At 74.9% G+C, this 93,948-nt stretch carries 86 protein-coding genes, 1 pseudogene and 2 riboswitches (1 of these 89 cut by a window edge); of the genes and pseudogenes, 40 read left to right on the forward strand and 47 right to left on the reverse strand.

The genetic code is table 11. From position 1 onward, the window contains the following. The 3 genes from ACI79H_RS10510 to ACI79H_RS10520 form a co-directional block, all read left to right on the forward strand. Positions 1–380, forward strand: partial view of a helicase-related protein gene (locus ACI79H_RS10510; protein ID WP_456554324.1) — the final stretch only. The gene continues 1,432 nt to the left of window position 1, outside the view; 380 of the gene's 1,812 nt are visible here — the last part of the coding sequence; its start codon lies beyond the left edge, outside the window; the stop codon is at positions 378–380. Positions 381–396: 16 nt separating this feature from the next. Beyond that, a complete protein-coding gene (locus tag ACI79H_RS10515) occupies positions 397–675 on the forward strand; it encodes a YciI-like protein (RefSeq protein WP_456554325.1) in 279 nt (92 codons plus the stop codon). 83 nt (positions 676–758) lie between these two features. After that, positions 759–1,325 carry a hemerythrin domain-containing protein gene (locus ACI79H_RS10520; RefSeq protein WP_456554326.1) on the forward strand — a complete coding sequence of 189 codons (567 nt, stop codon included), beginning with the start codon at positions 759–761 and terminating at the stop codon, positions 1,323–1,325. A 10-nt stretch (positions 1,326–1,335) separates the two neighbouring features. Here ACI79H_RS10520 and ACI79H_RS10525 read toward each other — a convergent pair whose 3' ends face one another. Beyond that, positions 1,336–2,157, reverse strand: a complete 822-nt coding sequence (locus ACI79H_RS10525) for a sulfite exporter TauE/SafE family protein (protein WP_456554327.1) — start codon at positions 2,155–2,157, stop codon at positions 1,336–1,338. A 201-nt stretch (positions 2,158–2,358) separates the two neighbouring features. Beyond that, on the reverse strand, positions 2,359–3,996 hold the full coding sequence (locus tag ACI79H_RS10530; protein ID WP_456554328.1) for a bifunctional 3'-5' exonuclease/DNA polymerase: 1,638 nt from the start codon (positions 3,994–3,996) through the stop codon (positions 2,359–2,361). A gap of 77 nt (positions 3,997–4,073) precedes the next feature. Here ACI79H_RS10530 and ACI79H_RS10535 point away from each other — a divergent pair, with 77 nt between their 5' ends. The 4 genes from ACI79H_RS10535 (at position 4,074) to ACI79H_RS10550 (ending at position 6,580) form a co-directional block, all read left to right on the forward strand. Then, on the forward strand, positions 4,074–4,265 hold the full coding sequence (locus ACI79H_RS10535; RefSeq protein ID WP_456554329.1) for a hypothetical protein: 192 nt from the start codon (positions 4,074–4,076) through the stop codon (positions 4,263–4,265). 9 nt (positions 4,266–4,274) lie between these two features. Beyond that, positions 4,275–4,637: a DUF1330 domain-containing protein gene (locus ACI79H_RS10540; RefSeq protein ID WP_456554330.1), complete on the forward strand. Its 363-nt coding sequence runs from the start codon at positions 4,275–4,277 to the stop codon at positions 4,635–4,637. Between the two features lie 45 nt (positions 4,638–4,682). Beyond that, complete coding sequence (locus ACI79H_RS10545) at positions 4,683–5,543, forward strand: siderophore-interacting protein (protein ID WP_456554331.1); 861 nt, start codon at positions 4,683–4,685, stop codon at positions 5,541–5,543. A 65-nt stretch (positions 5,544–5,608) separates the two neighbouring features. Further along, a complete protein-coding gene (locus ACI79H_RS10550) occupies positions 5,609–6,580 on the forward strand; it encodes an NADPH:quinone oxidoreductase family protein (protein WP_456554332.1) in 972 nt (323 codons plus the stop codon). Between the two features lie 18 nt (positions 6,581–6,598). Here ACI79H_RS10550 and ACI79H_RS10555 read toward each other — a convergent pair whose 3' ends face one another. The 4 genes from ACI79H_RS10555 to ACI79H_RS10570 form a co-directional block, all read right to left on the reverse strand. Beyond that, positions 6,599–6,931, reverse strand: a complete 333-nt coding sequence (locus ACI79H_RS10555) for a hypothetical protein (protein WP_456554333.1) — start codon at positions 6,929–6,931, stop codon at positions 6,599–6,601. 107 nt (positions 6,932–7,038) lie between these two features. Continuing rightward, the gene (locus ACI79H_RS10560) at positions 7,039–7,968 is read right to left on the reverse strand and encodes a hypothetical protein (RefSeq protein WP_456554334.1); all 930 of its coding nucleotides are present in this window, start codon (positions 7,966–7,968) and stop codon (positions 7,039–7,041) included. Positions 7,969–8,260: 292 nt separating this feature from the next. After that, positions 8,261–8,424: riboswitch (cyclic di-AMP (ydaO/yuaA leader) on the reverse strand. 91 nt (positions 8,425–8,515) lie between these two features. Continuing rightward, positions 8,516–8,842 (reverse strand): hypothetical protein, encoded by a 327-nt coding sequence (locus tag ACI79H_RS10565; protein WP_456554335.1) that lies wholly within the window; start codon positions 8,840–8,842, stop codon positions 8,516–8,518. A 26-nt stretch (positions 8,843–8,868) separates the two neighbouring features. Then, complete coding sequence (locus ACI79H_RS10570; protein WP_456554336.1) at positions 8,869–9,717, reverse strand: SGNH/GDSL hydrolase family protein; 849 nt, start codon at positions 9,715–9,717, stop codon at positions 8,869–8,871. Positions 9,718–9,976: 259 nt separating this feature from the next. On the opposite strand from ACI79H_RS10570, the gene ACI79H_RS10575 reads away from it, so the two are divergent. The 3 genes from ACI79H_RS10575 (at position 9,977) to ACI79H_RS10585 (ending at position 13,609) form a co-directional block, all read left to right on the forward strand. Then, the gene (locus ACI79H_RS10575; protein WP_456554337.1) at positions 9,977–11,836 is read left to right on the forward strand and encodes a phosphoenolpyruvate carboxykinase (GTP); all 1,860 of its coding nucleotides are present in this window, start codon (positions 9,977–9,979) and stop codon (positions 11,834–11,836) included. Positions 11,837–12,026: 190 nt separating this feature from the next. After that, a complete protein-coding gene (locus ACI79H_RS10580; RefSeq protein WP_456554338.1) occupies positions 12,027–12,521 on the forward strand; it encodes a SigE family RNA polymerase sigma factor in 495 nt (164 codons plus the stop codon). Continuing rightward, positions 12,518–13,609 (forward strand): hypothetical protein, encoded by a 1,092-nt coding sequence (locus ACI79H_RS10585; RefSeq protein WP_456554339.1) that lies wholly within the window; start codon positions 12,518–12,520, stop codon positions 13,607–13,609. The genes ACI79H_RS10580 and ACI79H_RS10585 overlap by 4 nt, the downstream gene beginning before the upstream one ends. 54 nt (positions 13,610–13,663) lie before the next feature. Here the strand turns inward: ACI79H_RS10585 and ACI79H_RS10590 are convergent, their stop codons facing one another. Further along, positions 13,664–14,983 (reverse strand): RNA polymerase sigma factor, encoded by a 1,320-nt coding sequence (locus ACI79H_RS10590; protein ID WP_456554340.1) that lies wholly within the window; start codon positions 14,981–14,983, stop codon positions 13,664–13,666. Positions 14,984–15,249: 266 nt separating this feature from the next. Between ACI79H_RS10590 and ACI79H_RS10595 the strand changes: the two genes are divergently transcribed. Next, complete coding sequence (locus tag ACI79H_RS10595) at positions 15,250–16,371, forward strand: hypothetical protein (protein WP_456554341.1); 1,122 nt, start codon at positions 15,250–15,252, stop codon at positions 16,369–16,371. A gap of 8 nt (positions 16,372–16,379) precedes the next feature. Here the strand turns inward: ACI79H_RS10595 and ACI79H_RS10600 are convergent, their stop codons facing one another. Continuing rightward, positions 16,380–17,249, reverse strand: a complete 870-nt coding sequence (locus ACI79H_RS10600) for a tryptophan 2,3-dioxygenase (RefSeq protein ID WP_456554342.1) — start codon at positions 17,247–17,249, stop codon at positions 16,380–16,382. Positions 17,250–17,433: 184 nt separating this feature from the next. Here ACI79H_RS10600 and mqo point away from each other — a divergent pair, with 184 nt between their 5' ends. Both mqo and ACI79H_RS10610 read left to right on the forward strand, forming a co-directional pair. Beyond that, positions 17,434–18,936 (forward strand): malate dehydrogenase (quinone), encoded by a 1,503-nt coding sequence (mqo, locus tag ACI79H_RS10605; RefSeq protein ID WP_456554343.1) that lies wholly within the window; start codon positions 17,434–17,436, stop codon positions 18,934–18,936. A gap of 200 nt (positions 18,937–19,136) precedes the next feature. Next, complete coding sequence (locus ACI79H_RS10610; RefSeq protein WP_040339557.1) at positions 19,137–19,340, forward strand: cold-shock protein; 204 nt, start codon at positions 19,137–19,139, stop codon at positions 19,338–19,340. 61 nt (positions 19,341–19,401) lie between these two features. On the opposite strand, the gene ACI79H_RS10615 is transcribed toward ACI79H_RS10610, so the two are convergent. From ACI79H_RS10615 to ACI79H_RS10630, 4 genes and pseudogenes are all read right to left on the reverse strand, one after another. Next, positions 19,402–19,848, reverse strand: coding sequence for a flavodoxin family protein (locus tag ACI79H_RS10615; protein WP_456554344.1), 447 nt, complete (start codon positions 19,846–19,848; stop codon positions 19,402–19,404). Positions 19,849–19,957: 109 nt separating this feature from the next. After that, positions 19,958–20,350 (reverse strand): annotated as a pseudogene (locus tag ACI79H_RS10620) (mismatch-specific DNA-glycosylase); the annotation flags it as partial. A 28-nt stretch (positions 20,351–20,378) separates the two neighbouring features. Beyond that, the gene (locus ACI79H_RS10625; protein ID WP_456554345.1) at positions 20,379–21,185 is read right to left on the reverse strand and encodes an anti-sigma factor; all 807 of its coding nucleotides are present in this window, start codon (positions 21,183–21,185) and stop codon (positions 20,379–20,381) included. Then, positions 21,182–21,817 (reverse strand): sigma-70 family RNA polymerase sigma factor, encoded by a 636-nt coding sequence (locus ACI79H_RS10630; RefSeq protein ID WP_456554346.1) that lies wholly within the window; start codon positions 21,815–21,817, stop codon positions 21,182–21,184. Before ACI79H_RS10630 ends, ACI79H_RS10625 begins: the two co-directional genes overlap by 4 nt. A 170-nt stretch (positions 21,818–21,987) precedes the next feature. Between ACI79H_RS10630 and ACI79H_RS10635 the strand changes: the two genes are divergently transcribed. The 4 genes from ACI79H_RS10635 to ACI79H_RS10650 all read left to right on the forward strand — a co-directional run bounded on the left by ACI79H_RS10635 (position 21,988) and on the right by ACI79H_RS10650 (position 25,388). After that, positions 21,988–23,637, forward strand: coding sequence for a Na+/H+ antiporter (locus ACI79H_RS10635; protein ID WP_456554347.1), 1,650 nt, complete (start codon positions 21,988–21,990; stop codon positions 23,635–23,637). Positions 23,638–23,705: 68 nt separating this feature from the next. Further along, complete coding sequence (locus ACI79H_RS10640) at positions 23,706–24,206, forward strand: NADPH-dependent FMN reductase (RefSeq protein WP_456554348.1); 501 nt, start codon at positions 23,706–23,708, stop codon at positions 24,204–24,206. 220 nt (positions 24,207–24,426) lie between these two features. Next, positions 24,427–24,984: a cysteine dioxygenase gene (locus ACI79H_RS10645; RefSeq protein WP_456554349.1), complete on the forward strand. Its 558-nt coding sequence runs from the start codon at positions 24,427–24,429 to the stop codon at positions 24,982–24,984. Continuing rightward, the gene (locus tag ACI79H_RS10650; protein ID WP_456554350.1) at positions 24,981–25,388 is read left to right on the forward strand and encodes a rhodanese-like domain-containing protein; all 408 of its coding nucleotides are present in this window, start codon (positions 24,981–24,983) and stop codon (positions 25,386–25,388) included. The genes ACI79H_RS10645 and ACI79H_RS10650 overlap by 4 nt, the downstream gene beginning before the upstream one ends. Before the next feature lie 4 nt (positions 25,389–25,392). On the opposite strand, the gene ACI79H_RS10655 is transcribed toward ACI79H_RS10650, so the two are convergent. After that, on the reverse strand, positions 25,393–26,244 hold the full coding sequence (locus ACI79H_RS10655; RefSeq protein ID WP_456554351.1) for a formate/nitrite transporter family protein: 852 nt from the start codon (positions 26,242–26,244) through the stop codon (positions 25,393–25,395). A gap of 80 nt (positions 26,245–26,324) precedes the next feature. On the opposite strand from ACI79H_RS10655, the gene pdxY reads away from it, so the two are divergent. After that, positions 26,325–27,176 carry a pyridoxal kinase PdxY gene (gene pdxY, locus ACI79H_RS10660; RefSeq protein ID WP_456554352.1) on the forward strand — a complete coding sequence of 284 codons (852 nt, stop codon included), beginning with the start codon at positions 26,325–26,327 and terminating at the stop codon, positions 27,174–27,176. Between the two features lie 4 nt (positions 27,177–27,180). Here the strand turns inward: pdxY and ACI79H_RS10665 are convergent, their stop codons facing one another. Next, positions 27,181–27,828 carry a class I SAM-dependent methyltransferase gene (locus tag ACI79H_RS10665; protein ID WP_456554353.1) on the reverse strand — a complete coding sequence of 216 codons (648 nt, stop codon included), beginning with the start codon at positions 27,826–27,828 and terminating at the stop codon, positions 27,181–27,183. A 152-nt stretch (positions 27,829–27,980) separates the two neighbouring features. On the opposite strand from ACI79H_RS10665, the gene ACI79H_RS10670 reads away from it, so the two are divergent. Beyond that, complete coding sequence (locus ACI79H_RS10670; RefSeq protein ID WP_456554354.1) at positions 27,981–29,600, forward strand: peptide chain release factor 3; 1,620 nt, start codon at positions 27,981–27,983, stop codon at positions 29,598–29,600. A gap of 6 nt (positions 29,601–29,606) precedes the next feature. On the opposite strand, the gene ACI79H_RS10675 is transcribed toward ACI79H_RS10670, so the two are convergent. From ACI79H_RS10675 to ACI79H_RS10710, 8 genes are all read right to left on the reverse strand, one after another. Continuing rightward, entirely contained in the window at positions 29,607–30,458 is an 852-nt protein-coding gene (locus tag ACI79H_RS10675; RefSeq protein WP_456554355.1) for a class I SAM-dependent methyltransferase, read from the reverse strand. 122 nt (positions 30,459–30,580) lie between these two features. Further along, on the reverse strand, positions 30,581–30,988 hold the full coding sequence (locus ACI79H_RS10680) for a four-helix bundle copper-binding protein (RefSeq protein ID WP_456554356.1): 408 nt from the start codon (positions 30,986–30,988) through the stop codon (positions 30,581–30,583). Positions 30,989–31,032: 44 nt separating this feature from the next. Further along, positions 31,033–33,126, reverse strand: coding sequence for a xanthine dehydrogenase family protein molybdopterin-binding subunit (locus ACI79H_RS10685; RefSeq protein WP_456554357.1), 2,094 nt, complete (start codon positions 33,124–33,126; stop codon positions 31,033–31,035). Continuing rightward, positions 33,123–34,154, reverse strand: coding sequence for an FAD binding domain-containing protein (locus tag ACI79H_RS10690; RefSeq protein ID WP_456554358.1), 1,032 nt, complete (start codon positions 34,152–34,154; stop codon positions 33,123–33,125). The genes ACI79H_RS10685 and ACI79H_RS10690 overlap by 4 nt, the downstream gene beginning before the upstream one ends. Next, the gene (locus ACI79H_RS10695; RefSeq protein WP_456554359.1) at positions 34,151–34,660 is read right to left on the reverse strand and encodes a 2Fe-2S iron-sulfur cluster-binding protein; all 510 of its coding nucleotides are present in this window, start codon (positions 34,658–34,660) and stop codon (positions 34,151–34,153) included. Before ACI79H_RS10695 ends, ACI79H_RS10690 begins: the two co-directional genes overlap by 4 nt. Before the next feature lie 44 nt (positions 34,661–34,704). Next, positions 34,705–35,526 carry a hypothetical protein gene (locus ACI79H_RS10700; RefSeq protein ID WP_456554360.1) on the reverse strand — a complete coding sequence of 274 codons (822 nt, stop codon included), beginning with the start codon at positions 35,524–35,526 and terminating at the stop codon, positions 34,705–34,707. 27 nt (positions 35,527–35,553) lie between these two features. After that, positions 35,554–36,981 (reverse strand): ATP-binding protein, encoded by a 1,428-nt coding sequence (locus tag ACI79H_RS10705; RefSeq protein WP_456554361.1) that lies wholly within the window; start codon positions 36,979–36,981, stop codon positions 35,554–35,556. Further along, positions 36,978–38,636: an FAD-dependent oxidoreductase gene (locus ACI79H_RS10710; RefSeq protein WP_456554362.1), complete on the reverse strand. Its 1,659-nt coding sequence runs from the start codon at positions 38,634–38,636 to the stop codon at positions 36,978–36,980. The genes ACI79H_RS10705 and ACI79H_RS10710 overlap by 4 nt, the downstream gene beginning before the upstream one ends. A gap of 199 nt (positions 38,637–38,835) precedes the next feature. On the opposite strand from ACI79H_RS10710, the gene ACI79H_RS10715 reads away from it, so the two are divergent. Then, a complete protein-coding gene (locus tag ACI79H_RS10715) occupies positions 38,836–39,180 on the forward strand; it encodes a UBP-type zinc finger domain-containing protein (RefSeq protein WP_456554363.1) in 345 nt (114 codons plus the stop codon). 109 nt (positions 39,181–39,289) lie between these two features. Here ACI79H_RS10715 and ACI79H_RS10720 read toward each other — a convergent pair whose 3' ends face one another. Next, the gene (locus tag ACI79H_RS10720) at positions 39,290–39,466 is read right to left on the reverse strand and encodes a hypothetical protein (protein ID WP_456554364.1); all 177 of its coding nucleotides are present in this window, start codon (positions 39,464–39,466) and stop codon (positions 39,290–39,292) included. A 357-nt stretch (positions 39,467–39,823) separates the two neighbouring features. Between ACI79H_RS10720 and ACI79H_RS10725 the strand changes: the two genes are divergently transcribed. Beyond that, the gene (locus ACI79H_RS10725) at positions 39,824–40,519 is read left to right on the forward strand and encodes a DsbA family protein (RefSeq protein ID WP_456554365.1); all 696 of its coding nucleotides are present in this window, start codon (positions 39,824–39,826) and stop codon (positions 40,517–40,519) included. 21 nt (positions 40,520–40,540) lie between these two features. Here ACI79H_RS10725 and ACI79H_RS10730 read toward each other — a convergent pair whose 3' ends face one another. Together ACI79H_RS10730 and ACI79H_RS10735 are read right to left on the reverse strand one after the other, a co-directional pair. Continuing rightward, positions 40,541–41,650: an L-dopachrome tautomerase-related protein gene (locus ACI79H_RS10730; protein WP_456554366.1), complete on the reverse strand. Its 1,110-nt coding sequence runs from the start codon at positions 41,648–41,650 to the stop codon at positions 40,541–40,543. After that, positions 41,647–43,224, reverse strand: coding sequence for an alpha/beta hydrolase fold domain-containing protein (locus ACI79H_RS10735; protein WP_456554367.1), 1,578 nt, complete (start codon positions 43,222–43,224; stop codon positions 41,647–41,649). Before ACI79H_RS10735 ends, ACI79H_RS10730 begins: the two co-directional genes overlap by 4 nt. 189 nt (positions 43,225–43,413) lie before the next feature. Between ACI79H_RS10735 and ACI79H_RS10740 the strand changes: the two genes are divergently transcribed. Then, entirely contained in the window at positions 43,414–44,625 is a 1,212-nt protein-coding gene (locus tag ACI79H_RS10740) for a zinc-dependent alcohol dehydrogenase (protein WP_456554368.1), read from the forward strand. A gap of 49 nt (positions 44,626–44,674) precedes the next feature. Here the strand turns inward: ACI79H_RS10740 and ACI79H_RS10745 are convergent, their stop codons facing one another. The 3 genes from ACI79H_RS10745 to ACI79H_RS10755 form a co-directional block, all read right to left on the reverse strand. Continuing rightward, positions 44,675–45,127 (reverse strand): DUF5709 domain-containing protein, encoded by a 453-nt coding sequence (locus tag ACI79H_RS10745; RefSeq protein ID WP_456554369.1) that lies wholly within the window; start codon positions 45,125–45,127, stop codon positions 44,675–44,677. A gap of 105 nt (positions 45,128–45,232) precedes the next feature. Next, positions 45,233–46,657: an NADP-dependent succinic semialdehyde dehydrogenase gene (locus ACI79H_RS10750; protein WP_456554370.1), complete on the reverse strand. Its 1,425-nt coding sequence runs from the start codon at positions 46,655–46,657 to the stop codon at positions 45,233–45,235. 94 nt (positions 46,658–46,751) lie between these two features. After that, positions 46,752–48,230: a mannitol dehydrogenase family protein gene (locus tag ACI79H_RS10755; protein WP_456554371.1), complete on the reverse strand. Its 1,479-nt coding sequence runs from the start codon at positions 48,228–48,230 to the stop codon at positions 46,752–46,754. 129 nt (positions 48,231–48,359) lie between these two features. On the opposite strand from ACI79H_RS10755, the gene ACI79H_RS10760 reads away from it, so the two are divergent. Next, positions 48,360–49,535: an acyl-CoA dehydrogenase family protein gene (locus tag ACI79H_RS10760; RefSeq protein WP_456554372.1), complete on the forward strand. Its 1,176-nt coding sequence runs from the start codon at positions 48,360–48,362 to the stop codon at positions 49,533–49,535. A gap of 7 nt (positions 49,536–49,542) precedes the next feature. Continuing rightward, positions 49,543–50,691, forward strand: a complete 1,149-nt coding sequence (locus ACI79H_RS10765; protein ID WP_456554373.1) for an acyl-CoA dehydrogenase family protein — start codon at positions 49,543–49,545, stop codon at positions 50,689–50,691. Positions 50,692–50,743: 52 nt separating this feature from the next. Here the strand turns inward: ACI79H_RS10765 and ACI79H_RS10770 are convergent, their stop codons facing one another. Beyond that, complete coding sequence (locus ACI79H_RS10770) at positions 50,744–51,589, reverse strand: HDOD domain-containing protein (protein WP_456554374.1); 846 nt, start codon at positions 51,587–51,589, stop codon at positions 50,744–50,746. Next, entirely contained in the window at positions 51,586–53,646 is a 2,061-nt protein-coding gene (locus ACI79H_RS10775; RefSeq protein WP_456554375.1) for a putative bifunctional diguanylate cyclase/phosphodiesterase, read from the reverse strand. Before ACI79H_RS10775 ends, ACI79H_RS10770 begins: the two co-directional genes overlap by 4 nt. 221 nt (positions 53,647–53,867) lie before the next feature. Here ACI79H_RS10775 and ACI79H_RS10780 point away from each other — a divergent pair, with 221 nt between their 5' ends. The 6 genes from ACI79H_RS10780 (at position 53,868) to ACI79H_RS10805 (ending at position 61,236) form a co-directional block, all read left to right on the forward strand. After that, positions 53,868–55,343: a leucine-rich repeat domain-containing protein gene (locus ACI79H_RS10780; protein WP_456554376.1), complete on the forward strand. Its 1,476-nt coding sequence runs from the start codon at positions 53,868–53,870 to the stop codon at positions 55,341–55,343. A 137-nt stretch (positions 55,344–55,480) separates the two neighbouring features. Next, on the forward strand, positions 55,481–57,043 hold the full coding sequence (locus ACI79H_RS10785) for a Re/Si-specific NAD(P)(+) transhydrogenase subunit alpha (protein ID WP_456554377.1): 1,563 nt from the start codon (positions 55,481–55,483) through the stop codon (positions 57,041–57,043). Then, complete coding sequence (pntB, locus tag ACI79H_RS10790) at positions 57,040–58,452, forward strand: Re/Si-specific NAD(P)(+) transhydrogenase subunit beta (RefSeq protein ID WP_456554378.1); 1,413 nt, start codon at positions 57,040–57,042, stop codon at positions 58,450–58,452. Before ACI79H_RS10785 ends, pntB begins: the two co-directional genes overlap by 4 nt. A gap of 62 nt (positions 58,453–58,514) precedes the next feature. After that, positions 58,515–59,372, forward strand: a complete 858-nt coding sequence (locus ACI79H_RS10795) for an MEDS domain-containing protein (protein ID WP_456554379.1) — start codon at positions 58,515–58,517, stop codon at positions 59,370–59,372. Next, positions 59,369–60,319: an anti-sigma factor RsbA family regulatory protein gene (locus tag ACI79H_RS10800; protein WP_456554380.1), complete on the forward strand. Its 951-nt coding sequence runs from the start codon at positions 59,369–59,371 to the stop codon at positions 60,317–60,319. Before ACI79H_RS10795 ends, ACI79H_RS10800 begins: the two co-directional genes overlap by 4 nt. Before the next feature lie 188 nt (positions 60,320–60,507). Further along, positions 60,508–61,236 carry an ANTAR domain-containing protein gene (locus ACI79H_RS10805; RefSeq protein ID WP_456554381.1) on the forward strand — a complete coding sequence of 243 codons (729 nt, stop codon included), beginning with the start codon at positions 60,508–60,510 and terminating at the stop codon, positions 61,234–61,236. Positions 61,237–61,242: 6 nt separating this feature from the next. On the opposite strand, the gene ACI79H_RS10810 is transcribed toward ACI79H_RS10805, so the two are convergent. Further along, positions 61,243–61,668 (reverse strand): hypothetical protein, encoded by a 426-nt coding sequence (locus tag ACI79H_RS10810; RefSeq protein ID WP_456554382.1) that lies wholly within the window; start codon positions 61,666–61,668, stop codon positions 61,243–61,245. A gap of 90 nt (positions 61,669–61,758) precedes the next feature. On the opposite strand from ACI79H_RS10810, the gene ACI79H_RS10815 reads away from it, so the two are divergent. Next, positions 61,759–62,949 carry a glycoside hydrolase family 3 N-terminal domain-containing protein gene (locus tag ACI79H_RS10815; RefSeq protein ID WP_456554383.1) on the forward strand — a complete coding sequence of 397 codons (1,191 nt, stop codon included), beginning with the start codon at positions 61,759–61,761 and terminating at the stop codon, positions 62,947–62,949. A 114-nt stretch (positions 62,950–63,063) separates the two neighbouring features. Here the strand turns inward: ACI79H_RS10815 and ACI79H_RS10820 are convergent, their stop codons facing one another. The 4 genes from ACI79H_RS10820 to ACI79H_RS10835 form a co-directional block, all read right to left on the reverse strand. After that, a complete protein-coding gene (locus ACI79H_RS10820) occupies positions 63,064–63,885 on the reverse strand; it encodes an aggregation-promoting factor C-terminal-like domain-containing protein (RefSeq protein WP_456554384.1) in 822 nt (273 codons plus the stop codon). Between the two features lie 76 nt (positions 63,886–63,961). Continuing rightward, positions 63,962–64,113: riboswitch (cyclic di-AMP (ydaO/yuaA leader) on the reverse strand. Between the two features lie 124 nt (positions 64,114–64,237). Further along, positions 64,238–64,888, reverse strand: a complete 651-nt coding sequence (locus ACI79H_RS10825) for a class I SAM-dependent methyltransferase (RefSeq protein WP_456554385.1) — start codon at positions 64,886–64,888, stop codon at positions 64,238–64,240. A 4-nt stretch (positions 64,889–64,892) separates the two neighbouring features. Next, positions 64,893–65,741 carry an SDR family NAD(P)-dependent oxidoreductase gene (locus tag ACI79H_RS10830; protein WP_456554386.1) on the reverse strand — a complete coding sequence of 283 codons (849 nt, stop codon included), beginning with the start codon at positions 65,739–65,741 and terminating at the stop codon, positions 64,893–64,895. Next, positions 65,741–67,222, reverse strand: a complete 1,482-nt coding sequence (locus ACI79H_RS10835) for a flavin-containing monooxygenase (protein ID WP_456554387.1) — start codon at positions 67,220–67,222, stop codon at positions 65,741–65,743. The genes ACI79H_RS10830 and ACI79H_RS10835 overlap by 1 nt, the downstream gene beginning before the upstream one ends. A 108-nt stretch (positions 67,223–67,330) precedes the next feature. Here ACI79H_RS10835 and ACI79H_RS10840 point away from each other — a divergent pair, with 108 nt between their 5' ends. After that, positions 67,331–67,981, forward strand: a complete 651-nt coding sequence (locus ACI79H_RS10840; RefSeq protein WP_456554388.1) for a TetR/AcrR family transcriptional regulator — start codon at positions 67,331–67,333, stop codon at positions 67,979–67,981. Between the two features lie 3 nt (positions 67,982–67,984). Here the strand turns inward: ACI79H_RS10840 and ACI79H_RS10845 are convergent, their stop codons facing one another. Next, a complete protein-coding gene (locus ACI79H_RS10845; protein ID WP_456554389.1) occupies positions 67,985–68,497 on the reverse strand; it encodes a universal stress protein in 513 nt (170 codons plus the stop codon). 105 nt (positions 68,498–68,602) lie between these two features. Further along, positions 68,603–69,586, reverse strand: a complete 984-nt coding sequence (locus ACI79H_RS10850; RefSeq protein ID WP_456554390.1) for a DivIVA domain-containing protein — start codon at positions 69,584–69,586, stop codon at positions 68,603–68,605. A 223-nt stretch (positions 69,587–69,809) separates the two neighbouring features. Between ACI79H_RS10850 and ACI79H_RS10855 the strand changes: the two genes are divergently transcribed. Together ACI79H_RS10855 and ACI79H_RS10860 are read left to right on the forward strand one after the other, a co-directional pair. Continuing rightward, a complete protein-coding gene (locus ACI79H_RS10855) occupies positions 69,810–70,958 on the forward strand; it encodes an LLM class flavin-dependent oxidoreductase (protein WP_456554391.1) in 1,149 nt (382 codons plus the stop codon). After that, positions 70,955–71,581 carry an FMN reductase gene (locus ACI79H_RS10860; protein WP_456554392.1) on the forward strand — a complete coding sequence of 209 codons (627 nt, stop codon included), beginning with the start codon at positions 70,955–70,957 and terminating at the stop codon, positions 71,579–71,581. The genes ACI79H_RS10855 and ACI79H_RS10860 overlap by 4 nt, the downstream gene beginning before the upstream one ends. Here ACI79H_RS10860 and ACI79H_RS10865 read toward each other — a convergent pair. From ACI79H_RS10865 to ACI79H_RS10895, 7 genes are all read right to left on the reverse strand, one after another. Beyond that, positions 71,578–73,152 carry an FMN-binding glutamate synthase family protein gene (locus ACI79H_RS10865; protein ID WP_456554393.1) on the reverse strand — a complete coding sequence of 525 codons (1,575 nt, stop codon included), beginning with the start codon at positions 73,150–73,152 and terminating at the stop codon, positions 71,578–71,580. The two genes, ACI79H_RS10860 and ACI79H_RS10865, sit on opposite strands and share 4 nt — an antisense overlap. 19 nt (positions 73,153–73,171) lie before the next feature. Continuing rightward, positions 73,172–74,656 (reverse strand): GntP family permease, encoded by a 1,485-nt coding sequence (locus tag ACI79H_RS10870; protein ID WP_456554394.1) that lies wholly within the window; start codon positions 74,654–74,656, stop codon positions 73,172–73,174. An 89-nt stretch (positions 74,657–74,745) separates the two neighbouring features. Further along, positions 74,746–76,065, reverse strand: a complete 1,320-nt coding sequence (locus tag ACI79H_RS10875; protein WP_456554395.1) for an MFS transporter — start codon at positions 76,063–76,065, stop codon at positions 74,746–74,748. Between the two features lie 75 nt (positions 76,066–76,140). Then, on the reverse strand, positions 76,141–77,361 hold the full coding sequence (locus ACI79H_RS10880) for a DUF4185 domain-containing protein (protein ID WP_456554396.1): 1,221 nt from the start codon (positions 77,359–77,361) through the stop codon (positions 76,141–76,143). 28 nt (positions 77,362–77,389) lie between these two features. After that, positions 77,390–81,637 (reverse strand): alpha-(1->3)-arabinofuranosyltransferase domain-containing protein, encoded by a 4,248-nt coding sequence (locus ACI79H_RS10885; protein WP_456554397.1) that lies wholly within the window; start codon positions 81,635–81,637, stop codon positions 77,390–77,392. Positions 81,638–81,649: 12 nt separating this feature from the next. Continuing rightward, positions 81,650–82,594, reverse strand: coding sequence for a porin PorA family protein (locus tag ACI79H_RS10890; RefSeq protein WP_456554398.1), 945 nt, complete (start codon positions 82,592–82,594; stop codon positions 81,650–81,652). A gap of 97 nt (positions 82,595–82,691) precedes the next feature. Continuing rightward, positions 82,692–83,420 carry a class I SAM-dependent methyltransferase gene (locus tag ACI79H_RS10895; RefSeq protein ID WP_456554399.1) on the reverse strand — a complete coding sequence of 243 codons (729 nt, stop codon included), beginning with the start codon at positions 83,418–83,420 and terminating at the stop codon, positions 82,692–82,694. Positions 83,421–83,493: 73 nt separating this feature from the next. On the opposite strand from ACI79H_RS10895, the gene ACI79H_RS10900 reads away from it, so the two are divergent. Both ACI79H_RS10900 and ACI79H_RS10905 read left to right on the forward strand, forming a co-directional pair. Further along, entirely contained in the window at positions 83,494–84,762 is a 1,269-nt protein-coding gene (locus tag ACI79H_RS10900; protein ID WP_456554400.1) for a glycosyltransferase family 4 protein, read from the forward strand. A gap of 28 nt (positions 84,763–84,790) precedes the next feature. Then, a complete protein-coding gene (locus ACI79H_RS10905; RefSeq protein WP_456554401.1) occupies positions 84,791–86,104 on the forward strand; it encodes a lipopolysaccharide biosynthesis protein in 1,314 nt (437 codons plus the stop codon). Between the two features lie 47 nt (positions 86,105–86,151). Here the strand turns inward: ACI79H_RS10905 and ACI79H_RS10910 are convergent, their stop codons facing one another. Next, positions 86,152–86,883, reverse strand: coding sequence for a class I SAM-dependent methyltransferase (locus tag ACI79H_RS10910; RefSeq protein WP_456554402.1), 732 nt, complete (start codon positions 86,881–86,883; stop codon positions 86,152–86,154). 262 nt (positions 86,884–87,145) lie between these two features. Between ACI79H_RS10910 and ACI79H_RS10915 the strand changes: the two genes are divergently transcribed. Next, on the forward strand, positions 87,146–87,547 hold the full coding sequence (locus ACI79H_RS10915; protein ID WP_456554403.1) for a cupin domain-containing protein: 402 nt from the start codon (positions 87,146–87,148) through the stop codon (positions 87,545–87,547). 60 nt (positions 87,548–87,607) lie between these two features. Here ACI79H_RS10915 and ACI79H_RS10920 read toward each other — a convergent pair whose 3' ends face one another. Beyond that, a complete protein-coding gene (locus tag ACI79H_RS10920; protein ID WP_456554404.1) occupies positions 87,608–88,531 on the reverse strand; it encodes a universal stress protein in 924 nt (307 codons plus the stop codon). Positions 88,532–88,713: 182 nt separating this feature from the next. Here ACI79H_RS10920 and ACI79H_RS10925 point away from each other — a divergent pair, with 182 nt between their 5' ends. Genes ACI79H_RS10925 through ACI79H_RS10935 form a run of 3 tightly spaced genes read left to right on the forward strand, consistent with a single transcriptional unit; the run spans position 88,714 to position 93,244 of the window. After that, the gene (locus ACI79H_RS10925) at positions 88,714–91,575 is read left to right on the forward strand and encodes an FAD-binding and (Fe-S)-binding domain-containing protein (protein ID WP_456554405.1); all 2,862 of its coding nucleotides are present in this window, start codon (positions 88,714–88,716) and stop codon (positions 91,573–91,575) included. Positions 91,576–91,589: 14 nt separating this feature from the next. After that, on the forward strand, positions 91,590–92,084 hold the full coding sequence (locus ACI79H_RS10930) for a cation:proton antiporter regulatory subunit (protein ID WP_456554406.1): 495 nt from the start codon (positions 91,590–91,592) through the stop codon (positions 92,082–92,084). Between the two features lie 5 nt (positions 92,085–92,089). After that, the gene (locus ACI79H_RS10935) at positions 92,090–93,244 is read left to right on the forward strand and encodes a cation:proton antiporter (protein WP_456554407.1); all 1,155 of its coding nucleotides are present in this window, start codon (positions 92,090–92,092) and stop codon (positions 93,242–93,244) included. 6 nt (positions 93,245–93,250) lie between these two features. On the opposite strand, the gene ACI79H_RS10940 is transcribed toward ACI79H_RS10935, so the two are convergent. Further along, positions 93,251–93,871, reverse strand: coding sequence for an SGNH/GDSL hydrolase family protein (locus tag ACI79H_RS10940; protein ID WP_456554408.1), 621 nt, complete (start codon positions 93,869–93,871; stop codon positions 93,251–93,253). Positions 93,872–93,948: the final 77 nt, after the last annotated feature.

The raw sequence follows: 93,948 nt of genomic DNA on the forward strand, positions 1-93,948 counted from the left end.
CGCGCGGCGGGTCGGTCGAGGAGTACGAACAGGCCGCCGCCGCGGCCCGCGACGCCCAGACCCTGCTGCGCCAGTTCCCCGGCGTCGCCGGGCTCGACGGGGACGACGCCGCGTGGGTCGAGGAGGAGTGCGCGGAGATGATCACCGAGCTGCTCCCCGACGCGATCGCGCTGGGCCGGTCCGGGACCTGCACCTCCTGCGGCTCGTCCATCGCCCCGTGGTTCACCACCTGCCGGCCGTGCAGCGCGCCGTCCGGTCGCCCGGGCGGGGACCGCGACCGCCGTCCCTCGTCCGGTGGCCGCCGGACCGCGGGCCGGGCCGCCGGCCGCGCGCTCGGCGGGCGCCAGGGCGGACCGCGCGGGCGCTCCCGCCGGGGCTGACCCGAGGATGGGTGGCATGCGCCTGCTGCTGGAGTACGCCCTCGTCCCCGACTACCTGGAGCGGCGCGCGGCGCTGCGCGAGGAGCACCTGGCGCTGGCGCGCGCGGCGCACGAGCGGGGTGAGCTGCTGCTCGCCGGCGCGCTGCCCGACCCGTACGACCGCGCGCTGCTCGTGTGGACCGCACCCCGCGAGGTCGTGGAGCGCTTCGCCGAGCAGGACCCGTACGTCCGCCACGGGCTCGTGTCCGGCTGGACCGTCCGGGAGTGGAACGTCGTCGTCGGCGGACAGCCGTAGCCGACGCGCCGCCCGCACGCGTGCTCGTGCGCCCGCACGGGTAGTCCGCACCCGGCAGCGGACAGGCGGACGAGGAGCACGGGATGACCACGAGCACGGGCGACCGGGACGTCGTCGACATCCTCACGACCGACCACCACGAGGTGCTGGCGCTGATCGGCCGCATCCCGTCGGCGGACCAGGGCGAGCGCCGGGACATGGCCGACATGGTGATCGCCGAGCTGATGCGGCACGCGATCGCCGAGGAGATGCACGTCTACCCCGCGATGCGGGAGCACCTGCCCGACGGCGAACGCCGCGTCGAGCACGACATCGAGGAGCACCAGGAGCTCGTCGAGGTCATGAAGGAGCTGGAGGGCATCGACCCGGGCGAGCCGCGCTTCCTCACGACGCTCGGGCGGCTCGAGGAGGTCATGCGCGACCACGTGCAGGACGAGGAGGGCGAGCAGTTCCCGCTGCTGCGCGCGCACCTCTCCCGCGAGGAGCTGGTCGGCATCGGGACGAAGGTGCAGGCGGCGATGGCGGCTGCACCGACGCGGCCGCACCCCAGCGCCCCGCACAGCGCGCTGTTCCACAAGACGCTCGGTCCCGGCGTGGGGCTGGTCGACAAGCTGCGCGACAAGCTGACCGGGCGGCCCAACTCGCTCTGAGCCGCCGCGCTCACAGGTGCGGGCGGACGTTCTCCTGCCAGACGTCCCAGCCGACCCGCAGCACCAGCGCGCTGACGACGACGAGGAACGCGACGCGGATGAACCGGCTGCCGCGGGCGGTGGCCGTGCGGGCGCCGAGGTAGCCGCCCACCGTGTTGGCGGCGCCCAGCAGCAGGCCCAGCCCCCAGTACACGTAGCCGTGCGGCACGAAGAACAGCAGCGCGCCGAGGTTGGTGGCGCAGTTGACGATCTTGGCCTTGGCGCTTGCCTCGAGGAACGCGTAGCCGAGCAGCGACACCATCGCGAAGACGAGGAACGACCCCGTGCCCGGGCCCAGGATGCCGTCGTAGAAGCCGATGGCCGCGCCGATCAGCGCCGCCGTCCCGTGGTGCCGGCGCCCGGAGTGCCGCAGCGCGGTGACGTCGCCGAGCGCGGGCCGCAGCAGGGTGAACGCCCCGATGCCGACCAGCGCGACGACGATGACCGGCTTGAAGACGCTCGCCGGGAGCAGCGCGGCCACCGAGGCGCCGCAGAAGCTGCCGACCAGCGCGATCCCGGCCATCGGCAGCGCGGTGCGCAGGTCGGGCCGGACGCGGCGGTAGTAGGTGACGGCGCTGGTGGTCGTGCCGAACACCGAGCCGAGCTTGTTCGTCGCCAGCGCCTCGACGGGGCTGATCCCCGGGACCAGCAGCAGCGCCGGCAGCTGCACCAGGCCGCCCCCGCCGACGACGGCGTCGATGAACCCCGCGGTGAGCCCGGCGAGCAGCACGAGCACGAGGGTCGCGGTGGAGAGCCCCTCCGGCAGGACGTCCACCGCGAGCAGGTCGGTCATCCCACTCCTCCCGGCCCGCCGACGTCCCGGCGGCACCGCGGGCCACTCCACCACGGCGCTCGAGCGGCCTGCGCACCGCCCTGGGGGTGGCGGCGTGGAGGTCTGGTCCGACCCGTCGTGCTCCAAGTGCCGCACCCCGCGACCCGGGCGGCCCGGGACGACGAGGCGCTGCGCGAGATCACCGGCGCCTGAACGCCCGGCTCAGGACGCGTCGGCCCAGGACATGACCACCGACACGTCCAACGGGAAGTCGAGCGGGAACCCGCCGAACAGCAGCCGGCCCGCCTCGGCCGCCGATCCGCGCACCGCCCCGACCACGTCGTCCGCCAGGTGCTCGGGGGTGTGCACGAGCACCTCGTCGTGCAGGAAGAACACCAGGTGCGGCCGGTCGGCCAGCCGGCCCTCCCCCAGCTGCCACAGCCGGTTGCGCAGGTCGGCCAGCCAGCACAGCGCCCACTCGGCGGCCGTCCCCTGGACGACGAAGTTGCGGGTGAACCGCCCCCGGGCGCGGCGCCGCCGGTCGCGGTCCTCGCGGGAGCCGCCGTCGTCGTCGGGGGGCTCGCCGAGGTCGGCCGGGCGGTCCCACCCCGCCGACGGCGAGCCGCGGCCGAGCAGCGTGCGCACCACCTCGCCGCGTTCCCCCGCCCGCGCCGCCTCCTCGACCAGGCCGATCGCCCGCGGGTAGCGACGGGCCAGCCGCGGCATCATCCGGCCGCTCTCCCCGCGGGTCCCGCCGTAGAGCGCGCCGAGCACCCCGACCTTCGCCTCGGCCCGCGTCGCGACCACCCCGGCCGCCACGATGCCCTCGTACAGGTCGGTGCCGCGCGCCGCCTCGGCCATCGCCGTGTCGCCGCTCATCGCGGCCAGCACCCGCGGCTCGAGCTGGGCGACGTCGGCCACGACGAACCGCCACCCCTCGTCGGCGACCGCCGCCGGCCGGACCTGCACCGGCACCGACAGCGCCCCGCCGCCGTTCGACGCCCACCGGCCGGTGACGACCCCACCGGGCACGAACCACGACCGGAACCGGCCCTCGCGCACCCACGCGTCCAGCCACGCCCAGCCGTTGGCCGTCATCAGCCGGGAGAGCCGGCGGTACTCCAGCAGCGCCGGCAGCGCCGGGTGCACCAGCTGCTCCAAGGTCCAGGAGCGGGTGTCCGGGACCTCGAGGCCGGCGCCCCGGAGCGCCCGCAGCAGGTCGGCCGGCGAGTCGGGGTTCAGGTCGGGGGCGCCCAGGGCTGCCCGCGCCTCCGCGGCCAGGCCCTCGAGCACCGCCGGGCGCCGGCCGGCAGCCGGCCGCGGGCCCAGCAGCCCGGTGAGCAGCCGGTCGTGGACGTCGGCCCGCCACGGCAGGCCCGTGTGCGTCATCTCCGCGGCGACCAGCGACCCGGAGGACTCCGCGGCGAGCAGCAGGCCGAGCCGGCCGCGCTCGGCCGACGCGGCGAGCGCCGCCTGCTGCCGCGCGTCCTCGGCGACGGCGTCCAGCCGGTCGGCGGGGTCCGCCAGGGGGAACAGCCCGGTGTCGACGGCGGTGACCGGCTGGAGGGCGTCCCAGCCGGGTGTCTCCTCGTCCGCCAGGAGGGCCTGGTCGACGGCCGGTGACCGGCGCAGCAGCGCGTGGCTCAGCCGCAGGTCCGTGCAGCGCGCGATCCGCACCCCGCGGGCGAGCAGCTCCGGGTACCAGCGGGTGGTGCAGTCCCAGACCCAGCGCACCGGCTCGGGGCCTGCCTCGCGCGCGGCGACGAGGGCGGGGAGCTCCTCGGCGGGCACCCGGGTCGACCCGGCCGGCTGCCGGACCTCGACCTCCCGGCCGCGCCGCACCAGGACGATCCGCTCCACGCGGGCAGTGTCCTCGACCGGTCCGACAGCCGGCGCGCGGCGGCTGAGCGAGGCGCCGTCGGGGTAGGGCCGGTCGCATGGATGCCATCTCGTTCGGCAAGGCCGGTCTGCAGGGCTGGCGCGCGAGGGTCGCCGACGCCGTGGCGGCTCCTGTGGCGCGGCGCTCCGGTGTCAGCGACGACCAGGTGCGGGCGGCGGTCGGGGCGGCCTTCTTCGTCCTGTCGGTCGTCTACGTGGTCCAGACGGTGCGGCGGCTGGCCGGCGGCTAGCGTGCCGGCATGGCTGTCGACCCGCGCGGAACGGACCTGAAGCGGTACCTGCAGGAGGACCCGGGCGGTCCCGTCGTGATGCTCAACCTGCTGCGGTACGCCGAGGACGGGCGGGCGTCCTACGAGCAGTACGCCGAGGCGCTGCGCACGACGTTCCTCCCCCGCTACGGGGGCGAGATCCTCTACGCCGGCGAGGGGTCGACCGCCCTGGTCGCCGAGCCCGGCCAGGAGTGGGACGCCGTGCTGTGCATCCGCTACCCCTCGCGGGAGGCGTTCAGCCGGATGGTCGCCGACCCCGAGTACCAGCAGGTCACGGCGCTGCGCACCCGCGCGCTGACCGAGGCGGTGCTGCAGGCCACGACCCCCTGGTGAGGGCACCCTAAGTAGCGCCCGGGACACCGGACTACGGTTGCGGGCATGACCGAGGCACGACAGGCCGCCCGCCCACCCCGCACGCGGACGGCGCGGGTCGCCGAGGTGCTGCGCACCTCACGCGTGACCCCGCACGTGGTCCGCGTCGTCCTCGGCGGCGAGGGCATGGCCGGGCTCCCGTGCGGCGAGTTCACCGACCACTACGTCAAGCTGCAGCTGCCGCCCGCCGGCGCCGGCTACTCGGCGCCCTACGACGTCGAGGAGCTCCGCGGGCAGCTGCCGCCGGAGCAGTGGCCGGTCACCCGCACCTACACGGTGCGGTCCTGGGACGGCGACGCCGGCGAGCTCACCATCGACTTCGTGCACCACGGCGACGCGGGCGTGGCCGGCCCCTGGGCGGCCGCCGCGCAGCCCGGCGACCGGATCCAGTTCATGGGCCCCGGTGGCGCCTACCGCCCGCGGGCCGACGCCGACTGGCACCTGCTGGCCGGTGACGAGGCGGCGCTCCCCGCGATCGCCGCCGCGCTCGAGGAGCTGCCCGAGGGCGCCCGCGCGCTGGCCTTCGTCGAGGTCGCGGGGCCCGAGGAGGAGCAGGCCGACGTCGTCCCCCGGCCCGGCACCGAGCTGCGGTGGGTGCACCGCGGCGACGCCGCCCCGGGCGAGGCGCTGGTCGCCGCCGTCCGGGCCACCGAGCTCCCGGCCGGCCGCGGCCACCTGTTCGTGCACGGCGAGGCCTACGCCGTGCGCGAGCTGCGCCGGCACCTGCGCGCGCTCGTCGGCCTGGACCCCGCGTGGACGTCGATCTCGGGCTACTGGCGGCGCGGCGACACCGAGGACGGCTGGCAGTCCACCAAGCAGGAGTGGAACGCCTCGATCGAGGCGGAGGAGACGCCGGCCGGCGCCTGAGCGGCGGGGTCGGCACCGGGTCTGACAAGCTCGGAGGCATCCCGACCCCCACCTCAGGAGGACCCGTGCGCGCCGCCCAGATCACCACCCTCGACGGCCCCCGGGCGATCCAGGTCGTCGACGTCCCCGAGCCCGAGGCCGGGGACAAGGTCCTCATCGACGTGCACGTCGCCGGCGTCACCTACCCCGAGGTGCTGCAGAGCCGCGGCGAGTACCAGATGAAGCCCCCGCTGCCCTTCGTCCCGGGCAGCGAGGTGGCCGGCGTGGTGCGCTCCGCTCCCGACGGCAGCGGCGTCAGCGCCGGGCAGCGGGTGGCGGCCTTCCCGTCGCTGGGCGGCTTCGCCGAGGTCGTCGCCGCCCCGCCGTCGCTGGTGTTCCCGCTGCCGGACGGCACGAGCTTCGAGCAGGGCGCCGCGCTGCCGATGAACTACCTGACGATGCACTTCGCGCTGCGCCGCCGCGGCCGGCTCTCCGAGGGCGAGAGCGTGCTGGTGCACGGTGCCGCCGGCGGCCTCGGCACGGCGGCCGTGCAGCTGGCCAAGGCCTACGGCGCGCGCGTGCTCGCCGTCGTCTCCAGCGACGCCAAGGGCGAGGTGGCCCGCGCGGCCGGCGCCGACGACGTCGTCCCGGCCGAGGGCTTCCGGGACGCGGTCAAGGACCTGACGGGCGGCCGCGGCGTGGACATGGTCGTCGACCCGGTCGGCGGCGACCGGTTCACCGACTCCCTGCGCAGCCTCGGCCGCGAGGGCCGGATCCTGGTGCTCGGCTTCACCGGCGGGGAGATCCCGACGGTCAAGGTCAACCGGCTGCTGCTCAACAACGTCTCCGTCGTCGGCGTCGGCTGGGGCGCGTTCTGGTCGACGGGCGCTCCCGGCTTCCCGAAGGAGCAGTGGGAGGACCTCTACCCGCTCCTCGAGAGCGGCCGGCTCGACCCGGTCCTGGGCTCGGTGCACCCGCTGGAGGACGTCGTCGCCGCCGTCACCGAGCTCGACGAGCGCCGGGCCGCCGGCAAGGTCCTGCTCCGCGTCCGCGGCTGACCCCGCCGGGCTGCGGCGCTACTCCCCCAGGAGGCGCCGCAGCCGGCGGGCGGGCTCGAGCACCAGCACGCCGGGCAGCCGCAGGGCGGCCGAGGCGACCCGCACCCCGAACCGGAGCAGGTCCGGCCACTCGGCCGGCCGCGGCCGGACCGCTCCTGCACCCACGGGCCGCTCCCGGACCGGCGGCGGCACGGGGGGCAGGGGCAGCTCGGGCGCGGCCGGGGGCGGCGCCAGGACGTCCATCGCCGGGGAGCTGCGGCGCGGTGCGCGCAGCGAGGCGAAGGAAGGGATGGGCGGAGCCGCGGGCGACTCCTCCTCGTCGCTCCCCCGTCCACGACCGGTCGTCGGCACGGCGGGTTCCTCCAGGTGGCTCTCCGGGATCGGGGCGGGCGCGGCGGAGCGGCGCCGCCCGGGGCCGTCGACAGTAGCCGCGGCCCCGGGAGCGCCCCCCACCCCGGTCAGCGGTAGTTCACGTGGGGGTGGTCCATGTGGTTGGCCGTCGGGCTGCCGCGGTTCTCCATGGGCTTCCAGACGCCGGGCGAGCTCATCATCCGCTGCTTCCAGATGACGTACTCCACGCCGAGCTCGTCCCAGTGCGCGACGTGGTAGGCCACGATCGCGTCGCCGAGCGCCCCGTTGCTCATCACCATGTAGTCGACGGCGAGCCCGGACGGGTGCCCGCCCGGGTCGGCAGCGCTGGCGCGGGTGCCGCCCAGGGTGATCGACGCCGCGCCCGGCACGTTGCTGACGACCTTGTCCGCGGCGGCCTGCGCCCGGGGGTTGATCGGCCCGGCGGTGTTGTTGATCTTCGCCCGGACGGTGGCGGCGACGGAGCCCGCAGCCTCGGCGACCGCCGCGGCCGGGGCCTTCGGTGCGGGGGCCGGCGCGGTGGCCCGCGCCCGTGCCGCGGCCTGGGCGGCCTGGGCGGCCTGCTCCGCGGCGGCCTGCTCGGCCGCGCGCTGGGCTGCTGCGGCCTCCTCGGCCGCCTTCGCGAAGGCCGCGGCGGCCTCGGCCTCGGCCCGCTGCCGGTCGAGGACCGCCTGGTCGGCGGCGGCCTGCGCGAACGCGGCCGCGGCCTCGGCGTCCTCGCGGCTGCTGCGGCTGGCGGTGAGGTCGGTGAGCGACTGGAGGTCCTGGGTCACGTCGACCGGTCCGGCGGCGTCGTCCAGCCCGAGCTGGGCGGCGACGCTGACCGACTGCGCGTCGACCGGCTCGGCCTGCGCGGCCGGGCCGGTGCCGGCGATCGCGCTGACGAGGACCGCGCCGGTGGCGGCGACGCCCAGGTAGACGGCCGGCCGGCGGGTGCGGGCCGGGGGCCGGCGGTGGCCGGCGGCGGACGGGGTGGAGAACCGGCCGGTCAGGCCGGAGACGAGCGTGCGGGGGTGCATGGGTGCGGGTGCTCCGGGGGGATGCGTGCAGCAGCGTCCGACCAGGGACGACGAGGGGCTGCGACGGGTGTGCGGTCTGCGGGCGCTGCGGCTCCAGGGCGTACCGCCGCGGGGCGGACCACCGGGGGTGCCGGTGCGGGACCGCGGGCGTACCGGGACGTCGCCGCCGGAGGAGGACGGCGCGTGCGCGGAGCGGCAGGCAGCGCTCAGCTGTGCGGGGTCTCCCGCGGGGTGGAGGGGCGGGTGGACCGGGGTCGTGCGGTGGTGCAGGGGCGCGCCATCCGGCGGCTCTCCGTTCTTCCGATACCGCTTACCGGGTTAGCTGACGGATTCGGGCTCAGAAGTGCCCTACCCGCGGCGGGCACGTGCCCGGCGCAGGATTCACCCCAGTGCTGCAGTGGGTCCCCGGCTCGCCCGCGTCCCAGGAGGACGAGGGCGACTCAACGGCGTCCGGCGGCTTCCCCGGGTGGGGAGGTTGCGACCTCCGGACCGCTCAACGGTAACCACCGTTACGGTTCCGTGACAATCCGCTCGGGCGTGACGCGCCTCATGGGTGCCGGGCGCCGGTGACGAAGGCGCGCGCCTCGCGCAGCCACGCCACGCACTCCTCCTCGTCCGGCGACGGGATCTGCACCCACTCGCGCATGGGCCGCCCCGCGCGCGGCGAGCAGGGCAGCCCCCGCCCGTCGGCGATCAGGGCGCGCACGCGCTCGGCGGGCAGCTTCACGGTGAGCTGGTCGCCGCTGGCGAAGCCGTACGACCGGCCGCCGGCGGCCAGGGCGGGGGCGTGCAGCATCCGGTGCTCCTCGTCCTCCGGGTGCTCGGCGAGCACCCGGCGGACGGCGGCGGCGAAGACCTCACCGAGGTCGGCCACGTGCCTGCTCCCTCCTGCTGGGGGGCTCAGAGGCGGCGCAGCGCCGCCAGCGCCTCGCCGGCCATGCGCGACGAGCCGAGGGCGTTCGGGTGGACGATGACCGGGTTGGTGCCGGCAAGGACCGGCTCCACCCAGCGGACGCCGACGGGCTGGCAGGCGTCGTGCCCCTCGGAGGCCCGGCTCAGGTCGACGTAGGTCACGCCGGCCGCGTTCGCGGCCCGCCGGACGGCGTCGTTCAGCGTCGCCTGGACGCCGCGCAGGTAGGGGACGTCGCCCACCGCGACCGGCATCAGCGGGAAGCACCCGCCGGTCGCGGGCAGGATCGAGGGGTAGCCGAGGATCGCGATCTCGGCGTGCGGCGCCCTGGCGCGCACGGCCTTCAGCACCTGCACCAGCGAGGGGTAGGTCGTGTTCCGGATGGTGTCCTCGAAGGAGGCGCCGTAGCGGTCCCGGCACGGGCTGCCCTGGCCCAGGGTCGAGAGCCCGGCGGCGCCGCACTGGGTGATCGCGTTGATGAACACCCCGCTGTCGTTGCCGCCGATGGTCATGGTGATCACGTCGGTGTCGCGGGTGACGGCGTCCAGCTGCGGGGCCACGCCCGGGTGCTGGGGGGCGAGGTAGTCACCGGTGTCCGCGCCGCCGCACGTCACGTCCGTCAGCTGCGCCCCGGTGACCGCCGCGATGACGTGCGGGTAGTTCGCCGTCGAGCGCAGGCACTGCGGCGGGGCCGTGAGGTCCGGCGGCAGCACGCCGGAGGCCGCGCTGTAGGAGTCCCCCAGCGCCACGTAGCGGACCGGCCCACCGGCCGAGGACGACGGCGCGACGACCACCGAGGTGACGAGGAGGGCGAGCAGCAGGACGACGAGACGGCGCACGGTGAGCTCCGGGGAGGCGGGGACGGGGCCGCTGGGGACAACGACGCCGTGGTGCCCGAGTTACGCAGCTCACACGCGCGAGCGTGGGAAGTACTCCTTCCGGATGCTCCCACCCGCCCCGAAGGCCTCCCGCCGTCCACGGGAGTTCACACGCCTGACACGATCACCCGACATCTCCCGGGCCGGGGTCCGCGCCGCTCCTCATGCGAGGGGCGCGGTGGCTGGATCGTGCCCGGGAGGAGAAGGTGGGTCGTAGCGGATGGAGAGGATCCTCGTGACTGCCATTGACGCGGTACTGGACGAAGCTGGACTGACGAACGAAGCCGTCCGGTCCTACGTGAAGCACTGGGCACAGCACACCGGCGCGGAGCGGGTGGAGGTCGTCAACGCCTCCGACGACGCGCGGCTGCTGGCCGAGGCGCTGGAGGCGGGCGAGATCCTGCCGGCGGGCGAGGGGCGGTACTACTCCCGCAGCCACCCGAAGGACACGGCCCGCTCCGAGGAGCGGACGGTCGTCGCCACGAACAACCCCGAGGACAAGGGCGAGTACAACAACTGGCGCCCCGCGTCGGAGATGCGCCCGATGCTCGAGGAGCGGATGGCCGGCAGGTCCGCGGGCAAGACGATGTACGTCGTCCCCTACGTGATGGCCCCGCCCGGATCCCCGCTGCAGCCCTTCGCCACCGGCGTCGAGCTCACCGACACCCGCACCGTGGTCCTGCACATGATCCGCATGGCGCGGGTGGGCGTGCAGTACGTCAACGACCTCGCCGACCAGGACTACTTCGTCCGCGGCGTGCACGTGACCGGCGACCTGGACAGCCTGGGCCAGGGCACGGCCGAGGACCAGCGCTACTTCGTGACGATCGCCGACGAGCGCACGATCCTCCACTACGGCTCCTCCTACGGCGGCAACGCGCTGCTGGGCAAGATCGCCCACGGCCTGCGCCAGGCGACCTACGACGGCTGGGCGTCGGGCAAGTTCCTGGCCGAGCAGTTCCTGCTCCTGGGGATCACCGACAAGGAGACCGGCCGCACGTACCACATCTGCGGTGGCATGCCCAGCGCGTCGGGCAAGACGAACCTGGCCATGATCCTGTCGCCCGACGCCCTGGGCGACCGCTACCAGGTGCACTTCTACGGCGACGACATCGCCTGGCTGTGGGTCGACGAGGAGGACGGTCGCGTCTACGCGATCAACCCCGAGTTCGGCGCCTTCGGCGTCGCCAAGGACACCAACGAGGTGACCAACCCGACGGCCGTCGAGGCGATCTCCGAGGGCACCGGCACGATCTTCACCAACGTCGCCTACAACGAGAAGACCCAGGACGTCTGGTGGGAGGGCAAGTCGAAGAACCCGCCGGCCGACACCGACGGGTGGCGCGACTGGAAGGGCGAGCTGATCTCGGAGCGGTCCGAGGACGCGAAGGACGAGCCCTGGGCGCACCCGAACAGCCGGTTCACCACCACGCTGGCGAACATCCCGAACATCGCGCCGGACTACGAGAACCCGAAGGGCGTCCCGGTGGACGCGATCATCTTCGGTGGCCGCACCCGTGACCGCGAGCCGCTGATCCGCGCGATCACCGACCTCGCCGAGGGCGTCTACGACGGCCTGACCCTGGGTGCGGAGGCGACCTTCGCCGCCGAGGGCACCGAGGGCGTCCTGCGGTACGACCCGATGTCGATGCGGCCGTTCATGGCCTACTCCGAGGGCCGGTACGCCGAGCACTGGCTGAAGATCATCGGTGCCGCGGAGGACCAGCCGGTCTTCGCCCACGTGAACTGGTTCCAGCGGGGCGAGGACGGCCGCTTCCTGTGGCCGGGCTACCGGGACAACCTGCGCCCGCTGCTGTGGCTCATGCAGCTGCGCAACGGCGAGGTCACCGGCCGGCAGACCCCCGTGGGCATCGTGCCGACCAAGGAGGAGCTGCAGCTCGAGGGCATGGACGACCTGCGTCCGGACGACCTGGAGACGCTCCTGTCGATCGACACCCACCGCTGGCAGCAGGAGATGGCGCACCGCGAGCAGCACCTCTCGCTGTTCCGCGACATGCCCGAGGAGATCTGGGCGGCGCACCGCCGCGTCTCCGACGCCCTGGACGCCGAGGCGACGTGATCCGCGGAGGGCTCGCACCCTCCTGAACGACGAAGGCCCCGACCGCACGGTCGGGGCCTTCGTCGTCTCTCCGGCGCGCTCCTGCCGGCGTCCCGCCAGGCCGACCCTGCAGGATCCGTCCGCCCCGCGTGCAGCGCCGGGCGGGGGTCGATGCGTCTGACCAGGTGGAGACCACTGACGGGAGCAGGGCATGACGTTCGAGGAGTTCGTGGCGGCACAGGGAGCTCCCCTGCTGCGGCTGGCGTTCGTCCTGACCGGCGACCGGTACCTCGCGGAGGACCTGACCCAGACGGCACTGGCTGACGCCTACCGGCACTGGCGGAAGGTCACAGCGGCGGACGACCCGGCGGCGTACGTCCGGCGGATGCTCGTGAACGCGCACCTGAGCTGGCGACGCCGTCGGTCGAGCACCGAGCGCCCGACCGATCTGCCCGACACCTCGCTCGACCCCGCAGCCGCTCCCGGTGACGCCCTCGCAGCCCGGGAGCAGATGCGCACGCTGCTGGCCGACCTGGCCCCACGGGCGCGCACCGTGCTGGTGCTGCGCTACTCCGCCGACCTCGACGACGCCGCGATCGCCGAGGCGATGGGGACAACCGCGAGTTCCGTGCGGGCGACCGCCTCCCGCGCCCTGGCCGGTCTCCGGTCCACCGCCGTCATCGACACCGTCCAGGAGGCACCATGACCGACCCGATCGAGCGCCGGCTCCGCGAGCTCTTCGCCGCCGAGGCGGCTGGCGCCCCGGACGCGGGTGGCCTGGCCGCCGTCGCCGTGCACACGGCGCAGCGCCGCCGACGCACGCAGCGGACGTGCGCGGCCCTGCTCGTGGCCGCGGTGGTGGCCGTCGGGGGCGGCACCGTCGCAGCATGGGACCCGGGCTCCGGGGATACCTCGCGCGTGGTCGCCGACACCGCGCCGCCGACCGGTGTGGGCGCCCTCCCTGGCAGCGCGAGCGGGGACTGCCAGGGCTACTCGCCCGTCGGGCTCGCCGGCCATCTCACCCAGGAGGGCGCCTTCGCCTTCGCCGGCACCGTGACCGGGGTCGAGCCGGGCACGGACCTGGGTCCGGAGATGGCTCGTCAGAAGATGACCGTCACCTTCCGGGTGCAGACCTGGTACGCCGGCGGCTCCGGCGCGACGGTGGACGTGGTCCTGGACGGGCCCGACACGGAGGACTCGAGCGTCTCGACGTACGGCATCGGTACCCGCCTGCTCGTGTCCGGGGTGCTCGCCCCGACCGAGCGCGCATCCGGCACGCCGACCGCCACCGGGGACATGGCCCTCTTCGGCTTCTCCTGCGGCTACACCCGTTACCACGATGAGGCCACCGCTGCGGAGTGGGCCGCCATCGCGGCCGGGGAGCTGCCGGCGGGCCCACTACCGGCCACCGACGCTGCGAGCTGCCCCGAGTACTCCCCCACCCTGATCGCTGCGAAGGATTTCGCCCTGGACGGGACGATCACCGGGATCGGGGAGCAGCGCTTCGCCCCGCTGCCCGGAGAGACCGAGGCCGAGAGCTACTACTCGGTCACCTTCCGCGTGCACGCCTGGTACCGGGGCGGCGCCGGCGAGACGGTGACCCTGCACATGGACGGGCCCTACCCGCGGACGCCGGAGGGAGAGTCCGTCGAGACCTACGTCCACGGCACCCGCCTGCTCGTCTCGGGCGTGCTGAGCGACGTCGAGGGTCGGGGCTTCATCGGCGAGGGCTGCGGATTCACCCGGTACTACGACGAGACCACCGCTGCGGAATGGGCCGCCGCCACGGACTGACGCGGGAACGACGAAGGCCCCGACCGACCGGTCGGGGCCTTCGTCCGGTGTTGCTCAGTCCAGGTAGTCGCGCAGCACCTGGGAGCGGCTGGGGTGGCGCAGCTTGCTCATCGTCTTGGACTCGATCTGCCGGATCCGCTCGCGGGTGACCCCGTAGACGCGGCCGATCTCGTCCAGCGTGCGCGGCTGGCCGTCGGTGAGGCCGAAGCGCAACCGGACCACGCCGGCCTCCCGCTCGGACAGCGTCTGCAGGACGCTCAGCAGCTGGTCCTGCATCAGGCCGAAGCTGACGGCGTCGACGGCGACGACGGCCTCGGAGTCCTCGATGAAGTCACCGAGCTGGCTGTCGCCCTCGTCGCCGATGGTCTGGTCGAGGCTGATCGGCTCCCGGGCGTACTGCTGGATCTCCAGCACCTTCTCCGGGGTCAGGTCGAGCTCCTTGGCCAGCTCCTCCGGGGTGGGCTCGCGGCCGAGGGACTGCGACATCTCCCGCTGGATGCGGCCGAGCTTGTTGATGACCTCGACCATGTGCACCGGGATGCGGATGGTGCGGGCCTGGTCGGCCATGGCGCGGGTGATGGCCTGCCGGATCCACCACGTCGCGTAGGTCGAGAACTTGAAGCCCTTGGTGTAGTCGAACTTCTCGACCGCGCGGATGAGGCCCATGTTGCCCTCCTGGATCAGGTCCAGGAACGCCATGCCGCGGCCGGTGTAGCGCTTGGCCAGCGACACCACCAGGCGGAGGTTGGCCTCCAGCAGGTGGTCCTTGGCCCGCTCGCCGTCCCGGGTCACCCAGGTGAGCTCGCGGCGCCGGGTCACCGGCAGGGTCTCGCCCGCGGCGGCGGCGTCGGCGAGCTTGTGGCTGGCGTAGAGCCCGGCCTCGATCCGCTTGGCGAGGTCGACCTCCTCCTCGGCGGTGAGCAGCTTCACCCGGCCGATGAGCTTGAGGTAGGCGCGGACGGCGTCGGTCGAGGCCGTCATCTCGGCGTCCTTGCGGGCCTTGCGCAGGGCCGCGGACTCCTCCTCGTCGCCCCACTCGAACTCGCCGGTGGGCGCGCCTGCGGCGGCCTCGCCGTCGGCCTCGGGCGCCTCGGCGTCGTCCTCCTCGTCGACCTGCGCGGTCGTCGCGATGGTCACGGCCTCACCGGGGGTCGCGGCCTCGAGGAGGTCGTCGGCGGCCGGCTCGTCGTCGGCCGGCTCCGCCGCAGCGGCAGCAGGCTTCGGCTTCGCCGGCGCCTTGGGCTTGGCGGCGGCCTTCGGCTTCGCGGGCGCCTTGGGCTTGGCGGCCGCCTTGGCGCGGGGCTTCGTGGCCGGCGCGGGGGCGGGGTCGCCGGTCCCCTGGGGGGCCGGCTGGGCGATGTCGGTCGCAGTCATCGTCGCCTCTCGTGACGGGATCGGACGGCGTCGCGAGAACCTGCAGTCCTAGCGGAGAGGCCGGCACGTGCGCGACGAGGAGCCGGCACGCGCTGAGGGGTGGGGGTCGGATGTCCTGCGGTCCCGGCCGGATCGGCGCGTTCCCGGGGACGACGAGTCATTTTAGCCCGTGCTCGGCGCCGGTGCCGCCGCCCTCCGTCCCGCGTCGCCCGCGGGGGTGGGAGGGGCGTGTTCCGGACGCCGCCGTCCGGGGCACAGCGACCCGGATGCGGACGCCGACGGAGGTGCTCGGCCGGGCGCGCCGGGTCTGGGCCCGCCATCCCCGGCTGGGGATGGCGCTCAAGGCCGCGCTCGCGGCCTCGCTGGCCTGGGCGCTGGTCCGGCTCGTCCCCGGACCGGCGGCCGACTACCCGTACTACGCCCCGCTCGGCGCGGTGATCGCCACGTCGACGACGCTGACCGGATCGGCCCGCGAGGCGGCGCAGGCGGTGACGGCGATCTCGCTCGGCGCCGCGGTCGCGCTCGCCGCGGAGGCCCTCGCCGGGCCCAACCTGCTGACCATCGCGCTGGTGGTCGCCGTCGGCGTCCTGGTGGCCGGATGGTCCCGGCTGGGCGGCGCCCGCAGCTGGGTGCCGACGTCGGCGCTGTTCGTCCTGGTCATCGGCAGCGGCGACCCCACCGCCTACGTGCTCGGCTACTGCGGCCTGACCCTGCTGGGCGCCCTGGTCGGGCTCGCGGTCACCGCGGCCTTCCCGCCGCTCCCCCTCGCTCCCGCGCAGGCCCAGCTGCAGCTCCTGCGCACCGAGCTCGCCGAGCAGCTCGACGACCTCGCCGACGGACTGCGGCAGGAGAGCCCGCCGACCGAGGAGGGCTGGCGGGAGCGCACCCGCACCATCGACCCGCTGCTCGCCCAGATGCGGGCCGCCGTCGGGCAGGCGCTGGAGTCGCAGCGCGGCAACCGGAAGGCCCGCCGCTACGCCGAGGACGCCGGGCAGCAGGTGCGGCAGGCCCGCGCGCTGGAGCGGCTGACCCTGCTGGTCGAGGAGCTCACCGACGTGCTCGCCGACACCGAGCGCGCCGAGTTCGAGCAGGTGGCGCTCGGCCCGGCGCTCCGCCCGGCGACGGCCCGCGTCCTCGCCGCGCTGGCCGGCGCGCTCCGCTCCGTGCGGGCGGAGAGCGCGGACCCCGACGCGCTGCGGACGGCCGACGAGGCGCTGCGGCGGCTCACCGACGACGTCCGCCGCACCCGGACGTCCACCCAGGAGGACCTCTTCGTCGCCGGCAGCGTCATCGACGCGGTGCGCCGGGGGCTGATCTCGCTCAGCCCGCCGGACGACGCCGTCGCCCGCTCACCGGCTCCGCCCCACCGGCCGCCGCCCGCGGGGTGAGGGGCCGGTCAGGTGCCGATCTCGGTGCGGACGGCGTAGAGCTCGGGGAAGAAGGTCAGGTCCAGCGCGCGCCGCAGGAAGCCGACACCGGAGGAGCCGCCGGTCCCGGTCTTGGCGCCGATCGTGCGCTGGACGGTGAGCAGGTGCCGGAACCGCCACATCTGGAAGTTGTCCTCGATGTCGACCAGGCTCTCGCAGGCCTCGTACACGCCCCACGGCGTCTCGGTCGACTCGTAGATCCGGCGGAACACCGGCACCAGCCCGGCCTCGAAGCGCCACGGCTCGCGCACGTCGCGGGCGAGCACCGCCTCGGGGACGTCGAAGCCCGCCCGGCCCAGCAGCCGGAGGAACTCGTCGTAGAGCGTCGGTGCCTCCAGCAGCTCGGCGAGCAGCTGCCGGGCCGCGGGCTCCCCCTCGAACACCTGCAGCATCGCGGCGTTCTTGTTGCCGAGGAGGAACTCGACGGCTCGGTACTGGTGGGACTGGAACCCCGAGGCGTTCCCGAGCGCGCCGCGGAACTGCGCGTACTCCCGGGGCGTCAGGGTGGCCAGCACCGACCACTGCTCGGTGAGGGTCCGCTGGATGTTCTTCACCCGCGCCAGGCACTTGAGCGCCGGGTCGAGCTCGTCCGCGGCGAGGTAGCCGCGGGCGGCGACCAGCTCGTGCAGCACCAGCTTGAGCCACAGCTCGCTGGTCTGGTGCTGGACGATGAACAGCAGCTCGTCGTGGTGCTCCGGCCGGCTGCGCGGCTGCTGCGCGGCGAGCAGCTGGTCCAGCCCCAGGTAGCCGCCGTAGCTGCTGTCGGCGGTCAGGTCGGTGCGGATGGAACGTTCCAGCTCGCGCTCGGCGCGGGCCGGGTCGTCGGGGGCGGAGGCCATGGCCGAACGCTAGCCCTCCCGGGAGCCGCGCCGGCCCCTCTGGAAGAGTGCCCGTCCGTCGCTCGGCGGGGTGCTGCGCGAGATACCTCACACCGCCGCGGCTCACGTCGGCGGTCATTTCGTCCGACCATCTAGGGTGCGGCGCTCCGTGGGCGCCCTCCCGCGGTAGGCCAGAGAGGCAGAAGTGACTTCGGATCACGGCGTAGTAGCTGACAGCGCGAACCCCGACGTGGTGCTCGTGGGTGGTGGGATCATGAGCGCCACCCTCGCCGCGCTGTTCGGCGTCGTCGCCCCCGACTGGTCGGTCACCGTCTTCGAGGCGGGGCCGGCGCTGGCCGGGGAGAGCTCGGACGCCTGGAACAACGCCGGGACCGGGCACGCCGCGCTGTGCGAGCTGAACTACACCCCCGCCGGTCCGGACGGCCGGGTGGACGCGACCAAGGCCGTCTCGATCAACGAGCAGTTCCAGGTCTCGCGGCAGTTCTGGTCGCACCTGGTCCGCGGCGGGATGACCGGCTCCCCCAAGGAGTTCATCACCCCCGTCCCGCACGTCAGTTTCGTCACCGGCGACGAGGGCCGCCGCTACATGCGGGCTCGCTACGCCGCGCTCAAGGCCCAGCCGCTGTTCGCCGACATGGAGCACACCGAGGACCCCGACGTCCTCGCGCAGTGGATCCCGCTGGTCATGTCCGGCCGCGACCGCACCCAAGCGGTGGCCGCCACCCGCTCGGTGTCGGGCACCGACGTCAACTTCGGCGCGCTCACCAAGCTGCTGCTGGCCGACGCCGAGACCCGCGGCGTCGCCGCGCACACGAACCAGAAGGTCACCGAGATCGAGCGGGAGACCGACGGACGCTGGCGGGTGACCGTCCGCGACACGCGGACCGGCGAGCCGCGCACCGTCCGCACCCGCTTCGTCTTCGTGGGCGCCGGCGGTGGCGCCCTGCCGCTGCTGCAGCGCACCGGCATCCCGGAGATCGCCGGCTTCGGCGGCTTCCCGGTGAGCGGCATGTTCCTGCGGACCACCTCCCCGGAGCTGGTCAGCAAGCACCAGGCGAAGGTCTACGGGCAGGCCGCCGTCGGCGCGCCGCCGATGTCGGTGCCGCACCTGGACCTGCGGCTCATCGACGGCGACCACTCGCTGCTGTTCGGCCCCTACGCCGGCTTCTCCCCCAAGTTCCTCAAGGCCGGGTCGATGTTCGACCTGCCGCTCAGCGTCCGGCCGAACAACCTCGGCTCGATGCTCGGCGTCGCCCGCACGGAGCTGGCCCTGACCCGCTACCTCATCCGCGAGCTGCTGCAGTCCCGGTCCGCCCGCCACACGACCCTGCAGGGCTTCGTGCCCGAGGCCGAGCAGGCCGACTGGGACATGATCACCGCCGGCCAGCGCGTCCAGGTGATCAAGCGCGACCCGGCCACCGGCAAGGGCATGCTGCAGTTCGGCACCGAGCTGATCGTCGGCGCGGAAGGCACCATCGCGGGGCTGCTGGGCGCCTCCCCCGGTGCCTCGACGGCGGTCGCGGCGATGCTGACGCTGCTGGAGCGCTGCTTCCCCGAGCAGATCCCCGCCTGGAAGCCGCTGCTGCAGGAGGCGATCCCCTCCTACGGCCGCTCGCTGTCGCAGGACCCGGAGCTGCTGAGCCGGGTGCGCACCGAGACGATGCAGACCCTGGAGCTCACCGGCTGAGCCGCCGTCCCCGGGGCCCTCGACCGCCTGCCGGCGATCCCGGGGTACTGTTCCACCCGGTCGCTGTTGTACCTCTGCTCGTTCTCGAACGTCCGCAGTCGTCTCTGCCCTGACGTTCCTCTCGGTCCTGCCGGTCGGTGCGGCGGCCCCGGAGCGGCGAATTGCCGCTCCGGTCACCTCCAGCACGGAAGAAGAACGACATGGCTCAGGGCACTGTGAAGTGGTTCAACGCGGAGAAGGGCTTCGGGTTCATCGCCCAGGACGGCGGCGGCGCCGACGTCTTCTGCCACTACTCCGCCATCGTCAGCGACGGCTACCGCTCGCTCGACGAGGGCCAGCAGGTCGAGTTCGACGTCACGCAGGGCCAGAAGGGCCCGCAGGCGGAGAACGTCCGCCCCATCTGATCTGAACCGATCCCCGACGGGGGTCACGGCGCCTGGTGCGCCGTGGCCCCCGTCGGCGTTCTCAGCCCGGGAGGCTGACGGCGACGGTGGCGGCGAGCTCGCGGACGGCGTCCAGGTCGGCCGCGGACGCCGCACCGGTGAGGCTCAACGGCGCGGCCACCTGCTTCCAGCGCAGCGCCCCGGTGATGCGGGCGATGCTGGACAGGGCGCCCGCGGTGTCGTCGTTGCCGTGCACGTAGACCCCGTACGGCAGGCCGACGGTCGCCTCCAGGCACGGGTAGTAGACGGTGTCGAAGAAGTGCTTGAGCGCACCGGACATGTATCCGATGTTGGCCGGCGTCCCGAGCAGCACCCCGTCGGCGGCCAGCAGGTCGGCCGGGCCCGCCGACAGCGCCGGCCGCAGGACCAGCTCGGTCCCCTCGGCCAGCGCGACGCCCTCCTCCACCGCCTCGAGCACCGCCTGCAGCGCGGGTGAGGGCGTGTGGTGGACGACGAGCAGGCGAGCCATGCGGTGATCCTCCCGCGCCGCGCCGCCTCGCGGGCTCAGGGGCCCTGGTCGTCGCGGGGGCGCGGAGCGCGCCGTAGAGCCGGGCGAGGTCCGCGAGCTGGAAGTGCGCGTTGAGCCCGCTCGGGTTCGGCACCACCCAGGTGCGGGCGCCCCCGATCCGCTCGGACTGCTCGCCGAGTCCGGCCCGGGGACGCTCGAACGCCAGCCGGTAGGCACCGATGCCCAGGACGGCCAGGACGCGGGGCCGGTACCGGTCGACCAGCGCGGCCAGCGCGGTGGCCCCGGCGCGCAGCTCCTCCCGATCGAGCTCGGCCGCCGTCCGCGTGGGCCGGTCGACGTGCAACGCAGGCCAGAACCGGTTGCCCGGGCGGGCGAAGTGGTGCCCGCGCTCCGCCGACGTCAACGAGGGGTTGATCCCGCAGAACAGGACGTCCAGGCCGGGGGCCACGACGTCGGGCAGCGGCTTGCCCGGCCGCGGCTGGGGGGCGGAGGGCGCGGGCACGACGGTCCTCCGGGGTCCGGCCGGTCGGTCAGCTCCGGGCGACGACGTCGGTCGGCGCCTCGGGTGCCTGGCGGCCGGGCTCGATGCTGATGCCGTAGCTCGGGAACGCGTCGGCGCCCTCGGCCTCCAGGGTGTCCAGCTCCAGGTCCGGGCCGTCGACGTCGAAGGCGCCGAGGGCCTCGGGCGCGCCCCGGTCCAGACCCCACAGCACGTAGGTCTCGGCATCGCGGTCGTTGGGCTCGAGGGCGGAGCTGACCACCTGCACGCCGTCGTCGCGGGTGAGCAGCGTCGCCACGGTCCGCCCGTCGTCGCCGGTCACCGGGACGACCGTCGCCGGGCCGGGGCGCAGCAGCTGCTCGACCACCGCCGACTCCGCGGCCGCCAGGTCGCGCGCCTCGTCCCGGTCGCCGAGCAGCACGACCGTCCAGCCGCCCAGGCCCACCACCGCGGCGACGGCGGCGGCCGCCAGCACCGCGGTCCAGCGACGGCGCGGCGCGGGCACGGCCGCGGGCACGACGACGGCCGGCGGCGCCGCGGGCTGGGCCTGCGGCGCGGATGCGGCCGGCGCTCCGACGACGTCGTCCTGCGGCGTGCGGGCCACCTCCTCGCGCAGCCGCTCGCGCAGCCCCGGCGGGGGCTCGGCCGACGGCGCGGCCGTGGCCAGCCCCGCCATCACGTCGGCGGTCTCGTCGACGACCTGGCGGCAGCGCGCGCAGCCGTCCAGGTGCGGCAGGAACAGCTCGGCGTCCTCCGGCTCCAGGGCGTGCAGCGCCCAGCCGACGGCCAGCTCCTCGAAGGCCTCGGTGTGCCCGGGGCCGGGACGGGCGGCGCTCACCGGGCGCTCCCGTCGGTCGGCGCGGCCGCGCCCCGGCCCTCGGCGGCAGCCCCCGCGCTGCCGTCGAGGGTGGCGCGCAGCTTGCGCATCCCGGAGAGCATGCGGGTCTTGACGGTGCCCAGCGGCACGCCGGTCAGCGCCGCCACCTCCCGCTGCGTGTAGCCGCCGTAGTAGGCCAGGGCCAGCGCCTCGCGCTGCGCGTCGGGCAGCTCGGCCAGCGCCGTGCGGACCTGCTGGGAGACCACCCGGTCGACCGCCTGCTCCTCGGCGTCGCGGGTGGCCGTCGGTGCGTTCAGCGCCATGTCGTCCTCCGCCCGGCGGCCGCGCCGCCGGTGTCCCTCCTCGCGGCGGACCGCGTCCACCGCCTTGTGGTGCACCATCGCCAGCAGCCACGACGAGACGGCCGCGCGCCGCTCGTCGAAGGCGGCCGGGTTGCGCCAGACCGACAGGAAGACCTCCTGCACGACGTCCTCGGCCAGCCCGTCGTCGAGCAGGATGCGGCGGGCCAGCGCGAACGCCTGCCGACCGAACAGCTCGTAGAGCTCGTCGACGGCGCGCCGGTCGCCCGCGCGGACGCGGGCCAGCAGCGCCACGGCGGCCGGGTTCTCCGGCCGGCTCGCCGGTTCCTCCACGGCTGCCACGGTATCCGGCGGAGGCGCCGCGACGGCGCGCGCACCGCGGACGACGGTGAGCGGGAACCCGGCGGTCGGTCGCACGCGCTGCTCCTCGGGTCGATGGCACACCTTCCGGGAAGCATTCGTACCGATCGGCGGATCGGTTCACGCCCCCTGAGACTGGGCGGGTGCCTGCCGAGACCCTGCTCCTCCTGGTCCTCGGCGGGGTCGCCGTGATCGTCGCGGCCCACTGGGTGGCCGCCCGCACCGGCCTCCCGGAGGCCGCGCTGCTGACCCTCTGCGGCATCGCCTACGCCGTCCTCCCCGGCCCGAACATCACCCTCGACCCCGAGCTGGTGCTGCTGCTGGTCCTGCCCCCGCTGCTCTACAGCGCCGCGCTGGACTCCTCGCTGACCGCCATCCGCCGCAACCTGCGCACGGTGGTCAGCCTGTCGGTGCTGCTGGTCCTGGCCACCGCCCTGCTCATCGGCGTCGCGTTCGAGCTGTTCGTCGCCGGGGCGACCCTGGCGGCGGGCATCGCGCTGGGCGCCGCGGTGGCACCGCCGGACCCGGTGGCCGCCCTGGCGGTCGGCCGGAAAGTGGGCCTCCCGCCACGGCTGATCACGCTCATCCAGGGCGAAGGCCTGCTCAACGACGCGACGGCGCTGACCATCCTGGGCGTCGCGATCGCGGCCGCGCAGGGCGACGGCTTCTCCGCGCCCGGCGCGGTCGGGCAGTTCCTCGTGTCGGCGGTGGGCGGCATCGCGGTCGGCATGGCCGTGGCCGTCGGCGTGCGGCCGCTGCGCCGGCTGCGCAGCGACCCGCTGTCGTCCAACGCCATCTCGCTGGCCACGCCCTTCGTCGCCTACCTGCTCGGCGAGGCGGTGCACGTCTCCGGCGTCCTCGCCGTGGTGATCGCCGGCCTGGTCATCGGCCACCACAACCCGAGCTGGGCCTCGGGGGCGAGCCGGCTGCAGACCAACGCCGTCTGGCGGCTGGTCGACTTCGTCCTCGAGGGCATCGTCTTCCTGCTGATCGGCCAGCAGCTGCCGGGCATCATCGACGGGCTGGCCGCCTACGAGGCCTCCACCGTCTGGACGGCGTCGCTGGTCACCGTGGGCGTCGTCCTGCTGCTGCGGCCGCTGTGGCTGTGGCTGACCGAGCACCTGCCGCAGTCGCTGCACGTGCGGCTGAGCCAGGGCGTCGCCGACGACCCCGAGGCGCACGAGCACGGCCGGCTGACCGGCCGCGAGATCGTGGCGCTGAGCTGGGCGGGCACCCGCGGCGTCATCAGCCTGGCCGCGATCTTCTCGCTCCCGCTGGTGACGGAGTCCGGGGCACCGTTCCCCGACCGCGACCTGCTGCTGTTCTGCGCCCTGCTCGCGGTCCTGGTCACCCTGGTCGGTCAGGGGCTGACCTTCGCGCCGGTCGTGCGGGCACTCGGGCTGCGCGCCGACCAGGCGGACGAGGCGCGGCTGCGCAACGAGGCGCGGGCGGCCTCGGTGGAGGCCGGCCTGGCGCACCTCGCCGAGCTGGAGGCCGAGCGGCACGACCACGTCGACGACGAGGTGATCACCACCATCCGCGGGCAGCTGGCCACCCGGCTGACCCGCTACCGCCAGCGGCTGGACCTGCTGCAGACCGCCGAGGCCGGCGAGATCCCCATGTCACGGGAGTACGAGGCGGCCCTCCGGGTGCGTCGCTCGGTCATCGACGCGCAGCGCGCCGAGCTGCTCCACTGGCGGGACACCGGCCGGCTGCCGGACGAGAGCCTGCGCATCCTCGAGCGCGAGCTCGACCACGAGGAGCGGCTGCTGCCGGCGCGCCCCGGCGCCTAGGCCGGGGTAACCCGAGCAATCCGATCGATAAGGTGCGCTCGGCCCGTACCGGTTCGGAGGAGCTGCCCGTGAGCACCGTCGCCGTCGTCGGCAACCCGAAGCCGAATTCCCGCACGCGGGCCGCCGCCGAGCTGGTCGTCGAGCGGCTCACCGGCGCGCCGGCCGACGTCGTCATCGACGTCGTCGACCTGGGGCCGGGGCTGCTCGGCTGGGGCGACCCGGCCGTCGAGCAGGCGGTGGCGACCGTGCGCGCGGCGGAGCTGGCCGTCGTCGCCAGCCCGACCTACAAGGCCACCTACACCGGCCTGCTCAAGCTGTTCCTCGACCAGATCGGCACCGGCGACCTCGCCGGCGTCACCGCGGTGCCGCTCATGCTCGGCGGCGGTCCCACCCACGCGCTGGCGCCCGAGCTGCTGCTCAAGCCGGTGCTGGTGGAGCTCGGCGCGACGACGCCGACCCGGGGGCTCTACCTGATGGAGAAGGCGTGGGACGCGCCCGGCGCGCTGGACGGCTGGCTCGAGCGGGCCCGCGTCCAGGTCGCTGCGGCCCGCGCGGGGCTGCGCCGCTGATTCCCTACCAACCCGATGCGCTTGACAGGCAATGGCTCGCCTGGTCCTATCGGGACGTGGTCATCGCGAACGAGCTGTGCCGCCGGTCCGCCGTGGACCTGCTGCGGACGGCCAGCGCGCTGTGTCCGGCCTGCTGACGCACGCCCGGCCACCTCCACCCCCGCGCTCCCCCGGCACCGGTCCGGGGTCCTCGAGCGCGCCCCTCCCCCTGGATGTCCCCATGACGCACAGCACCCTCCTGCCCGGCACCCTCTCCACCCGGCCCCGCGGGGGCACCGCCCGCCGCACCGGCGCCGCCGGCCTCGCCGCCGCGCTGGCCGTGGCCTCCGACCGCTGGACCGACCTGGTCGAGTACCGCGCCGGCAGCCGCTGGACCCACCTGCTCCCGTCGTCGAGGGCCGCGGACCTGGTCGACCCCTCCCTGCACCCCGAGCTCCACGAGGCCCAGGTCTGGCTGCTCTCCTGGCTGCCGGACCAGGGCACGCCCCTGCACGACCACGGCACCTCCGCCGGCGCCTTCGCCGTCGTGCAGGGCGCGCTGCACGAGCGGGTCGTGACCGCCGCCCGCGACGGTGTCCGCGAGGCCGCCGAGGAGCTGACGGCCGGCCGGGTCCGGCACTTCGGCCGCCACCACGTCCACCAGGTCACGAACACCGGCCCCGCGCCGGCGGTCAGCGTGCACGTGTACACGCCCGGGCTGTCGTGGATGAACCGCTACGAGGTGGACGGCGGCGCGCTGCGGCGCACCGGCACCGAGCGCGCCGGGGTGGACTGGTGAGCGCGCCGACGACCGCCCGCCCCGCAGGAGCGCGGACGATAGACGAGCTGCTGGCCGACGCCCGGGCCCGCCTGGACCGGGTCACCCCGGCCGAGGCGGCCACCCGGGTGGCGCGCGGCGCGCTGCTGGTCGACATCCGCCCCGCTGCCCAGCGCGCCCGGGAGGGCGAGGTGCCCGGCGCGCTGGTCGTGGAGCGCAACGTCCTGGAGTGGCGCTTCGACCCGGCCAGCGACGCGCGGCTGCCCGAGGCCACCGGGTCCGACGTCGAGGTCGTCGTCCTGTGCTCCGAGGGCTACACCTCGAGCCTGGCCGCCGACGCGCTGCGGTCGCTGGGGCTGCACCGCGCCACCGACGTCGTCGGCGGGTTCACCGCCTGGCTGGCCGCCGGGCTGCCGACGCGCTGAGTGCTCAGGCCCGCTCGGCGCTCTCCGCGCCGGCCGGGTCGGGCTGCTCGTCGGGCTGGTCCTTGAGGAAGAGGTACCAGTACGACGTCGACACGAAGACGACGGCGCCGACCAGGTTGCCGGCCCCGGCGAGCAGCCAGTTGAGCAGCGTCTCGCCCCAGCCGATGTCGGGCACGCCCGCGAAGATGGCCGCGGGCAGGAAGAACATGTTGGCGACGACGTGGTCGAAGCCCATCGCCACGAACGCCATGATCGGGAAGAAGATCGCCAGGATCTTGCCCGAGACGGTGGTCGCCGCCAGCGACATCCACACCGCGAGGCAGACCAGCCAGTTGCAGCCCACCGCGCGCAGGAACGTCTGCCACGGCGACTCCCCCAGCGCCTTGCCCTCGGCGATGCCGGCCAGCCGCTCGTAGGTCAGGCCGGCGTTGCCGCCGGCGTCCGCGTCGCCGATCACGCCGGTCTGCACGGCGAGGAAGAACGCGACGAGCAGGGCGCCGAGCAGGTTGCCCAGCAGCACCAGCGACAGGTTCTTCGCGACGTCGCCGACGCCCAGCTTGCCGCGCATGGCGCCCAGCGGGACCAGCGCCATGTTGCCCGTGGCGAGGTCCGAGCCCGCGATGAGCACGAGCACCAGGCCGAGGGTGAAGGTGGCGCCGGTGAACAGCGTGGGCAGCGTCCCCCACGTGTCGGCGTCCAGCCCGGAGGAGACCGCGATGGCGACCAGCCCGCCGAAGGCGATGTAGGCACCGGCGAGGAAGGCGCTGACCAGCACCTTGTCCCACGTGCGGTGCACCTTCTTCGCGCCGGTGGCAGCTGCCACGCGGGCGATCTCCTGCGGTTCGCGTGCGGTCATCGCTGCCTCCAGGGAGCCGGGGCGGGCCGCTTACCCCGTCCGCCCCGCCGCGACTCGCGCCCCGCGGCTACGTTCTCCCTGTGCTGAACGTGCTCTCCATCCAGTCCCACGTCGCCTACGGGCACGTCGGCAACGCCGCCGCCGTCTTCCCGCTCCAGCGCCTGGGCGTCGAGGTCTGGCCGGTGCACACGGTGCAGTTCTCCAACCACACCGGCTACGGCAAGTGGACCGGCCGGGTGTTCGACGGGCAGGCCGTCGAGGAGGTCGTGGACGGCATCTCCGACCGCGGCGTGCTCGGCTCGTGCGACGCGGTGCTCTCGGGCTACCTGGGCTCGGCCGACATCGGGCACGCCGTCCTGCAGACCGTCTCGCGCGTGCGGGCGGCCAACCCGGACGCCGTCTACTGCTGCGACCCGGTGATCGGCGACGTCGGGCGCGGGGTGTTCGTCCGGCCCGGCATCGAGGAGCTGATGCGGGAGGTCACCGTCCCGGCCGCCGACGTCGTCACGCCCAACCACTACGAGCTCGACCTGCTCGCCGGCGTGACCACCCGCTCGCTGACCTCCATCAAGGACGCCGTCGCCGCGGTCCAGGCGCTCGGGCCGCGCGTGGTGCTCACGACCTCGGTCGACGCCGAGGACACCCCCGCCGACGCGGTCGACCTGCTGGCCTCCGAGGGCGGGCGGCACTACCGGGTGCGCACGCCCCGCCTCGACCTCTCGGTCAACGGTGCCGGCGACGCGATCGCCGCGCTGTTCCTGGCCCACCTGCTCAAGAGCCGCTCCCCCGCCGACGCCCTGGCCGCGGCCGCCGCGTCGGTGTTCGGGTTGCTGGCGCGCACCGAGGCGGCGCAGTCCCGGGAGATCCTGCTCGTGGAGGCCCAGGACGAGTTCGTCTCCCCCTCCCGCACCTTCGCCGTCGAGGAGGTCTGACGCGCTAGCCCTGCCGCCGGGCCGTGCCGAGGACCTGCGGCGCGGTCGGCGAGGGCACCCGGGTCTCGGGGAAACGGAAGCGCTCGACCCGCTCGAGCGCGAACCCGGCGGCGGTGATCGACGCCTCGGTGTCCCGCGCGGTGTGGCAGCCGCCGCCGACCGCCGGCCACACCGTCCGGTCGAGCAGGCGCTGCACGCGGGCGAGCCGGCCGCCGTCGGCGCGCACGTGCTCCCAGAAGTGCAGCCGCCCGCCCGGGCGCAGCACCCGGTGCACCTCGGCCAGCGCCGCCGCTTGGTCCGGGACGCTGCACAGGACGAGCGAGACGACGGCGGCGTCGAAGGACCCGTCGTCCGCCGGCAGGTGCTCGGCGGTCCCGTCCACGACCAGCACCCGCGGGTGCGCGAGCCGCTCGGCGGTCCGGACGGCGACCTCGCGCAGGTGCGGCTCGGGTTCGACGGCGAGGACCTCGTCGACGGTCGGCGGGTAGTGCGCGAAGTTCGCCCCGGTGCCGGCGCCCACCTCGAGGACGCGCCCGGAGGTCCCCGCCAGCAGGCGGTCCCGGTGCTCCGCTGCGCCCTGGACCTCGATCGCCGCCGCGATCCGCACCCACAGCCGGGCGAACCAGGGGTGGTGCACCGCGCCGCGAGGCATGGGCGCCACCCTCGCCCCGCCGCGCCCGCCCGGCAAGGCCCTCGGGTGCGGGTGACCGACGACGCAGCGGGGGACGGCGTCGGGCGCGGATACTGTCCAGTCGTGTCCCCCGTGAACCCCGCCGTGTCCCGCGCTGCCCGGACGACGACCCGATGAGCGTCGTCGAGGAGCGCGCCGGCGGTGCCCGGGCCGGGCGGGAGGCCGTGGACCAGGCCGGCCGGCGGCGCACGTTCGCCGTCATCAGCCACCCGGACGCCGGCAAGTCCACGCTCACCGAGGCCCTCGCCCTGCACGCCCGCGTGATCGGCCAGGCCGGCGCGGTGCACGGCAAGGCCGGCCGGCGCGGCACGGTGTCGGACTGGATGGACATCGAGAAGCAGCGCGGCATCTCCATCACCTCCGCGGCGCTGCAGTTCGAGTACCGCGACGCGGTCATCAACCTGCTCGACACCCCCGGCCACGCCGACTTCTCCGAGGACACCTACCGCGTCCTCACCGCCGTGGACGCCGCGGTCATGCTGGTCGACGCCGCCAAGGGCCTCGAGGCGCAGACGATGAAGCTGTTCGCCGTCTGCCGGCACCGCGGCATCCCGGTGCTCACGGTGATCAACAAGTGGGACCGCCCGGGCATGGACGCCCTGGAGCTGATGGACGAGATCACCGAGCGCACCGGCCTGACGCCGACGCCGCTGACCTGGCCGGTGGGCATCGCCGGTGACTTCCGCGGCGTGCTGGACCGCTCCGACGGCTCCTACCGGCGGTTCACCCGCACGGCCGGCGGCGCGACCATCGCCCCCGAGAAGACGCTGCCGGCGGCGGCCGCGCTGGCCCGCGAGGGCGAGGCGTGGCAGCGGGCGGTGGAGGAGGCCGAGCTGCTCGAGGCCAGCGGCCAGGACCACGAGCAGTCGCTGTTCCTGGACGGCGTGACGACGCCGGTGCTGTTCGCCTCCGCGGTGTCCAACTTCGGCGTCGGCGCGCTGCTGGACACGCTCGTGGACCTGGCGCCCGCGCCGCACGGCATGCCCACCGCCGACGGCGGGACCCGCCAGCTCACCGACCCGTTCAGCGCGTTCGTGTTCAAGGTGCAGGCGGGCATGGACACCGCGCACCGCGACCGGCTGGCCTTCATCCGGATCGCCTCGGGCGTCTTCGAGCGCGGCATGGTCGTGACCCACGCCCGCACCGGCCGGCCCTTCGCGACCAAGTACGCCCAGCACGTGTTCGGCCGCGACCGCGAGAGCATCGACGTCGCCTACCCCGGCGACGTCGTCGGCCTGGTCAACGCCAACGCCCTGGGCGTGGGCGACACCCTCTACGCCGAGCAGCCCGTGCAGTTCCCGCCGCTCACCACCTTCGCCCCCGAGCACTTCGCCGTCTGCCACAGCAAGGACGCCGCCAAGCACAAGCAGTTCCGCAAGGGCATCGCGCAGCTCGACAGCGAGGGCGTGGTGCAGGTGCTCACCTCGGACCGCCGCGGCGACGGCGCCCCCGTGCTCGCCGTCGTCGGCCCCATGCAGTTCGAGGTGGCCACCCACCGGATGGAGCACGAGTTCGGCGCCCCGGTGGAGCTGGACCGGCTGCCCCACAGCCTGGCGCTGCGCACCGACGAGGCCTCGGCGCCGGGCATCCTCGCCGCCGCCCGCAACGCCGAGATCCTGCGCAGGGGCGACGGCGAGCTGCTCGCCGTCTTCCCGGACAAGTGGGGCCTGCGGGTGCTGCAGCAGAACAAGCCGGAGCTCACCCTCGAACCCCTGGTCGCCGCCCAGCTGTGAGCCGGGTCAGCGGGGGCTCGGCACCTCGGCCCGCCGGGTGGCGGTGAGCAGCAGGTACTCCCACTCGAGCCCCTGCCCCTGGTCGAACCGCCGCACCAGGTCGGCCAGTGCCTCGTCCAGCTCGGCGGCCCGCTCCGGCTCGTCGGCCAGCGCGCCGTAGACGGCGATGGTCGGGCCGTACCGCGCCTTGAAGTAGTCCCGGAACGCCTCCGGCGCGGCGAACAGGTCGACGGCGAGGGCCCGGCGCTCGGCGACCACGTCGGTCACCCGGTCGCCCAGCAGCTCGGTCACGTGCTCCTCGCTGCCCCACAACGGCGGGGGCTGCGCCCCGGGTGGGGGCGGCGGCGCGTAGGGCTTCATGGTGGCGAACATCTGCCCGATGAAGCCCTCCGGTGTCCAGCTGAGCAGGCCGATGCGGCCGCCGGGGCGGCACACCCGCACCAGCTCGTCGGCCGCGGCGCGGTGGTGGGGGGCGAACATGACGCCGATGCAGGAGAGCACCGCGTCGAACTCGCCGTCGGAGAAGGGCAGCGCCTCGGCGTCGGCCTCCCGCCACTCCAGCTCCACGCCGCGCTCGGCGGCCCGGGCCCGGCCCGCTTCGAGCAGCTCCGGGGTGAGGTCGGAGGCGATCACGCGCGCGCCCGCCTCGGCGGCCGCGATCGCGACGTTCCCGGTGCCCGCGCCGACGTCGAGGACGCGGTCCCCGGCACCGATCCCGGCGGCTGCCACCAGGAGCGGGCCGAGCTCGAGCAGGAGGTCGTCGGCGAGGCCGGGGTAGTCCCCGGTCGCCCACATGGCGCGGTGCCGGGCCTTGAGGGCGCGGTCGGCGTCGGCGGGCGTGCCGGTCGTGGAGGTCATGGGTCCACCCGATCGTCGGTGAGTCCGGCGCCCCCCGAGCCGGAGTGCTGGGTCAGCGATCGCCAGGCTGGCCCCGCGACGGCCGTGCTCGACAGGGGCCAAGGGCCCGACGGGACCGGCGCTCAGCCGAGCCGGGCGAGCAGCGCGCGGCAGGCCTCCTCGCAGCGGCGGCACGCCTCGGCGCAGATGCGGCAGTGCTCGTGCATCCCGGCGTGCGCGGCGCACTCGTCGCCGCAGGCCTTGCACGCGGCGGCGCACGCCTCCAGCACCGCACGCGTGAGGTTCGCGTCGTACCCGGTGTGGCGGGACAGCACCCGCCCGGTGGCCTCGCAGACGTCCGCGCAGTCGAGGTCGGTGCGGATGCAGGTCCGCAGCTCGGCCACCATGTCCTCGCTGAGGCAGGCGTCGGCGCAGGCGGTGCACGCCTGGGCGCAGGCGACGCACGCCTCGATGCACTCGACCAGGGCGTCGCGGTCGATGCCGCCGAGGTCCTTCGGGTAGCTGGCGAGCATCTGTGCGGCAGCGGTCATGTCGTCCCCTTCGATCGATCGGTCCATCGCGGCCCTGCGCGGGTTCAGGGCAGGCCGGGCAGCAGCTTGTCCAGCGTCACCGGCAGCTCGCGGACCCGGACGCCGGTGGCCCGGTGCACGGCGTTGACCACCGCTGCCGCCGTGCCGGTGATGCCGATCTCGCCGATGCCCTTGCTGCCCATGACGTTCACGTACGGGTCGTGCTCGTCCACCCAGTGCGCCTGCACGTCGGCGACGTCGGCGTTGACCGTGATGTGGTACTCGGCCAGGTCGTGGTTGGCGACCTGGCCGATGCGGTGGTCCCAGACGCTGGTCTCGTGCAGGGCCATCGACATGCCCATGGTCATGCCGCCGACGAGCTGCGACCGCGCGGTCCGCGGGTTGACGATCCGGCCGGCCGCGAAGACGCCGTACAGCCGCGGCACCCGGATCTCACCCGTGTCGGCGTGCACCCGCACCTCGGCGAACTGCGCCCCGAAGGCGTAGGCCGCGTGGTCGGAGTCCTGCGCGGCCTGGTCGACGTCGCCGGACGCCTCGTCGCCGTCGGACGGGGAGCCGCCGAACTTCTCCCGGAAGGCGCCTGCGGCCACGACGATCGCCGAGCCCCAGGTGTTCGTGCCCGAGGACCCGCCGGCCACCGAGGCCGTCGGGTAGCGGGTGTCTCCGATCCGGACCTCGACGCCGTCGACCGGGACGCCGAGCGCGTCGGCGGCGATCTGCGGGAGGACGGTCCACGCGCCGGTCCCCAGGTCGGCGGCGCCGATCTCCACGGCGTACCGGCCGGCCTCGTACCGGACGGTGGCGGTCGACGTCGCCTGCCGCATCGTCGGGTAGACCGACGAGGCCACCCCGGTGCCGACCAGCCAGTCGCCGTCGCGGTGCCGCGACGGCGGCCGGTCGGCCCAGCCGAACCGCTCGGCGCCGTCGCGCAGGCACGCCACGAGGTTGCGGCTCGACCACGGCTTGCCGGTCTCCGGGTCCACCTCGGGCTCGTTCCGGATCCGCAGCTCCACCGGGTCCATCCCGAGGGCGTCGGCCAGCTCGTCCAGCGCGACCTCGGGACCGAACATCCCCGGGCACTCCCCCGGCGCCCGCATCCACGAGGGCACCGGGACGTCGAGGGCGGCCAGCCGGTGCGTGGTCCGCCGGCTCGGCGAGGCGTACATCATCCGGGTGGGCACGCCGGTCTGCTCGGCGAACTCCTTGATCCGCGACGTCTGCTCCACGACGTCGATCGCGATGGCCTGGAGCCGGCCCGTGCGGTCGGCGGCCACCTGCAGCTGCTGGATCGTCGGGGTGCGGTAACCGGCGAGGAAGAACATCTGCTGGCGGGTCAGGGCCAGCTTGACCGGGCGGCCGGGGACGGCGCGCGCCGCCATCGCCGCGAGGACGACGTTGGCGTGCGGCGTGCCCTTGGAGCCGAACCCGCCGCCGACGTACGGGCAGACCACCCGGATCTGCTCCTGGTCCAGGCCGAAGAGATCCGCGACCGCGGCGCGGGAGGGGTGGACGCCCTGGGTGGAGTCCCAGAGGGTGAGCGGGACGTCCTCGTCCGGCGCCCACAGGGCCGTCGTGGCGTGCGGCTCGATCGGGTTGTTGTGGTACATCGCCGTGGCGTACGTCTGCTCCACGGTGGCGTGCGCGGTCGCCATCGCCGCGGCCACGTCGCCCTCGGCGGTGTCGGTCTCGTAGCCCGCGTTGACCTGCTCCGGCGCGTACAGGTCGGGGTCGTCGACGGACAGCTCGCTGGAGTGCGGCTCCTCCGCGTAGCCGATCCGCACCAGGTCGGCGGCCTCGCGGGCCCGCTCCGAGGTCTCCGCGACGACCAGGCCCAGCGGCTGGCCCCGGAAGGCGACCTCGCGGTCCTGCAGCACCGCGAGCTCGCGGTCGTCGGTGGAGGCCAGCCGTTCCGCGTTCTCCGCCGTCACGACCGCGAGCACCCCCTCCAGCGCCTCCGCGGCGGAGGTGTCGACCGAGGTCACCCGCCCGCGCGGGATCGTGGCCTGCACGACCTGGGCGAAGGCGGGGCGGTCCACCGGCGTCTCGTAGGCGTAGGTGGCGGTGCCCCGCACCTTGGCCTCGCCGTCCCGCCGGGCGAGGGCCTGGCCGATCGCGCGGGGCTCGAGCAGACCGGTCATGCCGCGTCCTCCTGGATCAGGTCCCGCACGGTCGCGACCGCCGTCCGCGAGACGAGCGGGATCTTGAAGCCGTTGCCGCCGTCGACGCCCGGCTGGGGCTGCGCGGCCGCGAGCTCGGCGTCCAGGGCGGCCCGGACGCGCTGCTCGGTCAGCTCCTCGCCGCGGAGCACCTCCTCGGCGCGCCGGGCCCGCCAGGGCCGGTGCGCCACACCGCCGAGCGCGAGCCGCAGGTCGGTCGCGCGGCCGTCCAGGACCGTGACGACCGCGGCCACCGACACCAGGGCGAAGGCATAGGAGGCGCGGTCGCGGACCTTGCGGTAGGCCGACCGCGCACCTTCCGGCGTCGGCGGCAGGTCGATGGCCGTGATCAGCTCCCCGTGCTCCAGCACCGTGTCGCGGGAGGGGTCGTCGCCGGGGAGCCGGTGCAGCTCGGCGAAGGGGACGACGCGGGCGCCGGCCGGTCCCTGGACGTGCACCTGCGCGTCCAGCACCGCCAGGGCCACGGCCATGTCCGAAGGGTGGGTGGCGATGCAGGTCTCCGGCGCCGTCGGGTCGGGCAGCGCCCCGGGGGTGCCGAGGATGGCGTGGTAGCGGGTGTAGCCGCCCACCGCTGTGCACCCGCTGCCGGGCTCGCGCTTGTTGCACGGCGTGGTGACGTCCTGGAAGTACACGCAGCGGGTGCGCTGCAGCGGGTTGCCCGCGGTGGTCGCCAGGTTGCGCAACTGCCCCGTCGCGCCCGCCAGCAGCGCCTGCGCCAGCACCGGGTAGCGCTCCCGGACGCGCCGGTCGGCCGCCAGCTCGCTGTTGGTCACCGCGGCGCCGACCCGCAGGCCGCCGTCCTCGAGGTCGACGGTCTCCCGGGAGGTGAGCGTGCGGACGTCGACCACCAGCTCGGGACGCGCCACGCCGAGCTTGAGGTGGTCGACCAGGTTGGTCCCGCCGCCCAGGAACACCGCGCCCGGCTCCGCCGCGACGGTGCGGACCGCCTCGGCGACGTCGGCCGGACGGGCGAAGGCGAACGGCTTCACGGGGTGACCCCGCCGGCCTGCTGCACGGCCGGCACGATGTTGACGTAGGCCGCGCAGCGGCACAGGTTGCCGCTCATCCGCTCGGCCACCTCGTCGTGCGTCAGCTCCGGGTCCGCGGTGAGGTCGGCGCTCGCGTGGCTGGGCCAGCCCCGCCGGACCTCGTCCAGCACACCCACGGCCGAGCAGATCTGGCCGGGCGTGCAGTAGCCGCACTGGAACGCGTCTTTCTCCACGAACGCCTGCTGCACAGGGTGCAGGCCGTCGGCGGCGAGCCCGTCGGCGGTGGTGATCTCCGCGCCGTCGTGGGCGACCGCCAGCGCCAGGCAGCTCAGCGCCCGGTCGCCGTCCAGCAGCACCGTGCACGCGCCGCACTGCCCGTGGTCGCACCCCTTCTTCGGGCTGGTGTTGCCGAGGCGTTCGCGGAGCGCGTCGAGGAGGGTGGTGCGGGTGTCGACGGTGAGCCGGCGTCGCACGCCGTCCACCGTCAGCTCGATGTCGGCGTCCACGACGCGCGGGTGCCCACGTGCCCCGGCGCGGCAAACCCGCGGGCTCAGCCCTCCGCGAGGGAAGCGGTGATCCGCACGATCGTGCCGTCCTCCACCGGCAGGTGCGGCAGGACGGCGGGCAGCTCGGCCGCCTCCAGCCCGGCGTCGGCCAGGGCCGCCAGCAGCAGGTCCGCCTCGGCCGGCGGCACGGGCACGGTGCACCCGGACTCCTCCAGTGCCGCGCGGGCGAGGAACAGCGCTCCGGCCAGGCCGTCGTCCGGCGCGGGCACCTCGGGCACGGGGACGGCGGCGCGCGTGACCGCCTCGGCGGCCCGCACCAGCGACAGCGGCAACCCCTCGGTCTCGACCTCCAGCAGCGGCATCGCCCCGAGCGCGGCCAGCACCAGCTGCTCGGCCTCGATCCGCAGCGGGGCCTCCCACTCCGCCGCCCGGATGACCGCGCCCAGGTCGTCGGCCTCCTCACCGACGTCGTCGGCGAGCTCGGCCCAGGCGTCCGGCCGGCGGCTGCGGGCGCGCTCGGCCGCCGTCACGCAGGTGGCGTGCACGAACGGCACGAGCACCTCGTCGTCGAACCGCTCGGCGTGCACGCCGCCGTCGGGGGTCAGGGCGTTGAGCGCGTCCTGGAAGCTGCCGGGCACCGCGTCGCCGAGCTCGAGCCGCCCGTCGTCGTCGCTGCTGACCGGCAGCCCGCCGGCGGCCCGCTCCCCCAGCGTCGGCCCGCTGGGTTGCGGGACCCCCGCCCTCCGCCGCAGGTGCGGGCGGTCGGAGAGCCCCACTGCCCACGCGCAGCTCTCGGCGATCAGCGCGGCGGTCCGCTCGCGCAGCACCTCGCGGGCCAGCAGCCCCATCCAGTCGACGTCGAACACCCGCGCCAGTCTCCCAGCGCGCGCCGCTCAGGTGGTGGGGTCGGACAGGGGCAGCAGCGCCTGGAAGCGCGTGTCGCCGGGCTCGGAGATCACCCGCAGGTCGCCGCCGTGCCGCTTGACCACGGTCCGCCACGAGAGGTCGAGGCCCAGCCCGGTGCCCTGCCCGACCGGCTTGGTGGTGAAGAACGGCTCGAAGACCCGCGCGCGCAGGTCCGGCGGGATTCCGGGCCCGGTGTCGCGGACCTCGACCACCGCGGAGTCCCGGTCGCGCGCGGTTCGCAGCGTCAGCGTCCCCTCGCCCTCCATCGCCTCGAGCGCGTTGGCGATGAGGTTGGTCCACACCTGGTTGAGCTCGCCGGCGTAGGCGGGGACCTCCGGCAGGCTCCGGTCGTAGTCCTTGACCACGGTGATGCCGGGCTTGATCTTCCCGCCGAGCATCACCAGCGTGGCGTCGAGCCCGGCGTGCAGGTCGGTCGGCCGGTGCGGGGTCCGGTCCATCTGCGAGTACTGCTTGGCGGCGTCCACCAGGCCGGAGATCCGCTGGGTGCTGTCAGCGACCTCCAGCAGCAGCGTCTCGGTCTCGACCGCGTAGCCCAGCCAGCGCAGCGCCGCCTCGAGCGACGTCGGCTCCACCGCCTGCGTCACGCGGTCGAGGTCGGCCGGGCCCAGGCCCGCGGCGAGGAAGACGGTGGCCAGCTCCCACGGCCGGTCGACGCCGTGGTCGGCCAGCCAGTCGCCCAGCTCCTCCTCGCGGTCCATCCGCTCCAGGGCGGGCAGCTCGCGGGCGGTCGCCACCCGGCCGAGGAACTCCTCCTGCAGCCCGGTAAGCGCGCGCAGCATCTCGCCGTCGAACGCACCCCCGGCCAGCATCGCCAGCTTGTGCCGCATGCCGGCGAACCGCTCGCGCAGCGCGTCGGTGGCGCGGGCCGCCGCGGCCGCGGGGTTGTTCAGCTCGTGCGTCAGCCCGGCGGTCAGCTTGCCCATCGCCAGCAGCCGCTCGCGCTGCCCGACCAGCTCCGCGGAGTTCCGCTGGCCGACGAACATGCCCTCGAGCAGGTGCACCGCCATCGGGTACCACTCGTGGAACACCTCCGCGAAGGGCGCCGCGGGCAGCGCCAGGAAGCGGCAGTCGCTGATCGCCCGGACCGTCGCCGGGTAGCGCTGCTCGAGCCGGTCGCCGAAGTAGAACTGGACGGCGCCGGAGAACACCCCGCGGTGCGAGGTGCGCACCGTCTCGACCTCGCTGCCCCCGACCAGCCGGACCATCGTCATCTGCCCCTCGAGCAGGACGAAGAAGCACTCGGCGGGCTCGCCCTCGACCGAGACGTCCGCCCCGGCGGCGACGTCGACGACGTCGCCGTTGGCGGCCACCCAGGCCAGCTGCTCGTCGTCCAGGTCCTCGAACAGGAACAGCTCGCGCAGCTCCGCGGGCGCCAGCCGCTGCCCCGTGGTCACCGCTCCCCCAGGTACCGGTGCACCAGCGTGACGGCCAGGGCGCCCTCGCCGACGGCGGAGGCGACCCGCTTGACCGACTCCGCGCGCACGTCGCCGGCCACGAAGACCCCCGGCACGCTGGACTCCAGGAGGTAGGGCTCGCGGTCCAGCGCCCAGCCGCCGGGCCGGTGGCCGTCGTCCACCAGTCCGGGGCCGGTGGGCAGGAAGCCGCGGTCGTCGCGGACCAGGACGCCGTCGAGCCACGAGGTGCGCGGCTCGCCGCCGATGAAGACGAACAGGTGCCCGGCAGGCACGGTGGTGTGCTCGCCGGTGCGCACGTCCTGCATGGTGACCTCCTCGAGGTGGTCGGTGCCGTGCGCCTCGGTGACCGTCGTGCAGGTGTGCACGTGCACGTTGTCGATGGCGGCCAGCTGCTCGACCAGGTACTGCGACATCGACGCCTCCAGCGACGGCCCCCGGCAGAGCAGGTGCACCGCGCTCGCGTACCGCGCGAAGAACACCGCCGCCTGCCCCGCCGAGTTCGCCCCGCCCACGACGACCACCTGCTCCCCGGCGCACGCGGGGCCCTCGGTCATGGCCGAGCCGTAGTAGACGCCGCGGCCGGTGAGGAGGTCGGCGCCCGGCACGTCGAGGCTGCGGTAGGACACCCCCGTGGCCAGGACGACGGCGTGCGCGGCGATCGCGCTGCCGTCGTCGAAGCGCAGCACACGCTTGGGCCCGTGCACCTCCAGCGCCACGCAGTCGCGGGTCAGCAGGAGCTCGGCGCCGAACTTGCGCGCCTGGCGCCGGGCGCGGTCGGCGAGCTGGCCGCCGGAGATGCCGTTCGGGAAGCCGAGGTAGTTCTCGATCCGGCTGCTCTGCCCCGCCTGACCGCCGGTCGCCTCGCGCTCGACGAGCACCGTCCGCAGCCCCTCCGACGCGCCGTAGACCGCCGCGCCCAGGCCGGCCGGGCCGCCGCCCACCACGACGAGGTCGTAGAACTCCTGCTCCGCCGCGGTGCTCAGCCCCACCACCGAGGCGAGCTCGCTCTCCGACGGCGACTTGAGGACCGTGCCGTCGGCCGTGATGATCACCGGGACGTCGTCGGCGGTCGCGCCGGCGGCCACGAGCAGGCGCTGCCCGTCGCTCTCGTCCGCGCTGAACCAGCGGTAGGGGACGGCGTTGCGGGCGAGCAGGTCGCGGGCGCGGAAGGACGGCGCCGACCAGCGGTGGCCGATCAGCTTGACGCCCTCGACGACGGCCTCGGGGCTGTCCCGCCACGCCTCGATCATCTGGTCGACGACCGGGTAGAGCTTCTCCTCCGGCGGGTTCCAGGGCTTGAGCAGGTAGGCGTCGACGTCCACGACGTTGATCGCCTGGATGGCGGCGTCGGTGTCGGCGTAGGCGGTGAGCAGCGCGCGGCGGGCCCGCGGGAACAGGTCCATCGCCCGCTCGAGGAACTCGATGCCGTCCATCTCCGGCATCCGGTAGTCGGCCAGCAGCGCGACGACGACGTCGCCCCGCAGCTTGAGCTCTTTGAGCGCGTCGAGAGCCTCGGGGCCCGACGACGCCCGGAGCACGCGGAACTCCTCGCCGTACCTCCGCCGGAGGTCGCGCGCGACGGAGCGGGAGACCCCCGGGTCGTCGTCCACGCTGAGGAGGACCGGTGTGCCCATCTGCGACTCCTGTCCGGCGCCGGAACCAGGGCGGGCGCGTCCGGGGAGGTCACCGGGCCCGCGTATCCGGGTGCCGCCCACGACGCTAGTCGCGGGACGACCTGCGGCGCACCCCTCTTCCCCGGCGCCGGAGGCTTCCTCGGGCGGGGCGCCGTCCGTACGGTTGCCCCGTGCGTCGCCTGCAGACGGGAGTGAGCGGATGACCGGTCCCTCGATCGACCCGGCCGTGCCGCCGTCGGGCCCCGGGTGCGTGGAGTGCGAGGCCTCCGGCGGCTGGTGGTTCCACCTGCGCCGGTGCGCGGCGTGCGGGCACGTGGGCTGCTGCGACTCCTCGCCCAGCGGGCACGCCCGCACGCACGCCGGCGAGACCGGCCACCCGGTGGTCCGCAGCTTCGAGCCGGGCGAGGACTGGTTCTGGAACTTCGCGGCCGAGCGCCCCGTGACCGGTGCGCCGCTCGCCCCGCCCCAGCACCGCCCGGTCGACCAGCCGGCCCCCGGCCCCCGCGGACGCGTCCCCGCCGACTGGCGGTCCCGCCTCCGCTGACCGCACGTCCGGCGGGACGGGTCCGCGCACCGGCTCGGGAGTGGACGAGGGGCGACGGGCGCGCCGGCGCTCGCGGCGGGTCCCGAGCGCCGTGTCGAGCCGGGGACCGTCAGGTCTTGCTCTTCCCCTTCGCGTCCGAGTGCTCGTGGCGGTCGTCGCCGTGGGTGTGGTGCTCGGCCTGCTTGGACGCGCCGGTGGTGGCGCCCGCCGCGCTGGGCGCGACACCTTCGCGCTCGGCTCGCCGCGCGGCGGCACGCTGGACGTCCTGGTCGTTGTTCTTCGCCATGCCGGTCACCGCTACCCCCCCCCCCCCCCCCCGCACCGACACGCGAGCGTCGGCCCGGACGGACGCGGGTACCGGTCCCCCACCAGCGGGACGACGACGGGAGCGGGCCATAGCGGCACACGCCGGGGAACGGGCGCAGAAGACCGGTGACTTCTACTGCGCGCACTGCAGCGAGAAGGTCCACGTGACGCAGGGCGACGAGATCCCGCCCTGCCCCAACGGGCACAAGACCTTCGAGACGCGGCGGCACGAGCCGGGCAACAAGAGTTGAGCCGCGCCGGCCGCGGGTAGGGCCGGGCGGACGACCGCCGCTCCGAGCCCGTGAGGACGACTGCGTCCGGACGAGAGGACCTCCCCGTGACCGAGCCGCTGACCGTCGCCCCCGGCACGGTCGTCGTCTACACCGACGTCATCTGCGCCTGGTCCACCGTGGCGCTGCACCGCTTCCTCGCCGCGCGGAGCCGGCTGGGTCTGGACGACGCGGTGCGGGTCGACCACCGGTTGTTCCTGCTCGAGGACGTCAACCGGTTCGCCATCCCCCAGCGGATGCTGGACGCGGAGATCCCGGTCGTGGGGCAGCTCGAGCCGGGCCTCGGGATGTCGCCGTGGGCGGGCGAGCCGTCGAGCTGGCCGGTGACCGTCCTGCCCGCGGACGAGGCGGTGCACGCGGCGAAGCAGCAGTCGGCGGCTGCTGCCGAGCAGCTGGACATGGCGTTGCGGCTGGCGTTCTTCCGCGACAGCCGGTGCATCAGCATGCTGCACGAGGTGGTCGACGTCGCCCGGTCGTGCGACCTGGTCGATGACGACGCGATCGCCGCGGCGCTCGACGACGGCCGGGCCCGCGGACCGATGATGGCCGACTACCGGGCGAACCGGGAGCGGGTCCAGGGGAGCCCGCACTTCTTCCTCGCCGACGGGTCCGACGTGCACAACCCCGGCATCGCGATGCACCCGGACGAGGACGGCGGCTACCCCGTCGTCGACTCCGACGACCCCTCGGTGTACGACGACCTCGTCCGCCGTGCCGCGGCCGCGGGGGCTCAGGGCTCCTGAGCTCCCCCCGCGGCCGGCGCCTCAGCGCAGCCGCACCGGTCCGGCGTCGATCCGCGTGCGGAACAGCACGTAGGGCTTGCGCCGCTGGTCCTCGCCGCCGCGGTACTTGTCCTGCCGGTAGAGCTGGTTCGCGGTGACGTAGAGGAAGCCGTCGGCCGCGACGCTCATGGTGTCCGGCCACAGCAGCCGCGGGTCGTGCACGACGGTCTCCCACGAGCCGTCGGGCAGCCGCCGGTGGATGGCGTCGTGCTCCCCGTCGGTCACGTACAGCCGCCCCTGGTCGTCGGTCTCCAGGCCGTCGCTGACGCAGCCCTTGTCGCCCTCGTCCTGCACGGTGGCGGCCACAGCGTCGTCGTCCTGCCCGCGGTCGACGAGCGCGTCGACGGAGACGCTGTACCAGCGGCGCCCGGCCAGCGGGCAGTAGTGCAGCCGGCTGCCGTCGGCGGCGATCGCGATGCCGTCGGCCCCCATGGTCACCGGCGAGGTCTCCCCGTCGGGCGAGCGCTCCAGGAACTCGACGCCCTCGACCACCATCCGCAGGTCCGGCGGCGTGGTCGCCTTCGTGCTCGGGTGCTCGTGCAGCCGGCGCCAGGACTCTCCGGACGCGAGGTCCACGACGATGATCCCGTTCGGCCCCTGGTCCGAGGAGTCGGTGATGAACGCCGTCCCCCCGTCCCCGCGGCGCAGGTCGAAGCGGACGTCGTTGAGGTACGTCGTCGGCAGCGCCACGTCGGTCGGGAACAGGATGGTGCGGACCACCTCGTCGGTGGTCAGGTCGACGCAGACGAGCTTGGGCCCGCCGTGCTCGGTGGGCTGGAACATCGGGCTGCCGGTGTCCAGGATCCACAGCCGGTCCGCGGGGTCGACGACGACGCTCTGCACCGACACCAGCCGCTCGGGGTCGGCGTCGGAGCGGTTGTCGTTGAGCTCCTGCGAGGGGTAGGCGACCTCCTGGCCGTCGCGCAGCTCGCCCACGGTGAAGCCGACGTCGTCGCCACACTTCGGGTAGCAGACGAACACCCGCCCGGCGTGCGACACCGTCACCCCGGTCGGCATGGCGCCGGTGAACTGGTGGACGACCTCGAGCCCGCCGACGGTCTCGTCGACGGCGATCCGCAGCGCCGCCGTCACCGGGACCCACCGGCCAACGGCGCGGGCCCGAAGGCCCGGGTGACGTGGGCGGCCGCCTCCTGCTGCGCCTGCTCCGCCTCGTCCAGCACGGCGGCGGCGCCGAAGAACTCGTGCATGACGCCCGCGTAGTAGCGGTGGGTCGTCGCGACGCCGGCGGCCTCCAGGTCCTGCGCGAACTGCTGCCCCTGGCTCCGGAGCACGTCGCGCTCGTCGGTGATGACCAGGGTGGGCGGCATCTGCGCCCGCTGGGCCTCCGTCCAGCCAAGCAGGTCGATGCGCGGGTCCTGGGCGGCGTCCGGCTTCCCCTGGAAGGCGTGCATGGCCATCCAGCTCAGCAACGCGCGGTTCAGCGGCCGGCCGTCGGCGGCGTCGACCATCGACTCGCCGAACTGCTCGCCGGTGGTGAGCGGGTACACGAGCACCTGGGCCAGCGGCAGCGGCTGCCCGTTGGCGGCCAGCTGCAGGCAGGTAGCCGCCGCCATGTTGCCGCCGACGGACTCCCCGCCGATGGCCAGCCGGGAGGCGTCGCCGCCGAAGGATGCCGCGTTCTGCGTGACCCAGTGCCAGGCGGTGAGGACGTCGTCGTGCGAGGCGGGGAAGACCGCCTCGGGCGCCCGCCGGTAGTCCGGCGTGACGACGATCGCGCCGGTCCTGTTCGTCAGACCCCGGCAGGAGGCGTCGTAGTGGTCGTCGATGTCGAACAGCACCCACCCACCGCCGTGGATCCACATGATCACCGGGAGGGGCGCGGTGCCGGCACCGGCCGGCGTGTAGACCCGGAGCCGCTGGGTGCCGCCGGCGCCGCCGGGGATCTCCAGGTCCTCGACCGAGCCGACCGGCTCGGGCCCCTCGATCCCCCGCTCGGCCATGACCTTCTCGACCGCCTGCTTCGGACCCGGCTGCTTGCGGGCCTGGTCGGGCGTGAGGATCTCGAACGGCAGCGGGCCCAGCGACGAGTGGGCGTCGACGATCGCCTGCGCCTGCGGGTTCAGCAGACCGGAGGCGTCGGTCGCGGCCTCCTTCTGCTTGCCCGACAGCAGGTCGCGGACGTGGTCCAGCGGCTTGGCGAGCATCCCGGCGATCCGCTCGGCCAGGCCCTCGTCGGGGGCGTGCGGGTGCGGCCGGGTCGGCGCCTGCCGCTTGGCGGCGAGGAACTGCTCGCCGAGCTGCGCCATGCGCTCGGGCCCGGCCTTGCGCCGGAACTCGGGCAGTTCCTCGTTCTCCTCGTCGTCCACGTGATGGCGGACGAGGCCGATCAGGCGGGTCAGCGACTCCTCGAAGTCGGTCTCCCCCGGCTCCGTCCGGCCCAGGGTGACGAGCAGTTCCTTGATCTGCTGGTGCTCGTGCTCGGCGTCCTCGTGCTCGTCGGTCATGCCGATCTCGGGCCAGATCGGGTAGAGCACCGTCTCCTCGGCGAACGCGTGCAGCGCCAGCTCCAGCGAGATCTGGTCGACCAGCACCCGCCGGTTGCCGCGCCCGGCCTCCAGGTGCTGGAACTGGCGCTCGACGATCGCGTGGTCGTCGGCGATCAGGTGGTCGATGTCGCCGGGCAGGGTCGGGTAGTCCAGGGCCACGGGACTGCTCCTCAGGAGTGTGGGAACCGGCCTGGTCGGCTCGACGACCGGTTGCCCGCGACCTACCCCTCGTCCCTGCAGGTACACGCGCCGATCGAGGCGTGTCCCGGACGTGCACGGGTAGCGCGGTGGAGGCGACGCCCGCAGACCGATCCCAGGCCGCCGGTGCGCCGGACCTCAGGAGGACACGTGAAGGCAGTGGTGTGGCACGGCGTCGGGGACATCCGGCTCGACGACGTCCCCGACCCGACCATCCAGGACCCGACCGACGCGATCGTGGAGATCACCGCGAGCGCGATATGCGGCACCGACCTGCACTTCGTGCGCGGGACGATGAGCGGGATGGTCGAGGGCACGATCCTCGGCCACGAGGCGGTCGGCGTCGTCCGCGAAACCGGCCCGGGCGTCCGCAACCTGCGCCCGGGTGACCGGGTGGTCATCCCCTCGACCGTCGCGTGCGGCACCTGCTCGTACTGCCGCGCCGGCTACTACGCGCAGTGCGACAACGCCAACCCGAACGGGCCGACCGCGGGCACCTGCTTCTTCGGCGGCCCGCAGAGCACCGGTCCGGTGGACGGGCTGCAGGCGCAGTACGCCCGCATCCCGTTCGCGCACGTAGGTCCGGTGTGGCTGCCCCCCGAGGTGTCCGACGACGCGGCGATCATGCTGTCGGACATCTACCCGACCGCCTGGTTCGGCGCCCGCCTGGCCGAGGTGGGCCAGGGCGACACGGTGCTCGTCCTGGGCGCCGGACCGGTCGGGCAGTTCGCCGTCACCAGCGCTTTCCAGCAGGGTGCCGCGCGGGTGCTCGTCGTCGACGGCATCGGGTCCCGGCTCGAGCAGGCCCGCGCCCGCGGCGCCGAGGCGGTCGACTTCAACGCCGAGGACCCGGTCGAGGTCGTCAAGGAGCTCACCGGCGGGATCGGGGTCGACCGGGTGATCGACGCCGTCGGCGTGGACGCGCAGCGGCCGAAGGAGGGGCCGGCGGCCGAGGCGGCCGAGCAGCAGGCCGCGGAGTTCGAGCGCGAGCGCGAGCAGGTGGCGCCCGAGCAGAACCCGCAGGGCTCGACGTGGGTGCCCGGCGACGCGCCCAGCCAGTCGTTGCAGTGGGCGGTCGAGGCGGTGGCCAAGGCCGGGAGCATCGGCATCATCGGCGTCTACCCGCCGGACATGACCAGCTTCCCGATCGGTGCGGCCATGAACAAGAACCTGACCGTGAAGATGGGCAACTGCAACCACCGCCGGTACATCCCGCAGCTGCTCGACCTGGTGCGCACCGGTGCGATCGACCCGGCGACCGTGCTGACCGAGGTCGAGGACATGCCGTCGGTCCTCGACGCGTACGAGACCTTCGACCAGCGGCAGGGCGGCTGGACCAAGGTGGCGCTCGACCCGTCCTGAGCCACGGGGCCGGGAACGGTGCCGGGGCCTCCTCCGGCACCGTTCCCCGTCAGGACTCCCGCTCGTGCACCACGTGCACCGCCGCCTCCTCGGCCGAGGCCCCGGCGCCGTCGATGCCCTCGTCGCGCGCCCACAGCTCGTCGTCGGTGTCCGCGTCGCCGCCCTCGTCGGCGGCGACCAGGCGGCCGGCCTGCACGTCGCCCACCTCGTCGTCGAGCAGCTCGCCGTCGGTGTCGGAGCTGTCCCCCAGGCCGTCGCCCTCGTCCGGGGTGCCGTCGGGCAGCTCGCGCGCGAGCCTCCCGTCCAGGCTCTCGCCGGCGGACTCCTCGGCCTCCGTGGTCCCCCAGTCCTCCACGCCCCACGGCCGCTCGGGCGGCGACCACCCCGTGTCCAGCACGTCCCGCACCCCGCGCGGGTCCTCCAGCGTGTCCTCGGCCTCCAGCAGCCCGGAGGCCTCCTCCGGGTCCGTCCCGTCCGTCCCGAAGATGCCCGGATCCGACATGGGCGTCCCTCCCGACCGCCGGTGGCGGGCCGTCCGCCCGGCGAGCCGAGTCTGGCCGGACCGGAGCGCGGGGACCAGCCCCCCCCCCGCACCCCGGTCCGCTCCTCACTCCGAGGCGGACGCCGCGGTGTCGCCCTCGCCCTGCTCGCTGCTCGGCGGCCCGATCCACACCGTCTTGGCGTTCATGAACTCCCGCATGCCGACCTCGGTCAGCTCGCGGCCGTAGCCGCTCTGCTTCACGCCGCCGAAGGGCAGCTCCGGGTAGCTGGTGGTCATCCCGTTGACGAACGCCATGCCCGAGGCGATGTCGCGGACGAACTGCGCGCGCTCGTCCTCGTCCTCGCTCCACAGGTTGCTGCCCAGCCCGTAGGGGTGGCTGTTGGCGATCTCGATCGCCTCGTCCAGGGAGTCCACGGTGAACAGCGCGGCCACCGGCCCGAACACCTCCTCGGCGTAGAGGTCCATCTCCGGCGTGATGCCGCTCAGCAGGGTCGGCTCGTAGAACCAGCCGGGCCGGTCCACCCGCTTCCCGCCCACCAGCACCGTGGCGCCCTTGCCGACGGCGTCCTGCACGTACTTCTCGACGTCCTCGAGTCCGGACTCGGTGGCCAGCGGGCCGACCTGGGTGCCCTCGTCCCGCGGGTCGCCGACGGTGAGATCGGCGATCTTGGCGGCGAACAGCCGGGTGAACTCCTCGGCGACGTCGCGGTGCACGAAGAACCGCTTGGCGGCGATGCAGCTCTGCCCGTTGTTCTGGTTGCGCGAGGTCACCGCCACCTCGGCCGCCCGGTCCAGGTGCGCCGACGGCATGACGATGAACGGGTCGCTGCCGCCGAGCTCGAGCACGGTCGGCTTGAGGACGTCGCCGGCGATCGCGGCGACCGACTGCCCGGCCGGGGCACTGCCGGTGAGCGTCGCGGCGGCGACCCGGTCGTCGCGCAGCACCCGCTCGATGGTCTTCGACCCGATCAGCAGCGTCTGGAAGACGTCGTCGGGGAAGCCGGCCTTGCGGAACAGCTCCTCCATGTACAGCGCGGTCTGCGGCACGTTGCTGGCGTGCTTGAGCAGCCCGACGTTGCCGGCCATGAGCGCCGGCGCGGCGAAGCGCATCGCCTGCCACAGCGGGAAGTTCCACGGCATGACGGCCAGGACGACGCCGATCGGCTGGTGGACGACGTAGGCCTGCGTGGCGCCCACCGCCTCGGCGTCCCGGGGCTGCGGCTCGAGCAGGGCTGGGCCGTGCTCGGCGTACCAGCGCAGCGCCGCGGCGCACTTGCCGACCTCGGCCTTCGCCGCGGCGAGCGTCTTGCCCATCTCGGTGGTCATCAGCGCGGCGACGTCGTCGGTCTCGGCGTCCAGCACGTCGGCGGCCGCGGTGAGCCAGCCGGCCCGGTCGGCGGGCGAGGTGCGCCGGTAGCTCGCCGCCGCGGCGGCCGCGCGGGCCAGCTTGTCCTCGAGCGCGTCGTCCGAGAGCGGCTCGAACGTCCGCAGCGTCTCCCCGGTGCTGGGGTCGATCGTGGCGATGGCCATGGTGGGTCCCTCCGTCGTCTGCTCCGCTCCCCTGCCCGCGCCGTCCCCCGCGCAACCGCCGCCCTCGCGTGACCGGAGTGGCCACTCCGGCGGGTCAGGGGGCGCGGAGCACCTGCTCCAGCGCCGCCCGGACGCCGCGGGTGCGGATGAGGTCCAGCGTGTCGCGGTAGGTGACCGCGAAGCGCTCGTCGTCGACCAGGTCGCCGAACACCTCGCGGTCGGAGACGAAGGCGAGCGGGTCTTCGGCCTGCCGGCGGGCGGCGGACATCAGCCGCTCGCGCAGCGGGTCGACCACCTCGATCGGGGAGCCGTCCTCGCCGACGCCCTCGGCGTAGCGCGCCCACCCGGCCAGCACCGCGACCGTGCACCGGATCCCGCCACCGGAGGCCAGGTTGGCCCGCAGCACCGGCAGCAGGAACTTGGGGATGCGGTCCGAGCTCTCGGCGCACAGCCGGGCCAGCGTGTCGCGCATGTTCGGGTTGGCGAACCGGCCGATGAGGTCGGCCTTGTAGGAGTCCAGGTCGATGCCGGGCACCGGGGCGAGCGTCGGCGTCGCCTCCTGGTCCATGTAGCCGTGCAGGAAGCGGCGGAACAGCGGGTCCTGGCAGACGTCGTGCATGAAGGTGTAGCCGGCCAGCACCCCGAGGTAGCCCAGCGCCTGGTGGCTGCCGTTGAGCAGCCGCAGCTTCATCAGCTCGTAGGGCTCGACGTCGACGACCAGCTGGACGCCGGCCTCCTCCAGCGGCGGGCGGTCGGTGGCGAACCGGTCCTCGAGCGCCCACTGCGTCCACGGCTCGCACACCACGGGCCAGCCGTCCTCGACGCCGAACCGGCGGGCCAGCTCCGCACGGTGCACGTCGGTGGTGGCCGGGGTGATCCGGTCGACCATCGAGTTCGGGAACGGCACCTCGCGGGCCACCCACTCCCCCAGCTCCGGGTCGCGCAGGGCGGCGTAGGCGCCGAAGCTGCGCCGGGCGACGTCGCCGTTGCCGGGGATGTTGTCGCAGGACACCACGGTGAACGGGGCGTGGCCGCGCTCGCGCCGGCGGACCAGCGCCTCGGTGACCAGACCGAAGCTGGTGCGCGGCACGGCACCCGGCACGAGGTCGGCCAGCACGGCGGGATCGGTCGCGTCGAACGCGCCGGTGACGTCGTCGACGTTGTAGCCGCCCTCGGTCACGGTCAGCGAGACGACGCGGATCGCGGGGTCGGCCATCCGCTCGACCACCGCCTCCGGGTCGTCCGGCGCCAGCAGGTACTCGACCACCGAGCCGACCACCCGCGCGTCCAGGTAGCCGTCGGGATGGGCGACGACGAGCGTGTAGAGGCAGTCCTGCGCCGCCATGACCTCGGCCATCCGCCGGTCGCCGGGCAGCACCCCCACGCCGCAGATGCCCCAGTCCAGCGCCAGGCCCCGCTCCATGAGGCGGTCGAGGTACATCGCCTGGTGGGAGCGGTGGAAGCCGCCGACCCCCAGGTGCACGATCCCGGCACGGACCTCCCGCCGGTCGTAACCGGGCGTGGAGACCGACGCGCTCAGCGAGGCCAGGGTGCGGGAGGAGAGGGCGGGCACCCTCGCGACCTTGCCCCGGAACACGGCTCCGTAACGGCAGGGGGCGAAACCGAATACCGTTCGAGGATGTGGGATCGTCGCACGTACACGTCGAGACCGCAGAGCGACTGCGGTCAGGAATGAGGACCGATGCAGTTGCAGCTGTCCCCGGAGATGCAGGCGTTCCGGGAGGAGATGCGGACCTTCTTCACCACGCAGGTGCCGAAGGAGATCCGTGACAAGGGCGCGGCCCGTCACCACCCGACGAAGCAGGACTTCGTCACCACCCAGCAGATCCTGAACAAGGCCGGCCTGGCCGTGCCGCACTGGCCGGTCGAGTACGGCGGCCGCGACTGGACGCCGCTGCAGCGCCACATCTGGCGCGAGGAGATGCAGCTGGCCCACGTGCCCGAGCCGCTGGCCTTCAACACCAGCATGATCGGCCCGGTGCTGGCGCAGTTCGGCAACCAGGAGCAGAAGGACCGCTTCCTGGCCAAGACCGCCAACCTCGACATCTGGTGGTGCCAGGGCTTCTCCGAGCCCGACGCCGGCTCCGACCTCGCCGGGCTGCGCACCGTCGCCGTCCAGGACGGCGACGAGTGGGTCGTCAACGGTCAGAAGACCTGGACGACGATGGGCCAGCACGCCGACTGGATCTTCTGCCTCGCCCGCACGGACCCGACGGCGGAGAAGAAGCAGCGCGGCATCTCGATGCTGGTCTTCCCGATGGACACCCCCGGTGTGACCCTGCGCCCGATCGAGCTGCTCGACGGCGGCTTCGAGGTCAACGAGGTCTTCTTCGAGGACGTCCGCGTCCCGTCGGAGAACCTCATCGGCGAGGTCAACAAGGGCTGGGACCAGGCGAAGTTCCTGCTCGGCAACGAGCGCGTCGGCATCGCCCGCGTCGGTGGCACCAAGGGCATGCTGGCTCTGGCCAAGGAGCTCGCCCGCGAGACCACCTACAACGGCCGCCCGCTGCTGGAGGACCCGCGCTACTCCTCCCGCATCGCCGAGATCGAGAACGAGCTCGTCGCCCTGGAGCTGACCGCGCTGCGCGTGGTCGCCAACTCCGCCGACGGCAAGCCGCACCCGGCCTCCTCGGTGCTCAAGCTCAAGGGCTCGGTGCTGCAGCAGGAGGTGACCGAGCTGATCGTCGACATCGCCGGCCCGCTGTCGGTCGCCTCGTTCGCCGAGGAGGGCTCCGACGTGCCCGACTGGGCGCGGGTCTCGGCCCCCGAGTACCTCAACTACCGGAAGGTCTCCATCTACGGAGGCTCCAACGAGGTGCAGCGCGTCATCATCAGCGGCACGATCCTGGGGTTGTGAGATAGCCATGGACTTCACCTACGACAGCGAGCAGAACGACCTCCGCGAGGCCGTGGCCGCGCTGCTGGCCCGGGCCTACGGCGACAGCGAGGCCCGCCGCAAGACCACCAAGACCGACCCCGGCTTCGACGAGAAGGTCTGGACGCAGCTGGCCGAGATGGGCCTGCTGGGTCTGCCCTTCGCCGAGGAGCACGGCGGCGCGGGCGCCGGCCCGGTCGAGGTCGCGATCGTCGCCGAGGAGATCGGGCGGGTGCTCGCACCCGAGCCGTTCGTCGAGGCCGTCGTCCTCGCCGGCGGGCTGATCGACGCCGTAGGCACCGACGCGCAGAAGGGCGAGCTCCTCGAGGGCCTCGCCGGCGGCGGCACGCTGCCCGCCTTCGCGCACGCCGAGATCGGTGCCCGGTGGACGCCGACCGCCTCGGCGGTCACGGCCACCGAGGCCGGCGGCAGCTGGACGCTGAGCGGCGTCAAGGAGCCGGTGCCGCACGGTGCCCGCGCCGACGTCCTCGTCGTCTCCGCCGCGCTGCCGGACGGTGGCACGGGGCTGTTCCTGGTCCAGGGCGACGCGTCCGGCCTCAGCCGGACCGGCTACCGCAACCACGACGGCACCCGCTCGGCCAACGTCCGGTTCGACGGCACCCCGGCCACCGTGCTGGGCACCGGCGGCGACCAGACGCAGGCCATCGAGCGGGCGCAGGCCGTGGCCCGGATCGCCTACGCCCACGAGGCCGTCGGCGCCATGGACACCGCGCTGCGCACCACCACCGAGTACCTCAAGACGCGCAAGCAGTTCGGCGTCACGCTCAACAAGTTCCAGGCGCTGAACTTCCGCGCCGCGGACATGTACGTGTCCCTGGAGCTGGCCCGCAGCATCGCGCTGTGGGCCTCGGTGGTGCAGCTCTCCGACGGTGACGTCGTCACCGCCGCCGACCGGGCCCGGCTGCTCACCAGCCGCACCGGCCGGCACATCGGCAAGGACGCCATCCAGCTGCACGGTGGCATCGGCGTCACCGCCGAGTACAAGGTCGGCCACTACACCAGCCGGCTGACCGCGATCGACCACCTGCTGGGCGACGGCGACTTCGCCGCCGACCGGCTCGCGGCGAAGGTCGGCAGCTACCCGACCGTCGACCCGCTGGGCGCCCCGTACGCCTGATCGACGCACGACAGAGCCCCGCTCCCCGTCCCGGGGGGCGGGGCTCCGTCGTTCAGTCGCCCAGCATCGCCCGGCGCAGCTCGTCGGCCTCGGCGCGGACGGCGTCCAGCACCGGCACCACGTCGTCCTCGCGGAGCTGGCCGCAGCTGACCCGGACGATCGGCACGGCGTCGTAGCCCTCCGTCGTCAGGCGGGCGGCGATCTCGAAGCAGGAGCGCAGCAGCGCGCCCTCCATCGCCCGGTAGTCGTCGACCTGCTGCAGCGGGACGAGCATCGTGCCCGGGAAGCCCCACTGCTCGAGGGCGACGCCGGTCAGCCGCAGGCTGTTGATGCCGTAGCGCCGCGTCTCCGCAGCGCGGCGGCCGGAGAAGGTCGGCTCGGCGGCCACGAGCTCGCCGTAGCCCTCGGTGTCGTTGTGGAACAGCAGCGCGGCGCCCAGCTGCGCGAGCAGGCCCAGGCACAGCGCGTCCTGCGGGCGCTCGCCGAAGCGGGGCGCCAGCGTGGAGGCAGCCAGCGCCAGGCGGGTGGTGAACGCCCAGAAGTCGTCGGGCAGCCGGGACTCGTCGTCCAGGTCGGTGAGCGCGACGGTGGCCATGGTGCGCACGGTGGTGAACCCGACGACGGTGACCGCGAACTGCAGCGAGGTGACCCGGCCGCGCATGCCGAAGTAGGCGGAGTTGGCCAGCTTCATCACCCGGCCGGCCAGCGCGACGTCGGAGGCCAGGATGCGCGACAGCTCCTTGGCGCTGGTGTCCTCGGAGTTGGCCACCGTCACCAGCTGCGCGGCGACCGGTCGCTGCGTCGCCATCGTGTCGATGCCGGCCAGCACCTTCTCGACGTCGAAGGTGGGCGTCGCGACCGGGGCGAGCCCGGGGCGGGGGAAGGGCGTGACGGTCACCGGTCGCTGTCCCCGTTCGTGGCGAACCAGGCGGCGGCGTGCCCCCCGGACATGGGCTCGGCCAGGCTGAAGCCCTGCAGGTAGGTGGCGCCCAGCCGGCGCAGCTCGTCGGCCTGCGCGGGGGTCTCCACGCCCTCGGCGACGGTGCACAGGTTGAGGTTGCGGGCCAGGGCGATGACCGCCGAGGCGATCTCCCCGTGCCCCTCCCCGAGCTCGGCGACGAACGAGCGGTCGACCTTGAGGCAGTTCACCGGCAGGTGGCGCAGGTAGGCCAGCGAGGAGTAGCCGGTGCCGAAGTCGTCGATGGCCAGCTCCACGCCGAGGTCGCGCAGGTCCCGGAGGACCGTCTGCGCCGAGTCCGGGTCCTTCATCAGCGCCGACTCCGTGATCTCGACGGAGATCCGCGCCGCGGGCAGCCCGTGCCGCTCGAGGGCGGCCGCGACCTGCGCCGGCAGGTTGCCGTCCAGCTGCAGCGCCGACACGTTCACGTTGGCCCGCGCGGGCGCCCCCGGCCCCATGAGGAGGTCCCACTCGGCGAGCTGGCGGCAGGTCTCGTCCAGCACGAACAGGCCCAGCCCGGAGATCAGACCGCTCTCCTCGGCCAGCGGCACGAACACGGTGGGGCTGATCGTCCCGCGTTCGGGGTGCTCCCAGCGGGCCAGCGACTCGACGGCCACCGGGCGGCCGGAGGCCGTGCTGAAGATCGGCTGGTAGAGCAGCGAGAGGCCGCGCTCGTCGATGGCGTCGCGCAGCTCGGTCACCAGGCGCAGCTTGTCCCGCGCCTGTGCCCGCGCGTGCTGGTCGAGCACCGAGATGCGGCCCTTGCCGCCGGCCTTGGCCTGGTACATCGCGATGTCGCAGTCGCGGATGAGCTCCTCGGCCGCCACGTGCTCGGCGGTCTGCACGGTGACGCCGACGCTGGCGTGCGGGCGCACGTCCACCCCGCCCAGCCGCAGCGGCTCGGCGAGCGCGGCGGTGATCCGCTCGGCCAGGGCGACGGCGTCGTCCTCCCCCACGTGCTCGCAGACGACGACGAACTCGTCGCCGCCGAACCGGGCGACCAGGTCCCCGGGGCGCACGGTGGCGCGCAGCCGCTCGGCAACCTCGACGAGCAGCTCGTCGCCCGCGGTGTGGCCGAGGGAGTCGTTGACCACCTTGAAGTTGTCCAGGTCGAGGAAGAGGCAGGCCAGCCCGCCGGCGCCGGGACGGAAGCGCTCGGCCACGTACTGGGCCAGCAGCGTCCGGTTGGGCAGCCCGGTGAGCGGGTCGTGGTTGGCCTGGTGGGCCAGCTGCGCCTCGAAGGCCAGCCGGTCGGTGATGTCCTCGATGGTCGCGACGAACCCGGCACCCACGCCGGGGGTGAACAGGTGGGCGAAGCGGATGATCGTCGTCCGCAGCGAGCCGTCGTCCCGGACCAGCCGCGCCTTGACCTCGACCTCCCCGCCGTCCAGCGCCGCCGACACCTGCTCGATGACGGCGTCGAGGTCGTCCGTGTGCAGCGTGTCGATCCAACCGGTGCCCAGCATCTGCTCGGCCCCCCGGCCGACCAGGCTGCAGAACGCGTCGTTGACGTGCGCCAGGCGCATGCCCTGCTCGGAGAGCAGGGTCGGCACCGGCGAGCGCTCGGTGAGGGCGGAGAAGCGGCGCTCGTGCGCGTCCGCGGTCGCGCGCAGGGCGCGCTCCTGCTCGTTGTCGGTCTTGCGCAGCATGACCGTCCAGCGCCGCCCGCCCGGGGACGGCGTGGTGAGGACGCCGGCCTCGAGCAGCGCTCCGCTGGCGGTGCGGACGTGCAAGGTGCGGCGGGCCGAGCGCTCCCGGCGCAGCAGCAGCTTGAGCTCCCCGCCGCCGACGCTCGGGAACAGGTGCTCCACGGGCATGGCGCAGAGGTCCTCGAGGCCGTAGCCGAGCAGCTGCACCGCGCCCTCGTTGGCCCAGGTGAACCGCTGGGTGCGCCCGGCGGTCTCGGCCACGAGCAGCGCCATGGCGTCGCTCACCGAGGCGCTGTAGAAGATGGAGGAGACGATCTCCGACGGAGCGTGGTGGTCCGACGCGGTCACGGCGGTCACGGTCCTCCCCTCGTCGCTGGTACGGCGCCCGACCGGGCGCATCAGGGGCTACTTCGGCGCCCCCGGCCCCTTTCCTGGAGCCGAACGGCACCGGCTCCCCCGATCGGGGGAGCGTCCCGCCCGGCCCGCCTCCGGGGGTGGGCGCCCGCCCCCGGCTAGCCTGCGGACCAGGAGGTACCGCTATCCCCCGCATCCCGACGGCGCTGTGCGGCGTGCTCGCCGTCGCGGGCGCCGCTGCTGCCCTGTCCGCCCGCCGTCCCGGTGAGGGCTGGTCGGCGACGCTGCTCGCGGCCGCCCTCTGCGCGGCCCCGCTGGTCGTGCTCGCCGCCCGGCGGGTGCCGGCCGGCCGCCGAGCGCTGCCGCTGCTCCTCGCGGGCGGCGCGCTCCTGGTCGCCGGGTCGCTCGCCGCCGACGTGCCCGCCGCGCAGGAGCTGCTCGGTCCCGGCACGCCACCTCGCACCCGGGCCCTCCTCGCCGTCGGCACCGCCGCGGCGTTCGGCTGGGCGGCGTGCGGCCTCGCGCTGGCGCTCGCCGGGGCGGCGTCCCGCACCCGCGACCGCGTGCTCGCCGGCCTGGCGACGGGCGTGGCGGCCCTGGTGGCGGTCGGCCTGGCCGGGGCGCTCGCGGCGCGGTCGGTCGCGGGGTCGCCGCAGGCGGCGCTCACCGCCGAGACCCCGCTCGCGGCGACGGCCGCGCTGGTGCTGGCCTCGGCGGTGCTGATCGTCGTCGTGACCGCTCTGTCCGGTACGGCACCCGAGCGGCCGCGGGACCCGGCCACGACCGCGGCGAGCCGCACGGCGGCCGGCGCGGTGGCGGTGCTGCTCGTGGTGGCCGGCGGGTGGGCCTGGGCGCAGACCCGGCCCGACGCCCCGGGCCCGGTTCGGCCGCTGGCGGGGCTGTTCGCGGACGAGGCCCTCGCCGGGTGCGTCGCGCAGGCCGCGGGTCTGCCGGGGCCCGCGGCGGGCATCACCGACCGCGACCTCACCGCGATCGACCAGCTGCGCTGCGACGGCCAGGGGGCGGCAGCGCTGATCCGGTCGCTCGAGGGGATCCAGCAGCTCTCCGGGCTGACCTCCCTGGAGCTGCCCCGCAACGAGATCCGCGATCTGCAGCCGCTGGCCTCGCTGCCCCGGCTGGGTGCGCTGGCCCTGACGGGCAACGCCGTCACCGACCTCGGGCCGCTGGCCTCCCTGGACCTCTTCGACCTCGGCCTGTCGCACAACCCGGTCAGCGACCTGACGCCGCTGGCCGGGATGACGTCGCTCGCCGCGCTGGGGGTGTCGGCCGCGCAGGTCACCGACATCTCGGCGCTCGCCGGGATGGACGGGCTGCGCACGCTCGACCTCGGCGGCAACGCCATCACCGACGTCTCGCCGCTGGCCGGGCTGCGCAGCCTGGACACGCTCCGCCTCGGCAGCAACGCGATCGTCGACCCCTCCCCGCTGGGGACCGTCCCGACGCTGCTGGTCCTCGACCTGTTCGGCAACCGGGTGGGCGCGGTCGGCGGGCTGGCCGACGCGCCGCTGCTGCAGGAGCTGCAGCTCGGCGCCAACCCGCTCACCGACCTCACGCCGCTGCTGCGGACGACCAGCCTGGTCAACCTGGGGCTGGACGAGACCGACGGGACGCGCCTGACCGGCGTGGAGGCCCTGCGGGCCGCGGGTGTCTCGGTGAACGGCCTCGTCTGAGGTTCACCCCACCGGAGGTGGCAGTGGTCACATCGGCGGGCCCCGGCCGGGATCGCCCCGGCGGCACAGGCATGATCCTCCCGATCCCGAGCACGCGTTCGACCCCACACCTGGTCCCGGCGGTGACGCCGGCACCGATGATCGGAGCCACGTTGCACATCGGAGTGCCGCGCGAGAGCCGTCCGCGCGAGACGCGGGTGGCCGCCACCCCCGCCACCGTGACCCAGCTGGTCGGACTGGGCTACGACGTCGTCGTCGAGTCCGGGGCCGGCGCGGGCAGCAGCTTCCCGGACGACGCCTACACCGCCGCCGGCGCGCGGATCGGCAGCGCCGGGGAGGCCTGGCAGGCCGACGTGGTGCTGCGGGTCAACGGGCCCTCGATCGAGGAGATCGGCCGGCTGCGGGACGGCGCGACGCTGATCGGGCTGATCAGCCCGGCGTTCAACCCCGACCTGGTCGACGCGCTGGCCGCCCGGCCGATCACCGTGCTCGCGATGGACGCGGTCCCCCGCATCTCCCGCGCGCAGTCCCTCGACGTCCTCAGCTCGATGGCCAACATCGCCGGCTACCGCGCCGTGGTCGAGGCCGCGCACGTCTTCGGCCGGTTCTTCACCGGCCAGGTCACCGCCGCCGGCAAGGTGCCCCCGGCCAAGGTGCTCGTGGCGGGCGCCGGCGTCGCGGGTCTCGCCGCGATCGGTGCGGCCAGCAGCCTGGGCGCGATCGTCCGGGCCACCGACGTCCGCCCCGAAGTCGCCGAGCAGGTGCGCTCGCTCGGCGGCGAGTACGTCGCGGTGAAGGCCGGCGAGCAGGAGGTCAGCTCCGACGGCTACGCCCGCGAGATGGGCGAGGACTTCAACCGCCGCGCGGCCGAGATGTACGCCGAGCAGGCCCGGGACGTCGACATCGTCATCACCACCGCGCTGATCCCCGGCCGCCCGGCGCCGCGGCTGATCACCGAGGAGATGGTGGCCTCCATGCGCTCGGGGTCGGTCATCGTCGACATGGCCGCCGCGCAGGGCGGCAACGTGGCGGGCTCGGTGGCCGACGAGGTCGTCGTGACGCCCAACGGCGTCTCGATCATCGGCTACACCGACCTGCCCGCCCGGCTGCCGGCCCAGGCCTCGCAGCTGTACGGCACGAACCTGGTCAACCTCCTCAAGCTGCTCACCCCGGGCAAGGACGGCGCGCTGGTCCTCGACATGGACGACGTCGTGCAGCGCGCGATGACCGTCGTGCGCGCCGGCGAGAAGACCTGGCCCCCGCCGCCGGTCCAGGTGTCCGCCGCCCCCGCCCCCGCGCCGGTCGCCGCCGCAGCGGTGGAACCGGTGGCTCCGAAGTCGCCACCTCCGCCGTCCCGGCGCTTCGCGCTGGTCGGCCTGGGTGCCGCCGTGCTGTTCCTCCTCGCCGGCTTCTCGCCCAGCGAGCTGGTCCAGCACCTGACGGTGTTCGCCCTCGCCGTCGTCGTCGGCTTCTACGTCATCGGGCACGTGCACCACGCGCTGCACACGCCGCTGATGAGCGTCACCAACGCGATCTCCGGGATCATCGTCGTCGGCGCCCTGCTGCAGATCGGGCACGACGACGCCCTGGTGACCGCGCTCGCGTTCGTGGCGATCCTCGTCGCGAGCATCAACGTCTTCGGCGGTTTCGCCGTCACCCGCCGGATGCTCGGCATGTTCACCCGGGGGCCCGCGCGATGAGCGCCACCACCGCCGCGTCCGCGGCCTACATCGTCGCCGCGCTGCTGTTCATCCTCAGCCTCGCGGGCCTGTCGAAGCACGAGACGGCCAAGGCCGGCAACGCCTACGGCATGGCCGGCATGGTCATCGCGCTGGTCGCCACCATCGGCCTGGCCGCCGACCACGGCATCTCCGGCACCGGCGCCGTCCTGCTCGCCGTCGCCGTCGTCATCGGCGCCGCGATCGGCCTGTGGCGGGCGGCGAAGGTCGAGATGACCGGCATGCCGGAGCTCATCGCGATCCTGCACAGCTTCGTCGGCCTCGCCGCGGTGCTGGTCGGCTGGAACGGCTACCTGTCGGTCGAGGCGGACCTGGAGAACCAGACCGAGGTCTCCGCCGACCTGCTGGGCATCCACTCCGGCGAGGTCGCCATCGGCGTCTTCATCGGGGCGGTCACCTTCACCGGCTCGATCGTCGCCTTCCTCAAGCTCTCGGCCCGGATCAAGAGCAACCCGCTGGTGCTGCCGGGCAAGAACTGGCTGAACCTGGGCGCGCTGGCCGCGTTCGCCGTGCTCACCGTGGTCTTCGTCGCCGAGCCGAACCTGCCGGTGCTCGCGGTGCTCACCGCCCTGGCGCTCGCGCTGGGCTGGCACCTGGTGGCCTCGATCGGCGGCGGCGACATGCCGGTCGTCGTCTCGATGCTCAACAGCTACTCGGGCTGGGCCGCCGCCGCGTCGGGCTTCCTGCTCGGCAACGACCTGCTGATCATCACCGGTGCGCTGGTCGGCTCCTCGGGTGCCTACCTCTCCTACATCATGTGCAAGGCGATGAACCGCTCCTTCATCTCGGTGATCGCCGGCGGCTTCGGCAACGAGGGCAGCGCCGCGGCCTCCGACGTCGACTACGGCGAGCACACCGAGATCAGCGCCGAGGAGACCGCGGAGCTGCTGCTGGACGCGAAGTCCGTGGTCATCACCCCGGGCTACGGCATGGCCGTGGCGCAGGCGCAGGGCGCGGTGGCGGAGCTGACCCGCAAGCTGACCGAGCGCGGCGTCGAGGTCCGCTTCGGCATCCACCCGGTGGCCGGGCGCCTGCCCGGCCACATGAACGTGCTGCTCGCCGAGGCCAAGGTCCCCTACGACGTCGTCCTGGAGATGGACGAGATCAACGACGACCTCGCCGACACCTCCGTCGTCCTTGTCATCGGGGCCAACGACACCGTCAACCCCGCGGCCTCGGAGGACCCGGCCAGCCCGATCGCCGGCATGCCGGTGCTCCGGGTGTGGGAGGCCGAGCGGGTCGTGGTGTTCAAGCGGTCGATGAACACCGGGTACGCCGGCGTCCAGAACCCGCTGTTCTTCCGCGAGAACAGCCGGATGCTCTTCGGGGACGCCCGCGAGCGCGTGGAGGACATCCTGCGGGCCCTCTGAGGCCGGAGAGGTTCATCTCACGGCCCCTGTCGTCCGCCGCCGCATCGGCCTACGGTCGGTGCATGCGCGCGCACGGTCCGGTCACCGAGCTGCCGGAGGCAGCAGCCTCCGACCACCTCTGCTGGGTGCACCAGGACGACGCCGCCTTCGACGACGCCGTCCGGGAGTTCCTGGCCGGCGGCCTCGCCCGCGGGGAGCGGCTGCTGTGCGTCGGCGAGCGCGCCATCGCGGCGCTCGCCGGCGCCACCGGGCCGCTCGGGGACGCCGACGTGCTCGTCGCCCGGGGCGCGCTGAGCACCATGACGGTGGACGAGGTGTACGCCGCCGCCGGCCCGCTGGTCGTGGAGCGGCAGCGCGCCTACTACGAGGCGGCCACCCGGCGTGCCCTCGACGACGGCTACCGCGGGCTGCGCGTCGTCGCCGAGCTGACCGGGCTGGCCGCCGACCCGGAGCAGCGCGACCTGCTCGCGGCGTGGGAGCACGCGGGCGACGAGTTCATCGCCTCCGGCGCCGGGATGTCGGCGATGTGCGCCTACCGGGCCGACCTGCCGCCGGCCACGCTCGGTGCCCTGCTCTCGGTGCACGCGCAGGGCCGTGCCGACGAGCACCTGAGCCCGTACCGGCTCTTCTTCGCCTACGACGCCGTCCGGCTGGCCGGCAGCGTCGACACGTCCACCGCGGACCGGCTGGCCGCGACGCTGGCCGGCACCCCGGTCGGCCCCTCCCCCGTGCTGGACCTCACCGGGCTCGAGTTCGTCGACGTGGCCGGCTTCCGGGCGCTGGCCGGCTGGGCGGCCGACCTGCGGGCCCGCGGGCTGCCGCTGGAAATCCGCGGCGCCTCGGCGCTGGTGCGGCGGGTGTGGCACGTCCTCGACCTCGACGCGGTCGCCCCCGTGACCTTCGCCGCCCCGCACGGATGACCGCGCCGCCGGCGTCCGCGGGTCCGTCGGCCGGGTTCCAGCACGAGGCGCTGCTCTACCGCGACGACGAGTCCCTGCTCGCGGGGGTGCTGCCGTTCGTCCGCGACGGGCTGGCGGCCGGCGAGCAGGTGGTCCTCGCGCTGCCGCCCCCGCACCTGGACCTGCTGCGGGGGGCGGTGGGCGGCGACGTGGCACGGGTCCGCTGGGTCGGCATGGCGGAGGTCGGCGCCAATCCCGCCCGTCTCCTCGGCGTCCTGACCGCCGCACTGGCGGACGCCACGGCCGGCGGCCGTCGCCTCCGGGTCGTCGGCGAGCCCGCCTGGCCGGGCCGCCGGGAGGCGGAGTACTCGGAGTGCCGCCTGCACGAGCTGCTGCTCGGCACCGCCTTCGACGGCGGCCCGCCCTGGCGCCTGCTGTGCCCCTACGACCAGACGCACCTCCCCCGCGCGGTGCGTCGCGCGGCGCTGCAGTCGCACCCGGTGGTGTCCACGCCCGAGCGGCGCCGGCCGAGCCCGGCGTACTCCCGCGAGGCGGCGGCCGAGGCGTTCGCCGCCCCGCTGCACCAGCCCACCGAGGGGGTGCTGCGCGGCGGGTTCGGCGCCGGCGACCTGCGCGCCACGCGGCGCACCGTGGCCTCCTTCGCCCGGTCCTGCGGTCTGGCCGAGGACCGCGTGCGGGTGCTGGAGCTGGCCGCCGCCGAGCTGGTCGCCAACTCCCTGCGCCACGGGGGCGGCAGCGGCTCGCTCGCGCTGTGGGAGACCCCGGACGCCGTCGTCGTCGAGGTCGGCGATGCCGGGCAGGTCCGCGACCCGCTGGCCGGGCGGCGCACCCCTCCCCCGGGCGCGCCGCGCGGCCAGGGGCTGCACGTGGTCAACCAGCTCTGCGACCTCGTCCAGCTGCGCTCCTCCCCTCGGGGCACGACCGTCCGCATCACGACCTGGCGCTGATCCCCTCGCACCCGACCCGCGCGGGCGGGACACGGCGGGGAGCCCGCGCGGGCGCGACCACTGCCGCGACTATGCTGGACGGCGCGTCAGACAGCCGGCGCCCGGAGGTCTCTCCTCCAGCGGATCCCCAGGACCCGCCGTCATCGCCGGCACTGCCCGCCCGGTGCAACCTCGACACGGAGCATCACGTGACCAGCCCCGACGCCGGCGCCCCGGACGCCGACGCCGTCCGGTCGGCCTTCGACGAGCTCGGCCGCCTCTCGTTCGCCGAGCACTCCCTGGAGTCGGTCGTCCGGACCGTCACCGAGCTGACCACCCGGGTCCTCCCCGGCGAGCGGATCGCCTCGGTCACGATCGTCCGCGGCGACCAGCCGAGCACGGTGGCTGCCAGCGGCGACCTCGCCCTGGACCTCGACCTCCAGCAGTACCGCCTCGGCGCCGGGCCCTGCGTCAGCGCGGCGACGACCGGCCGGATGCACGAGATCGCCGACACCCGTCAGGACCCGCGGTGGCCGGAGTTCGCCGCGCTCGCGGCCGCCGCCGGGTGCGACAGCGTGCTGTCCTTCCCGCTGCCGGCGCAGGAGAAGGTGTCCGGCGCGCTCAACGTCTACGCGCGCGGGCCGGCCTCGGCCGACCAGCCGACCCGGGACCTCCTCGCCCGGCTCACCGCCTACGCCGCCGTCCCGGTGTCGAACATGTACCTCTACGAGGCCGCCGTCGAGCGGGCCGACCACCTGCAGGCGGCGCTGGACTCCCGCGGCGTCATCGACCAGGCCAAGGGCATCCTCATGGAGCGGTTCAAGCTGACGCCGGACGCCGCCTTCCAGGCGCTGACCCGCGTGTCGATGGAGACCAACACCAAGGTGCGGGACGTCGCCGTCCGGTTCGTCAGCACCGGGGAGCTGCGCCCCGAGTAGCGCGGCTCAGGACGCCTCGCCGGCGGTGCCCGCCGGTCCGCCCGGCGGGCCCTCCGGAGGCGCCTCCCGGCGCACCAGGTCGCCCACGGCCTCCTCGAGCCGCGCCCAGGTGCCGCTCCACTCCACCAGCGGCTCGAGGATCCGCTCGAAGACGGCGAGCTGCTGGTCGAAGGCGTCCAGCTGCGCGCGCATGCCGCCGATCGAGGCCCGCTGCGCGGCGACCATCTCGGCGATGGCGCGCAACTGGGCGGCCGACATCGCACCCGGCGGGCTGGGCAGCGTCGGGAACGGCAGCTTGGCCGGCACCGAGCCCGCGACGGTGCGCGCGCGGTCGGTGAAGCCGCGCAGCTGCTGCACGAACTCCTCGATCGACCGGCCCACGAGCCCGCCCGGCGGCGTGCCGCGTTCCGGTCCTGGTCGTTCCTCGGTCATGCCCCCGACGCTAGGCGGGCGAGGGAGCCGGCGCGACACCCCTCCCGGCGCTCGCCGGTCGCGCCCCCCTCCGGCGGCAGACTGGGATCCATGCGCCGAACCCCTCCGCTCGCCGTCCTGGCCCTCGTGGTCGGGCTGGCCGGCTGCGGCAGCGATACGGCACCCGGTGCGGGGGCGGCCCCCTCCACGACCCCGTCCTCGACGACGGATGCCTCCCCCTCGCCGACCGGGCAGCCGCCCACCGGGCCCGAGGCCCTCGTGACCGCGGCCCTCGACGCGCTGGACCGCCGGCAGGAGGTCGCCCAGCTGTTCGTCGTCGGCGTGCCCGCCGACGGGCCGGCCCGCGGGGCCGGGCTGGCCGCCGACGGCGTCGGCGGGATCTTCCTCGCCGGGCGGCCGTCCGGGTCGGCCGCCGAGCTGGCCGGGCTCACGGCGGGCTGGCAGGCGCAGCGCGGGGGCCCGGAGCTGTGGATCGCCGTCGACCAGGAGGGCGGGAGCGTGCAGTCCCTCAAGGGCGCCGGCTTCGACCGGCTGCCGCCCGCGACCGAGCAGGGCGACCTGCCGCCGGACCAGCTGGCCGCGCTGGCCGCCGACCTGGGCGGGCAGCTGAGCAGCGCCGGAGTGAACCTGAACCTGGCCCCGGTGGTCGACGTCGTCCCGGCCGGCACGGAGAGCACCAACGGGCCGATCGGGTACTTCGACCGGCAGTACGGGGCCACCGGCGCGGAGGTGGCGCCCGCGGCGAGCACGATCGCCGACGGGCTGGCCGCGGCCGGCGTCACGCCGACCCTCAAGCACTTCCCGGGGCTGGGCCGGGTGCGCGGCAACACCGACGACACCGCGGACGTCGTCGACGCGGTCACCACCGGAGGCGACGACCAGGTGGGCGCCTTCGCGGCGACCCTGCGGGCCACGACCGCCCGGCCGATGGTCATGATGTCGTCGGCGACCTACGACCTCATCGACCCCGCGCAGCAGGCGGCGTTCTCGCCGGTGGTCGTCGGGGAGCTGCTGCGCGGCACGCTCGGGTTCGCCGGCCCGGTGATCTCCGACGACCTCGGCAACGCCGCCGCGGTGCGGAGCGTGCCGGTCGGCGAGCGTGCGGTGCGCTTCCTGGCCGCCGGCGGCACCCTCGTGCTCACCGTCGCCCCGGACACCTACCCCGCGATGCTGGACGCGGTGCTGGACCGCAGCGAGGAGGACCCGGCGTTCGGCGCGGTCGTCGACGCCGCCGTCCGCACCGCGCTGCTGGCCAAGGCCGAGGCCGGCCTGCTCGACTGACCCCGGAACGCACGAGATCTGCACTCTCGGGGCCATCAGCTGCCTGACGGCCCCGAGTGTGCAGATCTCGTGGAGTGGTGCGGGTGGAGCTGTGGTGCGGTGGAGCTGCGGGGCTCAGTACCAGCCCTTGGCCTGGGAGTGCGACCAGGCGCCGCACGGCGAGCCGAACCGCTTCTGGATGTAGATGAGCCCGGCGTCGATCTGGCGGTAGCCGTCGGAGGTCTTGGCGATCCCCGTGCCGGCCCAGGTGCTGTCCAGGAACTGGGCGATGCCGTACGCGGTGCTGCTCGGGTTCTGCGCGTTGGGGTTCCAGCCGCTCTCCTTGCCCCAGAGCTTCTCGAGGCAGGAGAACTCGGAGCTGTTGCCGCCGAGCTTCTGCAGCGCGTAGCTCTGGTAGGAGCCCGACGGCGCCGCAGCGGGAGCGGCCGCGGCCCGGCTGGGCGCCTGGGTCCGCGGCGCAGCGGCGGCGCGCGCGGCCTCCGCCGCACGCGCGGCCTCGGCGGCGCGCGCGGCCTCGGCGGCACGCGCGGCCTCGGCGGCCCGGGCGGCCTCCTCGGCGGCCTTGCGGGCGGCCTCCTCGGCGGCGATCCGGGCGGCCTCCTCGGCGGCGCGGCGGTCGTGCTCGGCCTGCTCGGCGGCCAGCTGGGCCAGCTCGGCCGCGGTCTGGTCGGCGTCGCGGGCGCTGCGGCTGGCGGCCAGCTGCTGCAGCGGGGCGACGGCGTCGTCCGCGGCCGGCTCGTCGGTGGTGATGCCCAGCTGCTGGGCGACGCTCATGGACTCGGTCTGCGCGACGGCCTGGGCCTCGGGCTCACCGGTCGAGAGGACGCCGACCATGACGGCGCCGGCGGTCGCCACGCCGAGGAGGGCGGCGGACCGGCGGGCACCCAGCGGCGGACGGTTGCGGAGGCGTGCGTTCACGGTGGTGCGGAGGTTCATGGGGAGGGTGTGCTCCGGGTGTCAGGGCGCAGCAGAGCGACCGCCCTCCGAGGGGCGGCGCGCTCGCCAGCTGTCCAGTTCTTCCGTGAGCCGCCTACCGAGTTAGCTGACGGATTCGGGCGGGAAGCAGCCCTACCCGCCCCGGACTGGAGGTCCGGGGCCGGGATTCACCCCAGTACTGCGGTGGGTCCCCGGCTCGCCCGCAGGGCGATTCGGCGGCGCCCGGCGCGACTCCCCCGGGTGGGGTGCCGCCGACCGGACCGATCCAACGTAACCGGCGTTATCGCCCCGTGACAAACCTCGGACCGGAATTCCTGACGTGACCCGCGTCCCGTTCCGGCGTCCGCCCAGGTCAGGGCAGCCGCCACACCGTCGTCCGGCGGAGGCGGGCCGGCGCGGCGGGGTCGCCCTCGGTGTCCGGGACGTCGTGGACGGCTGCCTCCACGAGCCGGTCGTGGGGCAGGTAGGGCCGGCCGGGGTCGCCGATGAACACCTCGGCGCCGGACGCGCGGGCGGCGTCGAGGAACGGCAGCACCCGCTCGGTCATCGTCCGGTCGTAGCAGACGTCACCGGCCAGGACGACGTCGACGACGGGCGGCGCCTCCCCCAGCAGGTCGCCGGCGGGCTCGATGCCGTCGACGCCGTTGAGCGCCGCGTTCTCCGGGATGGCGGCCAGGCCGAACGGGTCGACCTCGCTGGCGACCACGTGCCGCGCACCGGCCATCACCGCCGCCACCGCGACCAGCCCGCTGCCCGCCCCGAGGTCCAGCACCGTCCGTCCCGCGACGACCTCCGGGTGGTCGAGCACGTAGCGGGCCAGCGCCTGCCCGCCCGGCCATGCAGCGGCCCAGAACGGCGGTTCCTGCTCGGTGCGGCCCTGCTCGACCTCCATCGCCTCCCAGAGGGCGACGACGTCGGAGGCGACGAGCAACCGGAGCTCGGGGACCAGCGAGGGCCGGGCCGCCCGGGTGTGGGCGCGGATGAAGGCGGCGGGGACGGGCACCCCCTCAGTCTCGCGCAGCCGCCGTCCTGCGGGCGGTGATGCCCCGGGCGACCAACCGCCAGTAGGTGCCCGGGCGCAACCGGACGAGCACGTCGGGCACCGTGGCGCTCAGCCCGATCAGCAGCCGTGGGCGGCGCGCCTCGATCGCCGCGACGATCTTCGCGGCCGCCTGCTCGGGCGGCATGCGCAGGAGCTTCGCCATCTGGGCGCGGCCCTCGGCGACCTCCGCGGCGTCCACCCCGGAGCCCAGCCGCGCGCTCTCGGCGATCCGCGTCCGGATGCCGCCGGGGTGCACGACGGTCACCCCGACCCCGTCCTCGGCCAGCTCGTGGCGCAGCGACTCGCTGAAGCCCCGGACGGCGAACTTGCTCGCGGCGTAGGCGGCCTGCCCGGGCGGGGCGAAGATGCCGAAGACGCTCGAGACGTTGACCAGGTGCGACCCGGGGTGCGCCTTGAGGGTGGGCAGCAACGCCGCGGTCAGCCGCACCACCGCGCGGAAGTTGATCGCCAGCACCCAGTCGAACTCCTCCAGGGTGACCTGGTCGAACCGCCCGCCGAGCGCGACGCCGGCGTTGTTCACCAGCAGCGTGGTCCCCGGGTGGTCGGCGGCCAGCGTCGCCCCCAGCGCGTCGGTGGCCGCCTCGTCGGCGAGGTCCACGACATAGGTGTCGACCTCGAGTGGAGGGTGAGCTGCGCGGATGCGGTCGGCGACGACGGCCAGCCGCTCGGCGTCGCGGTCGACCAGCACGAGGGAGCTGCCGCGGTCGGCGAGCTGGACGGCGAGCGCCTCCCCGATGCCGCTGGCGGCACCGGTGACGACCGCGGTCCCGCCGGCGAACTCGTAGGCGCGCATCAGACGGCCACCTGCTCGGTCCGGGCCGGTGCGGCGCTGAAGGCGATGCCCTCGTCCTCGAGCGGGCCGCGACGCATGAGCCGCACGTCCTTGATGTAGTTCTGGTGCAGCCGCCACGGCGTCCGCCTGCCCTGCTTGGGCAGCTGGGCGATGCTGCGCTGCACGTAGCCCGCGGCCAGGTCGAGGAAGGGCAGGTCGGCGCCCTCCGGCGGGGCCAGCGGCGTGGCGACGGCGAGCCCACGCCGGTCCATGTGCTGAAGCAGCCGGCAGACGTAGCGGCTGACCAGGTCGGCCTTGAGCGTCCAGGAGGCGTTCGTGTAGCCGATGACCATGGAGAAGTTCGGGACGCCCGAGAGCATCATGCCCTTGTAGGAGACCGTCTCCGGCACGTCGACCGGCTCGCCGTCGAGGCTCAGCTGCATGCCGCCCATGGCCAGGAGGTTCAGACCGGTCGCGCTGACGACCACGTCGGCGTCGAGGTGCTGACCCGACGCCAGCTCGATGCCGGTCTCGGTGAAGGTCGCGATCCGGTCGGTGACCATCGACGCCTTCCCCTCGCGCAGGGTGCGGAACAGGTCGCCGTCGGGGACCAGGCACAGCCGCTGGTCCCACGGGTCGTAGGGCGGGTTGAAGTGCGTGTCGACGTCGAAGCCCGCCGGTAGCTGCTTGACCGTCAACCGGCGGACGAGCGCCCGGACGCGGTCGGGCCAGCGGCGGCTGGCCTGGAACAGCGCGGTCGAGCTGAGCACGTTCTTCCACCGCACGACCGGGTAGGCGACGCGCGCCGGCAGCCGGCTGCGCAGCAGCTCGGCCAGCGGGTCCTTGCCCGGCAGGGACAGCACGTAGCTGGGCGTGCGCTGCAGCATCGTCACGTGCGCGGCGTCCTCGGCCAGGTTGGGCACCAGCGTGACGGCGGTGGCGCCGCTGCCGATGACGACGATCCGCTTGCCGGTGCCGTCGAAGTCCTCCGGCCAGTGCTGCGGGTGGATCAGCTGCCCGGTGAAGCGCTCCTCGCCCGGGAACTCGGGGCGGAAGCCCTCGTCGTAGCGGTAGTAGCCCGAGCACACCGACAGCCACGAGCAGGTGAGGGTGACCGTCTCCCCGGTGTCGGTGCGCCGGGCGGTCACCGTCCACCGGGCGTCGGCGCTGGACCAGTCGGCGGAGAGCACCTGGTGGTGGAAGCGGATCTTCTCCTCCACGCCGTGCTCGCGGGCGGTCTCCCGGATGTACTCGCGGATCGACCCCCCGTCGGCGATGGCCTTGGCGCCGGTCCAGGGCTTGAAGTCGTAGCCCAGGGTGAACATGTCGGAGTCCGACCGGATGCCGGGGTAGCGGAAGAGGTCCCAGGTGCCGCCGACGGCGCCCCGCGACTCCAGGACCGCGTAGGTCTTGTCCGGGCACTCGACCTGCAGGTGGCAGGCGGCGCCGATGCCGGACAGGCCGGCGCCGACGACCAGGACGTCCACGTGCTCGGGGCTCATCTGCACTCTCCAGGATCGGGCCGACCGGGAGGCCGACGCTATCGACACCGTGTCGAACGAGTCAACAGGGTGTCGAGGTACGGGCCCGGCGCCGGTAGTGTCGCCGGCATGGCCGACAGCGCAGCACCGCTCCCGGTCGCCGGCCGCGGACGGCGGCCGGCGCGGGCCACGGGCGACGACCGGGAGCTCGCCATCCTGGCCACGGCCGAGCGGCTGCTGGCCGAGCGGTCGCTCGCGGCGATCTCGGTCGACGACCTGGCGCGGGGCGCGGGCATCTCGCGGCCGACGTTCTACTTCTACTTCCCGTCCAAGGACGCCGTCCTGCTGACGCTGCTCGACCGGGTGGTCGCCGAGGCCGACGCGACGATGAGCACCGTCTTCGACTCCCCCGCGCCCGACCTGCGGGAGGGCTGGCACCGGGTCATCTCGGCCTACCACGACACCTTCCGCAGCCACCGCGCGCTGACCGTCGCCTGGGCCGAGGCCCGTTCGACGAACGCCGAGGTGCGGGCGCTCTGGGCGGAGGTCGTGGAGCGCTGGGTGCAGCGCTGCGCCGCGGCCATCGAGGCCGAGCGGGCCCGCGGCGCGGCCCCGGCGGGGCCGGCCGCCCGCGACCTCGCCATCGCGCTCACCGCGATGAACGAGCAGGTCATCTACGCCTCGCTCAGCGGCGACGGCCCGGCCGTGGCCGACCGGGACGTCGTCCCCGTGCTGCTGGCGGTGTGGCTCGCCGCCGTCTACGGCGACGGGGCCCGCTGAATTTCAGACCTCGACGGCGGCGTTCTCGCCCGTGACCGCGTCCATGTCCCGGCCCGTGGCGCCGGTGCGGACGACGGTGACCGGGCAGGGTGCGTGGTGCACCAGCTTGTCGCTGACCGAGCCGAGCAGGAGGCCGGCGAAACCGCCCCGGCCGCGGGCGCCCATGACGACCAGGCTCGCGCCCTCGGCGGCCTGCATCATCGCCTGCTCGGCGGGGCGGTGGACGGCGTGGCAGGTGACCCGGACCTCGGGCGCCAGCCCGGCCGCCCGCACGTGCGCCTCCATCTCGTCGACGACCGCCTGCTCCCAGTCCGGCAGCGGCGGCACGTAACCCGGCGTCCAGGCCGCGGGCTGCGGCGCCGACGTGATGGACCAGCCGCGCACGACGTGCAGGTCGACGTCGGCGCGCGCCGCGAGCCTCCCCGCCCACACCAGCGCCTCCTGGGCGCACTTGGAACCGTCGTGCCCGACGACGATCCCGCCGTCGATCTGCACCGACTTCGCGACTTCGCTCACGGTTGACCTCCTGGGATCCGCGCCGGCCGGTGGGCCGCGCCACCGAAGACTCTCACCCCTGGACGAGCGAGGAGCCGCCGAGGTGCCCGCAGCGCGCCGGGAAGGTCAGGAGACGGCCGCGGGCCTGCGCAGGACCACCACCCCGTCGCCCGCGTCGCGCTGCTCCCCCGCCCCGACCAGGGCCGGGTCGTACTCCCGGCCCTCGACGGCCACGTTCGGCTCGACCGCACCGGTCGCCTCGTCGGTGCCGACCAGCGCGTCGGGCACCGTCGCGGCCACCGCCTGCAGCGCCTCACCGATCCGGCTGCTCAGGCCGCGCAGCGACTGGCGGGCCTGGTCGCGCTGGCGGCGGAGCTCCTCGACCTGGTCGGTGAGCTCGGCCAGCCGGGCCGCCGCCGCGGCGGCGGCCTGCTCGCGCTGCCGGGCCGCGTCGTCGTCCAGCCGGCGGCGCTCGTCGGCGGCCGCCGCGGCCAGCCGGTCGCGCTCGCGGGCGGCGTCGGCGGCCAGCGCGTCGCGCTCGGCCGCGGCCGCCCGGACGATCTCCGCGGCCTCGGCCCCCGCGCGGTCGAGCAGGGCCTGGGCCTCGGCGCTCTGCTTGCGCGCGTGGTCGCGCAGCTCGTCGGCCGCGCGCACGGCCGTCTCCTTGATCTCGTGTGCCTTGCGCAGCCGGGCGTCGGCCTCGCTGCGCGCCTCGGCCACGAGGTGCTCGGCCTCGCGGTGGCCCGCGTCGGTGATCGCCGCGGCCTCCTCGGCGGCCAGCTGCAGCATCTCCTCGACCCGCTCGGACACCGGGAAGACCACCCGGCCGCGGGGCGCGTCGGCGAGCAGCCGGCGGGAGATCTCCAGCTCGGCCGAGCAGGCCCCGAACCGGGCCAGCAGGTCGTCGACCTGCCGGCGCACCGTCCGCAGCTCGGACTCCGCCCACGAGACGTAGGTGTCGACCTCCATCGGGTCGTAGCCCCGGAGCTTGCTCCGGAAGACCGGCCCCGACCCCAGCACCTGGTCCAGGGGCCCGGTGAAGGCGGGCGCCTCGTCGTCCCCGCTCCGCTCCCCCGCGCTGCCGGCCCCGTACCCCTCGCGCACCGCCATCGCCGCCCCCTCGAGCTCGTATCGATCCGGACAGTGCCAGAACCGGGCACCCGGGGTGGGGCACCGTGACCGGACCGTGAACTGCCACGGGTGTGGTTCGGCAGGTCGTGGCGAGTCGGTCACGCAGCGGGGTCAGCCGGTACGCGGAGCTCGGGAATGCCGCGGGTACCCGTAGGGTTCCAGCGACCGGTAGTTGCACTCTCAACCAGCCCTGGGGGCGGTCATGCAGTTCGGCATCTTCTCCGTCAGCGACCTCACGCAGGACCCGACCACCGGCCGGACGCCCAGCGAGGCCGAGCGGATCAAGGCGATCCTGGCGATCGCGCGCAAGGCCGAGGAGGTCGGCCTGGACGTCTTCGCCCTCGGCGAGCACCACAACCCGCCGTTCTTCTCCTCCTCCCCCACCACCACGCTGGCGCACATCGCGGCGACGACCTCGACGCTCCAGCTGTCGACGGCGACGACGCTGATCACCACCAACGACCCGGTGAAGATCGCCGAGGACTACGCGATGCTCCAGCACCTGGCCGACGGCCGGGTCGACCTGATGATGGGCCGCGGCAACACCGGCCCGGTCTACCCGTGGTTCGGGCAGGACATCCGCAACGGCCTCGAGCTCGCCGTCGAGAACTACGCGCTGCTGCGCCGGCTCTGGACCGAGGACGTCGTCAACTGGCAGGGGAAGTTCCGCACCCCGCTGCAGGGCTTCACCTCGACCCCGCGCCCGCTCGACGGCGTCCCGCCGTTCGTGTGGCACGGCTCGATCCGCTCCCCGCAGATCGCCGAGCAGGCCGCGTACTACGGCGACGGCTTCTTCCACAACCACATCTTCTGGCCGCCGGAGCACACGCAGAAGATGGTCGAGTTCTACCGCAAGCGGTACGAGCACTACGGCCACGGCAGCGCCGACCAGGCGATCGTCGGCCTCGGCGGGCAGGTGTTCATGCGGAAGAACAGCCAGGACGCCGTCGCCGAGTTCCGGCCCTACTTCGACAACGCGCCGGTGTACGGGCACGGCCCCTCGCTGGAGGAGTTCTCGGCGCAGACGCCGCTGACCGTGGGCAGCCCGCAGCAGGTCATCGAGCGGACCCTCGGCTTCCGGGACTACGTCGGCGACTACCAGCGCCAGCTGTTCCTCATCGACCACGCCGGCCTGCCGCTGAAGACCGTGCTCGAGCAGCTGGACCTGCTCGGCGAGGAGGTCGTGCCGGTGCTGCGCCGCGAGTTCGCCGCCCTCAAGCCCGCGCACGTGCCGGACGCGCCCACCCACGCCTCGCGCGTGGCGGCGGCCGGCGGGAGCAAGGACGCCACCGTGCACGCCGGTGGCGACGACGTGACCGGTCAGGCCCGCGAGGAGGTCGAGGTCCGATGAGCACGCGCACCATCGCCGTCGTCAGCGCCGGGCTGAGCAACCCCAGCTCCACCCGGCTGCTGGCCGACCGGCTCACCGCGGCCACCGTGGCGGCCCTGCGCGAGCGCGGCATCACCGCGACCGTCGAGGTCGTCGAGCTGCGCGCGCACGCCCGTGACCTCGCCGACGACCTGCTCACCGGCTTCGCGAACGAGCCGCTGCAGGCCGCCGTCGACACGGTGACCGGTGCCGACGCCGTCATCGCGGTGACGCCGATCTTCTCGGCCTCCTACAGCGGGCTGTTCAAGACGTTCTTCGACGTCCTGGACAAGGACGCCCTGGTCGGCACCCCGGTGCTCATGGGTGCGACCGCGGGCACCGCCCGTCACTCGCTGGCCCTGGAGCACGCCCTGCGCCCGCTGTTCGCCTACCTGCGGGCGACCGTCGCCCCGACCGCGGTCTTCGCCGCCGCCGAGGACTGGGCCGGTGGCGGCGAGGGGCCCGGCAGCGGAGCGCTGGCCGACCGGGTCGAGCGCGCCGCCGGGGAGCTCGCCGACCTGGTGGCCGCCCGGCCGCCGGCCGCGCCGGTGGACCCGTTCGCCGACCCGACGACCTCCTTCGAGGACCTGCTGCGCGGCAGCTAGCCGACGGCGTCCTCCGACGGCGGGGCGCTGCCACCCTGGGGCGCCTCGCCGAGCATGATCCGGGCGATCTCCGCCCGGTCGGCGGCCGAGGGCATCCCCCACCCGGGCTCGTAGCCGTACACCTCGTGCAGCGGCTTCGACGCCGTCCGCCCGGTGAGCACCTCCACGGACCCGGCATCGATCAGCCCGGGGTGCTCGACGCCGCACGCCCCGGCGACCTTGACCAGGTCGCGGCGGACGGTCTGCACGTAGTTCGCGGCCCGCACCGACTTGCGCTCCGGGTCCAGCCCGCGGGCCAGCCAGGCGTTCTGCGTGGCCACGCCGGTGGGGCAGGTGTCGGTGTGGCACTTCTGCGCCTGGATGCAGCCGATGGCCAGCATGGCCTCGCGCGCGACGTGCACCAGGTCGCAGCCCAGCGCGAAGGCCACCACCGCGTTGTCGGGCAGGCCCAGCTTGCCGCCCCCGCCGAAGACGACCTGCTCGTGCAGGCCCTTGCGGGCGAAGGTGGCGTACACCCGTGCGAACCCGAGCTGGAAGGGCAGCGACACCGAGTCGGTGAAGATCAGCGGCGCCGCGCCGGTGCCGCCCTCTCCCCCGTCGATGGTCACGAAGTCGACGCCGCGGCCGCCGGCGGCCATCCGGTCGGTCAGCTCCTCCCAGAAGACCATGTCGCCGACGGCGGACTTGATCCCGACGGGCAGACCGGTCTCCGCGGCCAGCAGCTCGACCCAGTCCAGCAGGCTGTCGACGTCGGAGAACTCGGCGTGCCGGGACGGGCTGATGCAGTCCTGCCCCTCGGGCACGCCCCGGGTCGCGGCGATCTCGGCGGACACCTTCGCGGCCGGCAGCACCCCGCCCAGGCCCGGCTTGGCGCCCTGGCTCAGCTTGATCTCCAGGGCCCGCACCGGCGCCGACGCCACCAGGTCCTTCAGCCGCTGCAGGTCGAACCGGCCCTGCTCGTCGCGGCAGCCGAAGTACGCCGTCCCCAGCTGGAGGACCAGCTCCCCGCCGTGCCGGTGGTGCGGCGAGAGCCCGCCCTCGCCGGTGTTCTGCAGGCAGCCGGCCAGCGCGGCGCCGCGGTTGAGCGCCTCGACCGCCGCCCCGGACAGCGAGCCGAAGCTCATCCCGGAGATGTTGACGACCGACGCCGGCCGGAAGGCGTGCCGGCGCCCCCGGGCGGCGCCCAGCACCTTCGCGGCGGGCACGTCGGCTCCGTGCCCGGCGTGCACGTCGGTCGTGGGCACCGCCCGGCCGAAGGTCCGGTGGTTGATGACCGGGTAGCCGGCGGTGTACTCGAGGTCGTTGTCGGTGCCGAAGCCGAAGTAGTTGTTCTCGCCCTTCGCCGAGGCGTAGACCCAGCGGCGCTGGTCGCGGGTGAAGGGCCGCTCCTCGTTGTTGCCGGCGACCAGGTACTGCCGCAGCTCGGGTCCGATGGACTCCAGCAGGTACCGGGCGTGCCCGATCACCGGGAAGTTGCGCAGCAGCGTGTGCTCGCGCTGCAGGAGGTCGCGGGCGGCGACCGCGGCCAGCGCCGCGAGGCCCGCTCCGGCCGTGCGTCCTAGGCGTGACATGGCGGCTCCCTCGGCTCGGTCAGAGGAACAGGCTGAGCGCCCAGGCGAGGACGAAACCGATGGTGCCCAGCAACGTCTCCATGACCGTCCAGGTCTTCAGCGTCGTCTTCTCGTCCATCTTGAAGAACCGGCTGACCAGCCAGAAGCCCGAGTCGTTCACGTGCGAGAGCACCGTCGCCCCGGCGGCGATGGCGATGACCACGAGCGCCAGGTCGATGCTGGACAGGCCGTCGGTGGACTCCACGACGGGGGCGATCAGGCCCGCGGCGGTCGTGAGCGCCACCGTCGCCGAGCCCTGCGCCACCCGCAGCAGCACCGAGATCACGAACGCGGCGACGATGACCGGGAGGCCGATGTCACCGAGCACGTCCGCGAGCGCCTCCCCGATGCCGCTCGCCCGCAGCACGCCTCCGAACATGCCGCCCGCGCCGGTGATCAGGATGATCGCGCACACCGGTCCCAGCGCGCTGTTGACGACCGACTCGATCTCGGCGGCCGAGCTGCCCCGGTGCCGCCCGAGCACGATCATCGCGACGAGCACGGTGACGAGCAGCGCGACGGGGGTCGCCCCGATGAGCTGCGCCACCCGCACGACGGTCGACTCCTCGTCGACGGTGCCGTTGGTGGCCAGCGTGCTCATGCCGGTGTTCAGGAAGATCAGCACCAGGGGCAGGAGCAGCAACCCGATGACGGTGCCGAACGCCGGGGGGCCGGGGGTGCTCGCCTCGGTCGAGACCGCAGCCCCGCCGGACCGGGCGGAGGGCTCCGGCGACGTGCCGGCCACCGGCGTCGTGGCGCCCGTGCCGCCCGCCGGCGCGTCCCCGTCGGCCGGCTGGCCGTCGGAGAGGATGTCCGGGACGGGGACGTCGTACCGGCGCCCGGCCCAGAGCCCGAACAGGTAGGCGCCGAAGAACCAGGTCGGCAGGCCGACGAGCAACCCGAACACCAGCACCAGGCCGATGTCGGCCCCGATGAGCTCCGCGGCCGCGACCGGGCCCGGGTGCGGCGGCACGAAGGCGTGCATGACCGCGAAGGCCCCCGCGACCGGGAGACCGTAGGTGAGCAGCGATCCGCCGAGCCGCAGCGCCACGGTGAAGACGATGGGCAGGAACACGACCAGGCCCGCGTCGAAGAAGATGGGGAAGCCGAAGATCAGCGCGGCGACGCCGAGCGCGAGGGGCGCCCGCTGCTCCCCGAACCGGCGGATCAGCACGTCGGCGAGCACCTGCGCCCCGCCGCTGAACTCCAGCAGGCGGCCCAGCATCGCGCCCAGCCCGACCAGCAGCGCGACGCTGGCCAGCGTGCTGCCGAAGCCGGTGGTCAACGTCGTGACGACGTCCGCCAGCGGCACCTGCGCGGCCAGCGCCGTCAGCAGGCTGACCAGGATCAGCGCCAGGAAGGCGTGCAGCTTGAACCGGATGATCAGCAGGAGCAGCAGGAGGACCGCGCCCGCGGCGATCAGCAGCAGCGGCCCGGCGCCAAGCGTGGGCTCGACCTCGGTCACGGCACCTCCAGCGCTCCGGTGGTCCAGCGCTGCCGATCATGCTCGGCCCGGCGCCCTCCGGCGACCCGAGGCGTCCACGGGCGGCGGGCTCAGCGGTAGGCCGAGCCGCCGCGGATCCGGGCGCGGACGGCGGTGGCCAGCGGCGCGAGGACCACGCCGTCCCGGGCCAGCCGCGCGCGCAGCTCCCGCCGGTGGCGGACGACGCCGATGAGCCCGATCGTCCAGAACACGTACTGGACGGCGAACGCCGCCCGGAACGCGTCGAGGTCGTAGTCGGTGGAGCTGCCCGGCGTGAGCAGGTCCAGGACGGCGCCGATCGCCAGGATGGTGAGCAGCGAGGCGACGAAACCGCCCACGTTGACGACCCCGCTGGCGCTGCCCAGCCGCTCGGCCGGGTTCTCCGTGCGGGCGTAGTCGAAGCCGATCATCGAGCCCGGCCCGTTGGTGCCCAGGACGACGACCAGCGCGACCAGCAGCGGCAGCGGCGCGCGCCCGGGCCAGGCGAGCACGACGGTCCACGCGGTGGCCGTGGCGCCGAGGATCGAGAACACCAGCACCGACCGGCGCAGCGGCCAGCGGCCGCACAGCCGGCCGAGCAGCGGGCCCACGCCCATGCCGACGAGCACCAGCAGCGTGAGCAACCCCGCCGCGGTGCCGGGCGAGAGCCCCTGCCCCACCACGAGGAAGGGGTAGCCCCACAGCAGCGCGAAGACGGTGCCGGAGAACTGCGTGACCAGGTGGGTGTAGAGCCCGATCCGGGTGCCCGGCTCCTGCCAGGTGGCCCGCAGCGTGCCGCGGAGCTCGGCCAGCCCCACGGCCGGCCCCCGCACGGAGCCGCCGGGGGCGTCGCGCAGGGCGACCAGCACCAGGACCGCGACCAGCAGCCCGGTGGCGGCCGCCCCCAGGAACGTCGCCGTCCAGGAGGTGCTGTGCAGCAGCGCCACCAGCGGGTAGGCGGCCAGCACGGAGCCGAGCTGGCCGAGGATGCCGGTGAGCTGGGTGATCAGCGGGACCACCGGCCCGGCGAACCAGAACGACACCACCCGCAGCACGCTGATGAACGTCATCGCGTCGCCCGCGCCCACCAGCACGCGGGCCCCCACCGCGGTCGGGACGTCGGTGGCCAGGGCGAGCAGCAGCTGGCCGGCCGCCATCGTCACCGCGCCGGCCAGGATCAGCCGCCGCGAGCCGAACCTGTCCAGGGCCACCCCGACCGGGATCTGCAGCCCGGCGTAGACGGCGAGCTGGAGCACGAGGAACAGCGACACCGCCGACGCGCCGGCGGAGAACCGCTCCTGAGCGTCGACCGCGGCCACGCCGAGCGAGGAGCGGTGGAAGACCGCCACCACGTAGGAGAGCAGCGCCACGCCCCACACCGCGTAGGCGCGCGCGGGGGTCGGGGAGGTCACCCCTGTCCCGACACCGGACACGGCCCCGATCTTCCGGCGCGCGCCGTGACCTCGCTCACCGGGCCGGCCGGGCGGTCAGACGATCGGCACCTCGGCGAAGAGCACCCGGCCCACCTGCGGCCGGCTGAACAGCTCCTCGATGTCGTCGGTGTTGCGCGAGACCGTCACCAGCAGCGACCCGGACACGGTGGGGATGTCGGGGTGCGAGAGCGGGGTGTACTGCAGCTTCCGCTGGCCCTGGGGCAGGTCGTGGCCGTTCGGCGAGGCGAGCACGTCGACCGCCGTGCCCTCGAACTGCCCGGTGGGCGAATCGGCGGTCCACATGGTGATGGCGTCGGCCAGGTCGCCGCCGCGCTTGGAGATGATCACCCAGCGGTCACCGATCCTGTCCACCGACAGCGTCTGCGAGGTGCCGTTCACCGCGCCGATGATCGGCGCCGCCCGCGACTCGTCGGCCTGCCACTGGCTGCCGTCCCAGAACTCCCGGCCGCTCCAGTCCGCGGGAGCGCCCACCGGCACGCGGGAGACGTAGAGCTCGCGGCCGGTGACGTAGGCCTCCGCGGTGTACCGCGTGCCGTACAGGTACAGCCACTCGCCGTCGGGGGCGGCCGCGGCGCCCCAGTTGATCTGGTCGGGGTCGACGCTGTCCGGGGTGAGCTGCACGGTCCGGTCCAGCCGCGGGATGCCGTCCTCCCCCACGAGCAGCACGGCGGCCGAGGTGCCCCGGAAGAGGAAGTCCCACTGCCGCTCGCCGCGCTGGATGCGCGACTGGTAGATGACGACGACGTCGGTGACGCCGGGGCCGTCGGCCGGGGTGGGCTCCAGCCGCACCACCGACATCGGCCACAACGTCAGCCCGTCCGGGCCGCGGGGGAAGAACTCCCCGCCCTCGTCGGTGAGCAGCTGCGAGAAGCAGGTGCCCGAGGACAGGAACACCGAGTTGTCCACCAGCTGCGGCGTGAAGCCCTCCTCGCGGCCGGTGTCGCCCCAGGCCCAGAAGATGCGGCCGTCGCTGAGCCGGGCGGTGGCGCCGAGGTCGGCGGACTGCCACTCCGGGAAGTCGATGCGGCCCATCGCCGTGTTCATCTGCGCCGCGGTGACCGGCGTGGCCGGGTCCACGTCCGAGCAGTCCGGCTCCAGGCGGGCCGTGGCGGCGGCCGCCGAGGGCGGGGTCACCGCCAGCTCGACGTCCTGGTCGGCCGCGGCCGGGGCCTCCGGGGTCGGCGCCGACAGCCGGACGCACCCGGTCAGGACCAGGCACAGCACCGGCAGCAGGACGGCGGATCGACGCAGCACGTGGCCATGGTCCCTCATGAGCGCCACCTCACGGCGCAGCCGGCACCGGACCGGTGGGCTCGGCGGACGCGGACCGCCGGAGGCGGGGCCGCGGCAGCGTCGGCAGGACGCCGGCCACGGCTGCGGACAGCGCCACGACCGCCAGCACCTGGCCGGCCGTCCCGGCGCCGTCGACGTCGGCCACGAGCAGCAGCCCGGCCGTGAGCAGCGCGCCCCCGGCGACGGTCCCCAGCAGTGCGGCGGCGTGCCGCCCGGCCAGCTGGCCGAGCACCCACAGGCCGGCCACCGCGGCCAGCCCGACCACCCCGCCGACGAGCGCGGTGCCGAAGACGGCCGCCGTCACCACGAACGCCGCGGCCAGCGCCGCCGAGAGCCGGGGCAGCCGGGGCAGCCGGGGCAGCCGCAGCGGCCACCGCCGGGCGCCGGCGCGCACGGGGAGGACCGCCACGAGGACCAGCAGCAGCGCCGCCCCCAGGCCGACCGCGAGCGCGGTGCGGTAGTCCGGGCCGGGCGCGAACCGCAGCTCGACGGTGCCCGCCGCGCCGGCCGGGAGGATGTAGCCCTGCTGCCAGCCGTCGACGGTGACGACGGGGAGCCGCTCGCCGTCCAGGTGCGCCTCCCAGCCCGGGTTGGTGTTCTCCGGGATGACCAGGAGCTGCTCCTCGGCGCGCTCGCCGACCTCCACCGTGCGGTGCTCGGCCTCCCAGCGGCTGGTCTCCACCGCCGTGCGCACGCCCGGCCGGGTGTCCGCCGGGCTGCCCACGCGGAGCAGCGACACCGAGTCGATCGCCAGCGCGGCGCTGCTGCGGGCCAGCAGCCGGTGCTCGCCGCCCGGGATGCGCAGCGTCGGGTCGGTGTCGTCCTCGCAGACCTCGAGCGCCAGGGGCTGCATCGTCTGCAGCGCGCCGAGGGTCGTGCGGGCGCCGGTCTGCATGAGCGCCCCGTCGACCCGCACCTCCGGGCCCGCGCCGCACTCGACGACCACCGGCGTCGACGGCGCCACGACGGGGTTGGGCCCGCCGACCTCGAGCTCGCCGATGCCCACCCCGAGCTGCTGGTCCCACCGGGTCGCCGGGTCCAGCGACTCCACGTCGTCGGGCAGCTCGAACGTCACGCTGAGCCGGTCGGTGACCACCGGGGCGAACGCGACGGTGCCGTCGTCCGCGAGCCGCAGGGTGCGGGGCAGCCCGCCGGCGTCGATGGTGACCGCCGAGGGGGTCGCGGCGGCCGCGCCCGCGGCGGGGAGGACGCGCAGCGAGTCGACCGTGCGCGGCTCGGGGAAGGTGAGCTCCAGCGTCGGGCGGCGGTCGTCGCCTGCCGCCAGCCAAGCGGTGGCCGGGTCGCCGTCGACGGCCGCGGCGGCGCTGGCCCGCGGGTCTGTGACCGGCTCGCTGCTGCCCTCGACGGCCACGGTGCCGCGCACGGAGGTCAGCAGCTCGTCCAGCGCCTTTCCGGGACGCGCCACCGCCGTCGCGAACAGGTCGTAGTCGGTCCAGTCGCCGACGGTGAAGGTGCGGTCCAGCCAGACCGCCTCCTCCGAGCCGGTGACCAGCGGCGCTCCGCACAGCGGGGCGCCGTCGGCGCCGGTGACGCAGCCGGATCGGCCCCGGTCGGCGTCGAAGGTGTAGACGCTCGTCGGCCCGGCCGCGGGCGGGGTGACCGTCGAGCGGTGCACGTTGAACCCGGGCACCCGCACCTCGGCCAGCGCGAACGCCGGTGCGTCCGGGGCGTCGGGCGGCACGGTGGTGCTGATGGTGACCTGCGAGGTCAGCCCCGGGGGCAGCGTCACCGTCTGCTCCTCGCCGGTGTCCGCGACCGGGACCACGACCTCCCCGGCGTCGGTGGTCAGCCGGAGCTCCGCGGGCCGGGCCAGGCCGGGCTCGCCACCCAGGGACACGATGATGTCGCCGCCGGGGAACAGCCGGTCGGTGGTCAGCCGCCACCACTGCGGCTCGTCGTCCTGCCAGGGCGCCGGCCGCCACGCCGTCATCGGGTCGCCGTCGACGGCCGACCACGGCTGGGTGTCCAGCCGCGTGCCGTTGAAGCCGTCGGGGTCCGACGCCGAGCTCGAGGCCGACGGGGTGCCGCCGACGTAGCGGACGACGCTCTCCGACGAGGCGAGGTGCGGGATCACGTAGTCGCGCACCGGGGCGTCCAGCCGCAGCGGGTCGTCGAGGGTGAGGGCACCGGAGACCGCGTCGGCCAGCCGGCCGAAGGTGCGCTCCCGCCGGACGAGGGCGTCGGTGACCATCGTCGTCGTCAGGTAGGCGCCAGGGCTGCCGGCCATGAGCGTCGGGCGGTCGGTGACCACGCCGCGGTCCTCCAGCGGCAGCACCGCCTCGGGCCCGCCCTGCACGGTGACCACGGAGGACATCGGCGCCGTCCAGGCCCGGGGCGCCGGGTCGGCGACGGCGTAGACCTCGATGGCCGGCGCCGGCTCGTCCAGGCCCGCGTCGTAGACCGCCCCCTCGGCCGGGGCCTCAACCACGGTCCGCGGGCCGAAGGAGGTCAGCGGCGTGATCCCGGGCGACTCGCGCAGCGCCTCCCGCACGAGCACGGAGCGGGTGGCCCCGGTGGCGCCGGTGTCGATGTCGTTGCGCAGGACGAGGTGGGAGATGCCGGCCCGCGCCAGGTAGCGCGCCAGCCCGGCCGAGCCCTGTCCGCGCTCGAGCCGCTCCTCGACCGCGTCGAGCATGCGGATGTGGCCCTCGGGGGTCAGCGGGATCGCGTTGCGGACGTCCCACGGCGAGTCGGCCAGCCCCTGCAGGGGCTCATCGGTGGGCGTCCCCCACTCGTAGACCGGGAAGTTCGACCCGGGTACGAGCAGCGCGCGGCCCTCCGCCGCCTCGGTGGCCAGGAAGTCCGCCGTCTCCTGCCAGTAGCCCGGGACCTCGTCGAAGCCCCCCGGCGGCGCCAGGCGGCCGGCCAGCGCCGGGGAGACGCCGGCGACCAGCGCGGCGACGAGCACGACCAGCACGCCGCGCGAGGCGAGCGCGGCCGCCCTCCGCGCACGGCCGGTGCCTGCGCGGCCGCCCCGCGCGCGGTCCACCAGCACCGCGGCCACGTGGGCCAGTGCCAGCGCCAGCGGCAGGCGCAGGACGGGGTCGAACTTGTGCACGTTGCGCAGCGGCGCGAGCGGCCCGTCGAGGGCGTCGTGCAGGGCCTCGGCCCACAGCCCCTCGACCGACGCGAGGTGGCCGAGGGAGACCAGGCCCACGCCGGCCAGCGCGCCCAGCACCAGCCAGGTGCGCTCGGGCAGGTCGCGGCGGCACAGCGCGACCAGCCCGGCCGCGGCCAGCACGACGGTGCCCAGCACCGGCAGCGCGTGGTACGTCAGCGCCCAGCCGGCGGGCCAGTCCGGTCCGGCCGGGGAGGCCATGGTCGCGACCCAGTGCGAGGTCCCGCGGAGCACGCTGAGGACGTCGGTGGGGCCGGTCGTGGCCTGCGCGTTCTCGATGTAGAAGAGGAACGGCGGGCTGAACCGTCCCAGCAGGACCAGCGGGCCGGCCCACCAGGCCGCCGCCAGCCCGACGGCCACCCCCCACCAGAGGACGAGCTTCCGGCGGAAGGGCCCCCCGGGGCGGGTGAGCAGGTAGAGCGTGGCCAGCGGCAGGACGGCGGCGGTGGCGACCGCGTTGACCCCGCCGACGCAGAAGACGGCGAGCCCGGACAGCGCCGCCGCCCGGCGCGCGGAGCCGCGTTCCTCCGCGCCCACCAGCGGGACGATCACCCAGGGCGCCAGCGCCATCGGGATCAGCTCCGCCGACGTGGCGCCGATGACCGAGATCATGCGCGGCGCCAGCGCGTAGGCGATGCCGGCGACCAGCGCGGTCGCCGGGGTCCCGATCCGCAACCGGCGGGCCAGGACGACGACGCCCAGGAACGCCACGCTCATCAGCACGGCGAACCACAGCCGCTGCACCACCCAGGTGGGCAGGCCGGAGAGCTGCCCCAGCGCGAAGAACGGCCCCATCGGGAAGAAGTAGCCGTAGGCCTGGTTCTGCACCTGGCCGGCCGCTCCCTCGGGCTCCCAGAGCGTCAGGGCCCGGCCGAGGAAGGCCAGCGGGTCGACGGCGAGGTCGAGCTTGGTGTCGCCGACGATCCGCCCCGGCGACTGGAGCATCGCGAGGACGAGGAAGCCCGCGCACACCACGGCGAGCCGGTAGCGGGTCAGCAGCTCGAGCGCGCGGGGCCCCAGGGGTGCGCGCGGGGACCGCCGGTCGCCGTCCTCGGTCGAGGGCGGGGCGGGGGTCTCGCGGGTGGCCGTCGTCGCCATGGCGCGGCCGGCTCAGGCGGCCGGGACGGGCTCGCGCACGGGCTCGTCCTCCGCCGGATCGGGACGGGTGGCGCGGGCCCGGGCCAGCAGCAGCCCGCCGGCGAGCAGCAGGACCCCGCCGGTGCCCGCCGCCCCCCAGGTGACGGCGGTGCGCAGCAGCTCCCGGTCGGCACGGACGGCGCGGGCCACCGTGACGGCGTCGTCGACGCTCCCCGGGGAGGTGGTGAACGTCCCGGCGAGGAGGGTCGCCCCCTCGCTGCCGTCGGCGCCGCGCAGCACGGTCACCGGGCTCTCCTCCGCCTGCAGCACGACCCCGCTGACCGGCTCGACGAGCCAGGACCGCGTGGCGCTGTGCACGATCTCCGTCGCGGCGCCGCCGGCAACGGGGACCGAACCGACCACCTGTGCCGGCACCTCCTGCTCGAAGCGGTAGACCTGCAGGTCGCGGAAGCTCTCGGCGCCCGCGAAGCGCGCGGGGACCGCCTGCCGGGCCGCGGCGTCCCAGACAGGGTAGTCGCGCCGGCCGGTGCCGGCGGGGAACCGCACGGTCAGCCCCTGGACGTCGACGCGCTCGCCGTCGACCGACTCGGTGACGCAGTCCGCGGCCTCGGCGGTCCGGCGGTCGAGGCAGGCCACGGTGGTGGTGGTCGCGACCAGCGTCCCGTCCGCGGCGTCGGTGGTCTGCACGATCTCCCACACGGCGGTGTCGTCGTCGGCGTCCCCGGCGTCGTCGTCCCCGCGCACGGTCGTGGACACCGTGGCGCCCTCACCGGTGCGGGGTTCGAGGGAGACCGGGTCGAGGAAGGCGACTTGCTCGCCGGTCAGCTGCGTGGCGGACCGGGCCTCCAGCGGCAGGTCGGCCGGGAGCAGCGGGAGCCAGGTGCCGGCCGCGACCGCGGAGCCCGCCGTCAGGGCCCCGAGCCCGACCAGGGTCAACCCGACGATCCGCGCCCGCATGCAGCTCCTCTCGCCGCAGAAGGGACCGCGCGGCACAGCACCGCCGAGGGTACGGGAGACCGGGCCTCCGCCGGGGCCCGACGCCCCGGCGGATGCGTCAGGCCTTCCGGCGCAGGACCAGCACGAAGTTCCAGGTCGCGACCTCGCGCAGGCCCGGCACCCGCGCGACCCAGGCCGCCCACCACGGGTGGTAGCGCGGCAGCACGGCGAGCAGGTCGGCGTCGGGGCAGGAGCGCGCCCACCGCGCCGCTGCGCCGGCCGAGGTCGCGAAGAGCGACTCGCCGAACTTGTTCTTGGGCTCGGCGCCGGTGCGGCGGGCGAAACGGCGGCGCGCCCGGTGGCCGCCGAGGTAGTGCCACGGGGCGGTCTCGTGGCCTCCCCACGGGGAGAGCCAGGGGGTGAAGGAGAGGTAGACGATGCCCCCGGGCTTGGTCACCCGCACCATCTCGTCGGCCATCGTCCACGGGCGGCGGACGTGCTCCAGCACGTTGGACGAGTAGCAGACGTCCAGCACGCCGCTGCGGATCGGCAGCTCCTCACCGCTGCCCCGGAGCGTGCCGGGCTCGGCCTCGCCGCGGGCGGTCATCTCGCCGGCGTCCGGCTCGAGCCCCACGTAGGTGGCCCCGGCACCGCGGAAGGCGTCGGCGAAGTACCCGGCCCCGCCCCCGACGTCGAGCACGGTGGCCCCGTCGAGGTCGGCCCACCGCCGGAGTTGCGCCACCGAGTCGGCGGCGAGCACGCTGTAGAAGCCGTCGGGATCGTCCTGCTCGTGCAGGAAGGCCCGGAACAACGTGACCGACCGGGAAAGGGTGGCCGATCGGCTCATCTTTCTGACTCCATCGTGTCGTAGGACCCACAGCGGGTCGAAGAGGCCGCGTGGGTGCATTAGTGTGCCGCGGGTGTTGCAGCGAACGACTGACATCGACGTCCTGTTCGTGAACTGGCGTGATGTCAGCCACCCGGAGGGCGGCGGATCGGAACGGTACGTGCAGCGGATCGCCGAGGGTCTGGCTGCCGCCGGGCTCCGCGTGACCCTGCTCTGCGCCGAGCACGGTCGCGCTCCCCGCGAGGAGACGGTCAACGGCGTCCGCATCGTCCGCCGCGGCCACCGGCTCAGCGTCTACCCCCGGGCCCTGGCCTACGTCCGCCGGCACCAGCCGCGGCTGGTCGTGGACGTGCAGAACGGCATCCCCTTCTGCAGCACGCTCGCCACGCGCAACCCCGTCACCACCGTCGTGCACCACGTGCACAAGGAGCAGTGGCCGATGGTCTTCGGCCGCGTCGGCGGGCGCATCGGCTGGTGGCTGGAGTCCGTCGTCGCTCCCCGCGTCTACCGCCGGGTGCCCTACGTCACCATCTCCGAGGCCACCGGGCGGGAGATGAGCGGTCTGGGCATCGCCCCCGAGCGGATCACGCTGGTCCCGGTCGGCACCGAGCCCATCGTGCCTGTGCCGACGCCCCGGTCGACCACCCCCCGCCTGATCACGCTGGGCCGGCTGGTGCCGCACAAGCAGGTCGAGCACTCGCTGGAGATCCTCGCCCGGCTCAGCGACCGCTGGCCCGACCTGCAGCTCGCCGTCGTCGGCGAGGGCTGGTGGGAGGACTCGCTGCGCGCCGAGGCCGAGCGGCTCGGTGTGGCCGACCGCGTCGAGTTCACCGGCTTCCTCGACGAGACCGGCAAGCACGAGCAGCTCGCCGCCGCGTGGGTGTTCGTCTGCCCATCGGTCAAGGAGGGCTGGGGCATGGTGGTCGTCGAGGCCGGCGGCCACGGCGTGCCCACGGTCGGCTACCACTCCTCCGGCGGGCTGCAGGAGTCCGTGGTGGACGGGGTCAGCGGCGTCCTCGTCGACGACCTGGACCAGATGACCGAGGCCGTCGCCCACCTGCTGGAGGACGCCGACGCGCGCCGCGCCATGGGCGAGGCGGCGATCCGCCACGCGGCCACCTTCGAGTGGTCGGCCAGCGTCCGCACCTTCGCCGGTGTCCTGGCCCGGTCGGTCCGCGAGTCCTCGCGGCCCGGCGTGCAGGAGGAGGACGCCGACCTGCTCGCCCTGCTGCAGCGCATCGCGGAGGGCACCGAGTCCGTCCCGGAGCCGGCCGTCCCGCTCGAGGTGACCGCGGTCGGTGCAGCCCTGCGCCGCGAGCCCGCCCCCTCAGGCCTGACGTGAGCCGGGGCGGCGCCCGGCGTGCACCGCGGTGAGCGGCCCCCCGGGCCGCTCCCTGCGCGATGCCGGGACGACCGCCGTCGATCCGCTCCCCGCCCCCAGCACGGCGCAGCGCCGCCGGAAGGCCGCGGTGCCGGCCGCGCTGGTCTCGTTGGCGCTGCTGGGGGTCAACGGGCTGGCCTACGTGATGACCGTGGTGGCGGCCCGGGCGCTCGCCCCCGAGGCGTTCGGTGAGCTCGCCGCGCTGCTGGGCGTCATGTTCATCGGCGTCGTCCCGGCGACGGCGCTGCAGACCGCCGCGGCCCTGACCCTCGGCGCGAACCCAGCGGACCGGCCGGCGGTGATGGCCCGCCTGCACACCACCACGTGGGCCGGCGCCGCCGGCGTCGGCGTCCTCGGGCTGGCCTCCGTGGGGCCGCTGGTCACCCTGCTGCACCTGTCCGGCCCGTCGACCGTGCTCTGGCTGACCGCCGTGCTGGTGCCGCACACCCTGGTCGGCGGGTACGACGGGTTGCTGCAGGGCAACCGCCGCTACGGCCGGCTCGCCCTGGTCAACACCACCTTCGGCGTCCTCAAGTCCGGTGGCGGGATCACCGGCCTGATCGTGGGCGGGACGCCCGAGGCGGCGCTCGTCGGCATGGCGGCGGGGTGCGCGGCCAGCGCCGTCGTCGGCTGGTGGTTCAGCGGCCGACCCGGCTTCGCCGGCGGCATCCGCGGGCACGTCGTGGCGGCCGCCAAGGCCTCCGGCGCGCTGCTCGGCCTGGTGCTCATGGTCAACCTCGACCTGCTGCTGGCCCGCCACCACCTGCCGGCCGGACTGGCCGGCGAGTACGCGGTCGCCTCGATCTTCGCCAAGGTGGCCTTCTGGCTGCCGCAGGGCGTCAGCGTCGTCCTGCTGCCGCGGCTGGCGAACGCTCGCGGCCGGCGCCGCCTGCTGCCCGTCGCGGCCGCCCTGGTCGCGGTCGTCGGTGCCGTGCTCACCGCGGCCACCGCCGTGCTCGGCGCTCGCGCCCTCCCGCTGGTGGGCGGCGCGGAGTACGGCGACGCACTCGGCGGGGCGACCTGGGTGTTCGCCATGCTGGGCACGCTGTTCGCCCTGGCCCAGCTGCTGCTCTACTCCGGCATCGCCGCGTCCGACCGCATCGCCGCGGTCGCGGTCTGGTGCGCGGTGGCGCTCGAGGCGGCGGCCGTCGAGGCCTTGGCCGCCCGGGACGGGCTGACCGTCCTCACCATCGCGGGGATCGCCGTCGGGGCCAGCGTGCTGCTGGTGGGCACCGGGCTGCTGCGGCTGTGGCGCACGCACGCCCGCGAGGGCCTGGAACTGCGGGCGGCCGCCGCGCGGTGAGCCGGTCGGCCCACCGCGCGGCGGCGTCGATCAGGTGGTGCGGTGGTTCAGTACGGGTCGTACGGGGAGTCGTGCTTGAACACGACCTTGGCCACCGGGCGGAGCTTGAGCCGCAGCAGCACCTTGACCAGCACGTTGCGGATCCACCACGGCATCTCGGCCAGGATCCGCAGCCGGTCGGCCCGGCTCGGCTTCCCGACCCGGAACAGCGCCATGGACCCGGAGCGGCGCTCGTAGCGCAGGTCCTTGGCCGGCAGCACGTGCAGCAGCGTGCCGAGCGTGACGCCGATCGAGGAGAAGCAGTCGTGGACCAGGACCGGCGCGCCCTCGGGCAGGTGCACCCGCCACTTCAGGTCGTCGGAGTAGGTCCAGTAGTCGTGCTTGCCGTCGATGTAGAGCATCTGGAACGGGCGGTCCCACGACTTCCGGATCTCCGTGGAGTAGTCGCACACCAGCTCCACGGTGTCGTCGACCCCCGCCTCGGCGATGTGCGCCTCGAAGGAGTCGCGCGTCTTGCGACCGCCGAACAGCTTGCCGTCGATGAACGGGTCGACCGCGATGACGCGGCCCCGCTTCGCCTTCATCACGCGGCCGAGGACCACCGTCGAGCGGCCCTGGTGGGAGCCGATCTCGAGCACCGAGGAGCCGTCGGGCAGGCGACGGGCCTGCTCGTCGAGCAGCTCGGCCTGGCCCTTCGTCATCCACCCGGGGATCCGGTCCGCGACGGCCCACACCTCGTCGAACGTCTGGCCCGAGGGCGTCAGGGAAGAATCCGGCACCGTACCTCCATCACAGGGGTGTCACGATCGCGGGAACGGTACATGCACCGGGGGCCCGGAGCGGACATCGCCCGCGCTTTCCCACCCGTACGGTGCCACGACCCGCGGCCGGGCTCCGGCAGCGACCCGGCCGCCGGCCGGTACCCGATCCGGGGGAACCGAGGACTACTCGACGGGCGACGGGGGCAGGACCAGCGCAGTCGCCCGCCGGTCGTCCCGGCGGGCCGCACCCAGCTCACAGCCCAGACGAGAGGAGCGCCTCATGGCGGTCATCCACTACACGATCGAGACCGAGGCCGAGAAGAGCCCCGACTTCCGGCGCGTGCTCTGGACCGGCACGAAGACCCAGCTGGTGGTCATGACCATCCCCGCCGGTGGCGAGATCGGCGAGGAGGTGCACGAGGACATCGACCAGATCCTCACGTTCGTCAGCGGCACCGGGAAGGCGATCGTCGCCGGCTCCGAGAAGAACGTCGCCTCCGGTGACCTCGTCGTCGTCCCGGCCGGCAAGAAGCACAACTTCGTCAACACCGGCCCGAACCCCTTGATCCTCTACACCGTCTACGGCCCCCCGGAGCACGCCGACGGCGCGGTGCACAAGACCAAGGAGGAGGCCGACGAGCTCGAGGAGGCCGGCAAGGACGAGCCGCCGACGTCGGGCTGACTGTCCTGCCGGAGGGCCGCCGTCACCCGACGGCGGCCCTCCCGCCGCGTCCCGGGCCCGTCAGCCCTGCGAGGCGTGCCGCCCGCCCTCGCCCGCCTCGGGCACGACCATGACCGGGCACCGGCCGGCGAGCACGCAGTGCAGCGCCACCGAGCCCATGAGCAGCCCGCGCACCGCGCCCTGCCCGTGCCCGCCGACGACGAGCAGCCGGGCGCCGGCGGCCGCCGCCACCAGCACCTCCCCCGCCGCACCCTCGGCGCACTCCACGCGCACCGGGACGCCCTCGGGGAGCCGGGCCTGCGCCACCTGCCGGCCGGCCGCCACCCGCACGTCCTCGGCCAGCTGCTCCGGCGGCGGCAGGACCACCTCGTAAGCGTCGCTCCAGTAGCTGGCCGCCGAGTACGCGGCCACGGCCACCACCTCCGCGCCCAGCAGCTGCGCCTCGCGGGCCGCCTGCTCCAGCGCCCTCCCCGACGCCGCCGAGCCGTCCAGCCCGACGACCACCCGGGGCAGCGCCGGCGGGTCGGGCTCGTCCGCGCCCGGGTGGACGACGACCACCGGGACCCGCGCGTGCGTCACGCAGCTCAGCGCGACCGAGCCCAGCACGAGGCTGCGCACGGCTCCGCGCCCGCGGCTGCCCACGACGAGCCGGCCGGCGTCCTCCGACGCCGCGAGCAGCACCGGCGCCGGGGCACCGGCCACGGCGATGACGTCGACCGGGACCCCGGTCCGGCCGGTGGCGGTGCGCACCTCCTCGACCTGGGTGCGGGCGCGGGCCTCCGTGTCGGCGCGCACCGCCTCGAGCTGGCCCTCGTCCAGCACGAGCGGGTCGGCCACGAACAGCTGCACCGGGAAGGTGCTCACCACCTCGAGACGCGTCCCGCGCCGGGCGGCGTCCTCCACCGCCCACCGCAGCGCCGCGCGGGCGCCGGGCGAGCCGTCCACGCCCACGACGGACCGCTGCGCGTCCCCCTGCTCGGTCACGACCTCTCCTCCCTGTCGAGGCCCCCGCTGCGGCCAGGCTCCCGGCAAGCCGTCCGGCGTGCAAGGGTCGCCGGCCGGGGTGTCACCGGCGGCCCCGCCGTGGCGCCGGAGCAGGCAACTAGCCTGGCGACCGGCGCGGACCGCGCCGCACTCCCCCGCCCCCGGACCGACGGAGACCACCGATGACCGCGACCGCACCGGTGACCGCCGGGACGGACGCGCCCGGCCTGCTGGACGCGCTGCGCCGCGCCGGGCTCGGCGACGTCGACGACTCCGGGCTGGCGCGCGCGCTCTACTCCTCGGACGCCTCCCTGTACCGGGTGCTCCCCCGTGCGGTCGTGCGTCCCCGCGACGTGGACGAGGTGCTCGCGACCCTCGCGGTCTGCCGCGAGCTGGGCGTGCCGCTGACCGCGCGCGGCGCCGGCACCTCCATCGCCGGCAACGCCGTGGGGCCGGGCGTCGTGCTCGACACGAGCCGGTACCTCAACCGGGTCACCGCGATCGACCCGGACGCGCGGACGGCGGTGGTCGAGCCGGGGCTGGTCCAGGCGGCGCTGCAGGCCGCGGCGCGCCCGCACGGCCTGCGGTTCGGCCCCGACCCGAGCACGCACAACCGGTGCACGGTCGGCGGGATGATCGGCAACAACGCCTGCGGCTCGCGGGCCCTGGGCTACGGGCGGACGTCGGACAACGTCGTCGGCCTCGACGTCGTCACCGGCGGCGGCACCCGGCTGGCGCTGGGGCCGGGCACGCGGCCGGTGGACGGCGTGCTCGCCGACCTGCACCGGCTCGTCGCGGGCGACCTGGCGCTCATCCGCACCGAGTTCGGCCGCTTCGGCCGCCAGGTGTCGGGCTACTCGCTCGAGCACCTGCTCCCTGAGCGCGGCTTCGACGTCGCCCGCGCGCTGGTCGGCAGCGAGGGGACCCTGGGCCTGGTGCTCGGCGCCACCGTGCGGCTGGTCACCGACGCGCCGTTCCGCGGCCTCGTGGTGCTGGGCTACGCCTCCATGTCGGAGGCGGCCGACGCCACGCCGGCCCTGCTGCCCCACGAGCCCACGGCGGTCGAGGGCCTCGACGAGCGGATCGTGCAGCGGCTGCGCGACGTGCCCGCCGCCGTCGTCCCCGACCTCCCCCGCGGCGCCGGCTGGCTGATCGTCGAGCTGACCGGCGACAGCATCGCCGAGGTGGAGAGCAAGGCCCGCGGCGTGCTGACCGACGCCGGCGCCGTCGACTCGATGGTGGTCACCGACACGGCGCACGCCGCCGCCATCTGGCGCATCCGGGAGGACGGCGCCGGGCTGGCCAACCGCACCTCCGACGGGCGGCCCGCGCACGCGGGCTGGGAGGACGCCGCCGTCCCGGTGGAGCGGCTCGGCGAGTACCTGCGCGGCTTCGACGCACTGCTCGACGGCCACGGCCTCCAGGGGGTGCCCTACGGGCACTTCGGCGACGGCTGCCTGCACGTGCGGATCGACTTCCCCTTCGGCGCCGACGGCGGAGCGGACCGGGGGCGGTCGCGCTACCGCGCCTTCGTGGAGGACGCCGCGCGGCTGGTCGCCGGCTACGGCGGATCGCTGTCCGGTGAGCACGGCGACGGGCGCGCCCGCAGCGAGCTGCTGCCGCTCATGTACCCCCCCGCGGTCATCGACCTCTTCGCGCGGGTCAAGGCGGTGCTCGACCCCGACGACCTGCTCAACCCCGGCGTGCTGGTCCGCCCCGCCGCACTCGACGACGCCGTCCGCATGGCCGCCGCGCCGGTCGTGGACCGCGGCACCCGCTCCTCGCTGGCGCTGGCCTACCGGCACGACGGCGGCGACTTCTCCGCCGCGGTGCACCGCTGCACCGGCGTCGGCAAGTGCCGGGCGGACCTGCAGGCCTCCGGCGGGGTGATGTGCCCCTCGTGGCCGGCGACCCGCGAGGAGAAGGACAGCACGCGCGGTCGCGCCCGCGTGCTGCAGGAGATGCTGGCGCCCGGGGGCCCGGTGCGGAACTGGCGCTCCCCCGAGGTGCACGACGCGCTGGACCTCTGCCTGTCCTGCAAGGGCTGCTCGTCGGACTGCCCGACCGGCGTGGACATGGCCTCCTACAAGTCCGAGGTCCTGCACCAGTCCTACCGCCGCCGGCTGCGCCCCCGCCCGCACTACACCCTCGGCCGGCTGCCGCGGTGGGCCGACCTCGCCGCCCGCGCGCCGCGGCTGGTCAACGCCTTCCTCGGCTCGCGGGTGGGCGGCCGGCTGGCCAAGTGGGGCGCCGGCATGGACCAGCGCCGCGAGGTGCCGCCGTTCGCCCGGCGCACCTTCCGGCAGCAGTGGGACGCGCGGCCGGTGCCCGCCGGAGACGGCCCGCCGGTGGCGCTGTGGGTGGACTCGTTCACCGACCACTTCGACCCGGCCGTGGCGATGGCCGCCGCCGAGGTCCTGGAATCGGCGGGCTACCGCGTCCAGGTGCCCGGCGCGGACACCTGCTGCGGGCTCACCTGGATCACCACCGGCCAGCTCGACGCGGCCCGGCGCATCCTCGGGCACACCGTCGCCGAGCTGGCGCCCGTCGTCGCCGCCGGCATCCCGGTCGTCGGCGTGGAGCCCTCGTGCACCGCCGTGCTGCGCGCCGAGGCGCTCGAGGTCGTCGGCGGCCCCGCCGCCGAGGCGGTCGCGGCCGGCACGCGCACCCTGGCCGAGCAGCTGGCCGCCACGCCGGGATGGGAACCGCCCTCGCTGGCCGGTCTCCGGGTCGTCGCGCAGCCGCACTGCCACCACGCCTCGGTGCTCGGCTGGTCGCCCGACGCCGCGCTTCTGCAGCGGGCCGGTGCCGACGTCACCCGGCTCGGCGGCTGCTGCGGCCTGGCCGGCAACTGGGGCGTCGAGCAGGGCCACCACGACGTCTCGGTGACGATCGCCGGCCAGCAGCTGCTGCCGGCCGTCGCCGAGCTGCCGGAGGACGCCGTCGTCCTCGCCGACGGGTTCTCCTGCCGCACCCAGCTCGACCAGCTCGCCGGCCGGCAGGGCCTGCACCTGGCCCAGCTGCTGGCGGGGCGGGCCGGCTGAGCAGGTCTGCCACCATGGCGCTCGTGGAGCTCGAGGAGACACTGCTGCCCGGCGTCGGGGTGCGCTACGAGCTGCGGTGCAGCTCGGGTCAGGTGCTCGGCATCGTCGTCCAGCGCGAGGGCGGCGCCGAGATGGCCGTCTACGACCGCCGGGATCCCGACCGGGCGGAGGCCGTGGTGCGGCTGAGCGCCGAGGAGGCCGACGCCGTCGCCGAGGTGCTCGGTGCGCCACGGCTGACGCAGCGGTTCGCCGACCTCTCCAAGGAGGTCCCCGGCCTGGAGTCCGGTCGGCTGACGGTCGCTCCCGGGTCACCGTTCGCCGGCCGGCCGCTCGGTGAGACCCGGGCCCGCACCCTGACCGGGGCCTCGATCGTGGCCGTCGTCCGTGGCACCGACGTCGTGCCCTCGCCGGGGCCCGACCAGGTGCTCGAGGCCGGCGACGTGCTGGTCGCGATCGGCTCCGCGGCGGGGCTGAGCCAGTTGAACCGGCGGCTGTCCGGCCAGGAGTAGCCGGCGTGGAGCACGTCGCCGCGCTGCTGATCGAGCTGGGACTGCTGTTCCTCGGGCTGTCCCTGCTGGGTGTCCTCGCCCGGCGGCTCGGCCTGTCCCCCGTCCCCTTCGTGCTGGTGGCGGCCCTGGCCCTCGGCGAGGGTGGGCTGGTACCGCTGGACACCGCGGAGCCCTTCCTCACCGCGGCCGCCGAGATCGGCGTGGTCCTCCTCCTGCTCACCCTGGGGCTGGAGTTCTCCGCGACCGAGCTGTTCGCCTCGTTCCGGCGGCACGCACCCTCGGGCGTGGTCGACCTGGTGCTCAACGCACCGCCGGGGTTCGCGGCCGGGCTCCTGGTGGGTCTGCCCTGGCAGGGTGCGCTGGCCCTGGCCGGGGTCACCTACATCTCCTCGTCGGGCATCGTCGCCCGGCTCCTGGGTGACCTCGGCCGGCTGGCGAACCGCGAGACGCCCGCCGTCCTCGCCGTCCTCGTGCTGGAGGACCTCGCGATGGCGCTCTTCCTCCCCCTCCTCGTCGTCGCCCTGGCCGGGGAGGGCCCGACCGCGGCCGTCGCGGGCATCGGCCTGGCGGTCGGAGCGGTGGTCGTGGTGCTGCTGGTGGCCCAGCGGCACGGTCACCGGCTGGGCCGCCTGCTGACGCACCGCGACGACGAGCAGGTGCTGCTCCGCATGGTCGGTGTGACCCTGCTGGTCGCGGGGGCCGCGCAGGCGCTGGGCGCCTCGGCGGCGGTCGGCGCGTTCCTGGTCGGTCTGGCCCTCCCCGCCACCTTCGCGGAACGGGCTCGGGCCATCCTGGGCCCGCTGCGCGACCTGTTCGCCGCGCTGTTCTTCGTCGCCTTCGGCTTCGCGACCGACCCCGGGGCGATCCTGCCCGTCCTCCCCGCCGCGCTGGCCCTGGCCGCGGTCACCACCGCGACCAAGCTCGGCACCGGCTGGTTCGCCGCGAAGCGCGACGGGGTCGCGGTGCCCGGTCGGCTCCGGGCCGGCACCGCCCTGGTGGCGCGCGGCGAGTTCTCCATCGTCATCGCCGGCCTCGCGGTCACCGCCGGGGTGACGGAGGTCGGCCCGATCGCCACCGCCTACGTGCTCGTCCTCGCCGTCGCCGGCCCCGTCCTCACCCGGTTCGCCGATGCCGTGCCGCTCCGGCGACCGCCCATATGAGCTCAGTCAGGCAGCGGCAGCATCCCGGCGGACCCGGGCGGCGGAGAGCACCGCCGGTGCGAGCGCCGCAGCGATGCGCGCGTAGCCGGCGGACGAGGGGTGGAACCGGTCCGCGGCGAACAGGGCGGGATCGGCGCCGAACGCCCGGTTGACGTCGGCGACCGCGGCGAGCGACGCGCCGGCCGCGGACGCCACGGCGGCCTGCCGCTGCTGCAGCTGGGCGCAGGCCGCGCGCACGAGCGGGCGGAAGGCCGGTGGCACCCACGGCACGCTGGACATGTCCGGCGCCGGGACGAGGACGACGTCCGTACCGCCGGCGCGCAGGGTGGTCAGCGCCGCGTCGAGCGAGGCGGCGGCCTGCTCGGGCGGGACGAAGCGGACCAGGTCGTTCGCGCCGATGACGACCACCGCGAGGTCGGCGGCCAGCGGAGCGGCGCCGCGGACCTGGCGCGGGAGGTCGGCCGAGACCGCGCCCGGGACCGCCCGCACGTGCAGGTCGACGTCGAAGCCGTCGTCGGCGAGCGCAGCCGTCAGCCGCCGGCCGAGGGTGTCGTCGGGGTGCCGCGCGCCGGTGCCGTACGCGATGGAGTCGCCGAGGACGAGGAGGCGGAGGACGGGACGGGCCACGAGGGGAGCAACGCCGTCCGTGGCCCGCCGATTTCCGCCGCTCGGTGCAGCGGGGCCGGGCAGCCCACGGCTGCCCG

It is taken from the genome of Blastococcus sp. SYSU D01042 (genome assembly GCF_054050515.1).

What these genes read in the sequence shown, in the direction of transcription:
- ACI79H_RS10925 (WP_456554405.1), top strand. Translation starts at nt 88,714, where the DNA reads ATGACCGCGACCGCACCGGTGACCGCCGGGACGGACGCGCCCGGCCTG.
- ACI79H_RS10670 (WP_456554354.1), top strand. Translation starts at nt 27,981, where the DNA reads ATGAGCGTCGTCGAGGAGCGCGCCGGCGGTGCCCGGGCCGGGCGGGAG.
- ACI79H_RS10590 (WP_456554340.1), bottom strand. Translation starts at nt 14,983, where the DNA reads ATGACTGCGACCGACATCGCCCAGCCGGCCCCCCAGGGGACCGGCGAC.
- ACI79H_RS10575 (WP_456554337.1), top strand. Translation starts at nt 9,977, where the DNA reads ATGGAGAGGATCCTCGTGACTGCCATTGACGCGGTACTGGACGAAGCT.
- ACI79H_RS10610 (WP_040339557.1), top strand. Translation starts at nt 19,137, where the DNA reads ATGGCTCAGGGCACTGTGAAGTGGTTCAACGCGGAGAAGGGCTTCGGG.
- ACI79H_RS10525 (WP_456554327.1), bottom strand. Translation starts at nt 2,157, where the DNA reads ATGACCGACCTGCTCGCGGTGGACGTCCTGCCGGAGGGGCTCTCCACC.
- ACI79H_RS10835 (WP_456554387.1), bottom strand. Translation starts at nt 67,222, where the DNA reads ATGAGCCCCGAGCACGTGGACGTCCTGGTCGTCGGCGCCGGCCTGTCC.
- ACI79H_RS10895 (WP_456554399.1), bottom strand. Translation starts at nt 83,420, where the DNA reads ATGAGCCGATCGGCCACCCTTTCCCGGTCGGTCACGTTGTTCCGGGCC.
- ACI79H_RS10680 (WP_456554356.1), bottom strand. Translation starts at nt 30,988, where the DNA reads ATGACCGCTGCCGCACAGATGCTCGCCAGCTACCCGAAGGACCTCGGC.
- ACI79H_RS10540 (WP_456554330.1), top strand. Translation starts at nt 4,275, where the DNA reads ATGGCTGTCGACCCGCGCGGAACGGACCTGAAGCGGTACCTGCAGGAG.
- ACI79H_RS10885 (WP_456554397.1), bottom strand. Translation starts at nt 81,637, where the DNA reads ATGGCGACGACGGCCACCCGCGAGACCCCCGCCCCGCCCTCGACCGAG.
- ACI79H_RS10595 (WP_456554341.1), top strand. Translation starts at nt 15,250, where the DNA reads ATGCGGACGCCGACGGAGGTGCTCGGCCGGGCGCGCCGGGTCTGGGCC.
- pntB (WP_456554378.1), top strand. Translation starts at nt 57,040, where the DNA reads ATGAGCGCCACCACCGCCGCGTCCGCGGCCTACATCGTCGCCGCGCTG.
- ACI79H_RS10840 (WP_456554388.1), top strand. Translation starts at nt 67,331, where the DNA reads ATGGCCGACAGCGCAGCACCGCTCCCGGTCGCCGGCCGCGGACGGCGG.
- ACI79H_RS10645 (WP_456554349.1), top strand. Translation starts at nt 24,427, where the DNA reads ATGACGCACAGCACCCTCCTGCCCGGCACCCTCTCCACCCGGCCCCGC.
- ACI79H_RS10860 (WP_456554392.1), top strand. Translation starts at nt 70,955, where the DNA reads ATGAGCACGCGCACCATCGCCGTCGTCAGCGCCGGGCTGAGCAACCCC.
- ACI79H_RS10810 (WP_456554382.1), bottom strand. Translation starts at nt 61,668, where the DNA reads ATGACCGAGGAACGACCAGGACCGGAACGCGGCACGCCGCCGGGCGGG.
- ACI79H_RS10515 (WP_456554325.1), top strand. Translation starts at nt 397, where the DNA reads ATGCGCCTGCTGCTGGAGTACGCCCTCGTCCCCGACTACCTGGAGCGG.
- ACI79H_RS10930 (WP_456554406.1), top strand. Translation starts at nt 91,590, where the DNA reads ATGGCGCTCGTGGAGCTCGAGGAGACACTGCTGCCCGGCGTCGGGGTG.
- ACI79H_RS10615 (WP_456554344.1), bottom strand. Translation starts at nt 19,848, where the DNA reads ATGGCTCGCCTGCTCGTCGTCCACCACACGCCCTCACCCGCGCTGCAG.
- ACI79H_RS10785 (WP_456554377.1), top strand. Translation starts at nt 55,481, where the DNA reads ATGATCGGAGCCACGTTGCACATCGGAGTGCCGCGCGAGAGCCGTCCG.
- ACI79H_RS10750 (WP_456554370.1), bottom strand. Translation starts at nt 46,657, where the DNA reads ATGGCCATCGCCACGATCGACCCCAGCACCGGGGAGACGCTGCGGACG.
- ACI79H_RS10665 (WP_456554353.1), bottom strand. Translation starts at nt 27,828, where the DNA reads ATGCCTCGCGGCGCGGTGCACCACCCCTGGTTCGCCCGGCTGTGGGTG.
- ACI79H_RS10865 (WP_456554393.1), bottom strand. Translation starts at nt 73,152, where the DNA reads ATGTCACGCCTAGGACGCACGGCCGGAGCGGGCCTCGCGGCGCTGGCC.
- ACI79H_RS10545 (WP_456554331.1), top strand. Translation starts at nt 4,683, where the DNA reads ATGACCGAGGCACGACAGGCCGCCCGCCCACCCCGCACGCGGACGGCG.
- ACI79H_RS10675 (WP_456554355.1), bottom strand. Translation starts at nt 30,458, where the DNA reads ATGACCTCCACGACCGGCACGCCCGCCGACGCCGACCGCGCCCTCAAG.
- ACI79H_RS10850 (WP_456554390.1), bottom strand. Translation starts at nt 69,586, where the DNA reads ATGGCGGTGCGCGAGGGGTACGGGGCCGGCAGCGCGGGGGAGCGGAGC.
- ACI79H_RS10715 (WP_456554363.1), top strand. Translation starts at nt 38,836, where the DNA reads ATGACCGGTCCCTCGATCGACCCGGCCGTGCCGCCGTCGGGCCCCGGG.
- ACI79H_RS10815 (WP_456554383.1), top strand. Translation starts at nt 61,759, where the DNA reads ATGCGCCGAACCCCTCCGCTCGCCGTCCTGGCCCTCGTGGTCGGGCTG.
- ACI79H_RS10760 (WP_456554372.1), top strand. Translation starts at nt 48,360, where the DNA reads ATGCAGTTGCAGCTGTCCCCGGAGATGCAGGCGTTCCGGGAGGAGATG.
- ACI79H_RS10745 (WP_456554369.1), bottom strand. Translation starts at nt 45,127, where the DNA reads ATGTCGGATCCGGGCATCTTCGGGACGGACGGGACGGACCCGGAGGAG.
- ACI79H_RS10600 (WP_456554342.1), bottom strand. Translation starts at nt 17,249, where the DNA reads ATGGCCTCCGCCCCCGACGACCCGGCCCGCGCCGAGCGCGAGCTGGAA.
- ACI79H_RS10820 (WP_456554384.1), bottom strand. Translation starts at nt 63,885, where the DNA reads ATGAACCTCCGCACCACCGTGAACGCACGCCTCCGCAACCGTCCGCCG.
- ACI79H_RS10560 (WP_456554334.1), bottom strand. Translation starts at nt 7,968, where the DNA reads ATGCACCCCCGCACGCTCGTCTCCGGCCTGACCGGCCGGTTCTCCACC.
- ACI79H_RS10655 (WP_456554351.1), bottom strand. Translation starts at nt 26,244, where the DNA reads ATGACCGCACGCGAACCGCAGGAGATCGCCCGCGTGGCAGCTGCCACC.
- ACI79H_RS10585 (WP_456554339.1), top strand. Translation starts at nt 12,518, where the DNA reads ATGACCGACCCGATCGAGCGCCGGCTCCGCGAGCTCTTCGCCGCCGAG.
- ACI79H_RS10890 (WP_456554398.1), bottom strand. Translation starts at nt 82,594, where the DNA reads ATGCGGGCGCGGATCGTCGGGTTGACCCTGGTCGGGCTCGGGGCCCTG.
- ACI79H_RS10685 (WP_456554357.1), bottom strand. Translation starts at nt 33,126, where the DNA reads ATGACCGGTCTGCTCGAGCCCCGCGCGATCGGCCAGGCCCTCGCCCGG.
- ACI79H_RS10520 (WP_456554326.1), top strand. Translation starts at nt 759, where the DNA reads ATGACCACGAGCACGGGCGACCGGGACGTCGTCGACATCCTCACGACC.
- ACI79H_RS10855 (WP_456554391.1), top strand. Translation starts at nt 69,810, where the DNA reads ATGCAGTTCGGCATCTTCTCCGTCAGCGACCTCACGCAGGACCCGACC.
- ACI79H_RS10800 (WP_456554380.1), top strand. Translation starts at nt 59,369, where the DNA reads ATGACCGCGCCGCCGGCGTCCGCGGGTCCGTCGGCCGGGTTCCAGCAC.
- ACI79H_RS10580 (WP_456554338.1), top strand. Translation starts at nt 12,027, where the DNA reads ATGACGTTCGAGGAGTTCGTGGCGGCACAGGGAGCTCCCCTGCTGCGG.
- ACI79H_RS10830 (WP_456554386.1), bottom strand. Translation starts at nt 65,741, where the DNA reads ATGCGCGCCTACGAGTTCGCCGGCGGGACCGCGGTCGTCACCGGTGCC.
- ACI79H_RS10795 (WP_456554379.1), top strand. Translation starts at nt 58,515, where the DNA reads ATGCGCGCGCACGGTCCGGTCACCGAGCTGCCGGAGGCAGCAGCCTCC.
- ACI79H_RS10915 (WP_456554403.1), top strand. Translation starts at nt 87,146, where the DNA reads ATGGCGGTCATCCACTACACGATCGAGACCGAGGCCGAGAAGAGCCCC.
- ACI79H_RS10535 (WP_456554329.1), top strand. Translation starts at nt 4,074, where the DNA reads ATGGATGCCATCTCGTTCGGCAAGGCCGGTCTGCAGGGCTGGCGCGCG.
- ACI79H_RS10720 (WP_456554364.1), bottom strand. Translation starts at nt 39,466, where the DNA reads ATGGCGAAGAACAACGACCAGGACGTCCAGCGTGCCGCCGCGCGGCGA.
- ACI79H_RS10710 (WP_456554362.1), bottom strand. Translation starts at nt 38,636, where the DNA reads ATGGGCACACCGGTCCTCCTCAGCGTGGACGACGACCCGGGGGTCTCC.
- ACI79H_RS10765 (WP_456554373.1), top strand. Translation starts at nt 49,543, where the DNA reads ATGGACTTCACCTACGACAGCGAGCAGAACGACCTCCGCGAGGCCGTG.